The sequence below is a fragment of the Lentilitoribacter sp. EG35 genome (assembly GCF_040784015.1).
Classification (GTDB): Bacteria; Pseudomonadota; Alphaproteobacteria; order Rhizobiales; family Rhizobiaceae; genus Lentilitoribacter.
The window spans coordinates 692,058-807,400 of record NZ_JBFNGQ010000001.1 but is presented as its reverse complement, the minus strand read 5'-3'; the positions used below and the strand labels follow the sequence as shown (position 1 = coordinate 807,400).

Genomic DNA, 115,343 nt, shown 5'->3' with positions numbered 1-115,343 from the left:
CGCATATTGCGAGCATTGAAACGGGAACAATTGCAGCTCTTGCCGGAGGCATTGACCGCCCGTACCCACCTGAAAATCTGGAACTATACCACCGTATTTGCAATGGCGATGGACTTGCAATCACAGAAATGAAATTTGGTTGGAAACCGATCGCTCGTGATTTCCCACGCCGCAACAGGCTTATTGCGGGCGTATCTATGGGGTTATTGGTCGTAGAAGCAGCTATGAGGTCCGGCTCGTTGATTACAGCACGAAATGCTGGAGACTTTGGTCGACTGGTTTTCGCGGTTCCCGGCTCTCCTTTTGATCCTCGTTCTGGTGGCACAAATACACTTCTAAAAGATGGTGCGATATTAACCACTGAATCTAACGACATTATTCAGGCATTAGCGCCACTTAATAACATTCAGGCCCACACTTCCAATATCATAGAAGAAACAGGGGATGACAATGCCAATTTCGCACCACCAGATGAAGATGCCCGCAGTCTGATTATTGATGCAATGGGCGCAACACCAGTGGAAATTGACGACATAATTCGACACACAGGATGCGCAGCGCAAGTTGTCTATATGGTATTGCTAGAATTGGATCTGGCTGGTCGATTACAAAGACATCCCGGAGGGCTTGTTTCTTTTATTTTCGACACCTGACTTTAGAGGTCGTAATTTCGATTTAATATCACCAGCTTCAATGTAGGCCATTTCAATAAGGTAACAGAGCATATCAGCCCCCTCCGCATCGGCAACTTTACGAAGTTCACCCAACATGGAATGTATATACGCTAAATTCTCCAACTGATTTGCAGCATCTTTACCGTCGTTCTTATTAGTTTTTGGCAATGTCCCGCCCCTTAAATATGAATACAATTATCAAATCGTTCGGAATATTATCCTATTATGCTTATTCTAAATTGCAATACACTTTTAAACTCTTTTTAGTTGTATTGCGTTGTGTTTGGAAATATTTTGCTGAAAAAGCTTGACCTAAACTCATTCAGTGTCCATTTGCTAATGCTGCCACCAGAAATGAATTTTTACTTATATATGTGTGAGATAGAATGAACGTCGTTGTTGTCGAGTCGCCCGCCAAAGCAAAAACCATAAACAAATATCTAGGATCTGATTATACAGTCCTTGCTTCATTTGGCCACGTTAGAGACCTTCCAGCCAAAGATGGATCAGTCGATCCTGATGAGGATTTTGCAATGCTTTGGGAGACAGATACTGCCTCCAATAAGCGCCTAAAAGACATATCAAACGCGCTCAAAGATTCCGATACATTGTATCTCGCAACCGATCCGGATCGCGAAGGTGAAGCAATTTCATGGCACGTATTGGATATTCTAGAAAAGAAAAAAGCACTAAAGGGAAAAGATGTAAAACGCGTTGTTTTCAATGCTATAACAAAAAATTCAGTTCTCGAAGCGATGGCAAATCCACGCGATATAGATACCCCGCTTGTGGATGCTTATCTTGCTCGTCGTGCTTTAGATTATCTCGTTGGCTTTAATCTATCTCCTGTTCTGTGGCGCAAATTGCCGGGCGCACGATCTGCTGGTCGTGTACAATCTGTTGCGCTTCGCCTTATTTGTGACAGAGAAACGGAAATCGAAAGATTTATCAAGGATGAATATTGGCAGATTACTGCTGATTTGAAGACGCCAAGAGGTGATTTATTCAATGCTCGTTTGACAGTTTTTGATGGTGACAAACTGCAAAAACTATCGATTGCAAATGGCGAATCGGCCGAATCGATTAAGACGATGCTCGAAAGTGCATCATTTAATGTTGATAAAGTTGAAGCAAAACCAACCAAGCGAAATCCATCTCCGCCATTTACAACCTCCACTTTGCAACAAGCAGCATCTTCCAAGTTGGGATTTAATGCATCTCGCACCATGCAAGTCGCGCAAAAGCTGTATGAAGGTATCGATATAGGTGGAGAAACGGCCGGTTTGATCACTTATATGCGTACCGATGGTGTGCAAATGGCACCTGAAGCAATTGATGAAGCACGTGCAGCCATTACAAATCAGTTCGGCGATCGCTATTGCCCTTCCAAAGCACGGCACTACGAAACAAAAGCAAAGAATGCGCAAGAGGCTCACGAAGCTGTTCGCCCTACTAGCTTTGACCGTACACCTGAATCTGTTCGTAAGTTCCTTGATGATGACCAAGTCAAACTATATGACCTTATCTGGAAACGTGCAATTGCCAGCCAAATGGCGTCGGCTGAGATTGAGCGGACAACGGTTGATATCGCAGCTTCTGGCTCAGGAAAGAACGCAACATTACGCGCTAACGGATCGGTCGTTCGTTTTGATGGGTTCATGGCTGCATATATTGACCAGAAGGATGATCAGGACACATCCACAAGTGATAAAAGTGATGACAAACGTCTTCCGCTCATTAATCAGAGCGAAGACGCTGTACGTGAAAAAATCAATTCAACTCAACACTTTACTGAGCCGCCACCTCGCTATTCTGAAGCTTCGCTGATTAAGAAAATGGAAGAGCTCGGCATTGGCCGTCCTTCAACATATGCTTCCACTTTGGCTACACTTTCAAACCGTGACTATGTAAAATCCGAACAACGGAAGTTAATACCGGAACCAAAGGGCCGTCTTGTTACGGCATTTTTAGGTAATTTCTTCGAGCGTTATGTAGAGTTCAGCTTCACTGCGGATCTTGAAGATCAACTGGATAGAATTTCAGCTGGCGAACTTAAATGGAAAGATGTACTGCGCGATTTTTGGACGAAATTTCAGGAAAATATCGACGGTACAAAGGAATTGCGCGTAACCAACGTCCTTGACGCGCTGAATGAAGAACTGGCAGAACTTGCTTTTCCTGATCGAGGAGATGGTCAAAATCCTCGTAATTGCCCAACATGCGGCGATGGTGCTCTTTCGCTCAAACTTGGTCGCTATGGTGCATTTGTTGGCTGTTCAAACTATCCCGAATGTAAGTTCACACGACAGCTTACCAAAGGAGAAAATGGGGAAGCCCAAGCGGGAACTTCAAACGAACCAACAGAATTAGGTAAAGATCCAAACACCGATGAAATGGTGACGCTTCGTTCTGGACGTTTCGGCCCATATGTACAACGCGGTGAAGGCAAAGAAGCAAAACGCACGAGTTTGCCGAAGGGCTGGGCCCCAGAGAGCATTGATTATGAACGTGCGATGGCCCTTATCTCTTTACCAAGAGATATTGGTGCGCACCCGGAAACTGGTAAAATGATTTCATCTGGTCTGGGTCGTTACGGTCCGTTTGTTCTTCATGACGGCACCTATGCCAATGTTGAATCAATCGAAGATGTGTTTTCAATCGGCTTGAACCGAGCAGTTACTGTCATTGCAGAAAAAGTGGCAGCAGGGCCTGGTCGCGGTCGAAAAGCGGCAACTGCCCTTAAGGAGCTGGGTGATCATCCAGACGGCGGGAAACTAGCTGTTATGGACGGTCGATATGGACCTTATGTGAAGTGGGAGAAAATCAATGCCACACTTCCAAATGGCACTGACCCGCAAGATGTATCACTCGAACAAGCAGTTGAACTTGTGAACGCAAAAGCTGCAACCAAAGGCAAAAAGAAAAAGGCCCCGGCGAAGAAGAAACCCGCAGCTAAAAAGAAAACTCCTGCTAAAAAAGCCACAGCGAAAAAAGCTCCTGCAAAAAAGGCGACAGCTAAAAAGACGGCTGAGGAGTAGAGTTTGGCAAAACAGCCAACAAAGTCAACCTCAGGAAAACCGGTTAAAGATAGTCGCGCTAAACTGGATAAATCTGCGATAATGCGTTTTATTGCCGAACATCCAGAACGTGCTTCAAAACGTGATATTGCGAGAGCATTTGGCGTTAAAGGTGACCATAGAGCCGTACTCAAGGATATTTTGCATGAGTTAACAGAGGAAGGTTATCTTAGCAAAAACCGGAAGAAACTTTCTCGTCCCGATAGCATGCCATCTGTGACAACACTTGACATTACCAAGCGCGATGACAGCGGTGATCTTATTGGACGCCCCTCTGCCTGGCGTGATCCCGATGGCGCCGCCCCTGCAGTTCTTATTCACCAATCGTTATCACGCGCAAGAAGTGGCGGAGCAAAGTCGCGCGGTAATAACCCTGTTGCCGGTTTAGGTGATCGCGTCCTCGCGCGAGTTAGCCCAAATTCACATCGCGAAGGCCCTGCCTATGTCGCCAAAGTGATGAAGGTACTTTCTAAGAAAGCTGCCAGCACAATGGGCATTTTTCGTACGGAGGTGGAAAATGCCGGACAAGCAGGTGGGCGAGTTTTACCCATTGATAAACGCGGAAAAGAATATGTCATCTCACCTGATATGACGAGTGACGCAAAAAATGGCGACCTTGTGGAGGTAGAAAGCTTACACACCTCTAGCTTAGGCCTACCGCGCGCAAAAATTACCGCAGTGATTGGCTCCATGGGTTCAGAACAAGCCATTACCATGATTGCGGTGCATGAGCGCGGAATTCCGCACATTTTTCCTCAAGCAGTTCTGGATGCAGCTGACTCCGCAGAGGCTGCAAACATGGACAAACGAGAAGATTGGCGGGATGTACCTCTCATCACAATTGATCCAGCAACCGCAAAAGATCATGATGATGCTGTTTATGCTGAGATGGATACCAATCCAGCCAATAAAGGCGATGTTATTCTTTATGTCGCTATTGCAGATGTATCTTACTATGTTCGCCCCGATAGCCCTATGGATCGCGAGGCGCGCATCAGAGGAAATTCTGTCTATTTCCCAGATCGCGTAATACCCATGCTGCCTGAGCGTATAAGTAACGATCTTTGCTCTCTTAAAGAAGGTGTAGACCGCCCTGCACTCGCAGCCAAAATTTCTTTCAGTAAAGAAGGTCGAAAGATCAGCCATTCGTTTCATCGCATCATGATGAAAAGCATCGCAAGCCTATCCTATGATCAGGCACAAAGTGCTATCGACGGCAAACCTGATGAGCAAGCAGGTGCAATCCTTGAGAGCGTACTTAAACCGCTCTGGGCAGCTTATGAAATACTAAAAATTGGGCGTACCCGCCGCCAGCCGCTTGAACTTGATCTACCGGAGCGCCGTATAATCTTAAACGATAAAGGCATGGTGGATCGTATTTATGTGCCTGATCGTCTTGAGGCGCATAAGCTCATTGAAGAATGTATGATACAAGCCAATGTGGCGGCCGCAGAAGCGCTTGAAACTAAACGTCAGCATCTTATTTACCGCGTTCATGAACCGCCATCACTTTCCAAACAAGAAACTTTGCGTGAATTTCTGCAAACATTAGATATCCCACTTGCTAAGGGTGGAAATCTTAGAGCCAATCATTTCAACGGTATTCTTGCCGCAGCAAAAGGTAAAGCTACGGAAGTAATGGTCAATGAAATGGTCCTTCGCTCGCAAAGTCAGGCTGTGTACAATCCTGATAATCAAGGGCATTTTGGTCTAAATTTGCGAAAGTACGCACATTTTACATCCCCAATTCGCCGTTACGCTGACCTTATTGTTCACCGCGCGCTTGTTGGATCCCATCACCTTGGTCAAGGCGGAATAACACCTGATGAAGAGGCAATACTTGATACGATTGCGGGAGATATTTCTGATTTTGAACGACGGGCATCCAGTGCCGAGCGCGATACTCAAGATCGCCTCATTGCACATTATCTTGCCGACAGGATAGAAGATGAATTTACTGGCCGAATCGCAGGTGTGACCAAAGCAGGACTATTTGTCTCGTTGCCAGAATACGGCGCAGATGGTTTTATACCCATATCCAAATTAGGAACTGATTACTTCATCTACCATGAAGCGCATCAAGCCTTGGTTGGTGATAGAAGTGGCCTCGGTTTCCGTTTAGGTGATCAAGTGGATGTAAAGCTCGTAGAAGCTGTTCCACTTGCCGGAGCTTTAAGATTTGACATGCTGAGCAAGGGCGAGAAAATGCCAATGGGAGCGCGATCTTTTCATAAAACGAAGAAAGGTCGAAAAGCTGGAACCCGTCCACCACGCAAAGCAAAACGCAGAAGGTAATTTCTGATGTCTGAAACTGAAGTATATCAAAATGAAGTGGTGCAGTTCGAGCGCCCTCTTTCACTCGCAATGAAGCGTGGTTTTAAAAGTAGTTGTCCAAAATGTGGTACAGGCCGTCTTTTTGATAAATATGTAAAAGTCACAAATCAATGCAGTAATTGTGGTGAAGATTTGCACCATCATCGTGCAGATGATTTGCCTGCCTATCTTGTTGTTATGATTATTGGTCATATCGTCGTTGCTGGCTTTATGTTTGCGGAAATGAGCTATCAGCTCGCAGTATGGCAACACCTCCTCATTTGGATTCCAATCACGGCTATTTCATCCCTTCTGCTATTACAGCCCGTAAAGGGTGCTGTTGTTGGCTTGCAATGGGCACTACGTATGCATGGGTTTGGTGAAAAACCAGATTATGATGACCCTAAGTAGTTTAACTCAAGTATAAAAGTGATATCCCATTGAAACCTAAAGACGCAGCCACTCTTTTGCTTTTAGACCGAGACAAAGAACGTCCTGCGGTTTTGATGGGTAAACGTTCATCTAAACACGCCTTTATGCCAAACGTCTTTGTTTTTCCCGGTGGAAGAAAAGATAGCAGCGATTGGCGGGTTAAATCTGACACACGACTGAATGAAGCAGTTGTGTCCAAGCTTATGGAACGCACCCATAGCCGATTTTCACACGCGACAGCTCATTCCTTAGCGATCGCTGCGGCCAGAGAACTTCATGAGGAAACATCACTCCATCTATCAAAAAACGGCGAATTATTTGACCTGTCACATTTAAGATATATTGCTCGCGCCATTACCCCGCTTGGCCAGAATCGTCGTTACGACACACGGTTTTTTACCTGTTTCTGCGATGAAGTTGAAATGGATCTGTCGACATTAAAAGACAGTAATGAATTAACAGAATTGCAATGGGTCGATGTACAATCTCCACAGAATCTGGATTTTCCGGACATAACAGCACGAATATTAAACCACCTCAGACATTCACTCAATGAAGACCGCACACTCCCCCACACTACGAAAACGCTGCATATATCCAATAAATGACGTTTTGAATTTGGGCAGTTTTGGCAATCCTTGGTAATCTTGCCATTTTTGAGCATAAGATTGTATAATAGACTTGACTTTTAGCCAGCGATTTGTAATTTCGCGTCAAGTTTGCCGTGGATGGAAGAATCCCCACGGCATCATTTTTTTTAAAGAAGGTAGCCCCAATGGCCAAGGCAACAACAATTAAAATTAAATTGCAGTCAACTGCTGACACTGGTTTCTACTATGTAGCCAAGAAGAACAGCCGTACAATGACTGAAAAAATGGTTAAAACTAAATACGATCCAGTCGTGCGTAAACACGTTGAATTTAAAGAAGCTAAGATTAAGTAATCTAATTTTTTTGCAGTTTTGAATTGAAGAACCCGCTTGTTGCAAGACAAGCGGGTTTATTTGTGGGTCGGCCAACACAACAGAAGTGGTACGAGGAGGCCACGAGAAGCTGTATATTGACCGACCACCCCACGACCCAGGAGATGCGGCGGACCTGAACATCATGGGGTATCTAAAGTTACAAAATGGTTTTACTCGTCAATACAATTAGTACAATCATTGCCTAAAATTGTACTTTAATCAAGTTTTTCGCCTGAACGTAAATTTTCTACATAAATTCAATGAGTTACTATTCAATACAATAAACAGAAAACGTATATTGCTACAAAATGGTATCAAAATATGATTTTTCAGTTAGGCGACAGTTTGTAAAACAACTCTGTTTCGCCCATCAGATTTTGCTTTATAGAGCGCATCATCCGCACGCTTAATAAGCGTTTCACTTGAATCCTGCTCTGGATCGTAGTTCGTAACACCTACCGACGTAGTGAGTTCTAGCTGCCCTGTATCACCCGGCAAATTGAATGCCGATGTTTCAATTGCTGCACGAAGACGCTCAGCAATCTGTGCAGCCATCTCCGCGGTCGTATCTGGCATAAGGACCACGAATTCCTCACCACCAAAGCGGCATGCAAGGTCAGCACCACGCACAGAGGCACGGAGCCTGCGAGCGAACTCTCGCAAAATTTCATCACCGGCATCATGACCATGAGTATCATTCACATTCTTAAACTTATCAATATCGGTAATAAGCATCGAAATAGGTGTGTTTCGCCGTTTAGCTCTGGCTATTAACTTACCCATATAAGCATCGAGAAAATGTCTATTATTTAAACCGGTCAACGGATCAACTACAGCAAGTTCGACAGATTTATTCAGGCTCTCACGCAGTTTCTCGCTAAATCGAGATCTCTTAATCTGCGTTAGTGAACGGGCATATAACTCATTTGGGTCTAGCGGTTGTAGAATGTAATCATTTACCCCGATATCAAGAGCACGAACTACTTTTGGTTCGTCGCCAGTCTGCAAGATGACAAGAATAGGTACAAATCTCGTAATTTCCCGTGACCGCAATTGCGAACATATTCGCAAGGGATCAACACCGGGCAAGTTGTCATTGATTATAATAAGCTCATATGGATTTTCACCAGCATGAAAAAGCGCTGTTTCAGCATCCGAAATAATATCAACATCTGCGATACCAGATATAGCACGTGTTATTCGGTCCTGAGAATTGACGCGACCATCGACAAGTAACGTCATGCCTTTCTCGTCAATCCCGCTTTTATTCAAAGGTTTTTCATCAACATCATCTATCACCAAATTATTTCCGGCGCGAACGCGAAGCTCATCCGTAAGCATTTTCAAACGCAGTAAACTTTTCACACGCGCCATTAGCTGCATATTATTAACTGGCTTAGTCAAAAAGTCATCTGCGCCGCATTTTAAACCCTCAACACGATCTTCCGGTTGATCGAGCGCGGTGACCATCACCACTGGGATATGTGTGGTCTTTGGATTTGCCTTCAACCTGCGACACACTTCAAAACCATCAATGCCGGGCATCATTATATCGAGCAATATCAAGTCGACTTGCGTTTTGTCGCAAATTTCCAATGCAGAAAGGCCATTTTCAGCGGTCAATACATCAAAATATTCGGCCAACAGATGTGTCTCTAGCAATTTCACATTCGCCGGAATATCATCAACAACTAAAACACGTGCGGTCATACTATTTACTCGGCAGCTTTATTATCTAGAAAACTTTTAATGGTCTGCAAAAATCCAGGCACTGAAATTGGTTTCGATATATATGCTTCACAACCACCCTGACGAATGCGCTCTTCATCGCCTTTCATGGCAAAAGCCGTGACAGCGATAACAGGAATACTATGTAATTCATCATCATCCTTGAGCCACTTCGTGACCTCAAGACCAGAGACTTCCGGCAATTGAATATCCATTAGGATAAGATCAGGCTTGTGAGCTCTGGCAAGTTCCACCGCTTCCAGTCCATTCATAATCTGAATTGTTTCGTATCCAGACGCTTCGATGAGGTCAGTAAAGAGCTTCATATTCAGCTCATTATCTTCAACAATCATAACTTTTTTCGTCATTTATTTGCCCAAAACAATCAAACTCGTTCCCAATTCCATTGCATCCTAGCGCGATTTAGTTGAAGAAATGGTAATTTATACTCAAAATTCTCGCCAAAGCATTAAGGAATTCGTAATTGGAAAAAGCAGAGAGTATCGCAATCGATGTGCTAAGCTGGATCGCAACCGATCCCGAGCTATTTAACCGATTTGTTGATCTATCAGGTTTAGATCCTTCCCAAATAAGGGAAGCAGCACAGGAACAAGGCTTTCTTGCCGGCGTTCTCGGTTTTATTATGAACCATGAGCCAACGCTATTGAACTATTGCTCAGCCCAGAATGAAAGACCAGAAGATGTAGCCCGAGCATTCCAATCACTTGGCGGACAAGTTAACAATGGTTGGTAGATGCTAAATATTGCGGATCTTAGACGTGAACTAAATAATCAACCAACCATCATATGTGATGTGGATGAGGTTGTGATTGAGTTTTTAACGCCGTTTAGAAACTTCCTTAATTCTCTAAACCTAGATCTAGTCAGCAATAGCTTTGCTCTGCATGGAAATATAATTGCAAAAGATACGGGGGGCGCAGTCGACGATCGAACCGTTAGCCATATGATTAATGAGCTTTATGCAAATCAGTTAACATGGCAAACAGCGGTTCCCACAGCAGCAAATACGCTTCATGAGCTATCTACAACTGCAAATATTGTGTTTCTGACGGCAATGCCACCTGAATATTACGTGCAAAGGCGTGAATTATTAGATTCATTTGACATGCCCTTTCCGCTTTTTGCTGCCGAAGGCGCAAAAGGACCACTCATCAAACAGCTAACTTCTTACAATGAACATGCCTCGTTTTTTATCGATGACATGGTTTATAATCATAAATCAAGCAAAGAACATTCACCTGAAACACACTCAATCCACATAATGGCTAATGATGAATTCAAAGCGATATCGCCTGCAGTAACTTCAGGCACTTTTGAAGCTGCAAATTGGCTGGAGATCAAAGACTTCATAGTCAGCAAAATTTAAGATGAGGACCGCATAAATCTACTTCAACTATTTACTTGAGCCCTCCTTGAGTTCCGTCTAAAGTCAAAGTGTTCGATCTTTGTTCTTTTTAGGTGCTTCCATGCTGCTCTCAGGATTCTGCCGTGATTGCTTTACAAAAGCCTCACCTGAACGGAAGCGCTGCAGATCTTGTGGCAGTCCTCGAATTCTTCGGCATAAAGAACTATCTCAGCTAAGCATAGCACATATAGACTGTGACGCTTTTTATGCGTCAGTTGAAAAAAGGGATAATCCAGAACTTGCAGATAAACCTGTTATTATAGGTGGCGGCAAGCGCGGCGTTGTCTCCACAGCTTGCTATGTGGCACGAATTCACGGCGTACGCTCTGCAATGCCGATGTTTAAAGCGTTGGATGCCTGTCCAGATGCAGTTGTTATCCCCCCAGATATGAAGAAGTATGCCAAGGTTGGAAAACAAGTCCGGCATCTAATGCAGGAACTCACACCACTAGTTCAACCAATTTCGATTGATGAAGCTTTTCTTGATCTATCCGGGACTGAACGCTTGCATGGTATGCCGCCAGCAGAAACGCTTGCCAGATTCTCCAGAAAAATAGAAGATGAAGTCGGCATAAGTGTTTCCGTTGGCCTGTCTTATTGCAAATATCTGGCAAAAGTTGCTTCAGACCAGGATAAACCCCGCGGTTTTTTTGTTGTTGGAAAAGAAGAGGCGATTGATTTTTTGGCGAACTTACCAGTGACCAAGATTTGGGGAGTGGGAAAAGCCTTTGCCAAAACACTTGCAAAAGACAATATCACTATGATCGGACAACTCCAAACCATGGAGAAAGCAGATCTCCTACGTTCCTATGGAATTATGGGGGCGCGTCTTTATAATCTAGCACGGGGTATAGATGATAGAAGTGTTCGCCCCAACTCTGGAGCAAAAAGCGTATCGTCTGAAACAACATTTTTCAATGATGTTTCAGATCTCGATAAACTAGCACCTATCTTACGTTCACTTAGTGAGAAGGTAGCCGCAAGGCTTAAAAAATCTGAAATCGCTGGTCATACAGTGGTTTTAAAGCTTAAAACAAATGATTTCAAATCCAGAACACGCAATCGCCGTTTATCTGATCCCACCATGCTGGCGGATAAAATATTTCGAAATGGTTTGGAATTGCTAAAAGCAGAGACAGACGGCACCAAATTCAGATTACTTGGAATTGGCGTCAATGACCTTTGCGATCCAGAACAAGCAGACCCTACTGATCTTGTTGATATCCAGGCAGCAAAACGTGCCGAAGCCGAAGGTGCTATCGATAAGATGAGAGCAAAGTTTGGTGTTGATATTGTGCAAACGGGTTATACGTTTAAGAGCAAACCAAGATCTGACGGTAAATAAACTTAAACCAGCTCGACATCCACAACACCTGGAGCTGATTTCATGGCAGCTGCAATTTCCGGTGAGATTTTATATCTCTCTGGAAGTTCAATTTCAATTTCACGATCACCCTGATCCTTAATCACGATAAAGGATACCTGCCCGCTTCCCTTTGTATTAAGATGGGCGGTGACAGCACTTAAGGCAGCACTATCACGTAAGAATATCCGCAATTCCTTCTGCGTTCGAACAGATTCCATCTCAAGCGACTGCACTGATTGAATACGCAATCCAATTCCCTCAGGCCGTTCTTCTGCATTCACGGTCAATATAAGAGATTTACCAGCCTCAAGAAGCTCGCGATGAAGAGCAAGAGCTTCGGAAAACAAAACAGCTTCAAACTGCCCTGTACTGTCAGACAATGTCACGATACCCATTTTGTTGCCTGTGCGTGTTTTACGTTGCTGAAAACCAGATACAGTTCCAGCCAATCGACCCGCCGTCGCACCCGCTTTCACCGCAACAGAGAAGTCAGCCCATTTCTGAACACGTTTTTTATCCAACACCTCCGAATAGGTATCAAGTGGATGGGCGGAAAGATAGAACCCAAGAACCTGATATTCTCTTTGTAGCTTTTCAGCCGGAAGCCAGGGTGTAACAGCGTTAAACTGGATAGTTTCGCCCTCTCCGCCTGTATCCAAACCAAAAATATCACTTTGCCCCGATGCTCTGTCGGCAAAAATTTTCTGCCCGAACCCCATAATCCGTTCAAGACCGGCAATAAGTTGCGCCCGCTCAAAACCAAAACAATCCAACGCACCCGCGCAGATGAGGCTATCAAGCACCCGTTTATTGACCATTTTCGGATCTACGCGTTTGCAAAAATCTTCAATTGACTTGAAAGGCTCGTCGCCACGCATCTCAACAATATGATCGACGGCGGCTTCTCCAACGCCTTTGATTGCAGAGAGTGAATAGTAAATACATTCATCGCCGGTCTGAAAATGCCGGAATGATGTCTGTACGGATGGAGCAACAACGTCGATACCAAGGCGGATAGCATCTTGCCGGAAATCAACGAGCTTTTCCGTATTACCCATGTCAAGTGTCATCGAGGCAGCTAAAAACTCGATTGGATAATGAGCTTTAAGGTAGGCTGTCTGGTATGAAACAATTCCATAAGCGGCGGCATGTGATTTGTTAAAACCGTAGTTGGCAAATTTAGCCAACAAGTCGAAAATCATATCCGCTTGTGGTTTCGACACACCATTCTTAACAGCACCTTCAACAAAACGTACGCGCTGCTTGTCCATCTCCTCTTTAATCTTCTTACCCATAGCACGGCGCAAAAGATCAGCTTCGCCAAGCGAATAGCCAGAAAGAACCTGTGCGATCTGCATCACCTGTTCCTGATAGACAATCACGCCTTGGGTTTCTTCGATTAGATAGTCAATTTTAGGATGAATGGATGCAAGCTCTTCTTCACCATGCTTACGCGCATTATAAACCGGAATATTTTCCATGGGACCTGGACGATAAAGCGCCACAAGCGCAATAATATCCTCGATACGGTCAGGCTTCATCCCAATAAGCGCTTTACGCATACCTGCCGATTCAACCTGAAACACACCCACGGTCTCACCGCGAGACATCATCTCGTAAGATTTCTGATCATCAAATGGTATTGTGTTGATATCAATCTGCGTTCCGTTCTGCGCGACAAAGTCAACCGCAGTCTTGATAACGGTAAGCGTTTTCAAACCCAAAAAATCAAACTTAACAAGGCCGGCTTTTTCAACCCATTTCATGTTATACTGGGTTACCGGCATTGCAGAACGCGGATCACGATACATCGGTACCAATTGCCATAATGGTCGATCACCAATCACCACGCCTGCAGCATGTGTTGATGCGTGACGGTAAAGCCCTTCTAGCTTCTGAGCAATATCCAATAGGCGACCAACGATAGGCTCTTCTTCAACGGCTTCTGCAAATTTTGGCTCTTCTTCAATAGCTTTATGCAAAGGTGTCGGGTTAGCTGGATTGTTGGGAACCAATTTGCAAATACGATCAACCTGGCCATATGGCATCTGTAGGGTACGGCCTACATCGCGCAAAGCCGCCCTCGCCTGTAAGCTACCAAAGGTAATGATACTGGCAACTTGTTCACGGCCATATTTCTGCTGAACATACTTAATCACTTCTTCGCGTCGATCTTGACAAAAATCGATATCAAAATCGGGCATAGACACGCGCTCAGGGTTCAAAAACCGCTCAAACAGAAGTGAAAAGCGCAAGGGATCAACGTCTGTAATCGTCAAAGCATAGGCAACAAGCGAGCCAGCACCAGAACCGCGCCCTGGCCCAACGGGAATATCATTATCTTTTGCCCATTTAATAAAATCAGCAACGATCAGGAAATAGCCGGGAAATTTCATCCCGTCGATAATATCTAACTCAACCTTCAACCGATCCTGATAATCTTCAAGCGTATAACCAGGAGGCAAATCATAATCCTCAAGGCGCATCTTCAGGCCCTCAATTGACTGCCGACGAAGCTCGTCTGCCTCTGCCTTTAACGCGGCATCTTCACCACCATCATTGCCTGTAAAGCGAGGCAGGATCGGATCACGTTCAGTAAGTATCGCGGAACATCGAGTTGCAATTTCAACCGTATTTGCGATAGCTTCAGGAATATCAGAAAATAACTGAACCATCTCATCCCGAGATTTAAGATAATTATCCTCGGTGAGCCTAAACCGATTATCATCGGCAACAACAGTATTATGCGCGACTGCCATCAGAGCATCGTGGGCATCAAAATCATTTTGAGTAGGGAAAAAAGCTTCATTCGTGGCAACGAGTGGTAGGCGGTGATCATAAGCAAGGTTTACAATGCGAGCTTCCAGAGACCTGTCGTAGCCGCGCTGACGCTGCAATTCCATATATAATCGATCGGGAAACAATGCTTCTAAGCGGCGCAACCGTTCTTCAGCAACTTTGGGCTTGTTTTCTTTCAGTGGTAGATTGATCGGGCCAAAGGCACCACCCGATAAAACAATCAGACCATCTGTACGACCCTCCAACCATGAAAACATAATATGTGTGGCTTCATCATCAGAACCATGCAGATAAGCCCGGCTAAGAAGTTCAACAAGATTTGAATATCCCTGATCCGTTGCAGCCAAAAAAACAAGTGTTGGATATTCGCGTAGATATTCACGACCTTGCTTCGGCTCTTTTTCCTCCGCATCTTCCATATCGATGCTAAGCTGGCAGCCAATAATAGGCTGAATACCATCTCCAGTCGCTTTAATGGAAAATTCAAGCGCTCCAAACAGGTTATTGGTATCTGTGATAGCAAGCGCTGGCTGATTATCGTCTATAGCAGCTTTCAGCAGCGTCTTTATAGGAAGCGCGCCCTCAAGCAAAGAATATGCTGAATGAACTCTAAGATTTACAAAGTTTGGAGAGCTCATATTAAGTATCACCACTTCTGAGTATCGATAACAAATGCTGCGTTAGACAGCAGAACCCATTATCGAACAATGAGAGACGATAGAGAAGCTAAAATAAGAATGCCTCACAGTTTTTAAAACGAAGACAAAAGGACACAACAACTACCGATAAACATAGAAATAGATAAAAGGGCTGCACAATCACGCATAAAATAGGTCATAACATACTCCAATTCACTAATTGTTTTTATTATGTTCTAGTTTTGTTCCATTGTCAAATAAAATAAAACCCCTGAACGGTTCGCTCAAGGGTTCTACAGATATAGTAAATTATTTATTGTTTACGGCTTCTTTCAAAGCTTTACCAGCAGAGAACTTTGGAACGTTTCTCGCAGGGATATCAACTTCAGCACCTGTAGATGGGTTACGACCTTTAGAAGCCGCACGATGACCTACTGTGAAGTTTCCGAAACCAATTAGGCGCACGTCGCCACCTGCTTGAAGCTCAGAAGTCACTGTTCCGAAAACAGCTTCAACTGCTGCTGCAGCTTCTGTTTTTGCTAGACCAGCTTTTTCAGCAACAGCTGATACAAGTTCATTTTTATTCATAACAATCCCTTTCGATCGCATCAGACGACTCAGTTAATAACTGCCGAGAGTTTATCTATTCCAAGGCCCTACACAAGAATTCTAGTGACCTAATAGACAAGTATTTTACAAAAATTGCTATATTCCCCATAAAAAAAGGCCGGAAATCCGGCCTTTCTACTTAATATGTATAAATAATTCAGTGCGCTACAGCACCTGTAGTAGAATCAGTACCACTAGCGATCTCCGCAGGTGGCGTCCATTCTATTGCCTCTGGCACTCGAAGAAGTGCATTTTTAATGACTTCATCCATCATGGAAACAGGAATAATATCCATTTCGTTCTTCACATTATCAGGAATATCAGCCAAATCTTTTGCATTTTCCTCTGGGATTAACACGGTTTTGATGCCACCCCGCAGAGCCGCCAAGAGTTTCTCCTTTAAGCCACCAATAGGCAACACTCTGCCCCTCAATGTGACCTCACCGGTCATTGCAATGTCTTTGCGAACGGGTATTCCAGTCATAATAGAAACAATAGCTGTAGCCATACCTATACCAGCAGAAGGGCCATCCTTTGGTGTTGCGCCCTCTGGGACGTGCATATGAATATCGTTCTTATCGAACATTGGAGGCTCAACACCGAAATCTACAGCACGTGATTTAACATAGGAAGCAGCGGCAGAGATCGACTCTTTCATGACGTCCTTCAAATTTCCAGTGACTGTCATCTTACCTTTACCAGGCATCATGACACCCTCAATTGTGAGCAATTCACCCCCAACTTCTGTCCACGCAAGACCGGTGACGACACCAACTTGATCTTCACCTTCCGCCTCGCCATGTCGGAAAACAGGAACCCCAAGAAATTCAGTAAGGTTATCCTCAGCTATATCAATGACCTTAGTTTTTGTTTTCAAGATCTTTGTGACAGCTTTACGTGCAAGTTTAGACAACTCACGCTCTAAACTACGAACACCTGCCTCTCTTGTATATGCTCGAACAATCTGAAGCAGCGCCTTGTCAGAGACCGAAAATTCATCCTCTGCCAGCGCATGATCGCGGATTGCTTTTGGCAACAAGTGCCGACGTGCAATTTCTAGCTTCTCGTCCTCTGTGTAACCAGCGATACGAATAATTTCCATACGGTCCATCAAAGGACCAGGAATGTTGAGTGTATTCGACGTTGTGACAAACATCGTTTTAGACAGATCGTATTCAACTTCAAGATAATGATCCATGAATGTAGAATTCTGTTCAGGGTCAAGTACTTCAAGCAATGCTGATGATGGATCACCACGGAAGTCATTACCCATCTTATCAATTTCATCCAACAAAAATAGTGGGTTATTCTTCTTGGCTTTCTTCATCGATTGGACGATTTTTCCTGGCATCGAACCTATGTATGTTCTGCGATGACCACGAATTTCAGACTCATCGCGAACCCCACCAAGTGCCATGCGAACATACTCGCGTCCTGTCGCTTTCGCGATCGATTTTGCAAGTGACGTTTTACCAACACCTGGAGGACCAACTAAACAAAGGATTGGTCCCTTAATTTTTGCCGTCCGGGTTTGAACCGCAAGATATTCGATTATGCGTTCTTTGACTTTTTCAAGACCATAATGATCTTCATCAAGAATCTTTTCAGCTTTATTCAAATCAACCTTGATACGTGATGATTTTCCCCACGGCAAACCAAGCAACCAATCAAGATAGTTTCGAACAACTGTCGCTTCCGCAGACATTGGGCTCATCTGACGGAGTTTTTTAAACTCAGCATCGGCCTTTTCGCGCGCTTCTTTAGAGAATTTGGTTTTAGCAATGCGCGTCTCCAATTCTGAAAGCTCATCACCACCTTCTTCATTTTCACCAAGTTCTTTCTGAATAGCCTTCATCTGCTCATTCAGATAATACTCGCGCTGAGTTTTCTCCATCTGGCGTTTAACACGCGATCGAATACGCTTCTCAACTTGAAGAACTGATATCTCGCCTTCCATAAAGCCAAAGCATTTTTCAAGACGCTCTTTCACACTAATCGTGTTGAGCATATCCTGTTTCTCACCAATTTTTATAGCAAGATGCGACGCGATGGTATCAGAAAGTTTAGAAAAATCATCAATTTGGCCAGCAGCACTTACGACTTCCGGCGAAATTTTCTTGTTAAGCTTCACATAATTTTCAAATTCAGACACAACTGAGCGCGAAAGCGCTTCAACTTCAACCAAATCATCTTCGGGTTCTATTAGCTCGTCGGCAATAACCTCAAAATGGCCCTCGGTCTTCGTAAATTCTCTAATTTCGGCACGTGCCTTACCTTCAACAAGTACTTTAACCGTCCCATCGGGAAGCTTAAGTAACTGTAGGACGTGTGCTATTGTGCCAATCTCAAATATGCCCGTTGGATCTGGATCATCATCACCAGCATCTTTTTGAGTAGCAAGAAGGATCTTCTTATCAGATCCCATAACCTCTTCAAGCGCAGTTATAGATTTCTCACGACCCACAAATAACGGTACGATCATATGCGGAAACACCACAATATCTCGCAACGGTAATAACGGGAAACTTTCGTCACCGACCTTATTATCCAATGCTTGGGATTCCGGATTGATCTCTTCAGTCATACAAGTTCCTTTCAGATATCCGCGCGTTTACTAATGTTGCGCTGCGGATAGGTAATTTACTGGGCTCAAACGGAGCCAACAATTATAACTAAGAACACCCATTGATCGTTTCAAGATGGAGCGCTCCTAAAACCAGAATTAAACTATTGATTATTCATAGATTGATTCGAGCGAATACACCATCATTCTCCGCTTTTAACGCAGATTATACAAAAAAGCCGTCGCAAACCTTGCGACGGCTCAAAATCTGCAAAAAACGCTTCTTTTTCTATGCAGAAGCGTTTTCGGCTTCTGTATTACGTTCAGAATAAATATACAGTGGACGGGCGTTGCCAATCACCACTTCATCAGAAATCACCACTTCACGAACACCTTCAAGCGCCGGTAATTCATACATCGTATCCAGAAGAATAATCTCCATGATTGAACGAAGGCCACGTGCACCGGTTTTTCGCATAATTGCCTTCTTCGCAATTTCACGTAAAGCCCCCTCGTGGAAAGTCAATTCGACATCTTCCATATCGAATAGTCGCTGATACTGCTTTACAAGAGCATTTTTTGGTTCACTCAGAATTTGGATCAAAGCATCTTCATCAAGATCTTCAAGCGTGGCAATCACTGGCAAACGACCAATGAATTCCGGAATAAGACCAAATTTCACCAAATCTTCCGGCTCAAGATCTTGAAGAACCGTACCAACGCTGCGCTCATCTGGCGCTTCAACTTTTGCACCAAATCCAATTGACGTCTTATCACCACGAGCTGAAATCACTTTATCAAGGCCCGCAAACGCACCACCTACAATAAAGAGTATGTTGACCGTATCAACTTGCAAGAACTCCTGCTGTGGATGCTTACGACCACCTTGTGGTGGAACAGATGCAACTGTGCCTTCCATAATCTTTAGAAGCGCTTGCTGCACGCCCTCACCCGATACGTCTCGAGTAATGGAAGGATTATCAGACTTACGCGAAATCTTATCGACCTCATCGATGTAAACGATACCGCGTTGTGCACGCTCTACATTATAATCTGCAGATTGAAGAAGTTTAAGAATAATATTTTCGACATCTTCACCAACATAACCTGCTTCTGTAAGCGTTGTTGCGTCTGCCATTGTAAACGGGACATCAATAATCCGAGCAAGTGTTTGCGCAAGATACGTCTTACCGCACCCAGTCGGACCCACAAGCAGGATATTAGACTTTGCTAGCTCTATGTCTGCACCATTCTTTGTCTCATGAGAAAGACGTTTATAGTGATTGTGAACCGCAACAGATAAAACTCGTTTAGCTTTTGACTGACCGATCACATATTCATCAAGAGTTTCCATAATTTCTTGAGGCGTGGGAACACCTTCATTGGATTTAACCATTGAGGATTTATTTTCTTCCCGAATGATATCGGTGCAAAGCTCTACGCACTCATCACAAATGAATACAGTCGGCCCTGCGATGAGCTTTCGGACCTCATGTTGGCTTTTTCCACAAAACGAACAGTAAAGAGTGTTCTTAGAATCACCACCATTACTTCCACTAACTTTGCTCATATTGTATTCCTTCCCGCAATTGCGGCTACTAAACGATTGATTTCACTCTATTTATGAAGCTTTGCCCCGTTATTTAGAATTACCCCAACCTATCCTTCGGATATTCAAGCGCTTTTTTATCAAAACTGCAACAACATCCAAGTTAATATACAAGCCTAACAGTTATTAGATCAAAATAAGCTTAACGCTTATTATTAATATTAATAGGCTTCTGGCGTGAAAAAGCTTCACGCCATTTTGTCCTTACTCTTCTGAACTATCACCTTCAATTGCAATACGACTATCGATTACACGATCTACGATACCAAAACTCTGTGCTTCATCAGCTGTCATAAAGTGATCGCGATCCAATGTTTCCTCGATCGTTTTATAATCTTGCCCAGTGTGCTCAACATAAACTTCGTTCAAACGACGTTTCATCTTCAGGATATCTTGCGCATGTCGCTCAATATCTGACGCTTGCCCTTGAAAGCCACCTGAAGGCTGATGAACCATAATACGCGCATTTGGTGTTGCGAAGCGCATATCTTTGTGGCCTGCACATAACAAAAGCGAACCCATTGAAGCAGCTTGCCCCACGCACAACGTAGAAACAGCAGGCTTAATAAACTGCATCGTGTCATAAATCGCCATGCCAGAGGTCACAACACCGCCCGGTGAATTAATATAAAGCGCAATCTCTTTTTTCGGATTATCAGCCTCAAGAAACAAAAGCTGAGCGCAAACAAGCGTCGCCATGTGATCTTCAACCGGACCTGTAATAAAAATGATACGCTCTTTCAGCAATCTTGAAAAAATGTCGTATGAACGCTCTCCACGGCTGGTTTGCTCAACGACCATTGGCACTAGTGCCATTGCTGTATCGACTGGATTTGCCATATTAGGCCCTACTTTCTCTTATAATTATGCAATCTCGTTGGCGTAATGCCATTACCCCTAAATATGTCTTTTTCTCAGCGCGCTTCAAGATGACACGCAAAAAATAACACTACACTTGTCACCGATGCGCGTTAACGGCAGGTAAAAATCATTCAAGACATCTAAGAACGGCCCAAAACGCCCTTAATTTCAAGTAAATACCGTATCCAAATTTGATTATAGCCATATCAGGAATGATAATCAGCCCAAATTATAGACATGATTCGCGATAAAATCGCCATACAGAATCATTTGGATAAATTTGAGTAGTTCAATCAAGAATTGATTCTAGAGGTTGTGCCCGTCAGTTAAATAAAATAATGACGTGCGCAAATTAACAATTTCTCGAGGGCATAGATGAATATTGATGAAAATCAGAGCAAACCGACGGGGCTCAATGAACTGAACGTAACATTCTCCGGCAATGCACGAGAATATTTTGGAATATGGATCGTTAATGTCCTTCTCTCAATCATTACACTAGGTATCTACTCAGCCTGGGCAAAAGTTCGTCGCAAAAGATATTTCTACGGCAACACATGGATTGACGGTCATAACTTTGAATACCATGCCAATCCAAAATCGATCCTAAAAGGCAGGATCATCGTTTTCGTCCTATTTGTAATCTACAACGTGCTCGCAAACATCAACCCGATATTCACTGTATTAAGCCTACCACTTCTTTTTTTAATTCCATGGCTCGTAAATAAAGGTCTTACATTTAATGCTCGCATGACCAGCTACCGCAATGTGCGATTTAATTTCGCTGGCAGATATTGGGATGCATTTATTTCGCTTATCCTTCTCCCGATTGTTACGATCATTCCTCTGGGATTACTCATACCTATCGCAACACGTAAAAGACTTAACTACTATTATAATGGTCATAGTTTAGGAAACACCAAGTTCGGTGCGAACATACCGCTTAAACCACTTTATAAAGCATTTTTCATCGCATTGGCATTGGCAATTCTTAGTTTAGCAATTATTTTTGGTGGTATCTTTGTAACCGCTCTATCAGCTGGTCTCATTGAAAGTCTTAATCCTTCATCAATGGACCCACAAAGTGAACCATTACTGATAGCCGGGATTTTCGGATCGTATATAGCTATGTTTTTAATCTTCCTTCCTGCCTACATCCATTATTCTGTCAAATCATTCAACACTGGAATTAACAACCTAAACCTGAATAATGAGCACCGCTTTATAGCTACTTTGAAGACCTTGCCTTATACTTGGATTGTCTTATCCAATTTTATCGTAACATTACTAACAATTGGATTGATGGCCCCTTGGGCTCATGTTCGCAAAGCAAAATATTTGGCGGCGAATTTTACAGTTCTTGCCAGCGGATCACTCGACAATTTTGTAGATACTGTCGCTCAAGACGGTAGCGTAACATCATCAGAGTATATGGATATGGATGGAATAGATTTTGGTCTTTAGTAAATGAGCCAGTCATACATCATTCACGGCAGACTATTTGCCTCAACACAGTCAGAAACTGTTGAGGCCGAGCTTCATTGTCTGGAAGGTGGCTCACTAGAGATAAAAGCCGAAGAAACCAAGGTTTATTCGCGAGATGATCTCTTAAATATTTCAGACCGGCTTGGCACTATCCCCCGAAAGCTAACATTTGAGAATGGTATTGTCTTCGAAACGATCGAAAACGATCTTGTAGATCAACTATTCAAAGGCGATGTCAGCAAAGTTGGCTTTTTCGCGAATAAGTTTGAAAGTCTTCGCGCGGGATCATTAATTATCATAGTGCTAGCGGTTTTCATAAGTGGATACATTCTCTATCAATTTGGCATGCCAATCGCTGCAAAGATAGCAGCTCATCAAACACCTGAGTTCATAACTGAGAAGTTAGATTCAACAACTCTATCTGGCCTTGATCAACTTATTACAGGCACGAGTAAGTTATCCGCAGAACGACAGGAACTATATCGAGCTGAATTTAAAAAATTAGTCGAACAAGCACGAAGATTAGACCCCGATCTGTCCGGAGATTATAATCTTCAATTTCGTGATGGTGGCGAACTCGGCGCCAATGCCTTCGCTCTTCCCGGCGGGACTATCGTAGCGACCGATCAGTTCATTGACCTGACAGAAAGCGTTGAGGAAGTCACGGCCGTCCTTGCGCATGAAATTGGTCATGTAGATTTAAAGCATGGGCTACAGCAAATCTATCGATCAATCGGGATCTATCTTGTCATTGGAATGATCAGTGGCGGAGGTATTGATCTTACCGAGGAAATACTTGGACAAGGTGCTGTTTTACTGCAACTAAATACATCACGTGGCTTTGAATCAGAAGCTGATGAGTACGCAGTTAACCTTCTGAAGTTTATGGGTAAAGACCCAACAGCTTTAGCCGGTATTCTCGAGCGATTAACGTCCCAGCACTGCCATCAGGATGAATGCGAAAGTGGGCCAGAGTGGCTTTCAACGCACCCGGCTTCCAAGCAACGCATAAAAGCAATTGTCGAACAAAGTCGCTAGTCTGGTCGGTAGACCGGCCGCTGGTCGGATCAAACCGATAACTCTTGGCTTGACCTTTAACTATTGCGGTCCGTTAAAAGCACCAAAATTACCGCCAAAAAATAACAGCGGTGCACCTTCGGACAGAGACGCGCGCAGGACCTCACCAACCATGATGATGTGATCTCCACCATCATGGCATGCATGTTTTTGGCACTCAAAGCGCGCAAGACAATTATCTATCAGAGGAACATTTTCCTCACCATAGCTCCAATCCAAATCCTCAAATGCATTGGCTGACTTAGCAAATCCATCGCATAATTCGCTTTGTTCTGCACTTAAAACATGAATGGCAAAATAGTCTGATTGATCAAAATGAGGGTAGCGCCTTGAATATTTAGATGGCGACCATAAAACAAGCGGTGGCTCCATTGATACGGATGAAAAACTGTTTGCGGTCATTCCTAAAGGACCATCAACAGTATTGGTTGTAACCACTGTCACGCCCGTGGCAAACTGCCCAAGAGCCTGGCGAAAAGTGCGACCATTATCGACCAACGGGTCAAAATTTCTCATTTGGTAAACCATCCCACCATCACCCATTACGGCACCTCATGTCCATTAGCAGATTCGTACAGTTCGTACCAAGTTTGCCGATCCATCTCGACTTTCAACGCATCACCCAAACTTCTAATTCGTTCCAAATTATTTGTGCCAAGCACAGGTAAAATATTGGATGGGTGAGCGAGTATCCAAGCTATCGCTACAGCAGAAGCATCCACATCATACTGCGCACCGATCACCTTAAGCTTATCAAAAAGTGCTTTGTGCTTATCCGTGAACAACCCGCCACCTGCAAGAGGTGACCAAGCCATTGGCAACATATTATCTGCCGCAATATCAACAAGATCACCATTACGGAACGAGGAGCTTTCCAAAAGGCTGATTTCAATCTGATTTGCCATCAGCTTAGTATCCATAGTCATTTGTAGCGCTGACCAGTCACTAATCTTAAAATTTGAAACGCCAACAGCGCGAACTTTACCTGATTGGACGACCTCATCCAATGCAGCACCAGTCTCATTAAAATCCATAAATGGATCAGGACGATGGATCAAAAGCATATCAAGATAATCTATCGACATGGCCTTCAAAGAATTATCAACGCTTTTCAAAATATGAGCGCGGCTCGTATTATAGTGTTTTACACGCACATCTGGAACCTTATCAGCCGGAAACAGAATACCGCATTTTGTAATAATTTCGACCTTATCACGAAGCGAAGGATCGGCTTTAAACGCCCCTCCCATCACATCTTCGCATTGAAATCCACCATAGATATCGGCTTGATCAAATGTCGTAATTCCCTGTTCTAAACAGGCATCCATTTTCGCACGTACATGGTCTGCACTTGTATCAGCATCATCAGCCAGACGCCACATACCGTATATAAGGCGGCTAAAACTAAGATCTTCCGTTAGATCAATACGTGTTATATTTTCAGACATATTATTTACGTTCCCCTGCCCCTAAAGGCGTTTTTGGTGTGGTATTCGGCACACGATTATATGCGTGCGGTAAAGATACTGTATCAAGATGCGGCATAACCAATCTGCCAAAGCTCTCACATTCATCAATATGTGGATAGCCAGAGAAGATAAAGGCCCGAATACCCATCTTCTTATAGGCTTCAATTTCACTTAAGATTTGATCAGGTGAACCAACAAGTGCTGCGCCGCAGCCAGATCGCGCACGTCCAATTCCCGTCCAAAGGTGTGGCTCGATAAAGCCCTCCATATCGGCCAACTCACGATTTTTTGCCTGATGCGCAACCCCGAGAGAAGATGAATCAAGAGCGCGTTCGCGAATTTGCTCACCTTTATCATCATCAAGTTTTGACATAATTTCTTGCGCGTATTCCCTAGCCTCAGCCTCTGTTTCACGTACGATCACATGACACCGCAATCCGTAATCAAGCGTACGACCAAACGTTTGTGCTCGATCATTGACGGCTCTCATGCGCCCTGCGAGTTCTTCTTTGGTCTCCGGCCACATCAAATATACATCGCAATGCTCGGCACATAGATCAATTGCATCTGGAGAATAACCACCAAAATAGAGCAATGGCCCTCCATTTTGTTGATATGGCTTCACAGGCTCCGTTGTTAAACCCGCAGAGAAGTCATAAATCTCCCCCTTGTAAGTGACTTCATCCTGCGTCCATGCCTGCTTTAAAATCTCTACAACTTCACGTGACCTTTGATAACGATACTTGCTATCCTCTTTCTGGCCCGGAAAATCAGAAGAAATGATATTGACCGTGAAGCGGCCTTCCAACATGTGATCCAAGGTCGCCAATGTACGAGCTAACATTATGGGTTGCATTTCACCACAACGAACAGCCGCCAAAAAATTGATTTTATCGGTTATTGGCGCACATCCTGCAACGAAGGATAGCGTATCTTGACCAACTTGATATGAAGATGGTGCCAAAATATTACGAAACCCTTGCTTCTCCGCCTCTTTAACAATGGCAGAACAATGGTCCCATGAGGAGCGTAAAGCACCATCTGGCACGCCTAAATATTGGTAATCATCTGAACACAGTGCAGAGAACCACGAAATCTCTGCTCCTTCCAAATCAGGCGAAGTAATTGGTACTATTGTCATTTTAAACACCTTTGATCATTTTTCTCCTTCATAACAGGCGGAAAAATGTAAATCAATGGTGTATCAATTTTATTTCTAAGCTTTACCCAAACTCATCATTCAGAGTTATTTTCAAGGATAGATACCTCGTAAACTAACAACATGGCGATTAGTTCAAAGAGCTTGCTATAGCTGGATGGCAGGCTAGAAAACGCTAATTATAAATGATTTTAAGTTCAGAGAACTGGGTTTGCTAACTATACTAGCCGTCAACTGCTTTTGGTTCCCAAAGTTCAACCTTGTTTCCTTCGGGATCTGAAAACCAACCAAATGAGCCGTAGTCGAAGTGCTCCGGCTCACCATTGAGTTGCGCACCGCCTGCTTGAACTTGCACCAATGCTTCTTTCAAATCATCAACAATCAAATTAAACATGAAGTCGTTTTTTGACGGCTCAAAGTATTGTGTATCTCGCTTGAATGGACTCCAAACGGTTAATGAGCCGGAAGGCATATCATTAGGTTTAAAACTTGCACCATCATAACCAGTGTCTAACTCAAAATTTAAATGCTCTGAGTACCATTTACACAAAGCAGCGGGATCGTTTGCCTTAAAAAAAACGCCACCCACACCCAGAACTTTTGCCATGATGATCTCTCCTGAAATTACTTCATGACTATTCTGTCTTGAATATAAATAAAGTCAACTTACCCCTGAGCAGCAGTTTCAATGCGTTTAAGAGACATCAAAATCTCTTCCAGTTGATCAACATAAACCATATTTGGACCGTCCGATGGCGCATTATCAGGATCTTCATGCGTTTCCATGAATAGCATTGCACATCCTACGGCAACAGCAGCTCTGGCAAGGACAGGCACAAAGCGACGTTCGCCCCCCGTCGTGGCCCCGTTTCCGCCAGGTTTTTGAACACTATGCGTTGCATCAAATACAACAGGGTAGCCAGTCTCGGCCATAATAGGCAATGACCTAAAATCTGATACCAATGTGTTGTAACCAAAGCTTGTGCCGCGATCACATAGCATAATCCGTTCATTACCAGTCGAAGCAAGCTTGTCAGCGACATGCGTCATGTCCCATGGCGCCAAAAACTGACCCTTCTTGACATTAATCGCAGCTCCGGTATTTCCTGCAGCTAACAACAAATCCGTCTGACGGCACAGAAACGCTGGAATTTGTAAAACATCCGCAACTTCAGCCACTTTCGCGCACTGCCCAGCTTCATGAATGTCGGTCAAAACTGAACATTCGAACTCAGATTTCACCTTGGCTAAAATTTCTAAACCTTTATCAATACCGACGCCACGCTTACTGGATGCAGATGAGCGGTTCGCCTTATCAAAGCTTGATTTATAGATGAATTGAACATTTGCATTCTCACATGCTTTCGCAATTTTTTCCGCCATGAACAAGGTATGGTCTAGGCTTTCAATTTGGCATGGACCAGCAATCAATGAGAAAGGTAAATCATTCCCGACACGTATATTTCCAATTTCAAACTGCTTCATTTGATTTTCCATTTCTTTTAAAGAACACTTTCAATTCGTGCTACATCAACTGGATTATTCAATTCCCAAAAAACACGACCTCTTGCATCAACTTCCACACATGAAATATCTGCATCATTTTCTAAGAACCGAAGCTGCTCAAGACCCTCATTGGCCTCAAGAACACCCTCACCCCATTTCATGTAATTTTTAAGCGCATTGGTACGGTAAGCGTAAACGCCCACATGATGAAAAACAGGAACCTGTGTTTGGGCTTTGCCCTCGGGCACAAATGGAATAACTTCTTTTGAGAAATACAAAGCTTTTCCCGTCTTTGAGAAGACTGCTGTTGTTCCGCCAACTCGCCCTTCGGCGCGATCATTCTTAAAATTTTCAAAAGTTTGCTCATCGCACCGCAATACGGGAGTTGCCATTCCTGCTGACGGGTCGGTCGACATATGCTCAATCAAAGCCTCAACAAACCACGGCGGAGTTAATGGCGCATCACCTTGAAGATTAACCACTAAATCCGGCTCTACCTCAAGATATTGCAAAGCATCAGCGCATCGCTCAGTTCCATTCGCACAAGCCTCAGATGTCATAATCACCTTACCGCCAAACCCTAATACATGGTCACGAATTCGCTCATCATCTGTCGCGACAAATACATCAGCTACATTAGCAACGGACTGAGCCGTGTCCCATGAACGTCGAATAAGTGTTTTGGAAACGCCATCAGACCCTTTAAGCTCGACCAAAGGCTTACCTGGATAGCGCGATGAGGCGTATCGAGCCGGAATTAGGATGGTTGTTTTCACGATGTCACTCCAGCGCGCAAACAATCATGAATATGCAATATCCCCTTCAAGGATTGATTCTCATCGGCTACCACACAACATGTAATTTTATGATTTGTCATAAGTTCCAGCGCTTTTTCAGCATAATGATCTGCTTGTATAGTCACAGGATTGGCAGAACAAACCTCAACAGCTTTCAAACTCCATAAGTCTTTGGCATTACGACGTAAATCTCCATCAGAAATCACGCCTTTAATTTCATCACCATCAACGACAACTGCAATTCCGAAAGACTTTTCTGATATCTTGATTACCACTTCCGACATAGGCGTGTCTGGAGCAACAATTGGTAAAGCATCACCACCGTGCATTAAATCTGAAACTTTGAGGAACTTTGTACCCAAATTCCCGCCCGGGTGCAGCTTGTGGAAATCTTCGGGTGCAGAACCAAGTGCATGCGTAACACCAACCATTAAAGCATCACCAATGGCGAGTGTCAAAGTTGTTGATGTCGTTGGTGCTAACCCATTCGGGCAGACCTCCGTAAGCTTGCCATAGGCAATCGTTACCGCAGCGCTTCGCCCTAATGTGCTTTGAGCATCTCTAGTAATCGCAATCATTGGAATATCATTCCCGAGGCAGTAGCTCATCACCTGAAATAACTCAGATGTTTCACCAGAATTTGAAAGCGTAAGCACAACGCTATCTTTTCCAATCTGGCCTAAATCCCCATGACTTGCTTCTGCTGCGTGAAGGAATAATGATAATTTCCCGATAGACGAAAACGATGATGAAATCTTACGCGCAACATGCCCGGATTTACCAATACCAACAACAACTAACGGTCCAGTTGACTTCTCAATTAATTTGATCGCATCAAGTAATTCATCTTTACATGTCTCGCTGAAATCAAGAATTGCATTCGCTTCAGAAACCAAAGCATCCTTACAAATATTGCGCATTCCCTCGTCTGAAATGTGGCTTATCAGGTTATCCGTCACAGGTGATTTATCCCAATTAATCGTACTAAATTTCAAATAGCATATAGGTATGGCTGTCAATGAATTTGACCTTTGAAAAATAAGTTACCTAACTATTAATCCATTTCTTAAACTTAGAACTTCATTCTTTATCCCGTTTTCAGAATTCTTTGTTATCAATATTTCTGTAAATAACTTCGGGTGTTGGAGTAAACTATGACAGTTTTAGTGACAGGTGGTGCGGGCTATATCGGTAGCCATATGGTTTGGGCCCTTTTGGATCGGGGTGAAGAGCCAGTTGTTGTTGATCGCCTCTCGAATGGTATACGCAGCTCCATCCCTCAAGACATCCCCTTCTATCAAGTCGATATTGCAGACAAAGATGCAATGGCAAAGATTATGTCCGAACATAATGTCGATGCGATTATTCATTTTGCGGGTTCAATCTCGGTGGCAGAATCAATTAAAAATCCGCTCGAATATTATCGCAATAATACGACAAACTCTCAAAACCTGATAGAAGTCGCACTTGATCAAGGTATTGAACATATGGTGTTTTCATCAACAGCTGCCGTTTATGGAACGCCACTTAAAACGGATCCAGTGATTGAGGAAACCCCTCTTCATCCGCAATCTCCTTATGGTCATTCAAAAATGATGACAGAGCGAATATTGACCAGCACATCTACGGCTCACGATTCATTTAACTTTGCGGCTCTCAGATATTTCAATGTCGGCGGAGCAGATCCACAAAGCCGAACTGGCCAAACAACGCAAGGCGCATTAAGCCTTATAAAAGTCGCGTGCGAAACAGCCACAGGCAAACGAGATCATATCCAAGTCTATGGTACAGATTATGATACGCCAGACGGAACATGTATCCGTGATTTCATACATGTGTCAGACTTGGTGCAAGCACACTTATCCGCTCTTGATCAATTACGCGGCAGAAGCAAATCCATGATCGCAAATTGTGGATATGGTAAGGGCTTCTCAGTTCTGGATGTATTGAAAATGGTCTCTGAAGTTGCTGGAAAAGAAATCAATGTACAAACTGCATCCCGAAGAGCTGGTGACATTGTTAGCATCACAGCAAACAATAACCGTATAAAGACACTTACCGACTGGCAAGAACAGCATGACGACTTATCGCAAATAATTAGATCAGCGTATGAGTGGGAACAAGGTTTGGCAAACGCGAGTTGAAAAATCAGGCCTCGCCAGTTTCCCAATCAGCCTCAGTTTTTCTGGAAAACTCTTCAAAGTTTCCATCTGTGATGGCCTGACGAATACCTGCCATAAGCTCTTGATAATAGGCTAGATTATGCCAAGTCAACAACATGCCACCCAACGCCTCACCCGCTTTCACCAAGTGATGCAAATATGCACGCGAATAATCGTTTGTCGCAGGACAGGTTGATTGCTCATCTAATGGGCGTTTATCTTCGGCATGTTTCGCATTTTTTAGATTTAATTTTCCATAGCGCGTAAACGCTTGGCCATGCCGCCCAGCTCTTGTAGGCATAACACAGTCAAACATATCAATGCCGCGTGCGACTGATCGCAGTATGTCCTGCGGAGTACCCACACCCATGAGGTATCGCGGCTTTTCATGCGGCAAAGCCGGACACGTTGTTTCCAGCATCCGCAGCATGACGTCTTGCGGTTCGCCAACAGCAAGCCCCCCCACAGCATAACCTTTTAAGTCCATTGAGCTCAACGCTTCAGCAGATTTTATGCGTAAGTCCTCATAATCTCCGCCTTGAACAATACCAAACATTGCCTTACCAGGTTGATCACCAAATGTTGTTTTGCAACGCTCTGCCCATCGCAAAGATAATTCCATTGCGCGTTCAACTTCATCTTTTTCAGCCGGCAACCTTATGCATTCATCAAGCTGCATTTGGATATCAGAACCGAGCAATCCTTGAATTTCAATGGACCTTTCCGGACTCATTTCATGTTTCGAACCGTCAATATGAGATTGAAATGTCACACCTTTTTCGGTTAATTTGCGCAAACCTGAAAGCGACATCACTTGAAACCCACCAGAATCGGTTAAAATGGGATGCTTCCAACGCGCGAATTCATGCAATCCGCCAAGTCGTGCAACGCGCTCTGCACCAGGCCTCAACATCAAGTGATAGGTATTACCAAGAATAATATCTGCACCAAGATCTCGCACCTGGTTGAGATACATAGCTTTCACAGTACCTGCTGTTCCCACAGGCATAAATGCAGGGGTCCGGATCGTACCGCGTGGCATCGAAACCTGTCCGCGACGTGCGTCACCATCCGTTGCTAGAACATCAAACTTGAACTCTTCGCTCATAAAAGCCCCTACTCTGCTTTAAAAAGCAGACTCGCATCACCATAGGAATAAAATCTGTAATCATTATCAATTGCATATTTGTAAGCATCGCGCATGCGATCAAACCCACTAAACGCCGAAACCAACATAAATAGAGTAGACTTTGGCAAATGAAAATTTGTCATTAAAATATCAACGGCTCGGAATTTATATCCAGGTGTTATAAAAATATCGGTCGGCCCCGACCATGGCTTTATTTCACCTTCCGGCGTCGCTGCACTTTCTAACAGTCGCAAAGACGTGGTTCCAACACTGACAACCCTGCCACCACTTTTCTTAACCTCATTTAACGCATCGGCGATGTCTTGCGTAACAAACCCAATTTCTGAATGCATTTTATGGTCATCGGTATTATCGGCTTTAATCGGTAAAAATGTACCCGCGCCCACGTGTAAAGTCACAAAGTGACAAGAAATACCCTTCGCTTTCAAAGCATCGAATATTTCCGGGGTAAAATGCAAACCAGCAGTTGGCGCTGCAACTGCACCTGCGTCTTTGGCATAGATTGTCTGATAATCGAGCTTATCTTGCTCATCTTCACCGCGCTTTGATGCTATATAGGGCGGTAGTGGAACCTTGCCTGTTTGCGCAATCGCAGCATCAAGGTCAGCACCGGATTGTTCAAAACGCAGAGTAACTTCACCACCATCAGCCTTATCAACAACCTCACAATGAAGTTGCATGTCACCCGAGTTGAAGATGATGGCATCACCAATCTTAACGCGTTTTGCCGGACGAATAAATGCTTTCCACTCATTACCGGCGACACGCATATGTAAGGTTGATTGAACCTTTAATTTGTTTTCGCCGCGAATACGGACGCCCTCAAGCTGGGCAGGAATGACACGCGTGTCATTAAAAACCACAGCGTCACCCGGCTCCAAAAAACTGACAAAATCGGCTACTCGTGCGTCCTCAAATTCCTCTTTATCGTTTCTGACAATGAGAAATTTGGCCGCTTCTCGCGGAACTGCCGGACGAAGTGCAATACATTCATCCGGCAGTTCAAAATCAAATAAATCTACGCGCATATGCTCGTAATATACCTTATAAAGTGACTAGACGTCCGCAGCAACACGGACAGTTGTCATAGAATCAGGGTCTTGCACAGGTTCACCACGCTTAATTTGATCCACATTCTCCATACCTTCAATAACCTGTCCCCAAACAGTATATTGTTTATTCAAAAATCCAGCATCATCGAAGCAAATAAAGAACTGAGAATTAGCTGAATCAGGGTTCTGCGAACGCGCCATTGAGCACGTGCCACGGCTATGGTTCATGTTAGAGAATTCAGCTTTGAGATCAGGCTTATCAGACCCACCCATTCCAGTACCGGTTGGGTCACCAGTTTGCGCCATAAAACCATCGATCACACGATGGAAGACAATGCCATCGTAGAACTTATCACGTGCTAGCTCTTTAATGCGACCAACATGGCCGGGAGCCAAATCAGGAAATAATTCGATAACAACCTTACCCTTAGTTGTTTCCATGATCAGTGTATTTTCGGGGTCTTTAATTTCAGCCATTTGGCTACTCCTTCAATTTTAATTATTACTTGCCAACACGCACTGAAATCATGCGATCAGGGTTTTCAACAGCGCCACTTTGTCCAACGCCGCGCTTAATTCCATCAACAAATTCCATGCCTGAAACAACCTCACCAATAACTGTGTATTGACCGTCGAGGAAACGCCCCTCTTTAAACATGATAAAAAATTGAGAATTTGCAGAATTTGGGTTTTGTGAACGCGCCATGCCGACTACCCCACGCTCGTAAGGAATATCTGAAAACTCAGCAGGCAGGTTCGGTTTTGATGATCCCCCAGTTCCTGCACGATTAGGCGCAAAACCATCTTCCATATCGCCAAATTTCACATCACCTGTTTGAGCCATAAAACCGTCAATCACGCGGTGAAACGCAACATTGTTATACTCACCATCTGTGGCCAATGTTTTAATACGCTCAACATGCTTGGGAGCAACATCAGAACGAAGTTTGATAACAACGTCACCGCTTTTAAGTTCGATAGTTAGAAATTCATCAGCTTGAGCCAATGAAATTGAAAATGTGGCAATCATAAGTGTGCAAAATGCAATAAGAGCGTGACGCATATTGGATGTCCTTTGAATGAATTCGATTGGCTGTCGCATAAGTTAGAAAAAATGGCAAGCATGAACGGCGCTGCGGTTAGCGATTTCTTGATATTTGCGTTTTCAATGCCTGTTCAACATTAGATGGCACAAATGGCAAAATATCACCGTCCATCTTTGCTATTTGCCGGACCAATGTGGCTGTGATGTGACGAACCTTTGGCGAGGCCGGCAAAAACACAGTTTGAATATCGGATGCCATTGTCTGGTTCATTCCAACCATCTGCATTTCATAGTCAAAATCTGTGCCGTCACGCAAGCCACGAACAATTACATTTGCGCCAACGTCCTTGGCCACATCAACCAATAGGCCGGAAAAGGAAATAACTTCAACATCAGAAGAACGATCAGGCAATATATGAGCAACAGCTTCTAATATCATCTCAGAACGCTGTTCGAATGAGAATAGTGGCTGCTTCGTCGCACTAATGCCGACACCAATAACAAGCTTAGGTGTAATGTTTAAAGCCGACTTAATCACATCAAGATGACCATTGGTCATCGGGTCAAAAGAACCAGCAAAGAATGCTTTTTTCATTTTGTACCTTTCACCCAAAACAAGGTCATCATTCACTAAAAGTTCACTTACTACTAAGCATCACCCTGCTCAGATTGATCCACGATTGGCGCATCGACTTGATCTACAGAAGCTTCACCTTCCGATAGCGCATCATCTTCGCTATTGTCTGCAGGTTCACTAATGCAGTCAACAGAAACCACATTTTCTTTCTTCGCAGTTGAGAAAATCGTTACACCCTTTGTTGCCCGGCTTGCCATGCGTATACCATTGACTGGTACTCGAATAACTTGCCCGCCATCGGATACTAACATGATCTCATTCTTATCTTCGACTGGGAATGCGGAGACCAATTTACCAATAGTCGAAGTCTTAGAGGTATCTGTAGCCTTAATGCCTTTACCGCCACGACCCGAAATTCGGAACTCATATGTGGATGAGCGCTTACCATAACCTTTTGCGCTTACTGTTAGCACGAATTGCTCTCGAGCCTTTAACTCATCAAAGCGCTCTTGCGACAATTCACCCTCAACAAGATCCTCATCCTCAACTTCCAGAACAACTTCATCACCATCATCACCTTCAAGGCGGCGTTCGGCAGCTGCACGTTTGAGATAAGCTGTTCGCTCCCATGGCTCGGCATCAACATGACCAATAATTGTCATGGAAATAATGCTGTCTTTTTCCGCCAGATTAATACCACGAACACCAACAGAATTCCGCCCCGCAAATACGCGAATAGCAGTCACTGGGAACCGAATACATTGACCCAAAGCTGTCGTCAGCAAGACATCATCATGCTCGCTACAAGTTTCTACATTTAATATCTCATCGTCGTCATCAAGCTTCATCGCAATCTTGCCATTGCGATTAACCTGAACAAAGTCAGACAACTTGTTGCGTCTTACTGTGCCCCGGGTTGTTGCAAACATAACATCAAGCTGTGTCCAGCTTTCCTCATCTTCCGGAAGCGGCATGATAGACGTAATGCGCTCGCCCTGCTCCAGCGGCAGCATATTAATGAGTGCTTTGCCACGAGATTGCGGGCTGCCAATCGGCAAACGCCAAACTTTCTCTTTATAAACAATACCACGAGAAGAGAAAAACAACATCGGCGTATGCGTATTGGCGACAAACAGACGTGTGACGAAATCCTCGTCTTTGGTCGACATTCCTGAACGACCTTTACCACCACGACGCTGCGCCCGATAAGAGGCCAAAGGAACACGTTTGATGTAACCGCTATGTGATACGGTTACGACCATATCCTCACGCGCGATTAAATCTTCATCGTCCATATCTGGACCACCTTCCATGATTTCAGTTCGGCGCGGAACGCCAAACTCATCACGGATGGAAATCATCTCATCACGCACAATGCCCTGAATGCGCATACGAGAGCTTAAGATATCGAGATAATCTTTGATCTCTGCACCGATGGTATTCAATTCATCTGCAACTTCATCGCGACCTAGTGCTGTCAGGCGAGCCAAACGGAGTTCAAGAATAGCGCGAGCTTGCTCTTCAGAAAGATTATATGTTTTATCTTCATTAATACGGTGGCGCGGATCATCAATTAGAAGAATAAGAGATTCCACATCCTTAGCAGGCCAGCGCCGCTCCATAAGCTGTGCTCTAGCCGTTGCAGGATCTGGAGCCTTGCGGATCAAAGCAATAATTTCGTCAATATTCGCAACAGCAATCGCCAAACCAACCAAGACATGCGCTCGATCGCGAACTTTACGGAGCAAGAATTTAGTACGACGGCTGATAACTTCCTCACGGAAAGCCACAAAAGCTTTCAGCAAGTCCATAATATTGAGTAGCTCAGGCTTGCCGCCGTTTAGTGCAACCATATTAACGCCAAAAGACGTTTGTAGCTGCGTGTAGCGGAACAGTTGGTTAAGAATAACCTCAGGTACCGCATCACGTTTTAATTCAATAACAACCCGATAGCCTTGCCGATCAGATTCATCACGAAGATCGGAAATACCTTCAATGCGCTTATCACGCACAAGCTCAGCCATTTTCTCAATCATGGCAGCTTTATTTACCTGATAAGGAACCTCGGTAACAATGATTGCATTACGATCATTACGGATCGTTTCAAAATGCGTCTTACCACGCATAACAACAGAACCGCGCCCTGTTTCAAACGCGCTTTTAATACCTGCTCGACCTAGAATATGCCCACCAGTCGGAAAATCAGGACCCGGCACAATCTCCATGAGTTCCGGCAGTTCAATTGCAGGATTTTCCATGACCGCAATACAACCGTTTATGACCTCAACCAAATTGTGTGGTGGGATATTTGTCGCCATACCAACAGCAATACCGCCAGCACCGTTGACTAGAAGATTAGGAAAACGAGCGGGGACAACAGTTGGCTCACTACCGGAATTATCGTAAGTTTCTTGGAAATCGACGGTGTCCTTGTCAATATCTTCGAGCAAATCGTGAGCAAGCTTGGCAAGACGAGATTCCGTATAACGCATCGCAGCTGGCGGATCACCATCGATGGAACCAAAGTTGCCCTGTCCATCGACAAGCATCGCTCCCATCGACCAATCTTGGGCCATACGAACCATTGCATCATAGATCGACTGATCACCGTGAGGGTGATATTTACCCATCACATCACCGACAATACGTGACGATTTCACATATTTACGGTTCCAATGATAATTACCCTCATGCATCGCGTATAAAATACGGCGGTGAACAGGCTTCAATCCATCTCGGACATCGGGAAGAGCACGTGAAACAATTACGCTCATGGCATAATCAAGATACGAACGCTGCATCTCTTCTACGATTGATATTGGCTCGATACCCGGTGTTGGGTCGTTGTTTTCTGGTGTAGTTTGGTCGGTCAATTTAAACAGATCACTATTATTGGAATCAATCACCTTTTATAGCGCAGACAGTCTCCGCTTGCTAATATCTGTTTTACTTTAATAGGGGATAAGCCCATAAAGGCTGTTGAAAGATGGTTTAAGTGAAAAATTATACATTTAAAGCCATATCAAAACAGATATTTGCACGTGTCGGGGGTCTAAATTGTCATCAGATTTAATCATCAGCGCATTCACAACATTAATCATTATGTTTGACCCGCCGGGCATGGCCGCTATTTTCTTAGGTTTAACTGCTGATATGAGCCGCTCCGAACGGTTTCAGGTCGCCTTACGTGCCTGTGTGATCGCTTTAGCCCTGTTAGCTACATTCGCCATTCTCGGCTCAAAAATTCTTACGACTTTAGGGATCAGTCTTGGCGCATTCAGAATAGCTGGCGGGTTGCTACTATTTTGGATATCGTTTGAGATGTTATTCGAAAGGCGGCAAAAGCGGCAGGAAGCGAGCGCCGAAACAGCCATCACAAAAGACCACATCGCAAATATAGCCGTATTCCCACTTGCAATACCGCTTATTTCAGGCCCGGGCGCGATATCAGCTGTAATCTTGCTTTCAGCCTCATTTAAGGGCGTTGCAATGACATCAGCTTTGATTGGAGTTATAATCGCAGCCCTAATCGTGCTATTTATAAGTCTCGTGATAACAGACAGGCTGGATAAATTACTCGGCACAACAGGACGAATGATTCTGACACGTTTAATGGGTCTTGTTTTGGCAGCCTTATCAGTTCAATTTGTCGTTGATGGTATTAATTCAATTTGGACCTTCGGATAATATCAAACCAGAATCATCTCGGAAGCTCTAACTTGAACTCTTTGCCGCCATATTTATGAACACTATCATGAGCACGAATGAGTACATATTTCACGTCCTCAGGAATTTCGATATTTGATAATGACCGCGTAAATGGCTGCTCATTAACATGCGGGTGAGCGAGAACGCGCGTGCCCAATATGTTTCCATCTGAGTCAACCACGTCCCATTTATCAGCGTAATGATCCCAGCCCTCATCTGCATGCTTAACTGTCACTGAAAAACGGTAGCTGCCGCTAGCATTCTTCTCTGCCTTCACATCCAATACATCGACTTCTCCAGCGGTTGCGGAAAAGCTCGAAAATAAAATGATAAAACCGGAAATCAAAAGTCGCATATTACTCACACTTTGCTCGATGATCGTTTGAGATAACAATAGGCCATTAGGCAAACGAAATCATCTGACAATTGCGTTATCAAAAATGCCTGACTAAATATCCCGATCAAAACGGGATATCATCGTCCATATCATTAGAAAAGCCGCCAGAATCACCGGAACCACCAGGAATATTTCCACCACCTTGGTTACCGCCACCCTGACTTCCACCAAAGTTGCCTCCACCTTGGTTGCTACCAAAGTTACCTCCGCCACCTTGGTTATCGTTCCGGCCATCAAGCATTGTCAAAGTCGAGTTAAAACCCTGTAGCACGACTTCCGTCGAATATTTATCTTGCCCGTTTTGATCTTGCCATTTGCGTGTTTGCAACGCGCCCTCAAGATAAACTTTCGAGCCCTTTTTCAAATAGTTTTCCGCAACGCGGCATAGACCCTCAGAAAAGATTACAACACGGTGCCATTCTGTCTTATCTCGACGCTCGCCTGTATTTTTATCACGCCAGCTTTCCGATGTCGCGATTGAAAGATTAACAATCGGACGACCATCTTGTGTGCGCTTTACATCTGGATCAGCACCAAGATTGCCAACCAAAATAACTTTATTCACACTGCCCGCCATGTCAAAACCTTTCAAAATATACTAATTGCCAACGCTGAGTACGCTTAGCTACGCATTAACCCAGCTTAGTCGGTCATGTCCCACCACAAATCATCCTATTTATCTAAATCCACATATAAATATGAAATACTCAGAAAAAGGCTGGTTTGTTCTATTTTTGTTCTATATATCACAATGCGCAGTGTCAAGAGAATCAAATCTTGGATTAATTAAAACCAGTGCTCGACTTGAGCGTAAAGAAGAGTAATACCATCTATCTTCCAGTTGACATGTAATGGACCATTCATGAGCGAGTTAAAGACAATATCAGTACGTGGCGCGCGCGAACACAATCTCAAAAGCGTTGACATCGACCTCCCACGAAACAAACTAATCGTAATGACGGGGCTATCCGGCTCGGGCAAATCCTCACTCGCATTTGATACAATCTATGCTGAGGGTCAACGGCGCTATGTTGAAAGTCTATCTGCCTATGCACGCCAGTTTTTGGAAATGATGCAAAAACCGGACGTTGATCAAATTGAAGGCCTCTCTCCAGCAATTTCAATTGAGCAGAAGACAACAAGCCGTAACCCGCGTTCGACGGTCGGCACTGTCACTGAAATTTATGATTATATGCGCCTCTTGTTTGCTCGCGTCGGCGTTCCCTACTCGCCTACGACAGGCCTCCCGATTGAGAGTCAGACCGTAAGTCAGATGGTAGATCGCGTTCTGGAGCTAGAAGAAGGAACACGTCTTTATATACTTGCTCCGCTTATTCGCGGCAGAAAAGGCGAATATCGCAAAGAGATGGCTGAGTTGATGAAAAAAGGCTATCAACGCCTTAAGGTCGATGGCCAATATTACGAGATTGCTGACGTACCCGACCTTGATAAAAAATTCAAACATGACATCGATGTCGTGGTCGATCGTGTCGTGGTCCGTCCTGATAGCGCGGCGCGTTTGGCAGATAGTATAGAAACCTGTTTGAAGCTGTCAGAAGGTCTGGCAATAGCTGAATTTGCCGACAAACCTTTGCCTGATTCTGAAACCGCGTCGGGTTCAAAAAACAAATCAAAAAACGAAACACATGAACGCATAATATTTTCTGAGAAGTTTGCCTGTCCTGTGTCTGGCTTTACAATACCGGAAATCGAGCCTCGCTTGTTTTCGTTTAACAACCCATTTGGCGCTTGCCCCACTTGCGATGGACTGGGTAGCCAAAAAAAGATTAGCCCTGATTTAATCGTACCAGATCAAGGAAAAACTTTACGCGATGGAGCAATTGCACCTTGGTCTAAGTCTTCGTCACCGTACTATAAGCAAACGCTGGAAGCGCTTGGAAAACACTTTAATTTCAAAATGAGCGATTGCTGGTTTGAGTTAACAGAGACGGCGCAAAAGGCGATCCTAAACGGCACTAAAGACAAGATCGAATTCAACTATGATGACGGCCTGCGTTCTTATAAAACATCTAAAAATTTCGAAGGTATTATCCCCAATCTGGAGCGGCGCTGGCGCGAAACTGACAGCAACTGGGCTCGCGATGAAATTGAGCGTTACATGTCTCAAGCTTCCTGCCCTTCTTGCAAAGGCTTCCGCCTAAAACCTGAAACACTGGCAGTAAAACTTGACGGCAAACATATTGGCCAAGTTAGCCAAATGTCTATTCGCGGGGCTGGTGATTGGTTTGATTCTCTTCCATCAAAACTAAATGACAAGCAAATGGAAATAGCGGAACGTATTTTGAAGGAAATCCGCGAGCGTTTAAAATTCCTCAATGACGTTGGTCTTGATTACCTGACACTATCTCGAAATTCAGGCACCCTATCTGGTGGTGAGAGTCAGAGAATTCGGCTGGCATCTCAAATTGGTTCAGGCCTAACAGGCGTATTATATGTTTTGGATGAACCATCAATTGGCCTTCATCAACGCGACAATGCCCGCCTTCTTGATACCTTGCGTCACCTAAGAGATATCGGCAATACCGTGATTGTGGTTGAACATGATGAAGATGCGATTTTAACAGCAGATTATGTCGTTGATATTGGCCCAGCCGCAGGTATTCACGGAGGCGAAATCATTGCCAAAGGAACACCAAAACAAGTTATGGCAAGTAAGAAATCACTAACTGGCCAATATCTAACCGGTGCTATTGAAATACCAAATCGTGAAACACGACGAAAACCCGTAAAGGGAAGGCAAATCAAAGTGTTAGGGGCAAAAGCTAATAATTTAAAGAATGTAACAGCCCAAATCCCACTTGGCCTATTCACTGCGGTAACCGGCGTATCAGGTGGGGGAAAATCTACACTCCTTATTGAAACATTATATAAAGCTGCTGCGCGTCGAATCATGGGCGCACGCGATAATCCGGCTGCTCACGATCATATTGAGGGTTTTGAATTTATCGATAAAGTTATTGATATTGATCAATCTCCAATTGGTCGGACACCACGGTCAAATCCGGCGACTTATACAGGTGCCTTTACACCAATAAGAGAATGGTTTGCCGGATTACCAGAAGCTAAGGCTCGTGGTTACCAGCCTGGACGTTTTTCATTCAACGTAAAAGGCGGACGTTGCGAAGCATGCCAAGGTGATGGTGTTATAAAAATTGAAATGCACTTCCTGCCCGATGTGTATGTGACTTGTGATGTATGTCACGGCAAACGCTACAACAAAGAGACTCTCGACGTCATGTTTAAGGGTAAATCTATAGCCGATGTACTTGACATGACGGTCGAGGAAGGTTGCGTTTTTTTTGACGCCTTCCCTGCTGTTCGCGACAAGTTGGTCACTCTAAAACGGGTCGGACTTGATTATATCAAAGTTGGTCAACAGGCCACCACCCTTTCTGGTGGTGAAGCGCAACGCGTTAAACTCGCCAAAGAACTCTCAAAACGATCAACAGGTAAAACTCTGTATATATTAGATGAGCCAACCACCGGCCTACATTTTCATGACATCGCAAAACTGCTGGACGTATTGCAAGAACTGGTGGATCAAGGAAATTCTCTCGCGGTGATCGAACATAATCTCGAAGTTATTAAAAGTGCCGATTGGGTTATAGATCTTGGTCCTGAGGGCGGCGATGGCGGTGGAGAAATCGTAGCTACAGGCACACCAGAAGATGTGGCAAAAGTTGAACGTTCTTACACCGGGCAATTTTTGAAAGAACTATTTGAACGTCGCGCTAAGTAGATAAATTTTGGTTTCCAACGACAAAACTCTCAGGAGGCATTCATGAGAACAGGATATCAACCTATTACACCCTATCTTATCTGCAGGGATGCAAGTCGCGCGATTGATTTTTATGAAAAACATTTCAACGCACAAGAGATCTACAGGCTTGAATCTCCCGATGGAAAAATCATGCATAGCGAACTGGATTTTCAGAATTGCCGTATTATGATAAGTGATGAATTTGAGCAGATGGGCATCAAATCACCTTTATCATATAACGGAACACCAGTGTCCATAAACATCTATGTTGATGATATCGATACGACCTTTAACAATATGATATCAGACGGATGTAAAACTCTTACTCAGATTGAAAATCAGTTTCACGGCGATCGATCAGGAAAACTACAAGATCCATTTGGTCATATCTGGCACATAGCTAGCAATTTGGAAGATGTAGGTACCGAGGAAATCAAACGCCGATTCAATGAGATGATGAAAGGTTAAGCAATTTCCTCATTACCGATTATTTTTCACCCCCTCATACAGATTAAATTTTAGGCATTTGCTTATTTTTTAACCAGAGAAAACCCCATGATTGAGCGGACCATGCATTCTTAAGTCACATCCATTCTTATCATACTCACTTTTTTTGGTGTCAATTTTGCAAATAGTAAGAATTTTTATGAGGAAAATCAAAAATATCGCAACAAAATGAACAAAAAATCACTTATTTTTGTTTGACTAATCAAAACTGGCATGACTTGTGCTTAATAAATTACAGAGCGTGCAAATCACACGCCGTAACAGAAAAAGCGGAGAAGATTCTCTTATGAAGAAAATCGAAGCCATCATTAAGCCATTCAAGCTCGATGAAGTGAAGGAAGCCCTTCAAGAAGTCGGCTTGCAAGGAATCACAGTCACAGAAGCTAAAGGTTTTGGTCGCCAAAAGGGCCATACAGAGCTTTACCGTGGTGCTGAATATGTTGTTGACTTTTTACCTAAGGTTAAGGTGGAAATTGTATTAGGTGAAGACAATGTAGAAGCTGCAATTGAAGCCATTAGAAATGCCGCGCAAACGGGCCGCATTGGCGATGGAAAAATATTTGTATCACAGGTGGAAGAAGTCATTCGGATCCGTACCGGTGAAACAGGTATTGATGCCGTTTAATCTCAACTCATAGAAAAAATCATCGGCTGCTTTCAGCAGCTAAATTTTCGTCATACTGAATAAGGAATTGTAACATGACGACTGCTAAAGATATTTTAAAGCAAATCAAAGAAGAAGACATCAAGTTTGTTGATCTTCGTTTTTCTGACCCGCGCGGTAAGGTGCATCACGTAACGATGGACGTCAGCGTTGTTGATGAAGACATGTTCGCAGATGGCGTCATGTTTGATGGTTCATCAATTGAAGGCTGGAGAGCCATTAATGAATCAGACATGGTTATGATGCCTGATTGCTCAACATGCCACGTTGATCCGTTCTTCGCACAATCTACAATCGCAATTACATGCGACATCCTAGATCCAGTCACCGGCGAAGGTTACAACCGTGACCCACGCTCAATTGCGAAAAAAGCTGAAGCTTACATGCAGGCGTCCGGTGTTGGTGATACTGTTTATGTGGGGCCAGAGCCAGAATTCTTCATCTTTGATGATGTTAAGTTTAAAGCTGACCCATACAACACAGGGTTCAAACTCGATTCAACTGAATTGCCAACAAACAATGACACTGACTATGAGACAGGCAACCTTGGTCACCGTCCGCGCGTAAAAGGCGGTTATTTTCCATTACCACCAGTAGATTCTGAGCAAGACATGCGTTCAGAAATGTTGACTGTGATGAAGGAAATGGGGGTAAAAGTTGAGAAGCACCACCACGAAGTGGCGGCAGCTCAACACGAACTTGGTGTCATGTTTGATGAAATGACAATCAATGCTGATAAAGTTCAGATCTACAAATATGTTGTGCACCAAGTTGCAAACGCCTACGGCAAAACGGCAACATTTATGCCTAAACCAGTATATGGCGATAACGGCACAGGCATGCACGTTCACCAGTCCATCTGGAAAGATGGAAAGCCAACATTTGCTGGTGATGAATATGCAGGTCTTTCTGAAAACTGCCTATACTATATTGGCGGCATCATTAAGCACGCTAAAGCACTTAACGCCTTTACAAACCCAACAACAAACTCCTACAAGCGTCTGGTTCCTGGCTACGAAGCCCCTGTTCTACTTGCATATTCTGCACGTAACCGTTCAGCGTCTTGTCGCATTCCATTTGGTTCATCACCAAAATCAAAACGTGTAGAAGTTCGTTTCCCAGATCCAATGGCTAACCCATACCTTGCATTCGCAGCAATGCTTATGGCTGGCCTAGATGGCATCAAAAACAAAATCCATCCGGGCAAACCAATGGATAAAGACCTTTACGATCTTCCTCCGAAAGAACTTAAGAAGATCCCGACAGTATGTGCGTCATTGCGTGAGGCTCTTGAAGCACTCAACAAAGATCGCAAATTCTTGACTGCTGGCGGTGTATTTGATGATGATCAAATTGATTCATACATCGAATTGAAAATGGAAGAAGTTATACGTCTCGAACACACTCCGCATCCGGTTGAGTTCGACATGTATTACTCTGCATAATCTTTAAATTATAAATACGAAAAGCCCCGTTGGAAACATCGGGGCTTTTTATATTTTGCGATTAAGCCGCAGCTCTCTCTCGTTGAAAAGTGGCCGTCAGGTATGTGCTTATAGCGGGCGAAAGCGACAGATAAAGCACAAAAAGTGGCGTGAAATATGTTCGTGTGTCGGGGATGGGAAACACAACAAATTTTCCACCAAGACCAATTAAACACCCCCAGAATAGTAGATTAGCAGTTTTGTCCACCTGAACATCCGAGCGCCACAATATATAACGCATTAGAACAGCCAGAAAAGTAAGCACCAACCAACTCTGTTGGATAAGTGAGTATGTAATACCTCTTACTAACGCAGTAAAATAGTAGATAATATTAAAATCGGGATCAAAGCCGATAAGGGTTTCTGAATACGTATTGAGTGAGAACATAAAATGCGTCCACCAACCAGGATGACCCGCTGCACCAGTTAATACTGGATACAATAATAATGCTCCGATAGTCGCTACGGCTGGCACAACTGCCCGCCCTCCGAACAATACCAACGCCAATACCAATCCTATGAGGACGATCAATAATTCCGGCCTAATCGCAAAACTGATGAGAAACAGCGATGTCGCAATAATAATTGAAAGCCACGATGAGCTGCGCCAATAAACATATGCTCCCAGAGAGAATATTGCCGCTTGAACGATGTCAGGTCCGCCATTGCGCATAAGTTCCGCATAGCCTGTAAATGCAAATAATCCGACAAATAATGGAGCCAATACCAATGCTCCCGCCGACCAAAGCCATGCTATTACTACCACACCCAGAACGAGGCCAGCTACAACTGACATGGTGTTCATGACTTTTACACCACCGAGGAATGGCTTAAGCACTCGTATCGCTTCAATATAAAGATATTTGACTTTATACATCACCAACATAGACCCAAATGCTTCCGCATCGGTAGATTGTCGCAGTCGATAACTATCTCCCTCCGCTAATTCCTTGTATTCTGCGGGCGAAACACTATTTTTTACCTTGGCATATACCTCTTTATGGACAGTTTTGATATCTTTATCACCTTCCACCATTTCGGCGGAGGCAAGATAGGCGATCATATCCCAATTAACGGAAGGCTGCGTGACAGAATAAACTGCTGTGAGCGCAACAAATCCGACCAGGAACAGAGCCCCCAGCCACGCACTCAATTGACCAAGTTTTTTATCACACCAAATCAAGAGAGGCGTGAAAACACTTCTGACTATATTGCTATTAAACAATCCATTAAACACGATAGATATGATGCTCGCTTGTTTTGCTTATTTAACTTGGCTCGCAACGAAATCTTTAACAATACGAATAATGCCGCGTCCCAGTAGATTGTCTAATGCTGCGATAAACTGATCAACATGGCGTTGCTCACAAATCAACGGAGGTTCAAGGCGGATAACGTTACGATTATATTCTGTAAAGGCAACCAGAACATCATAATCCCGGAGCATCAGCGCACCAATAAATCCTGACAGCGAACCTTTTAGCTTCTCGTCAAGCATTGCCACAACAGGGCGCAAGACAGCAGGTAATGTCTGGCTGAAATCTTGGAATTCAAGACCTACCATAAGCCCCTGCCCGCGAACGTCTTTAATAAGTTTCGGGTATTTTTCCCGAAGCTCTTCAAGACGTCGCAACAGATATGCCCCTGTTTGCGCAGAGTTCTCAATCAATTGCTCATCATAAAGAATGTTGAGGCCTTCAATAGACGTCACACAGGCTTCACCAATACCGCCAAATGTCGCTTGACCATGGATCAACGCCGTTTTTGGTGTGCCATACGCCTTCATGTACACTTCTGTCGTTGCAATCATTGCAGCCATAGCGCATTTACCGCCACCGAGAGATTTTGCCAATGCTGTGACATCAGGCACAACATCAGCATATTCAAAGGCGAAGAATTGACCTGAACGACCCATTCCACATTGCACTTCATCGGCAACCCAAAGCACATTATGTTTATCGCATAACGCGCGCAATTCTTGCCAGAAAGCTGGTTCAGCCTTGATAATACCGCCGCCACCTTGAATGGTTTCAAGCACAATCACACCAATTTCCGGATCGCTTTCGAAGGCATTTCGAATAGCATCAATATCTGCAAACGGCACACGAACGGTATTCTCAATTAATTTAAACTCACCCTTGTAAAGTGGTGAATCAGTCAGCGAGAGTACGCCCTTCGTTTTACCATGAAACGAGTTTTCAGCATAAACGACCTTCGATTTATCAGGTCCAGCGGCACGTTCAGCAACTTTCACCGCTGCTTCCATGGCTTCCGAACCAGATGACCCTAGGAAAACCATATTTAAATCGCCTGGTGCAATTTCAGCCAGATTTTTCGCCAATGCCGCGTTATATTGAGATAAAAATGCCATCGCTATTTCGTGGCGTTTTTCATCTTGGAATTTTTTACGGACATCTAATATTCGAGGATGGTTGTGACCAAAAGCGAGTGAACCAAATCCACCAAAGAAATCAAGAATTTCGCGACCATTCTGATCACGATAAACCATACCCTCGGCACTTTCGATTTTAATTTTGTGAAAACCTAGAAGCTTCATAAAATGCAATTGGCCAGGATTAACATGATCTTTAAAAAGCTCAGTCATATCCGCCAAATTCATCTCTTTAGCATCCTCAACGCTCAGCAAATTCGGCTTTCTCACCTTAACATCCAAAACGGGCATATCATGTGTTTCAGGATTTTCATTTCTAAGTGCGTTTAGCATTTTGTATCCAATCCTATTCCGCAGGAACTGTATTTAAATTATTTTGTTGTGCGCCAGTCTTCCCAGCACGGTATTCTTTGTAAGCAGCAATCAGCATGTCCATATCATTGTCTTTTGGAACAAAACCCATATCTTTTTTCGCTCGGCCTGTTTCACGAACACACATCTCATCAGCAATCAAATATTGCTCAGGATCCATGATCGGCATGTTTATTAAATCCAGAAATGCGAGCGTTTTCTTCACCGCAAAACCCGGCGTTGGAAGTAGAATTGAATGCGAGCCTGCATGCTGAATCAACCCACCCAATAATTCTCTCACTGATGGTGGATTAAGTGAACCTAAATTATACTCCCCATTCGGAAAACCGGCTTTCCATGCCAATCTTGCCGCTTCTGCGCAATCATAAACAGAAATAAACTGGTAAGGCGCTTTGCCAGAACCAATCATTGGAACTGGCAAATTTATATCAATCAACTTGAATAGTTTTTCCAAAATACCAAGGCGACCAGGGCCGATGATCAAGCGCGGGCGGAAGATTGAGATATCCATGCCGCGATCCCGCCATCTATGACATTCCTGCTCAGTTGCCCATTTGGATGCACCATATTCACCAAGTGGAGCAATTGGGTGATCCTCAGTTTGAGGACTAACAATTGTATGTCCATACACCATATCCGTGGTGAATTGAACAAACTTGGACGCTCCAGCCTTATCCATAGATTTCATTATATTGCCGGCACCGTGAAAGTTCACAGGCCAAAAGAAATCGTATCTTTTAGAGCGAATTTGCAATGGCGAGAGCATAGTTGCCGCCATATTATAAATCACATCATCCGCATCAATCTTTAGTTTTGAAAACTGCGTTTCGTCGGTAATATCAAGTTGTATATGTTCAACATTTGAATAGTGAGTGTGGTCGCTATTTTTGACATCGACAACAACAACTTCTTGTCCGTCTTCAAGTAATTTTGGTGCAAGGTGAGAGCCGACAAACCCATCACCACCGAAAATAATATGTTTCATAATTACGATCTCTCTCCAGAGTAATCTTGAATAAGTTCCGCGCTGTCAGAAGCAACTTCTGATTTTCCTGATTTATCAGATTGCGCGATTAAAACCGTGCCCAAGCAAATGAAGGCGATACCGGCGATACGCCAGTTGTTGATATCTTCGCTGAATAAGAAATATGCGAAGATTGCGACCGCCACATAAGCAAGGCTTAGAAACGGATATGCGAATGACAGATCAACTTTTGACAATACAAATAAATGCGAGGCCATCGAGATTACAAACATACATAATCCAGCAAATACCCACGGCTGAAAAACAATCTGCAATATACGCCATATTGCATTTTCAGCAGAAATGTTAAGCGGACCAATCATCGTCATGCCCTGCTTGAGCATGAGCTGTGCAGCAGCATTGGTCACCACTGTGAATAATATAAACCAGATAAACTTCATGTTCTGTCCCGTATTCTTGTCCCACGTTTGTGATAACAGGCAAAAATGAATCTGGCGTTCAATGCTATGGCTAATTTTTATTAAACTTTTATCAATGTGGCTGAGAAGCCAGCTATTTCAACGTTAAAGCAGTTCTGCGCCAGAAGTCCGAGCAAATTTTCTGATCTCTGTGAGCTTCTAACTCACGCCAATTGGGAAAAGACTGCGCAAATGTTTCAGCACTCATTCGATGATCTTTATATGGATTAACAGCGCCACCGGCTTTCAGCACAATTTCGTCAAGAGCATCTAACAATTGAAGCGTTTTCACCCCCTGATTTGCAAAATCAAGCGTTAGAGTAAAACCTTCTCGCGGAAATGAAAATAATGCGGGTGTTGTTTGAGCACCAAAGCTCTTCAGTACCGTTAAAAACGATCCATGATTAAAGCGCTTTGCACATTCCAATAATTCGATTGTTGTTTCTCTTGCAGCAGCCTTTGGATAAACACTTTGATGTTGATACAAACCTTTTGGGCCATACAAACGGTTCCAACCCTTAATCGCATCAAGGGGATAAAAGTAACTCTGCCAAGGCTCCATGCTTTCACTTAGGCCTTTGGAAAAACTGTGATAATATGCAAAATTAAATGCCGCTAGGCTCCAGCGGTTAATCAGGTTTATAGGAGAGGTAAATGGCACAGAAAGTTTCGCATCTTTAGACTCATCTGCTTGTCTCTCTCCGGCCATAGCATGCCCCTCTTCAACCGAAGCATGGTTGCCGGCCATAAGAACCCCTCGCCCAAACGATGTCCCACGGGCCAACTGATCAATCCATGCGACCGAATATTCGTGTGCATCGTCTATGACTTCTACATTTTCGAAATATTCATCCAGGTTGTTAAACCGAAGTGTTTTTTGATTAACGTCAAATGACGAAACTTCCATAAGCCTAAGGCAAACTCTCGTAATAACGCCAGTCAGCCCCATACCACCAATTGTTGCAGCAAAAATTTCGGAGTTTTCTTCTGGCGAACAGTGCATCAATGCAGATCGATCACTTCGCAAAAGATCGAAAGATAAAACTGAGCGTCCAAATGTCCCGCGCGCATGATGGTTTTTGCCGTGCACATCGTTTGCAATTGCTCCACCCAATGTAACAAAGGAAGTTCCCGGCGTGACTTCTAGAAAATATCCGAATGGACGAGTAAACTTTAAAACATCACGCAATAAAACGCCTGCATCTGCAAATAACAAACCAGTCTTTGCATCAAATTGATGAATATGCGCATCGTTTTGCATAGGAAGCAAAACACCGCTGTCATTGAGACAAGTGTCACCATAAGATCGGCCATTCCCAAACGGAAGAAATGAGCTTTGAGATGTTGGGAACTGATCCACTGATGCAAGATCACGTTGAACTCGGCTTATATTGCCCCAGCTCGTAAAGTTGTTGTCGTGAGTAGGCTCCACTGATTACACCATAGCGATTAAGAGTAACGCCCCGCCCATCACCATTGTCAGCTGACTACGCCAATCTCGCATGATAAAAACAACTGGATCTTCATGCACCTGTCCCCGACCAGCCAATATCCAAATGCGCAATTGCATATATAAGATGATTGGCACTAAAGGCCAAATCATCCACGGGTTAGAATACATTCCAATAACTTCATTACTATTTATATAAAGTGCTAAAACCATTGTTGCGGCAAAAGCAGATGAAATTCCGCCTTGAATAAGCATATTTGCATCAACACCCGAATAACCGCGCCCGACGACATTTGAGTTATCATCATCGCCCAGCTCTGAGACCTCGACATAACGTTTTACCAATGCGAGTGATAAGAAAAAGAAAATTGAAAACGCAAGAAGCCAGAAGGATAATTCGCTGAATGTTGCCACAGCTCCCGCTATAATTCGAATAGTATACAATCCCGCCAATGTGAACACATCAACGAGCAATTTACGTTTTAAAACAAAAGTATATGCCGTCGTCACAACAGCGTAAAGCGTAAGAATCAGTATAAATTGAACTGGAAGCAGACTGGCCAATGAGATGGATGCAGCAACGAGCGCAAACCAGGTCATTGCCGCAACAGGTATCGATAATGCTCCACTAGCTAGGGGGCGATATCGTTTTTTTGCATGCGCTCGATCGGCTTTTAAATCAGATAAATCATTGACGATATATACCGATGATGCAAAAAAACTGAACGAGAAAAATGCTATGATGGCAGCTACTACAGCCTGCATCTCGAACAAATTGTGATCAAGTACAAGCGGAACACCGATGAGCATATTCTTCGCCCATTGATGAACACGAATTGATTTAAAGATCGTGTTTGGGCTCGGCAACGGAACATTGATTTCTTCACCATCATTCAGTTCTTGCCAGCGACGGGCGGCACTATCAGGTGATACGACAATACCCTTTCTGGCAATGTCAAATACAACGACATCGTCTCGACTATTCCCAATGTAGTCAAACCCGGCTTCGCCAAACTCTGTAACAAGTTTAGCAGCCTTGAGATGCGATGTGAGGTTTTCTTGTTCACTACTATGAAAAACTCCATCAAAAATTCCAAGATGATTTGATAGCTCTAATGCCGTCGCTTTAGCTGCCCCGGTAACAAGATAGGCCTTTCGACCACTCTGCTTGGCGGCTTCGATGTAATCTAGCACTTCTTTGCGTAGCGGCCAGTCTTGTGCAGAGCTATCGGTGTAAGATGCAACTTTCTGTTTAAGATATGCTTTTCCCTTGAAAACCCAAAAAGCTACATGAAACAGGAGATACGGACGTTTTAGCAAAAGCGTAGCCAAGCCTTCCCAAAGCGTATCTGTGGCCACCAACGTGCCATCTAAATCAACACATAAGGGAACATGTTTTACATCAACACTAAAATCCATAACCTGGCTCTCAATCAATAAATCTTGCTGAAAGTTACAGAATTGGAGCTTAAATTCTCTTAAAGGGCGGATTTCTCATCCCAAAAACCATCAAGTTGGTTAAAATACTCCTACTCGCCTCAAGCGGAGTAAGATATTTTAGGATTTTTTAAAAACCCAATTCAATGTCTGCCGCCAGTCAATCATTCGAATTGGTGTGCCGTGACGACCTGTATTGAACAGGATCAATTTTATCGGATAACGTGAAGTTCGCGACTTTATGCGCTGATAAACTGCCTGCACACCTCTCCAATCATACACAACATCATCATTACCATGCGCTAATATGATAGGAAGTCCAACACTTACCGCGTGTGATGTCGCCAATTTCGGATCCGGAATAGCCCCCAATAAAACAATCCCGGAAAGCCTAGCGACATCATTGTGATCATGTGCAAGCTTGTTACAAATTTGGCCGCCCATTGATGCGCAAACTATGATGATATTCGGGACTTTTTTCTCGTCATGAAGATAACGAATAAGGGCTCTGGCATCCGCTATACCACTTTTGGAGAACTCTCTAATTGTTTGCGTGAGATATAAGCCATTATTTCGGACCGCGAGATTCTTCAGTCTGTTAAAATTCCCACCAAAAGTATAATCCTTCAAACCCAACTTCCGATCACCATCACGACCATGAATGAATAATACAGCAAACTTCGGCGCACCCTTTTTTGCGACAAATCCAATCTCTATATTTCGTCCAGCATATTGGAATTCCTGATATGTTTGAAAACGGCGCAAACCTAGCTTAACATATTTCTGCTTAACTTTTCGAATAGGGACTTGATCACGTTTATGTATATTAATTTGCTTGTCATATTTTACGAGCAAATAGTCTCCGTTATCTTTGGATGATAGAATTTCCGGATATGCGAATAACTTGTCTTTGAATGGCTTGAGTTCAAGCGCATTGCTTAAAGAAATCATCCCAAACAGCAGAACAAGGGTGGATATAGGCACCAACTGCAATAAAAAGCGTTTAATTCTTGTCAGCATCTGCATGACACTCCAGACAAAGCAGGTTCATTTCGATACATTATCGGTTAAATTAGATGATTCGAACAGAAGAATTACGGCAATTATATGGACAATTCCGACGACCTTTTTTCAACTATGGGCTCTACACCTGAACCAAAGCCCGAAACCGCGGCTAAACAAGCTAATCCTGCACCTGCAATCCAGGCCGCTGTTAAGCCTGCTGCTTCACAGAACCTGAAGCCCAAAAAAGCTGCCTCACCAAAAAAAACCAACGAAGATGGTGATTATGGTGCCGACGCTATTGAGGTGCTTGAAGGATTGGAACCCGTGCGTTTGCGCCCAGGTATGTATATTGGCGGCACTGACATTAATGCACTACACCATCTTTTTGCTGAAATCATCGATAACTCTATGGATGAGGCAGTTGCAGGGCATGCAAGCTTTATCGAAGTTGAACTGGATGAAAATGGCTACGTATCAGTTAGCGACAATGGTCGCGGCATCCCCGTTGAGGACCATCCAAAACACCCTGGAAAATCAACTCTTGAAGTTGTTCTGACCATTCTTCATGCTGGCGGCAAGTTTAATAGCAGTGTCTACGAAACATCCGGCGGATTGCATGGTGTTGGTATCTCGGTTGTGAACGCCCTATCTGATGACCTCATTGTCGAAGTTGCGCGAAATAAAGAACTCTTCCGGCAAAAATTCTCAAAAGGTCTTCCGCAAGGAGGTTTAGAAACTCTTGGAGAGGTTCACAATCGCCGTGGTACTAAAGTAAAATTTCATCCGGATCCGGAAATTTTTGGCGAGAGCCTTAGGTTTGAACCTGCTCGCCTCTATAAAATGGCGCTGTCAAAAGCTTATCTCTTCGGTGGCGTCGAAATTCGATGGTCATGTGCGCCCTCCATTCTTAAAGAAGGTGGAGATATTCCCGCCAAAGCTACTTTCCATTTCCCTGGTGGTCTCAGTGATTATCTGGATCATTCATTGGGCAAGGCACATCGCGTCACACGCGAAATTTTCTCTGGCAAAAGCAGTAAGCAAGGTGGCCATGGGTCGATGGAGTGGGCCATTGCGTGGCACGCTGGCGATAGTCAAATTGAATCTTACTGTAACACCATCCCTACCCGAGATGGCGGTACACACGAAGCTGGATTTCGCCTTGCCTTAACTCGCGGATTGAAAAGCTACGGCGAACTTGTGGGAAACAAACAAGCCGCACAAATTACAACGGACGATGTGATGACATCCGCGATAGGCATGTTATCAGTCTTTATCCGTGAACCAGAATTCGTAGGTCAGACAAAGGACAAACTTGCAACTGTTGAGGCTCAACGTATCGTCGAAAATGGTATTCGTGATGCGTTTGATCATTTCCTCGCAGATTCGCCACAAGAAGCGGCAAAACTATTGGAATGGGTTGTCGAGCGTGCAGAAGAACGCATGCGTCGTCGCAAGGAAAAGGAAGTCAATCGAAAATCAGCTGTTCGAAAGCTAAGGCTCCCCGGAAAACTTGCAGACTGTAGCCAGAAAACGTCCGAAGGGGCTGAACTCTTCATAGTGGAGGGTGATTCTGCGGGCGGTTCCGCCAAACAAGCACGAAATAGAAAAAACCAAGCAATTCTCCCACTACGCGGCAAAATCCTTAACGTGGCAAGTGCGGTAAGAGAAAAGATCACATCTAACCAGCAATTGGCGGATCTCATTCAGGCGCTCGGTTGCGGAACGCGATCAAAGTACCATGAAAATGATCTACGCTATGAACGTATTATCATTATGACTGATGCCGATGTCGATGGCGCTCATATTGCGTCGCTCCTCATCACTTTTTTCTACCAAGAAATGCCCAACCTCATTCGCGAAGGCCATCTATTTCTGGCTGTTCCACCACTCTATCGAATTTCACAAGGAACCAAAACACTGTATGCACGTGATGATGCGCACAGGGCTGAGTTGATGGAAACAGAGTTTAAAGGCCGAGGAAAAGTTGATGTCGGACGATTTAAAGGTCTTGGTGAGATGCTACCTGCACAACTCAAAGAAACAACCATGCTGCCTGGCAAGAGAACACTTCTAAAAATTGAAATCGACGATATCACACCTGAAAATACCAATAAAACGGTAGATGATTTAATGGGTACAAAACCAGAAGCACGGTTTAAATTCATACAAGAAAATGCTGAATTCGTTGATAATTTAGATATTTAAGCGGCTTGTTTGACCAATGACATAGCGTATGATTTGGCCACACGGCGACATTGCTTGAAACGTGTGTTTTCCATCATCATAAGCAATTCCGCGACAGATGATTGCGAACGCACCTGATCTTGATATTTATCGAGAAGTTTTGCTACGATTTCATCGGCAAGCACAATGTCACTTTGGTGGGATGCGTCACGCCAAAGTAAAGTTGCGTCAATAAAGATAGGAATAAGTTCGGGGCTTAGTCCTGCTGATTTATAGAGCGCTTTGACAAGAGAGAAATGTCCGTCTCGCAAGATCGCACGTATTCGGGATACCCCTTTTCCAGATAATTTGCTAATAACCATAGCAAAGAAATCTACATTGCCTACAGATAGAACATTCATTAAGAGTGCCGATGTAATTTTCCCGGAAAGCCTCAAATGTTCAATCAAGGCTTCCATATCATCATCAGAAGTTCGTTCGATTACGGATAACGCAGCCTGATCGCATGCGTCTTTTGTCACATAGCTGGCGCGTTTTTCACCCATGAGGGCACTGAGCAAACTATCTTTGGCCAAAACTTGGCCCAACTGCTCTACTAATTCATATCTAATGTGAGCAGGAATATCATTACGATTAAGCAATTCATTCCGAATTTCACCAGCTTGCCCGAATCTCTCAGCAATCCGCACCAACGATAAACAAGCAATTTGAGATCCGCTATTTTGCAGAAGTTCCGATACAACTTCTTTTTCACCGATTTCAATCAATGCTGCACATACTGCCGGGCTAATATACTTGCGCTGTGATACGATAAATCGATGTTCCAGCAGTCCATCGGCTACTAAATCTATAAGATTGTTATCTGACAGAAGCGGCGAATAGGCCAATACTGGGGCGCTAACATCCAGCTGATCTTGCGCCAAGGCATTAATAACAATGATTGGAACATCTTCGTGCGCGCAAAGGCTGGACGCCATAGCTTTACGAACTTCCGATGACGGATCATCCAATAAGAGGATCATTGCCCCTTCAGCTGCTTTCATCTCATCGGCATTGAAGTCCGAACATATATAGGATTCACAAAGCGCTTTCACCGCCAATATTCTTGACCTAGTATCTGAACTCTCAGCCCAGACAGAAAAGTTATCGAAAATCATTTCGCGCCCTACATCGACTCAATACTTTAATATCAGCACACATTGAGCCTAATTGGTTAACTTCCCCTTAACCCTGCACCTTAACCTTGTGTTAAGCTGTTACAAACACACTTTATACGAAACAAGAATAGAAAAAGTCACACTTTACTTGTTCAAACCAAGAGAGCAATGTAAACACACCCAAGAAGATATGGGAAATACATATGCTCCCCGCATTAAATGAAAATAAGAAAAGCATCATAATTGTTGTTGTTCTTGCCGTTAGCATTATGCTCACACAGAAACGGGCAGAAAAATATGGCGATATGCTGCAGATAATGTTGCCAGTACTTGCGGGTGCTTGCGCACTTGCTAATGGCAACTTTGGTGATTTCGCGACCCGGCTAGGTGCATTACAGTTAGCTATACATATTCCTAAAAACACACTTGGCGAAATTCCGATAAATCTAAGGCCTTCCGGCAATACAGGGGGCTTTCCATCTGGCCACACTGCCTCCGCTACATTTGGAGCAACAAGTCTAATATTCAATTGTGTACAAGGAAATGTATGGGTAAAATCTGCGCTTGTACTTACGGCAGCATTCACTGGCACATCTAGATTAGAAGCGGAGAAACATAATATCTGGCAAGTATTTGCTGGCTGGATAATCGGTTTTTTCATGGCCAGTGCTTGGCGAAAAGGTTCTGGTCCATATGGAGTTTTAAAACAGCTGGCGAACCGCCGTAAAAAACATACGAATAAGAATGATAAAATTGAACGATCAATATCTTGAAATTTATTTTCCATCTTGAAAAATACGCATTTACATTTCATGGTTGTTTCATGTTTTCCAACCAAATATTAAAATATGCTCTCAAATTAACATTGTTGATCATGATGTTTTCGGGGGCTGCATCTGCACAAACTAAAGCACCATTGGATCTAACACCGAAAATCGCGCTACCTGGATTAAAAGACTTCTCGAATGATTCAGGCGAGTCAGCTCGTACCGTAACCCTTAGAGCAGTGTTGGTTGATGGAGGGGAATCAGTCGAAAATGGTTTAATTTGGCGCGTTTTTGACCCAACTCCCGATGAGACTGGAAAACTTAGACTTATTGCAGAAACAGAAGGCGGTTCCACAAAACTTGATTTCACGCCAGGTGAATATTTCGTGCACGTGGCTTTCGGTCGAGCGGGCGTTACCAAAAAGCTCTCTGTTCCATCTACAGGTAGCATTTCAGCTCAAACGTATATTCTTGATGCAGGCGGCCTCATACTAAATGCGACATCCGGTGGCAATGGACGTGTTGTAGGTAAGTTTTTAAAATTTGCAATCTATTCCGGAGAAGATCAAGATGCGCAAGACAGCGACCGTCAGCTGGTTTTAGAAGGCGTTAGCGCGAACACAGTTATCAGGCTAAATGAAGGTATCTATCACGTTGTATCCAATTATGGAGATATCAACGCCGTTACCCGTGCCGATATTCGGGTGGAAAAAGGCAAGTTGACAGAAGTTCAAATGCAGCATCGGGCAGCATTAGTAACTTTTAAACTCGTATCAAAGCAAGGTGGAGAAGGTATTGCTGACACCGCATGGTCGCTATACTCTTCATCAGGCGACGTAATCAACGAAATGGTTGGTGCGTTTCCTAACTTAGTACTTGCTGAAGGCGACTACCAAGTCAGCGCTCTACATCGAGGAAAAGAATATCCATTAGATTTTCACGTCACTGCCGGTGAAAACGTTGATATTGAGGTTTTGCTTGGCAACTAAGTCATTAACAAGTTGCCAAACAAAGTGTTTTTAATATTATTTACGTTTCAAATCCGGAGGTGTCGCCTCAAGCTTTAGGCTTTCAAGAGCTTCATCCAAAGTCATGGATGTCTGATCTCGACTTCCTAATCTACGAATATTGACCGTTCTTTCCTCAGCTTCGCGGCGACCACAGACTATAATGACCGGCACTTTGGAAACTGAATGCTCGCGTACCTTATAGTTGATTTTCTCATTGCGAAAATCTGTTTGAACATGAAGACCCGCCGCCTTTAGTTCTTTCTCTACCTCAGAGGCATATTCTTCTGCCTCATCCGTAATCGTCGCAACAACGACCTGTAAAGGTGCAAACCATAACGGCATATGACCAGCAAAACTCTCAATTAAAATACCTAAGAAACGTTCCATCGAGCCGCAAATTGCGCGGTGGATCATAACTGGCTGGCGTTTTTCAGAATCACTATCAATATAGAAAGCTCCAAAACGCTCTGGAAGATTGAAATCAACCTGCGTCGTGCCACATTGCCATTCACGGCCAATAGCGTCACGCAAAGTATATTCAAACTTAGGACCGTAGAAAGCGCCCTCACCCTCCAAAATACCAGTTTTAATCCGGCCACCGGAACTCTCTTCAATGGTCTTGAGAACCTTAGTCATGATCTCTTCGGCACGATCCCATGAGGCATCATTGCCAACCCGTTTTTCTGGACGTGTAGAAAGTTTAACGGTAATTTCATCAAATCCAAAATCAGCGTAAGTCGTCAATATCAAATCATTGATACGCAAGCACTCAGCAGTCATTTGCTCTTCTGTACAGAACACATGCGCATCATCTTGCGTAAATCCTCGAACGCGCATCAAACCATGCAATGCACCTGATGGCTCATAGCGGTGCACGGCACCAAATTCAGCCATTTTGATAGGCAGCTCACGATAGGATTTCAATCCATGCTTAAAAATCTGCACGTGACCTGGGCAATTCATTGGCTTGATGGCAAATACGCGATCGTCAACTGTCTCAGTTGCATACATATTTTCGCGATACCATTCCCAATGCCCTGATGTCTCCCACAAAGCTTTATCCAGAATTTGCGGTGCATTGACTTCATCATAGCCATGCTCTTCCAAACGACGGCGCATATAATTTGTCAAAGTCTGGAACATCCGCCAGCCCTTGGCGTGCCAGAAAACAACGCCAGGACCTTCTTCCTGAAAATGGAACAAATCCATCTCTCGACCAAGCTTACGATGATCGCGCTTTTCAGCTTCTTCAATCATGTGAAGATGCGCATCAAGCTGCTTTTGGTCAGCCCAGGCAGTGCCGTAGATACGTGTCAGCATCTCATTCTCAGAGTCACCCCGCCAATATGCGCCAGCGACTTTCATAAGTTTGAATGCTGTTCCAATTTGTCCAGTCGATGCCATATGCGGCCCACGGCAAAGATCAAACCAATCACCTTGATGATAAATTTTCACATCTTCATCGCCGGGAATTGCGTCCACTAGCTCAACTTTATATGCCTCACCTTTTTCAGCGAAAACGCGTTTTGCTTCGTCACGAGACCAGATTTGCTTTGTAAATTTGTCATTACGCTGAATGATTTCGCGCATTTTCTTTTCAATTTTTGGCAAATCTTCCGGTGTAAACGGCGTATCTTTGGCAAAATCATAGAAAAAACCATTCTCTATCACCGGACCAATTGTTGCCTGCGTTCCAGGGAAAAGTTCCTGAACAGCCTCCGCCATAACATGTGCTGCATCATGACGAATAAGCTCTAGTGCACGATCATCTGTTCGTGTGACAATTTCGATTGCACCAGATGTGATCGGATCACTCAGGTCACGCAATTCACCATCAATGGTGATTGCAACAGACTTCTTAGCAAGAGATTTTGAGATTGATTCTGCAACATCGCGGCCAGTTGTACCAGCATCATACGAACGTTCAGAACCATCGGGGAATTTAAGATTGATGGCGTCAGCCATAATATACTCTCCTTATCCAGTCCCGCCTACAAACGCGGGTGGTTGTTTTAACTTACCTTTAAAGGTGGCTGCTTTTAACGTGGAGATCAGTGATCGTAAAGAGAAATATTCCCGCATCAAATGCATTAAACTACTATCGAGAATACTTAGCGACGCCAAGGTGTATACCACCTGTAGCTCTCTGAGAGCTGTTCAGGCACCGGATCATGGCCATGTGTTCCAAATGGCCCGCATCTGATAACGCGAAAAAAGCCAAACCATCCGCCAACCCAAAGACCATATCGTGCAATTGATTCATACGTATACTCAGAACATGTCGGCAAATGTCGACACGAATTGCCAATAAACCCAGACAAAGTAAGCTGATAGAGCCGCACAACCCCCAAACCCAAGAGGCGCCCAGGCGTTTTCGGCCACTTGCCCTGCCAGTTTCTGGATTGCTGATTTTTAGATTGCGGTTTTTTCGTCAATTTTATTATTCAGTAAATTATCAACTTGCCAGCTCTGCACGTTCGATCTCATCAAGCGCGGTCACAACAGCATCAAATGTCAACATTGTTGAAGCATGGCGTGCACGATAATCCTTTACAGGTTCAAGATATTTAAGGTCATCAAATCGACCAGTCGGGGACGATCCGCCATCTTTAAGCATGGCGAGCATTTCACTGCGAACTTTTCGCAATTCATCTGTCGAAGCACCGATAATATGTTGTGCCATAATTGCCGATGTTGCCTGCCCAAGTGCACATGCTTTTACATCGTGCGCAAAATCAGTCACGACTCCGTTTTCGACATTAAGCCAGATTTTCACCTTAGAGCCGCACAATTTCGAATGTGCCACAGCCGTTGCGTTTGCATTTGCCAGAGAACCAATACGGGAAATATTTCCCGCAAATTCAAGTATTTTAGTATTATAAACCTGATCAATCATACCAATTTAAACTACTCTCTCGAAATGGCCATCATAATTCCTATATAATGGCTTGTACAAAAATTACAAAACACATAAAGACCTTTCTAGTTATGTATTCCGACTATTTTAGTAATATAATAAGCTCGGTTTGGTGATATAGAAGTACTTCCGAGTAAGAACTTAGGATGTCGGAGTTAAATATGGACGCGATCGTTAAAAGTATATTGGACCATAGTGGTGACAATAAACCAACACGTGAAGAAGCTGAACGTGCGGTGGAAACATTGCTACGCTGGCTGGGCGAAGATCCATCACGTGAAGGCTTAATCGACACGCCTAAAAGGGTAGTAAAAGCCTACTCCGAACTATTTGGCGGTTATGCCCAAGATCCGGTCGAAGATCTTTCGCGAACATTTGAGCAAGTCTCTGGCTATGACGACGCAGTTATTGTGAAAGATATCCCGTTCTTCTCTCATTGTGAGCATCATATGGTCCCAATCATCGGTAAGGCTCATGTTGCTTATTTACCGGATGGAAAAGTTGTTGGGCTTTCAAAAATTGCTCGTGTTGTCGATATTTTTGCAAAACGATTGCAAACTCAGGAATCCATGACTGCCCAAATAGCCCAAGCTATCGACGGAGCACTAGAGCCAAAAGGTGTTGCTGTAATCATTGAAGCAGAACATATGTGCATGGCCATGCGCGGAATTCGTAAGCAAGGTTCGACAACTGTCACGTCCACATACAAAGGACGTTATAAAGAAGACAAACAAGAACAAATCAAATTACTGTCTATCATTGGTCAAGAGTAAATCATGACAATTGAGTTTAAAACTCCACCCACAGATAAATCTGTTCTCGAAGGCAGTGGTCCATTCACACCAAAATTTAATGCCGATGGCCTCGTGACCGCAATTGTAACGGATGTGCAAGACGGCGAAGTTGTCATGCTAGCACACATGAATTCGGAAGCCTTAGCGTTGACCATTGAAACTGGAATAGCGCACTATTACTCGCGCTCGCGAAAATCCCTTTGGAAAAAGGGAGAAACATCTGGAAATATTCAATTGGTCCAAGAAATGCGTGCAGACTGTGATCAAGATGCGATACTTATTAAAGTAGAAATGGCTGGTGAAGGCACAGCTTGTCACACAAATAGAAAATCTTGTTTTTACCGCAAAGTTGAAGGGCTAAATACAACAAGCCCTTCACTTCGTATCATCGAATAAGCTCTAACCAGCAGCTATATATGACTTAATGTCTTCTGCTTCGCGCTCTACTTCCTGCATACGGTACTTGATAACATCTCTGATTGAGATAATACCCAAAAGCTTACCATCATCAACAATCGGCAGGTGGCGAAATCCGCCCTCTGTCATTAGTTCCATAACCTTCATTATGCTGTAGCCAGAATCACAAGTCCGCACATTTTTGGTCATTATCGTCGATAATGGACGATCGAGAACCTCTTTTCCATGCTGAGATACCGCTCGAACGATGTCTCTTTCTGATAATATGCCTGCAATTTCTTTTTCTGAAGATGAGACAACTACAGCACCTATTTTATTTCCGGCTAAAAAATCGGCAGCCTCAATGATGGTTTCATCACCTGAGATTGAAGATACGTCGTAACCCTTGTCGTCTAATATGTGTTTCACAGTCATAGGCTATCTCCCAAATTTCAAAACAGCTTTAAATCACGTTCCTCTTCGGACTTTATCAGCCAAAGCACAGCTTAGCTGAATCACATTAAGACTAGCTCGAAATTTAAGAAATGTACAATGGCTACCAGTTCTTGTTGTCAAAAATATCAAATAATAAAAACCCAAACAAGAACCCGCCAATATGCGCTTCCCAAGCAACAGAATTTACAGAGCCAGTTAAATTGGCACCGAATGCTGGTATTAAGCTTATCCCAAACCAAACTGCGAGGTAAATGAGAACTGTCTTGTTCTGAAAAATCTCTAAAAATGATTGGCGAGGTAAGAAATGAGCTTTATCTCGAATAAATCTCCCACTGAGTGGAAACGCAAACCGTGTTGCAGCTCCCATTAAGGCAGACACAACACCCGATGCACCAATGACCAGTGTAACTTCACCCCAGTTCAGCGCCGCAAAAAATGCAGCCGAAGCAATCGCCGACAAGACCCAAAAAACACAAAACCTTATAGTTCCCCATCTACGCGCGACAATCGAACCAAATGCGGCAAGCCAGAGCCCATTCACGATGAGGTGACTATATCCGCCGTGTAACAATGAGTAGGTAAATGCTGAGGTAACATACGGGACGCCCATCTCTGTTATAGATAATACATACCTTTGAGGAATGAATGCAGTATTGACCAATAGCTCCAGATCAAGTTGCTCGCTTAAAAACGTCTCTCTAACCACATGAATTGCTAACAATACGACAAGTGAGAACAAGATAATGCCTGGCAAATTGAAGATAGGTGGATCTTTTTGTTCTTCAAAGGAAGCAGGGTCTGAATTGCTGTTCATAAAGGCTATCCATTTTAAATGTAAATATAGTCGTCCATAGACGTTATTTGGATAAAAAAAAAGACCACGTGAAATGTCACGCGGTCTATGATCAGAAATGATCAAAATGGGGTGCTGTTTTTCCTAGTTGGAAACATATTATTAACTTGCCACAGAATGCGTCACCTCACAACAGAAACCATTTATTAAGGTTAATATCCGGCAGTTAAACAAAATCCCAACCCATCAACTAATATAGCACCCATCGGTGATATCGTAGTTTTAAGTATAGAGTAACGGGTAATGCGCCATGCAACATTCGACAAACAGAGAATTGTTTCATTATTGGAATGCATTACGTTCTGATCGCCCTGCCCCGTTGCGTCCTGAATTTGAACCCTCTGCTATCGGCAATATTATAGGTTCTATCTTCATGCTTGAAGTAACTTGCACTATAGCAGCTATTCGGCTTGCCGGCGGGAACATATGCGGAATGTTTGGCGAAGAACTTCGCGGAAAAGCATTTGCCAAACTTTGGCTTAATGGTGTTGATCGCAAGCCAAGCACTATCGCCAACCGATGCATAGAAGACACAACCCCCTACTTATTACGCGCGGATGGATTAACCCGCGCAGGCTCTATCTCAGAACTTGAATTGTTGATCGTGCCTTTAACGGGTACGGGTAATCAATCAGATCGGGTCGTTGGATCTTTGGCTGACCTTGATCAGAATGACCCATTTGTGAAGAAACACATCATCGGCATGTCTTTAACTTCTATTAGAGCAATTGATCGAGATACAATTCCTGTCACCTTTGATAATGGACAGCGGGCAAACCCTGCAAAGATGCGCAAAACAATAACAAAGCCACAAAAAACAGGCCGGAAGAAACATCATTTACATGTTATCGATGGCGGAATTAATACTTAAACACCAGTCATAAAGCTTACAGATTTTTAACCATCCTATTATAGATTTCGGATATACAAAAATCGAAGGTTTTGTTCAAAATGCCATTTTCAGCTCACAACACGACTGAGACACCGCAAGATAATTCAGACTCGTTCTACAGTGTAACGGTTGATCTGCAAGGTCGTATGATGAGACAAGATTATAGTGAGCAAAAATGTGTAATCCAGCGCATGTCTCCTGCTGTTGCCTCTTTTTCTGCTGCAAATCTCCCAAATTCCGGTGAACGCGTCATTGCCTATGTCGAGCAGTTAGGTCGTATTGAAGGATCTGTCACTCGCACAACGAAAGACGGATTTGAGGTTGCAATTCATGCAACACCGCGCAAGCAAAGCAAATTAGCAGCGCAGCTAACTTGGCTTGCCAACAAACACGAACTTGGCGTTTCAGAAGATCGCCGCCATGAACGTACGACACCAAGCAACGACAATGCTGAAATACGCTTGGAAGATGGACGGACCTACCCCTGCCATATCTTGGACCTTTCAGTCTCTGGCGCCGCATTTGTAGTTGATATCCGTCCTGAAGTGGGAACAAAACTATGGCTGGGTTCAATGCAAGGGCGTGTTGTAAGGCATTTCGACAATGGGCTTTCAATGGAGTTTACCCATGTACAACCGCTTAACGAACTAGAAGAGCGCCTAAAAGGTTAAACTAACCTTCGGATACCCTAAATAGTACTTCCATAAACACTACGATTAATGATTTTTAGCTGCGCATACTCATGTTTGCAAAAAAAATAAGTAATTATCTATCATTTTTTTCATCCCACATATTGGATGAAATCATCGAATATACGTTCTCAAAGCCGAATACATAAAGACGAATCCGCAACCTCGTGCTCAGAAATTCACGGACTCATCAGTCGTCTTGCATCTGAGCATGCACCTTTAAGATCATATAAGTCAGGCAGTTGAACGTTATTTCGTAAAATTTGAACTAAACTTATTGCTGATTTTACTGTAATTTGAATTGAAATCACATCAAATTTTCTGATTATTTTATTCTACTTTATGTAATAATTACATATAGTTAGCATAAAATTGCGATGCCAAAATTGGTCAAATTTAAAAACCGAATTGCAATAGTCCTTCCCATAACGGGGAGAACTAAAAATGGTTCAATTCAAGAGCGTCATAAAAAAAGGCGCATGTATTACAGGGTTATCACTTATGTTTGCGGGACAATCATTCGCAACTCAAGATTTTTTGAGTCCGATTGAGCAAACTAATCCACCTATCGGGCATTATGAGTTTTGTAAGGTCAGGCCAAGCGAATGTAAGGTGATCGGGCGTGATCAAGGTCCCATGCATCTATCTCGAAAAGCATGGTCGAAAATCATATCAGTTAATGCGTCCGTCAATAATAATATCCAACCACTAACGGACATGCAAATCCATGGCGTAGAAGAGCGCTGGTCGTACCCTCAGCAAGTCGGGGATTGTGAAGACTATGTCTTGCTAAAAAGGCATAAACTCATGAAAGCTGGATTTTCACCAGCAGATCTTCTCATTACGGTTGTTCTCCAACCAGATGGGGCCGGACATGCAATCCTAACCGTTCGAACGGATTACGGTGATTTTGTACTCGATAATCTTCGCGATGATGTGAAACTTTGGCACGAAACCGGATATCGATTTATTAAGCGGCAATCGTCAGAACATGCCGGTGCATGGATGGCTCTAGGTGGAGGTCGAAGCGGGGCTGTCGGCAGCCTCAACTAAATATATATTTCAGTGATGTAACTCCAGTCACTAAAATCCCGAGGTCAGGTTTACTAATCCTTGAGTCTGCCCAATCCTCGTCCCCAAAAAGACTCAAGGTCTTACCGGTCCACTTACGTCCCTAAGTGGACCGGCTATCTTTAATTTGATAACAATGTTTACTTCAATCGCGTTAATCCTGATCGAAATTTATATGCATTTTCGACATAATGGTGTGCGCTATCTTTAAGTGATTGAACCGTCACCTCATCAATTTCTCTAACCACACGAGCCGGTGCGCCCACTACAAGCGAGTTATCAGGAATTACCTTACCTTCAGTAACCAAAGCACCTGCACCAACAATACAATTTGAACCAATTTTTGCACCATTCAAAATGGTGGCTCCCATACCTATAAGTGTATTGTCGCCAAGCTCACAGCCATGCAAAATTGCGTTATGCCCAATTGTGCACCCATTCCCAATAATAAGCGGAAACCCCATATCTGTGTGAAGTGTACAGTTTTCCTGAATGTTTGAACCTTCGCCAATGTTGATCCATTCGTTATCACCACGCAATACGGCGCCGAACCATATGCCTACATCCCTCGATACAGAAATTCTTCCTATCACTTCAGCGCTATCAGCAATCCAATACTTGCCTTCGATAGGTAATTTGGGTTCAATTCCATCCAAACTATAAATCGCCATGGTGTTTTGTTTCCTTCTATTCTGATTATTTAAAAAATTGAATGCGAAATTAAATTACTGAAAGCAGTATTTATTGTCATAATGTTTTCTATGATTCTTTTAATTAAATGTCACGATCAAGCATAACTCATGACCAAAGACCAACCGGAATTTGAAAAACAACCACTCATCACACCAAACTTTTTGTGGAGGGTTACGAGTGCAATAGGTGCGCTACTCATTGCAACATTGATTATCTACATCGGCGGAAATTATTGGAGCAAATCCATTTCTCATGGCGGACATACGGTGGATCAATCCAAACATAATATTACTATAGGCAAAGGTACATTATCCGTTACAGCCAATAGTATTCGATTTTCAGAGCAACGCCGAGATGGTGTGACGAGTAGATTAAACCTGTATTTTAACTGGCCGGACTTTACTGGGTACACCAAGGAAAATGCGGAGGATTTTAACGATGCTGGAGAAGATCCGAATGTAATCTTCGTTGATGTTGCCAAGTCAAATGGACAAATGGATATGTCGAGCAGGTTTAACCCCATCTATCGAAATTTTATTGATTCAGCTCCTCTCGAAGGACCTGGGGAGCTTGTTTATTACAGAATGAGTGATAGTTCGAATTTCAAAGGTGAATTAATCTACACAGAGAGATTAGTAAAAGAGCGCCCATTCGTCATCAAATGTCTTGCAGATACGACCAATAACAAAACACCCAGCGCTACCGAATGCCAGAGAGATATTAACATCATCGGGAACTTGAGCGTCACATATAGATATTCCCAACACTTACTTCCTCATTGGGAAGCAATTGAAAGCAAGCTGATAAAGTTTCTTCAACTTACTCTCAAAGTTCACTGATTACAGCGCAACAAGTTAGGGTTTTTCAATACGAATGACCTGTGGTTTACTGGTCAAGTATCCTTCTTTTGCAATCGCTTCCATTGTTTGGCGAACCGACTGCTCTGTCGTTGCATGAGTGACCAGAATAACGGTTTGATTGCCGCTATCACCTTCTTTGGTATCGGCGCGTTGAACAATTGACTTTAATGAAATCGAATGATCTGACATGTGTGTCGCAATATTGGCAAAAACACCAGTTTCATCTTTGACAGATAAGCGGATGAAATAGCCACCTTCATGGCTTCTCATTTTCGCACGTTTATATGGAGTAAGCTCTGCTACCGGGTTACCAAATACTGGTGCATGTTGAGTGCCAACCTTGCTTTTAGCAATATCTGCCAGATCACCAATAACAGCAGATGCAGTTGCAAAGCCTCCAGCGCCCGGTCCAGACATGACCAACTCACCCAGAAGATCAGTCTCAACAGCAACAGCGTTCGTCACACTATCAACTTGTGCAACAAGGCTGTGAGTTGGCACCATCGTTGGATGCACACGCTGCTCAATACCAGAATCAGTTAACTGAGCAACACCCAACAGCTTGATCCGATAACCTAATTCATCTGCTGCATGAATGTCTTCAATCGTTATATTAGTGATCCCCTCAAGGTAGATCTCATCAGCGGCCAATTCTGAACCAAATGCGATACTTGTCAATAATGCAAGCTTGTGAGCGGTATCATTGCCATTAATATCAAAGGCTGGATCAGCTTCTGCATAACCCAGTTTTTGGGCATCCGCTAAACAATCTTCAAACGACATATTGTCCGCAAGCATGCGCGTCAAGATATAGTTGCATGTACCATTCATTATACCATAAACACGGGAAATCTTGTTACCTGACAGAGCTTCGCGCATGGCTTTAACAATTGGAATACCACCAGCAATAGCGGCTTCGTAATTTAAAATAGTTCCTTTTTCTTCGGCAATTTTTGCAAATTCCATACCATGTTTAGCTAGAAGTGCCTTATTTGCTGTCGCAACGTGACAGCCACGAGAGAGCGCAATTTTAACGGCTTCATAAGCATCGCCATCTTCACCACCAATCAATTCGACAAGAACATCGATATCCGCTTCTTCAGCCAATGTTTTGGCATCATCAAACCATTCAACGCCGCTGAGGTTAAACCCTCTATCCTTATCTTTATTTCGTGCGCAAACAGCGGTTACCGTAATCGGACGGCCACAGCTTTTCGTAAGGCTAGCAGCTTTTGTCTCCAATAATTGGCCAAGAGATGCACCGACTGTACCAAGACCAGCAATTCCAACTTTCAAACTATTTGACATAAGGGTTCCATTCGCCGCCAAAAGAAAAGATTGTTGCACCGTCTCCAGCGCAAATTATGGGCTTGGTTTAAAGCGCCAATTTGCACTGGTCAATCTTCAAAGTAAGAATTAGTTGAACAACTTATCTATGAGATGTTAGATCAATTACATTATCTGCTTTATCACTCGTTTCGTGTCCATTCTCAGCAAAGAACCGTTTGATATTACGCGCAGCTTGGCGAATACGATGCTCATTTTCAACAAGCGCTATGCGAACATATTCATCGCCATGCTCACCAAAACCAATACCTGGAGACACTGCCACATCAGCTTTTTCGACAAGCAACTTAGAAAATTCAAGCGATCCCAAGTCGGAAAATGGTTCGGGAATTTTTGTCCAAGCAAACATTGTTGATTCAGGAGGAGTTACATCCCACCCAGCGCGGGAGAAGGAATCTAACATCACATCACGGCGTGTTTTATAGACATCACGAACCTCGGCAATATCCGAGCCATCCCCATTTAATGCAGCTGTCGCAGCCACCTGGATTGGCGTAAACGCACCATAATCCAAGTATGATTTCACACGGCTCAACGCCCCAATGAGGCGCTCATTACCAACCGCAAAACCCATGCGCCAACCCGGCATGGAAAAGGATTTGGACATAGACGTAAATTCTACGGCAACATCCATGGCACCATCAACTTCAAGAACAGATGGTGGCGGATTTCCATCAAAATAAATTTCCGCATATGCCAAATCAGACAACACGATGATGTCATGTTTTTTTGCAAATGCGATCACTTCTTTATAAAAATCCAAAGACGCGACACAAGCAGTCGGATTGGCAGGGTAATTCAAAATAAGAGCGGTCGGCTTCGGAATCGAATGTTTGACGGCACGCTCTAACGGAGGGAAAAACGAATCGTCGGGCGTAACATCCATTGAACGGATAACACCGCCAGACATAATAAAACCAAAAGCATGGATCGGATAAGTCGGATTTGGGCAAAGTATAACATCACCTGGCGCAGTGATCGCCTGTGCCATATTAGCAAATCCTTCTTTTGATCCCAAAGTTGCAACAACTTGCTTTTCAGGATCAAGCGTAACACCGAAACGGCGCTTATAATAATTTGCTTGTGCTCTGCGAAGACCTGGAATACCGCGAGACGTGGAATAACGGTGAGTGCGCGGGTCTTGCGCAGCTTCGCATAACTTATCGACGATAGATTGTGATGTGGGCAAATCCGGATTTCCCATCCCCAAATCCACAATATCGGCACCTGCCGCTCGCGCGCTTGCTTTCAGGCTATTGACCTGTTCAAACACATATAGCGGCAATCGGCGGATGTTGTGGAATTCTTCCATCATCTCTCTCTTTCAAAGTTGCAAAATGGTATGAATGTACTGCAATGGATCGCAAATAAATGCAAGTATAGGCAGCTCAATTAGCGACACTATCTACGAGCCTGAGACACTTATATCACCATTACTGAGATATGATTGTGTCGGCATTTTGTTCGTGTGTTTTCGCCAATTTCCGCAGATACCTTAATTTGGCTTCAAAATTGGCTCTTACATTCTCATTGGTCGAACGACGGAGCAGTAACTCTGTCATCTTGGTTTCTATTGCATTTTTTTCAGGAGAGCTTAACTGATCAACTTCACCTTTGGGCGTTTCAGCAAAAGTAGGATATCCTTGCTTGTCATATTTTGGGAATGTTTCAGTTGCTAATGTTTGAGTTTGTAATGTGCCCGATGCTTGCGACTCTAATGGATCATCGACTTTATGTACGGCAACATCATTGTTCGATGTATTCTCAAGTACGGTCGGCGAGTTTTTCTCCGCATCACGTCGCGGAGCAGCATCTTCTAGCGAAGTAGAGACACATGCTTGCAATAATGCGCAGCTAAATAAAGCAAAAGCAGTTTTCAAACCAATTTTCAAACTCGCCAATATTTCATTCCTTCAAGCTCATCCAGGTAGTATATCCTTTTGTAAGAATAAAATTACAATAAAGCTGTTATATGCTCTAAAAATGTTTCACAAAGATATCATTTATATGGCAAACTGGCACAGTAAATTCGTTATAGGGGTCACAAGTGAAAAAAGGCGCAAAAGATAGTAAAACCGAAGCGGACGCTTCGCTAGATGCGTATATTGTTGATGATCCGCAGAAAATGGCGGTTAACTTTGCGAGAACGCTTGAAAATTTGGGAAAAGCAGCGGCGGCCTGGGCAGAACGACAGGACGAGAAAAAACAACCTGAAAACGCTATGGAACCGTATGGAGATATGGTTGAAACCTTATCTAAAGTCGGTCAATATTGGCTTGAAGATCCCAAAAGAGCAATCGAGGTACAAACATCACTCCTCACAAGTTATTTCGATCTATGGTCAAACTCAGTTCAAAAACTTTCAACAGGCGATGATAAAAACCCGTTATCGGAAAGAAAAGACCGCCGTTTTGCTGACCCCGACTGGCAAGAAAAACCATTCTTTGAGCTTCTTCGTAATACCTACTGGCTCACAAGCGACTGGGCGCAAAAGCTGGTAGCGCAAGCTGAAGGCTTGGATGACAGCACCAAACACAAAGCGGAGTTTTACGTTCGCCAAATTACAGAAGCGCTCAGCCCAAGTAATTTCGCAATGACAAACCCAGAGGTTTACAAAGAAACAGTTGCCACAAATGGCGAAAACCTTGCACGCGGCATGGAAATGTTTGCGCAAGATATTGTTGCAGGTAAAGGCGAGTTAAAAATTCGCCAAGTCGATTCTACTCCGTTTGTACTTGGCGAAAATATTGCCATAACGCCAGGCAAGGTCATTGCGCAGAACGATATCTGCCAGGTTATCCAATATCAGGCTAAAACAGAACAGGTTATAAAGCGCCCTCTCCTAATTTGCCCACCTTGGATCAACAAGTTCTATATTCTCGACCTCAATGAGAAGAAGTCATTCATTAAGTGGCTTGTTGAGCAAGGTCATACAGTTTTCATGATCTCGTGGGTAAATCCCGATGAGCGTCACGCCAAATATGACTGGACAGACTATTCAAAGATGGGGGTCAATTTTGCTCTTGATACAATCGAAAAAGCAACTGGTGAAAAGCAAGTCAACGCAATCGGATATTGTGTTGGAGGAACTCTGCTCACAGCAACAATGGCGCTGCACGCAAAAACCGGTGACAAACGCATAAAATCTGCAACGTTCTTCACCACACAGGTCGATTTCACTCATGCAGGTGATCTGAAAATATTTGCGGCGAGAGAAAGTATTGAAACCATAGAAGAAGATATGAAAGCAACGGGCTATCTGGAAGGGTCTAAAATGGCGGCAGCTTTCAATATGCTGCGGGCTGCGGATTTAATTTGGCCTTATGTTGTGAATAATTACCTCAAAGGGCAACAACCAATGCCGTTTGACCTTCTACATTGGAATTCAGATTCAACACGCATGGCAGCCGCAAACCATTCTTTCTATCTGCGCAATTGCTATCTAGAAAACAACTTATCTACCGGAAAAATGGTTTTAGATGACAAGACGATTGATCCCAAAGACATCAATATACCAGTCATGCATATCGCTGCGAAAGAAGACCACATAGCACCACCAGAATCGGTCTATTTAGGCTGTAATTACTTCTCAGGCCCAACCGAATTTGTTATGGCAGGTTCAGGTCATATTGCAGGTGTCATCAATCCTCCGGCACAAAACAAATATCAATTCTGGCATGCTGATCGCGGTTCCATGACATTTGAAGAATGGAAAGATGCTGCCAAAGAGGAACCTGGTTCATGGTGGCCTTATTGGCATTCATGGATTGAAAAAATGTGTCCCGATACAGTTGAAGCCCGAAAAATCGGCAACAAAAAACTCAAAGTCATAGAAGATGCGCCCGGCTCCTATGTCATGGCGAAAGTCTAATGGAATTTGAACCAAGCTTGGTGAAAGCCAAACTGATAAGGCGTTACAAACGTTTCTTGTTTGATGCTGAAATGGAAAATGGGGAGCTAATTACTGGCTCCTGTCCAAACACGGGTTCAATGCGTGGCTTAACAACGCCTGCATCGACAATTTGGATGTGTGATCATGGCACAGGCGGCACACGAAAATACCAATACAGCTTTGAACTCATAGAAGCAGATAATACCATTGTTGGAATAAATACAGGAAGGCCAAATAAATTGGTCGAGCAAGCCATTCAAGCTGGCTTGATTTCTGATCTAAAAGAATATGATACACTTCAACGCGAGCAAAAATATGGGCAGAATTCACGAATTGACATTTTGCTGACCGATCCGAACCGAAAAACGGCCTATGTTGAGGTAAAAAACGTTCATTTTATGCGGCAGCCCGGATTAGCTGAGTTTCCAGACAGTAAAACAGCCCGTGGAGCAAAACATCTTTATGAACTTATCGATATGGTTAAACTTGGCCATAGAGCCATTATGGTCTATCTCATTCAGCGAAACGATTGTGACAGTTTGAAAATATGTCATGATTTGGACCCCGTTTATGCAGAGGCATTTACCGAAGCAATGGAATATGGGGTTGAAGCTTACGCATTGCAATGCAACATATCACCACTTGGAATTTGGCCGGAAAGCCTTATAAAGATTGATGAGCCTTCTGTGCAAAATCAATTGTAATTTAGAATAAAAGTTAAAGACATGAACAAATACATAGCCGCAATAGATGCACCCATCAAAAATACCGGCCAAATCCGGTTGCATGGCGAAGAAGGTTTTGCAGGTATGCGTAAAGCTTGTGCTGTAACAGCTGAATGCCTCGACGCGCTTGTTGATATTGTAAAACCTGGCGTAACAACGCAAGAAATTGATGATTTTGTTTTCAAATTTGGCCACGAGCGCGATGCAATGCCAGCCACATTAAATTATCGAGGCTATACAAAATCATGTTGCACATCGATCAACCATGTTGTGTGTCACGGCATCCCAAATGCAAAGCCTTTGCGAGAAGGTGATATTGTCAATATCGATGTTACGTTTGTTGTGGATGGCTGGCATGGCGATTCTAGCCGTATGTACCCAGTGGGTGCAATAAAACGCGCTGCCGAGCGCTTATTGGAAGTTACGCATAAATGTCTGATGCTCGGCATTGAAGCCGTAAAACCAGGTGCACGCACAGGTGCAATTGGTCACGCTATACAAACATATGCAGAATCAGAACGATGCTCCGTTGTTCGTGATTTTTGTGGTCATGGATTGGGTCAGATGTTTCACGATGTACCCAATATCCTGCATTATGGTCAACCAGATCAGGGGCCTGAGCTCCGCGAAGGTATGATATTTACGATAGAACCTATGATCAATTTGGGTCGCCCGCATGTTAAAGTACTGTCCGATGGCTGGACGGCCGTAACGCGAGATCGTTCTTTAACAGCACAATACGAGCACTCTATCGGTGTAACAGCCGATGGCTGTGAAATCTTCTCACTATCGCCCAAAGGCCTTGATTGTCCGGGACTTACATGAGCAAAAATCGTGACAGCGATAAAGACGTACCGCCGAACGGATTGTCTGAACCTGAGGCAGACGAACGCTTATTTTTTGCAGAACAAAGTTCACCAATCATTCAAGCGCCTAAACAAGGCAAAGCCGAACATTATCACGGGCATAGAGAGCGCTTAAGACAGCGGTATAAAAAAAGCGGTTCTGAAGCACTTGAAGACTATGAACTATTAGAGCTCATTCTGTTTCGGCTCATACCACGTCGTGATACTAAACCCATTGCCAAATCGCTCCTTGATACATTTGGCACATTAGCGCAAGTTTTCGGGGCACCAGTCAATCGCCTTCAAGAAGTCAAAGGTATTGGTGAAGCTGTCGCGCAAGACCTTAAACTCATCGCGAGTATCTCTCAACGTACGCTTAAATCTGAACTTCAGAACAAACAAATTCTGGCATCTTGGTCATCAGTCATAGATTACTGCCATTCTGCGATGGCTTTTGAAGAAAAAGAACAATTTCGAATCCTTTTCCTGGATAAGAAAAATGCACTTATTGCCGATGAAGTTCAACAAACGGGCACAATTGATCACACACCAGTATATCCCAGAGAAGTCGTTAAACGTGCGCTAGAATTATCTGCCACAGCCATTATCCTGGTACATAATCACCCATCGGGCGACCCTACTCCATCTCGTGCAGACATTGAGATGACAAAACTCATTATGGAAACAGCAAAACCACTTGGAATAACGCTGCATGACCACATTATAATTGGCAAGGAAGGTCATGTGAGTTTCAAAGGTTTACGCCTTTTCTAGCGTTAGCTTCCAAATAATCCAAACAGAAGACATAAAAAAAGCCGCTAATTTCTTAGCGGCTTCTTCAAAACATATGTGCGAACTAGTCTTCAGACTTTTCAGCTGCCTTTTTCTTAGGAGCAGCTTTCTTTTTTGCTGGAGCCTTTTTCTTAGCAGGCTTTGCAGCCTCTTCCTCATCTTCAGCAGTAAGTTGTTCCTTAGTTACTGTTTCATCAGTAACCTTGATAACTGTCATGAGGTGATCAATTGTTTTCTCTTCAAAGATCGGAGCACGAAGTGACTGCGCAGCGCCCGGTGTCTTTTGGAAATATTCATAGATTTCCTTCTCTTGACCCGGGAATTGGCGAACTTGTTCAAACAATGCACGCTGCAATTCATCTTCTGTAACATCAATCTCAGCGGCTTCACCAACTTGCGATAAGACAAGACCAAGACGTACGCGACGTTCTGCAAGCGCTGTATATTCAGCACGAGCCTCGTCTTCTGTTGTATCTTCATCCTCAAACGTTTTACCGTTCTGCTCAAGATCCGTGTTTACCTGACGCCAAATATTATCAAACTCAGATTCAACTAGTTTTGAAGGTGTTTCAAACTGATGAAGTTCATCTAATTGATCCAGGATTTGACGCTTAACTTTTTGACGCGTTAGTTGACCATACTGGCCCTCAATTTGCTCACGAACAACTTCACGAAGCTTGGCTGCAGATTCAAGACCAAGATTTGTAGCAAGTTCGTCATTAATCTCGATATCACCAGCAGCGGCAACTTCTTTTGCTTTAATTTCGAAATTTGCTTCTTTGCCAGCAAGATGTTCGGCTTGATATTCTTCAGGAAAAGTCACTGTTACAACTTTTTCGTCGCCAGCTTTAATATCAACAAGCTGGTCTTCAAAGCCCGGGATAAATTGGTTTGAACCCAAAACCAATTGAGCATCTTCGGCTGTACCACCTTCAAATGCTTCACCGTCAACTTTACCGAGATAATCCATGGTAACGCGGTCGCCCATTTTGGCAGCGCCCTTTTTAGTCTCGTAGTTACGAGCACTGTCCGCAACACGCATGACTTGCTCTTCAACTTCCGCTTCTTCAATATCGACAACTTGGCGCGTAACTGAAAGATTAGTTAGATCAGCAACTTCAAATGTTGGAATAACTTCATATGCAAGAGTGAATTCAAGATCTTTTTTAGCTGCCAAAATTTCTTCGGCTTCATCTTGATCTTCAGTCATATTAATTTCAGGTTGTGTAGCAGACTTCTCACCGCGTTCTGAAAGAATTTCTGTAGGGCGGCTTTGAATGATCTCATTCACAAGCTCTGCCATAATAGACTTTCCGTATGTCTTCTTCATATGAGACATTGGAACTTTACCCGGACGAAATCCATTGATACGCACTTTATCTTTGGCATCAGCCAAACGCTCATTCAACTGAGTCTCCATATCCGCAGCCGGGATAGTGACCTTAAGTTCGCGCTTCAAACCTTCATTGAGGGTTTCAGTTACTTGCATATCTAACTTCCTATCAATCCGACACATTTATCGGAGATTAAATAATATTTGCCTGACCAGATTTTTTGACCGCTCAATAGGCCTAATCCTGCCTGGAGCTTCATCTCTTTCAAAGTGCGTTATCTGCGAAAGCAAACAACACACTTTGAGAAAAGATGGTACGGGTGAGAAGACTCGAACTTCCACGCCTTGCGGCACTGGAACCTAAATCCAGCGCGTCTACCAATTCCGCCACACCCGCATTCCAGAGGCCCTGATAGACGCCCTTTCAGGTTATGTCAACACGATAACGAGATTGTTTTTCACCAATTACATAACAACCGAGCGTAAGCTGAAGATTTAATCAAAGCACGCAGTAATATTGAAGCATAATTCTGCTGACATTTTGTCAAAAACCGTCAGTCTTTATGATCACTGTCCTCATATACACATATTGGCTATTATTTGATCAGTACAAACTAGAACTGCCACATAATATGACAAAAATATGACGAGCTATGCACACAGCGCATATCTCATATACATATATTGCGCTGCACAAATCGATACAGGTGTACTATATTCAAATCATCAACGGAGCGGAAACGCTTCAATAGATTGAAGGAATATAAAGATGAACATTCGTAAATCATACAAGAACTGGCGCGATTATCGCAGGACAGTGAACGAATTAAATTCCCTGTCATCTCGTGACCTAAATGATCTAGGCATACAGCGTAGTGAAATCGCTACAGTTGCTCGCGCAGTCGTTAAGTAATTAAAATTTCGGATCGGTATTCTCCTCCCAATTGAGCCGGTTCGAATTAGCTGACATATTTCTTCCTCCCATGTCAGCTATTTGATAAAGCGCCCACCTATCCTCCTCCCAAGGTGGGCGCTGATCAAAACATAGAATTCAAGCAGCACATCCTCCTCCCAGTGCTGCTGAATAGATCGGCAAACATCCTCCTCCCAGTTTGTCCGTTCGAAATAGATAACACTCGCTGCACCTCCTCCCGCAGCGAGTGTTATTCTTTTTGAGGGCCATTTTCTTCAGACACAAATTATCTCTTCACAGTCATATCAGCTTGGCTTAAAGAACAATTATGACATCATCATCTCATAAACCTATTCACATCATAGGTGGCGGACTTGCAGGCAGCGAAGCTGCTTGGCAGATCGCATCTCGCGACATTCCTGTTATTCTCCATGAAATGCGCCCAAAGCGCGCGACAGAAGCACACAAGACCGAAGGCTTGGCAGAACTCGTATGTTCAAACTCATTCAGGTCTGACGACGCGGAAAATAATGCCGTTGGTGTTCTTCACGCAGAAATGCGTTTGGCCAACTCACTTATTATGAAATGCGCTGACGCAAACCAAGTTCCCGCAGGTGGCGCACTTGCAGTTGATCGTGACGGATTTTCCCAAGCCGTTACCGCCGAATTGGAGGCACACCCGCTAATAACTATTGAACGCGAAGAAGTGGCCGGCCTTCCACCCCAAGAATGGGATCTTTCAATCGTCGCAACCGGTCCTCTCACAGCACCTGATTTAGCAAATTCAATTATTGAGCAAACTCAAAGTGATGCTCTAGCCTTTTTTGATGCCATTGCACCGATTATACACACAGATAGCATCGATATGGATATCTGCTGGTTCCAATCTCGCTATGATAAGATAGGACCTGGCGGCACAGGCAAAGATTACATCAACTGCCCAATGAATGAAGATCAGTATAACGCATTTATTGATGGCCTCATTGAAGGTGATTCAACTGAATTTAAGGAATGGGAAGGCACGCCATATTTTGATGGATGCCTACCAATTGAAGTCATGGCCGAGCGCGGCCGCGAAACCCTACGCCATGGTCCAATGAAACCAAGAGGCCTGACGAACGCGCATGATCCTGAACACAAACCATATGCAATTGTGCAACTTCGCCAAGATAATGCGCTTGGAACCTTATATAATATGGTCGGCTTTCAAACTAAATTGAAATATGGCGCACAAGCGGATATTTTTCGCATGATTCCAGGCCTCCAAAATGCCGAATTCGCAAGATTGGGCGGTCTACATCGAAACACATATCTTGATTCGCCGAAGCTGCTAGACCCAACACTTCAGCTACACTCGCGAAAGGGATTACGTTTTGCGGGCCAAATCACCGGATGTGAAGGCTATGTTGAAAGTGCAGCAATTGGTTTGCTTACGGGCCGCTTTGCTTCTGCCGATCGACTGGGACAACCAACTGATCTACCTCCAACAACATCAGCATTCGGAGCGCTCTTAAATCATATTACAGGTGGGCATCTAAGCTCAGATGCTGAAAAGGGCAAACGCTCTTTCCAACCTATGAACGTAAATCTCGGGCTTTTCCCGCCACTAGCTGAAGAAGATATTCTCGCAAAACCGGAAGGCGCACGCTGGAAGAAAAAAGAAAAACGGGCTGCAAAAAAGCAAGGGCTTTGCGCACGTGCGTTAAAAGATTGTGCAACTTGGTTAGAAAACAGCTGCTAATCGCAATTATCAAACATTATCTTTGGTCTCGGCCATCTTGAGACCAAAGCTGCCGCAGATCCAAAGCGATACTTCTGCCGCATCTTGAGGTTCCAAGAATTCGTAAACACCGCCGATAGCACTGCCTTCCTCAAAATTGAGAATAAGTCCCGCCCCATCGTCGGTTAAACTAACTCCAATTTCGCCAGGTTGGATAAGGCGAACAACGTAAGTTTTGCCGACAACTTGTGTCAGGCCAGTTTTACCATCAGCCAACCGCATGAATGTGGTGCGACCTTCCTTATCCATCAGCACAGAGCGCACAGCCTCATCAGGGAAAACATTCCCAAATTCCACAATAGCTTCGCCCGGGTCTCGCACGCTTACAGCCTTAGGGTGACGCATAATGCGCAGCGTCAATAAACATATTGCTATGATTGTTGCTAAGAAAATATAGTTAGCTGTATTTTCCAAAAGTATATTCCAAAATTCAATTTACTTCACTTAGAAGATGCCTCGTCGTGAGGTGCGCCACAAGTCCCATTGATTCTTCAAACCAGACGGCGCGCAACTTTCAACGAGACATCGGGCGCCGAACTTAGAAGCGCGTTTGAAAATACTATCACAATTTGCCATCCGCAAAAACGCATCGCTCAGTACAGGAGAGATATCTCGTGCATATTCTCTTGCTTTGCGTAAGTGATTCTCTCCATAAGATGCAAACTCGCGAATCACTTCTGCATTCCTAGCTTCATCTACCCCTTTAAGAAAGCTCTCACGATCAAGGCCGGTTTCATTCAGTAATTCCAAGGGAATGTAAAGTTGCCCGCGCGCGCGGTGATCTGCTAGTCGTAACAAATGAGTAGCGACAGAATACGCAACACCAGCATGACCGGAGGTGCTCGCCGCAAATTTAGCATGTTCAGACGATATGATTTGGCAGGATAGCTGCATCAAAATGGATGCAGTCTCACCACAATAACCTTCATATGTAGCAAAGTCCGGCATCGGATCATCATAAAGATCAAATATTCTTGCTCGGCAATATCCATCAAAACTGACGCGGTTTAGATCGTACCGCTCTATAACCTGATTTAGCGCATTAGAAAACGGGTTGGCTGAAGCTTCGTCTTTTCGCGCATTTTCAGCTGTCACTTCACGCCACCATTGTAATCGGATTTCGCCGGGTAATGGCTCGCGAATCATATCGCGAATACGAGAAACTTCTGCATGAAATGCATACAAAACAGCAATCGGCAGTCGATGCGGGTCCCCCATCAACAAGCATGCAAGGTAGCTTGACCTGTCGAAGTTCTTTAAGTTTTCTGAGATAAGTTGATCATCAATATCCATATGCATGATGACCTAAACCACTATAAATGCTGCGCCTACGGCTCGCTGCTCCGCGAGCAGTACATTATATGTTCGAACCGCAGCTCCAGTGCTCATTGGATCACTCGAAATTGCGCGAGATTTAAACGCTTCTTTCAGCTCCAAAGATAACATTTTGATATCTAGCCCCGTACCTACGAGAAAAACCTCAAGATCAGAGGCTTCTCCCCAGACTTTGGAAAACAAGTTAGCGGTTAATTCAGTACCTTGCTCAACATTCCAGCCATAAATTCCAGATGGTAAGCATAACAACGAACCACGATGAGACATATCGGCAAAACGAAACCCACCATTACCGTAGGCATCAATTGGCGCCCGCCCTGGAAAATGAGCCTCATTCATTTTAAGGCTCACATCGGGTATTTGCTGATCGCCAGCTTCACTCACGTATCAAATTGCACAGGAAGTGTGCCCTCTGTCTCATCCTTCTTCTTTACTTTGTCATCCAATCCTTTACGGAAATCTTCTGGGCGCAATTTAAACAAGATCAGAATCGGCGCTGCGATAAAGGTTGATGAGTATGTGCCGACAATAACACCAAAGATCATGGCGAATGTGAATGATTGGATCACCTCACCACCAAACAGGAACAATGCAAGAAGAGCAAGCAATGTCGTTACAGACGTAAGCATTGTACGCGAGAGCATTTGATTAACTGAAAGATCAAGCAACGCATCAAGCGGCTTCTTTTTGTATCGCCTTAGATTTTCTCGAACACGATCATAAACCACCACGGTATCGTTAAGCGAATAACCAACAATGGTCAGTACCGCCGCGACACTTGAAAGGTTGAACTCAACACCCGACAATACAAATATGCCTATCGTAAGCAAAACATCATGGAAAGTCGCGACGACAGCACCAATTGCAAACTGCCATTCAAAACGAAGCCAAATATAGATCAGGATCGCAAACAAAGCGCCACCAACCGCTAGCGCACCTGCTGTTGCAAGTTCTGATGATACAGTTGGACCCACAACCTCGACACGTCTAAATTCATATTCACTGTCAAGTTCTGCGCGAACGAGTGTTACAACATTTTGCTCTGAACTCTCACTACCATCTTGGGCTTGAACCCGAATAAGAACTTCTTCGGGCGAGCCAAATTCTTGAACTTGAACATCGCCTAAATTCAATTCCGACATACGTGTACGAAGATCACCCAAGTCCGCGGGCCCATCTTGTGAACGAACCTCAATTATGGAGCCACCTTTAAAATCAATGCCGTAGTTCATATCAATAGTGAAGAACAATGCAACAGAGGCAACCGCCGCAAAGACAGACGCAATAAACGCGGCATTCCGAAGCTTCATAAATTTAAAATTAAATTCGCTCGGTAACATACCCATTAAGCCATCAGGCAGAGCTTTGGGACGGCGACGCTTAAACCAGAACGCCATCATCCAACGTGTTAGGGTAAATGCCGAGAAGACAGTTGTTATAATACCAATTGTTAAAGTAACCGCAAAGCCCTTAACAGGGCCAGTGCCGACGAAGAACAGAATTGCAGCTGCGATCAGGGTTGTAATATTGGCATCTAAAATTGTCGTTAGCGCGCGCGCAAAACCAGCTTCAATTGCCTGAACTAGGTTTCGCCCTGCCCGAGCTTCTTCCCGAATACGTTCATAAATCAGAACATTGGAGTCAACCGCCATACCAACGGTTAGAACGATACCCGCAATACCTGGCAGCGTAAGCGTCGCGCCAAACAGCGTCAAAATCGCCATAATCATCACAATATTCGCAATCAAAGCTATATTGGCAACAATTCCGAGCACGCCATAGGCAAGAATCATAAATACGACAACCAAAACAGCGCCGATTATGCCAGCAACTTTACCTGCTGCAATAGAATCTGCTCCAAGGCTTGGACCAACTGTTCGCTCTTCAATGATTGTGAGCGTCGCAGGCAATGCACCCGCACGCAACAGAATCGCAAGATTATTGGCTTCTTCAACAGTAAAGTTACCAGAGATCTGTCCTGAGCCACCCAAAATTGGTTCATTAATACGTGGTGCGGAAATAACCTGATCATCAAGTACAATTGCAAATGGAAGGCCAACATTTTGTTGTGTTGCCTGCCCAAAACGCTGAGCACCCTTGGTGTCAAAACGGAATGTAACAATGGGTTCATTGGTTTGTTGATCAAAACCAGCTTGCGCATCGACCAGATTTTCGCCAGCAACCAAAACGCTTCTTTGAATAAGGTAAGAACCTTCTGCTTCGTTTGATGCAGGCAAGATTTCAGATGTAGCAGGTGGTCGACCGTTTATAGCCTCTTGAACGGGCATTGACGTATCAACCATGCGAAATGTGAGTTTCGCTGTTGTTTTAAGTATTTCCTTTAGCTGTTGAGGGTCCTCAAGCCCAGGGACTTGAACCAGCAAGCGATCGCTGCCTTGGCGCTGAATTGTTGGTTCTGTTGTTCCCAACTCATCAACACGACGTCTGACAACCTCAATTGATTGCGCAACAGCAGCTGAAACACGATAATCAATACCAGCTTCTGATAAAGAGAACCGCAGTAACCCTTCTTGAGGTTCCTCACGCGTAATCTCTACAATAGTACCGCCACCGAGCAATCCACCATCAACCGGTACCAGAAGTTCGTCTAAAATATCCTTAGCCTGCTCGATTTCATCATTATTGCGAATGCGAACCTGTACAGCTTGTCCAGCAGCAGAAAGCCCCGTGTAACCGATGCCCTCGGCCCTTAGAAGCCGTCTCACATCATCTCGTGTCGTCTGTATACGCTCTTCAATGATTTCGTTGCGCTCAAGGCGCAATAACATGTGCGAGCCGCCTTGAAGATCAAGGCCAAGCGTTACCTGCCCTTTCGGCATAAAGTCTGGAAAATTTTTTAACGTATTCTCAGAAAGTAAGTTTGGCAGAGCAACAACAGCGCTCATGAAAACGGCTAACCAAATAAGGGTTGTTTTCCAACGGGCAAAGTAAAGCATATATGTCTCGATAAGATATGTATGATCATAGCTTCCGAAGAAACTATGATCAATTTAAGGCCTATTCTTTTACAGGCTCGGATTTGGCGCGAACATCTGCTAGTAGCGAACGCATAACACGCATTTTCGTACCATCAGCAACTTCGATTTCAAGCTCGGCATCATCGACAACTTTAGATACTTTGCCGATAATTCCACCGCCTGTAACAACCTGATCGCCACGACGAACAGCGCTCAACATTTCAGCACGTTTCTTTTGCTGATTGCGCTGTGGACGAATGATCAAAAAATACATTACAACAAAAATGAGAACGAATGGAATAATCGTAGCAACGATATCACCACCACCACCTGTGGCTGACTGAGCATAAGCTGGGGTTACAAACATAAAAAACTCCCTAATGGATGACCATTTTAAAATTAGAATTAGTTGAGCGGAATATAGTGTTCAAAAACGGGAATGCAACGACAAACCACTGCTTTTGCGTATCAAATATCAAACTCTAAGCAATATGAAGCCTGTGCTAACGCAAGTTTATTTGATAATCAACGTCTTCAAGGAAATTCGAGGCGTTAAAAATGAACGAAACAACACTAAATAAAATCATGTCAGAACTAGAACTTCTGCGCAAAGCAGTTCAATCCATCGCTCCTAAGGCGAAAAAAGAAATCAATTTCCAATCAGCTGACTGTTTTGTCTGGTCACCCACAAGTTCGTTTTTACAACCCGTAGCCGATCCAAATCGGATCAATATAGGCCTTATCAAGGGTGTTGATCACGTCCGTGATATCCTTATCGATAATACTGAACGTTTTGCAGATGGGCTTCCAGCAAACAATACACTGCTTTGGGGTGCTCGCGGCATGGGCAAATCATCATTGGTAAAATCAGTGCATGCGCACACAGCCGCAAACAGAAATGCAGAAATTAAGCTTATTGAGATTCATCGTGAAGATATTGATACACTTCCTGAGCTATTAAACATTCTACGTGCTCAAGATACACGGTTCATATTGTTTTGCGATGACCTGTCATTTGATCATGATGATACATCCTATAAGTCTCTAAAAGCAGCACTAGATGGAGGAATTGAAGGCAGGCCGGATAATGTGATTTTTTACGCAACATCCAACCGCCGCCATCTACTCCCCCGCAACATGATGGAAAACGAGAGCTCTACCGCAATTAACCCGCACGAATCTGTCGAGGAAAAAGTATCGCTCTCTGACCGCTTCGGACTATGGTTGGGTTTTCATAAATGCAATCAAGATGACTATTTATCAATGGTTTACGGTTATGCAGAGCATTTTGATCTTGAGATCGATAAAGATAGTTTAAAAGCTCAATCATTGGAATGGGCAACCACCCGAGGATCTCGCTCTGGACGTGTCGCATGGCAATTCACGCAGGACTTGGCGGGGCGCCTTGGTAAAAAACTCTCATAAATAATGAAAAGGCCCGTCTACTTGAACGAGCCTTTTCATCTTATTTTCGCCTGGAGGGCGTCTTTTATTCAAGATATGATATCGGGTTTTTGGGAACAGCTTTATCCCGTACTTCAAAATGAAGTTTTGGGCGTTTTGCCGATCCGGACATACCACTGTGAGCAACCACCTGACCACGTGTAACTTTATCCCCTCGACTCACATTCAAGCTTCGTGCATGGGCATAAACAGTCACAAGATTATCATCATGACGAACCAGAACAGTGTTTCCAAATCCTTTTAAACCGCTATCGGCGTATATAACCACGCCATTTTCCGCAGCTTTAATAGGAGATCCCTCTGGCATTAAGATATCAATGCCATCATTTCGCTTTCCTGCTTCCGTTTTACCGCCAAAACTTGTCACAATTTGCCCTTTGGCAGGCCAGCGAAGCTTGTCAATGCCTGTTTTCTTTGGTGCAACAACATCTGTTTCTATTTTAGCAGTCCGCGTAAGCGCATCGTTTTTCTCGGAGATCGACTTCTTCGTTGCTGCTATTTTTTCGCGACCAGTCCGATCAACTACAGGCACCTTTGCTGAAACGGACGCCGTCATTGTATTATCAGGTGCCATCGCTTTAAACGACTTGTTCGGAATAGTCAGACGTTGACCTATCCGAATATTTGAAGACGACAAGCCATTTGCAGCTTTAAGTGCCGATACACTAACTCCATGCTTATACGCTACGCGGTTTAGCGTATCACCTGAAGAAACTGTGTAGGCACCTGTATTACTTACAACTTTTTTAGTCGGCGTTGCGAATGGCTTTTTACTCACAACCTTCAACATTCCGTCCCGCACATTTGGAACAGGAGCGCTAGAACCACGTGGGAACATCGTTTTGCTTCCACGGTGAGAATTTGCAGACTTCGTCAATACGTCATTATCAGGCGCCGAAACTGGAGCTGCTGATGAATAAGCATAAACCGGTATCGTGAGTATCTGTCCTGATTTAATTGTACGAGAATCTACAATATTATTAGCTCGCAGGATTTCAGCTGCCGGAACACCATAGCGCCGAGATAGATTATATACAGTTTCGCCCTCTGATAGTGAAACTTTTGTTCCACCGATTGTCGACCAACCACCTTTACGTGCTTGGGTTTTTGGTGGGATCGAACCAGTCACAATAGGATCTGGTGTCATCGGAACGAGTGATTTCGGTTGGGATACAGGCTTAATAGATCCTGTTACAATAGAATCCTGAGTACTTGGCGCTATCATTCTTACAGGCGCCTTAGCAACTATCGGGGCTTCAACAACGTTGTTGAGAGACTTTTTCTCCTTACGTGAAAGAGCCTTGCGAACTTTATCTGCGAATGATGGTTTTGTTGATGCTGGTAATGTTTCACGAACTACGCTTGTTTGTTTAGCAGGAGTAGCTGCTGCTTGATACAAATCTCGTGGCGCATTTGCGGGATTGTTTGATATCGAAGCAGTATGAATAGGTGACGGAGATCTTGTGGCATCCGGATATTGCTGAACGATTGCTTGCCGCTGATAAGTGGACGGAGCACGATAATCGCCAGGATAACTTTGTGTCTGAGTACCATTGCCAACGGGCGCCAACCCATCTGCAAGTGGCTGTTTTACCGAAGCTGTTGTCAGCTGACCATCATTTAGGGCATTATGATACGAAAATCGACTCATGTCCGAACTGCAACCAGCGATAGTGCCAGCCATCAAAACCATCGAGAGGGTCTTTAACGTTGTCCGATAAGGACGAGATAACTCATATTTACTCATAATCAACACCAATTACGCAAAACAATATGTGCGTATTAAAGCGCGTTAATGTTACCGAGCAGTTAAATTTACCAAAAAAAAACTATAATGCGCCATTTGAGTCAAAATTAAAGCGCGGCGGCAAGTCCCTCAAGCAATGGGCTATCATAAACCTCGAACAGGTCTTCTCGCTCAAAACGGCTTCCAATTTTTGTAAGACGAACCATTTTTGCTGTACCATTACCGAGGGATAATGGGGCAATCATTACGCCGCTTGACGTTAGAAATTCAACGAAATGACGCGGCATATCTTTAAAACTTGCCGAGACGAAGATCCGGTCAAATGTACCCTCGCCTTCCACACCTTGCAGACCATCTGCATGTTTTGCAATTACATTTGTTGCACCGATTTGCTCATACTTCTCATTGGCTAAAGTCACATGATTTTTGTAACGATCCACAGTCAAAACTTTTTCGCCTAATCTCGACAACACAGCACCGGAATAGCCACTTCCGCATCCAACTTCCAAAATTTTATGATGTGATTGGACATCTAATTGCTGAAGTAATCTGGCTAGCGTATCTACGCTTTCACAAAACCCACCGCAGGCAATAGGAAACATCTGAGAACTATAGACAGTATTTTTAAATTCCGGAGAAAGAAATACACGGCGCGGAATGCTTTCGATTGCGGTCAACAGTGCATTACCTGTTACATCAAGGCCTCGAAGCCTGAGTAACATCGCAGCAAGTTGTTCTCTTTCAAGCGCCTGATTGCTCATGTTTAAAATGCCTGTTCTAGTGCCTTCCTCAATTCATGATCGGTCATGTCTACTCTAACTGGTGTTATGGATATCTTACCATGAGAAAGCGCGGCCAAATCAGTACTTCCACATTCTTCATGTTCACCTTCTTTAAACTTAAGCCAGTAATAAGGCCTTCCAACACCGTCAATTCGCTCTTCAATTGTTAAACCATGCATGCGTCTTGCTTGTCGCGATATCATAACATGCTGATCGTCATCACTAAGTTCAATTGGAAAGTTTACATTCAAGAATGAATTTGTCGGCAAATCAATATCTATTAGTTTCTTTAAAATAGATGCTGCCATCTTTTGCGAAACATCCCACTTTACCGGACCAATTCCCAAGCTCCAATCATGAGCTTGACTAAGAGCAATGGATTTGATTCCCAAAATAGCACCTTCCATAGCCCCAGCAACTGTGCCTGAATATGTTATGTGGTCTGCTGCATTTTGCCCTGCATTTACACCAGAAAGAATTAGATCAGGCGGATTATCCATCAATTGACGAACAGCTACAATGACGCAGTCCGTTGGTGTGCCGTTTACTGCAAAGACATGTCTTTCTATTTCACGAACCCGAAGTGGTTGAGCCAATGTAAGAGCATGCGAAACACCACTTTGATTGGTCTCCGGTGCCACAACCCAAATATCATCTGAAAGCTCCGTGGCAGCTTTACAAAGAACCACAAGACCCTCTGCATCAATCCCGTCATCATTTGTAACCAATATACGCATTGTGCAAAGTCCTATGAATGAAAGACGATCTTACCGTTTTTCTATTTTGGTGACGCCACCCATATATGGCAAGAGTACATCTGGCACTGAAATGGAACCATCCTCATTGAGATAATTTTCCATGACAGCAATAAGACAACGACCAACGGCAACACCCGATCCATTGAGTGTATGCACAAATTGCGTGGTTTTACCATCTTCCAAACGATAACGCGCATTCATGCGTCTACCTTGAAAATCGCCACAGACTGAGCAAGAAGAAATCTCACGATAAGCATCCTGCCCGGGCAACCAAACTTCGATATCATAGGTTTTACGCGCACCAAAGCCCATGTCACCACCACAAAGCGTAACAACACGATAATGGAGCCCGAGCTTTTGCAAAACAGCTTCTGCACACCCCACCATGCGCTCCAGCTCATCTAAAGAACTATCAGCGTCCGTAATTGAAACCATTTCGCACTTCATAAATTGGTGCTGCCTTAACATGCCACGTGTATCTCGACCTGCAGAACCAGCCTCAGATCGAAAACAAGGCGTCAGCGCAGTATATCGCAGCGGCAACTGCTTCTGATCAAGAATCTGTTCGCGTACAAGGTTGGTTAGAGACACCTCCGCAGTAGGAATAAGCCACCTACCCTCTGTGGTGTGAAATAGATCCTCGGAAAATTTAGGTAGTTGACCGGTACCAAATAAGGCTTCATCACGCACCAATAGTGGTGGATTAACTTCCTCTATTCCATGCTCGACCGTATGAACATCAAGCATAAACTGACCCAAGGCACGCTCCAAGCGAGCTAGACCACCTTTTAACACAGTAAATCTAGACCCGGACATTGCGGCCGCAGCCTCAAAATCCATGAGCCCTAATTCTTCACCAATTTCAAAATGTTCTTTTGCTGGGTGATTCCAACCGGGTTTTTGGCCAACTTTTCTCTCTTCGCGATTGTCATCTTCGGTAAGACCTTCGGGAATATCTGAATATGGAATATTCGGAAGTGTAGCCAATAAATCAGACAGAGCAGCATCAGCTGTTCGAGCTTCTTCCTCAACTGACTGCATCTCGTCTTTTAACTTGGATACTTCGGCCTTCAACGCTTCGGCTTTGTCAAAGTCCTTCTGGCCCATAGCAGCGCCGATTTCTTTTGACGCACTATTGCGACGAGATTGCATGTCTTGAAGTTTCTGAACGATCGAGCGACGCGCTTCATCGGCCTTAAGAACTAAGTCCGCTTGCTTTTCCGCTCCACGCACTAGAAGTGCAGCATCTAATAGTTCGGGGTTTTCACGTATCCATTTAATATCAAGCATGATGGTCCAACAGTCTTATTGAGGGGGTTGAAGTACGTCCAAAAGGTGCGACTTACTCTTCGTCTTCGTCAGAATATCCCGACTTCTTCAGCTCTTCTTTTCTACGTCGATCAACTATACGAGCGCAATAGATAGCGACCTCGTAAAGAAGGATTGTAGGCAATGCAAGGCCTATCTGAGAAGCAGGATCAGGCGGCGTTAGCACCGCAGCCATAATAAAGGCAAGTACGATGGCATATTTCCGCTTCGTGGAAAGTGTCTCCGCAGTCAGCAATCCAGCACGCGCCATCAGTGTTGTTACCACAGGCAACTGAAAGACAAGACCAAACGCAAAGATAAGCGTCATAATAAGACTTAAATATTCAGACGTCTTCGGAAGTAATGTGATTGACGCAACGCCAGATCCCCCTAGCTGTTGTGTACCTAAGAAAAACAACATCGCCACAGGAATAAGAACGAAATAAACAATTGCACCACCGATGATAAACAAAATCGGCGAAGCAATTAGGAATGGCAAAAATGCTGAACGCTCATTTTTATAAAGACCTGGTGCAACAAACTTATAAATCTGTGTCGCGATCACAGGAAATGACAGCAACATACCACCAAAGAAGCCAATTTTAACTTGTGTGAAGAAGAACTCTTGAGGTGCCGTGAAAATAAATTTTATTTCCTGATCTTGAATACCTGACCATTCAACAGCCCATGAGTACGGCAAAATGAGCAAATTATAAATCTGGCTGCCCAATGCAAAACAAAAAGCAAATGCAATGATAAAACCAGCAACCGCCCATATCATACGGCGGCGCAATTCAACTAAATGCTCAACAAGTGGCTGCGGTTGGTCATCGATCTCCGCTTCATTACTCACGGAATCGTTCATTTGACCTTGGCCTTTCCTGTATCGACGCTTGCGCCTTTTGTTTTTGCTGTTGTTGTACGTGGTTTACGCACATTTGTTTTTGGTGCAACTGGCGACTTATTTGTCGACGTTTTTGCGGCAGGTTTACGACCGGTTGATTTACGAACCGGTGCGGTCGTTTTTTTCGGTGCAGCAGCTTTCTTTGCGGCTGTCTTCTGCCCGGCAGCTTTACGTGCTGTTGTTTTACGCACTGGTGCCTTTGCAGCAGCAGCCTTCGCCTCTTTCTCGCCCACTGAACGAGCTGCATCAGAAATTTCTTCCGGCTTCGGCACCCATGGCTTTACAGGCTTAGCATCTTCTACCGCGTCACTAATTTCCGCACCAACGTCATTGACTGCGTCTTTTACCTGATTAAGCGGATTGTAGCTTTTAGCCTCGGCAACTGTTTGCCTCAACTCATCTAATTCAGATTCTTCCAGTGCATCGTCAAACTGCCGTTTGAAATCATTTGCCATGCCACGATATTTTTTAACCGTGCGCCCAAACGCACGAAGCATGGGCGGCAAATCCTTCGGACCAACCACCAAAATCAAAACCACAGCAACCATAAGCAGCTCAGGCCAGCCAATATCGAACATACTAGATAACTTTCAACAGTATCAATCTAACGAAATGAAAAGCTATTAAACTTTATCTTTTTCGGCTTGTTTTTCAACTTCAACTGTTTTTGATTCAGCCGTATCGACTTCCTCTTTCATACCGCTTTTAAAGCTTTTAATACCTTTAGCGACATCGCCCATCAATTGTGGAATTTTACCGCGGCCAAAGAAGACCAATACAACTAGCAAAATGATGACAATCTGCAGGGGACCAATATTTCCCATAATTTACTCCTAATGTTCTTTCTTTTTATGTAGGATATTTATGCAGAAGATTCAAACAAGAATACGTCCTGATCATTAATTTTTAAAAATACATCAGAAGCTGATTGGGGCAAGTTGCCTGCACGGATACTCGCATGGATAAGATTATCGGTGCCTGATACCGCTAATTGCAGCTGTTCAAGCCTACCAACAAACTTTCTGGTAATGATACGAGCCGGCATACCGCCTGCTTTAGTATCAACCATCACACCTGAATGTCTGATGGCGACGTCGAGCTTTATTCCATCAGCAAAATTTGCAGCATCCACCACGCCTACAGGCGTATCCACTTTACCTGATTTAGTTGTTGCTGAAAGTACATTAAGATCAGAGAAAAAGCTTGCTGTGAAAAGGTCTTTGGGGGTTTGATAAAGATCACGACCAGTACCAACTTGTACAAGTTTTCCATCCTTTAAGAGTGCAATTCGATCAGCCACTTGCATAGCTTCATCAGCATCGTGCGTTACAATAATAGATGTGGCGCGCGCTTCACGTAAAATAGAAAGAGTATCACTACGAACGACCTCTTTAAGTCTTGAATCCAAACCTGAAAATGGCTCATCCATTAAAAGAACAGACGGTCGCGGCGCGATGGCTCGAGCCAAGGCAGCCCTTTGCTGCTCACCACCGGATAAAAGATGTGGGTAAGCATTTTGGTATTGTTCAAGCCCTACCCTTCTCAATGAGAGGATCGCCTGTTTTTCAGCCTCATCAGCAGAAAGAGCAGTTAATCCAAATTTCGCATTATCCAATATTGTCATGTGCGGAAAAAGCGCAAAATCTTGAAACATAAGTCCAATGCCGCGTTTCTCAGGCGGTAATGCTTTTTTCGGATTAGCAATCTCTTGCCCGTTGAGTAAAAGCCGTCCCTGGCTTTGAACTTCAATCCCCGCTGCAAGTCGAAGCAAAGTGGTTTTACCAGAGCCAGACGGTCCAAGAAGACACATGACTTCGCCCGGTTTCACTGTTAAATCTATACCACAAAGAACAGGTTCACTGTGATAACTATGATGAATATTTTCAAAAGTCAGGCTAGCTGCAAAGCTCACGCCTGCCTTTTGGCGAATATCCATACTGATACTTTTGTCTGAATTTGGTGCCATATTCTAAAGCCGCAATTTGGAACTTAGATTTAAAGTTCCTTCAACTGCTTTAATCCACTTCATCACCCATTGGTGTCAAGAGGCCAAGATCTTCCAAATCCATATCTGAAATCGGATCTTCATCTTCGGTTAGCTCATCACCATCAAACGGAACAGGAATTTGAAAATTACTGGGAATGCGGCTGGACAGCAAACCAGAGCCTTTTAACTCATCCAGTCCAGGTAGATCTTTAAGATTTTCCAACCCAAAATGATCGAGGAAATCGCGGCTTGTACCATATGTTACGGGTCTACCAGGCGTGCGTCTACGCCCCCGCATACGTACCCATTCGGCCTCCATCAACAAATCTAACGTACCTTTTGAAGTCGCGACACCACGAATCTCTTCGATCTCGGCACGTGTGACCGGCTGATGATAAGCAATAATTGCAAGAACCTCGAGTGCAGCACGTGAAAGTTTACGAACTTCTGTTTCTTCTTGCCGAATGAGAAATGAAAGATCCGCCGAAGTTCGAAACGCCCATGCGTCATCAATACGCAGCAAATTTATGCCACGAGATGCATAAAAATCAGATAACCGCAGCATCACGGCTTCAACATCGATGCCATCAGGCAGTTTAGACGCAATAAATTTTTGAGAAACGGGCTGCCCAGAGGAAAATACCAGCGCCTCCGCAATACGCTCTGCGTCCTTAAGTGCATGATCGCGCAACGCGTCAACTGCATCTTCTGACTGAATAGAATGATGACCAATGTCATCATCCATATATTCATCACGATGTTCGCCCATCTCGGTCAAGCCACCATCTTCATTCATTGACCTTCACTCCCATTCATCGCTAAGGTAGCATCCACCATTATGCTTGTCTTCGATCTTGTTGAATTTCGCAAAAATATCGGTGCAAAAACACCATCTTGGCGAATATCGAAGTAGCCTTCACGAACCATTTCCAAGGAAGCTGCAAACGAGCTTGCCAACGCAGTTTTTCGTTCTGTCTCATCCTCGTGCAGATATTTTATCAAAAAGCTATCAAGTGCCGTCCAATCGGCGATTTCACCCAACATACGCGATAAAATTCCACGCGCATCTTTAAGCGACCAGACCTTTCGGCGCTCAATCGTCACCTGAGAACGAGAGTTCCGCTGACGTTGTGAGGCGTATGCAGTCAACAAATCGTAAAGCGAGGCGGAAAAATCAGATGTCTTTTCAATCACGATCGGTTCTGGCATGCCGCGTGCGAATACATCTCGACCCAATCTGTTGCGATTAACTAGTCGGGTCGCAGCCTCACGCATCGCCTCAAGTCTCTTCAAGCGAAACGCCAATTGCTGGGCCATTTCCTCACCCGAAACTTCTTCTTCATCATTTTGACGCGGTATGAGAAGTTTGGATTTTAAGAATGCAAGCCAAGCCGCCATAACCAGATAATCCGCAGCAAGTTCTAAACGTAATTTGCGGGCATTTTCAACAAATTCAAGGTATTGCACAGCCAATTCAAGGACTGAAATTTTGGCAAGATCCACTTTTTGCGTACGCGCAAGATGGAGCAGCAAATCGAGCGGACCTTCAAAACCTTCCAAATCCAGGACGAGACTTTTATCACTAATGGCTCTATCCGGGTTAATTTCATCCCAGAGCTTCTCCATTGGAGCAGAGCGTTTATTCTGCTTAAGCATATTTGATGGGACCACCGCATCATCATGAGCGCTGGTATCAGCTGCTAAATCCAGTTTACTCTTGTCATCGTCTGCAGTCATTTGCCCTCGATCGATTACGAGGCGTTGATTCCAAACTCGCTAATCAAAGCCTCAAACTCCTGGCGAATATCTTGCTCATCAATGTCATCAGGTTCTGCTAAACTCGAAAGCACCGCCGCGGCTCTTGTGTGAGACGCACCTGACAAAATTGGAGTGTTGGAGGCTACCGTCTCCATCTCTTCCATATCCCCACCACAATGTAGTACAATATCACAACCGGCGGAAAATATTCTTGAGGTTCTTTGTGCGAAATCCCCAGAAAGTGCATTCATTGACACATCATCAGACATTAAAAGTCCATCAAATCCAATTTCCGAGCGAATAATATCATGAATAACGATCGCAGACGTTGTCGCAGGATTGCTTGTATCAATGTCAGAAAACACCACATGAGCCGACATAGCCATCAATTCTTCCGATAAAGCTTTAAACGGAATAAAATCAGAGGCAGATAAGTCTAAGTGGGATGTTGTAACTATTGGCAATTCTTTATGTGTATCTGCCATTGCACGTCCATGCCCAGGCATGTGCTTTATAACAGGCAAAACGCCACCTGCTTTCAAGCCCTCACAGGCTACACGACCCATTTTAACAACATCTTCCGCCCGTTTTGAATATGCTCTTGTCCCAATCACCTCATGACCATCTGGCGAGGGCACATCCAAAACCGGTAAACAGTTCACATTGATACCAAGCGACAACAAATCGAACGCATGTAAACGCGACATCAGCCAAACTGCATGGAGCCCGACATCTGCTTTTTTCTGGAAAATTTCACCCAACTGAGAAGCTGAAGGATAATTGGCTGCAATTGGAGGTCTTAGTCTTTGTACCCGACCACCCTCTTGATCAATCAATATGGGAGCCTGCGGATTATCAATAGCCGCTCGTAAGTCCTTGGTCAGTCGAAGGACCTGTTCGGCATTTTCAATATTTCGACTAAATAAAATAAAACCGAACGGGTTTTCTTCTTTAAAGAAAGCTCGTTCGGCCTCATTAAGTGAAAGGCCAGCACAGCCTAAGATCATTGCTTTTGATTCTCTCATAAAAAGAGAATACTGACACAAATGCCTACCTGCAATTATTTATCTTGTAACAAAGCAACTTCCGCCAGCGGACTTATATCGCGAGCAAAGCGAATTTGCCTCTGAACGTTCACCAACCTGAATGCGGACACGATGGAAAGTTCCCTTCCCGGCAATGTCTGCTTTTTGATATTCTACACCGCGACCACCAAGAACTGAATTGTAGCGCGTTACAAGGTTCTGATAACTTGATTGAGCAGCGGCAAGTGAAGGTTGCGATGCAATCTGCATATAATAACCAGAGAAATTTTCTACAGGTTGTGCAACAGGTTCTGTAACTGCTGGCTGCGTCGCTACAGACGTCTGTGTTTCAACTGTAACAGGCGCAGCAGATGCTGTTTCTCCGTTTGTTGAAGTGTCAGTTGTAGTTGACGTATCTGTATTGTCCACTTGTCCACTATTTGCAGATACCAACGGATCTACGACGGGAGTATCGTCTGCCACAGCCGCAACTTCCTGCTCAGCTGATGCAGCCGACAACGCGTCGGCAGATGCTTGGGAAACGGTGTTCTGATTACCAAATACCTGATCAGGTTGCGGTGTGTCCGCTTGCGCTTGTTGCGTTGGTGCTTCAGGAGCTGTTTCTTCACGAGTGATTATTGTTCCATCAGCCTGCACAACAACAGTACGAACTTTTTTAGGCACAATAAGGGGTTGAACAGTTCCATTTGCAGCGGAGAGATCTGTTTGTTCGCCAGAAACCAATCGATCTTCGATCTTTTCAACACTATCACGGCCTTCTAACGGTAACAGATTAGGGTCAAGAGTTCGTTGAACGATATCAACTGGTTCCTCCGTTGATTCAACCAAACTAGGTTGACTTGCGACACTGGTATCGTTGCCTTCTACTTGAGTATAAACCGCCTGATCCTGATTTGGCACATCTGTTCCACCGGGATCGGCAGGCTCCTCTTTAATGGGAGAATTATCAGCTTTAATCAGAACAGGCTCACTAGAGCCGCCATCTGCTGATGACAAATTATTGTAAACAAAATAACCACCCGCACCCAAAACCAAGAGCGCAAACATTCCAACCGCTGCAAATTTACCGGTGTTTGAATTATCTGCATTGGGTGTGCTTTGCAAATCTTGCCAATTGGCCTGGCTTTGAGATACGTCTATCCTTTCAGGTTGCATTAATACCGCCGGCGCAGCAGCATCCATAGAAACGTCGTTCGAATCTCCGGTTTGGTCTTCATTCACTGCACTCATATCAAAAAAGGAACTAAAGTCCTGAGCCGATTCTTGAGTGGATTCATTAGACGCTTCGGCACTAGAATTTTCAGCCGCCTCTTGCGGATTACTATCTTTGTACAATTGTGAGAATTCTTCTTCTAATTCAGAATCCAGATCCGCATCATAGGATGCTTCCTGCGCTACATTCACAACGGCTGGCTCGATAGAAGGCACGTCAAATTCTATTGTTTTCTCCACATCATCGTTCGCATCGATAACGGCAGACATATCTACCTCGCCAGCGTAAGATTCCTGTGTGACAGGCTCGGTAACCGACTGCGACACCGATGCATCAACAACGGTTTGAAACGTCTCTACTGATTGGGTAATTGGTTCCTCAATCTTCTGAGCATGCTCGGAGATGACCTCTTGTGCCTGATCAACGGGTTCATTAATCTGCAATCCATCTGAAAGTTGGTTCTGCAAGTTTGCCAATTCTTGTTCTAAATCATTCGCAAAATTGTCACCAACCGCTGGCATATTATCATCTGTCGGTACATTAACATTACTTATGATGTTTTCTTGAGGGTTCGGAACATTATATCGTGCCATTTCCGCTAGAACGTTATCTTGGTCGTTTTCTTGAACATTATCAGGCTGATAAATAGGCATCTCGACAGGCTCACGAGTAAACGTAGTTCTTTGCGGACGTACTTCAGGCACTTCCGGCTCTACTGGCGCTTGCTCTGGTGCGGAAAAGACTTCATCAGTGGTGGATGGTGCCTCGGATTCACTTTCTAATGCGTCTATGCCAAATTCACGCATCAACTCTGCTTCAAGATCTGACGCCATCGTATTTTCAGCTCTTGCGGGCTCGCCAAGCGGAGCAGGATTTTTATTATAACCCATCATGCGGGCCAATTCGTCGACAGGATTTTCGACCGTTTGGTCTGCTTCTTTTTCAGGTGTAATTCTTTGATTCAATTCATCGGTCATAATACTTCACTTCTCCTGGCAAATGTTCTGCCATGTCAATGTGGAGAAATATTGACACTAGCGCATTTCCAGTGGTGCTTCCGTACCTGTAATCGATAAACCAGACCGCAAGATAGAAGCAATTGCATAAACTAGGCCAAGTCTGGCCGCAGTTAATTCTGCACTTTCATGGTTAATAAACCGTAATTCTGGGCGTTCTTTTCCTAAATTCCAGTGAGAATGCAGCATACTAGCTAAATCATAAAGATAAAATACAACTTTATGTGGCTCATGCCCCAGTGCTGCACTCTCAATAACCCGAGGGTACTCAGCAAGTTTCGCAATCAAACGCAACTCAGTCTCATCCGCGAGCGTTGAAGCATCGATGTTTTTCAGCCTATCAATCGAAAAATCCTCATCCGGGAATGCCTCAGCAGCCTGCCTAAACACAGAATGACAGCGAGCATGCGCATATTGGACGTAAAATACAGGGTTATCTTTTGATTGCTCGGTAACTTTAGCAAAGTCAAAGTCCAATGGCTCGGAGCTTTTACGATAAAGCATCATAAAGCGTACAGAATCCGAACCCACTTCATCGACGACATCTCGAAGTGTAACAAAGTCGCCTGACCTTTTAGACATTTTGAACGGTTCGCCATTACGATAAAGTTTGACCAATTGGCACAATAGAACGGTTAAGTCAGTTTTACCGTCAGAAATACCATGGGCCAGCGCTTCCATACGCTTAACATAACCCCCGTGATCTGCACCCAACACAAAGATTGTTTCTTCAAACTCTCGTTCAAATTTGTTGACGAAATATGCGGTATCGGCTGCAAAATAAGTATATGACCCGTCAGATTTGACCAATGGACGATCTAAATCATCTCCAAAATCGGTCGTTTTGAATAAAAGCTGCTCTCGATCTTCCCAATCATCCGGTAATTGCCCTTTTGGAGGTGGTAAAGTGCCTTTATAGACAAGCCCCTTGCTCTCCAGCGTATCAATAGCCGCACCAATGTATGCACCATTATTTTCATGCAATTGCCGTTCCGAGAAAAATACATCATGTCGAATATTCAACGCAGCGAGATCATCTCTGATCATATCCATCATACCATCGATGGCACGAGGTTTAATGATTACAAGTCGATCAGATTCACTCATATCTTTCAGTTTAGAGCCATATTCTTCAGCAAGCGCCTTTCCAAGTGGCACAAGATAGTCTCCAGGATAAAGACCTGCGGGAATTTCGCCAATATCATCGCCCAACGCTTCGCAATATCTTAGATAAACAGAATTTGCCAAAACATTGATCTGCGCGCCGGCATCATTAATGTAATACTCTTTGGTGACATCATGTCCTGCATAGGCAAGAAGATTTGCAAGAGCATCCCCCACAACCGCACCACGACAATGACCAACATGCATTGGGCCGGTTGGATTTGCAGACACATACTCGACGTTAATTTTACGTGCCGGAGAAATTTGATCTCTCCCGTAATCTTCCCCTTGCTCAACCATCTGAACAACTTGCTTTTGCCAATAAGTTGCCGACAGGTTTAGGTTAATAAAACCAGGACCAGCAACATTAACCGATGCTATATCTTCATCGCTTGATAGAGCATTGGAAATCTGAGTAGCTAATTCGCGCGGATTACTCTTCAAAGGCTTGGCAAGCATCATGGCAGCATTGGTCGAAATGTCGCCATGAGATGGATCACGTGGAGGCTCTACAGTCATACGTGCGAGATTGACTTCGCCATCAAAACCTTGAACAACTTCAAGAGACATAACGGCTTTTTTTATTTTGCTTTCAAAGTTTTTGAAGACATTCATAATTTAATCAGTTCCATCGGAATTTTAGTAAGACTTACTCATAGAGTGCTGAATTTCAGCGTTATGGGCTGCCTAAAGCATATTTCATTATTGGTCAAACAAACGTGCATGTTGATCAAGTGCAAAATTATCTGTCATGCCTGCTAAATAATCACCAACATGCCTCGCCTTTGCTTCCTCATTTAATCTATCAAGCCCATCGACCCAACGAGCACCAGACATAAGCGTTGGATCATTCATGAATGCTGAAAACAAATTTCTCACAACTTTGGAAACTTGCTCGCGCTTCTCCAAGACACTTTCATGACGATAAACATTCGCAAATAGAAATTTTTTAAGTGATTTATCAATTAGTACCATTTCTTCATTAAATCCAACGATTGTTTCACCAGCTTTTCGCACATCGTCAACGCTTTGCGGTCGTATTCGCTTCAAATTTGATTGCGCAGTCAAAATAACATTTTCAACCATTCGTGTGATTTGACGACGCGTCATTTCATGTGTGAGACGCTCGTCATCAAGATGCGGATACTTATCTTTCACTTCTCTAATAAGATCAGCCAGAAATGGAACGTCTTCCAACATGTCATGAGTTAGCAAACCAGAGCGAAGTCCATCATCAATATCATGCGTGTTGTAGGCTATGTCATCGGCGATCGCTGCGGATTGAGCTTCTAAACTGGCATGGCTCCAGAGCCATAGATCATGAAGTTGATTATAATTACGAATGGCAAGCGGTATCTCTTCATCATTTTCTTGGTTCTTATCGCATAAAGGACCATTATGCTTGACTAATCCTTCAAGGCTTTCCCATGTTAGATTAAGCCCGTCAAACTCCGCATATCGTCGTTCTAATTTGGCAACGATTCGCAGTGACTGTGCATTATGATCAAAACCACCATATTGTTTAAGCAGCTCATCAAGCGCATCCTCACCCGTGTGACCGAAGGGTGTGTGACCAAAATCATGCACGAGCGCCACACCTTCGGCCAAATCCTCGTCCAACTTAAGTGCCCGCGCCAATGCACGTGCTATTTGCGATACTTCAATTGTATGGGTCAGTCGGGTCCGATAATGATCACCTTCGTGTGCAATGAATACTTGTGTCTTATGCTTCAAGCGCCGAAATGCGGTAGAATGAACAATACGATCACGATCACGCTGAAAAGGAGATCGCGTTAAACTTTCATCCTCAGGATAGAGGCGGCCTCGACTATTGTGCGCTTGTTCAGCATAAACCGCCCTCGCCCCGACTCCAAAGCCAAGTTCATCCCTATCAATTTTCGTCAAAATTGGCCTACTTTCAATTCACAACATCTTTTCACTTTGGCTACCATTGACGTTTGCCTAAGCTGCACATACCTATATAGCAGAAATATACAATAAATTAATGAGTTCTAAGCTTTGAATTTGAACAAAGTGAGGTGCAGATATGACCCAAGAAGCAAATGTAACCGTTTCTGATAACGCGTTTAATCGAATCGAGAAAATCCTCTCAGGCCAAACTGACAAGTTCGCCTTGCGTGTTTCTGTCGAAGGCGGTGGCTGCTCTGGTTTTTCCTATAAATTTGATTTGGTTGATGGCCAAGGTGACGATGATCTTATTTTGGAAAAAGGCAATGCTCGCGTTTTGATCGATAACCTATCTCTTGTCTATATGAGTGGATCAGAGATTGATTTTGTTGACGATCTTATGGGACAATCTTTTCAAATCAAAAACCCTAATGCAATTGCATCTTGCGGCTGCGGAACAAGTTTTTCCATATGAAAATTGTAACTTGGAACATTAACGGCATTAAAGCGCGTATCGAAAATTTGAAAATATGGTTGCAAGAATCCCAACCAGATATTGCATGCCTACAAGAGATCAAATCCGTTGATGAAAATTTCCCGCGTGAAGAGATCGAAGCACTTGGTTATCATGTCGAAACGCATGGCCAAAAAGGGTTCAATGGCGTCGCACTCATCTCCAAGATAAGTCCTGACGAAGTTAATCGCGGCCTACCGGGTGATGACACAGATGAACAGGCCCGTTTTATCGAAGGCGTTTATGCGACTGATAAAGGCGTAATTCGCGTTGTATCTCTATACTTGCCCAACGGTAATCCTGTTGAAACAGAGAAATATCCATACAAGCTCAACTGGATGGCGCGACTTGAAACTTTTGCAAAAAAGCGCATGGCATTTGAAGAACCACTTGTGCTTGCGGGTGATTATAACATTATTCCTGAACCACACGATTGCAAGAATCCATCAGACTGGGAAGGCGATGCGGCTTTCAGGCCCGAATCTCACGAAGCATACCGCAAGTTCGTTAATCTCGGCTTCACGGATGCGTTGCGAAACGTCAATGACGAGGAAAAAACCTACACATTCTGGGATTATCAAGCTGGCGCATGGCAAAAAAACAACGGCATCCGCATCGATCACCTCATGCTCTCGCCTGAGGCTGCAAATATGTTAGCTTCTGTTGAAGTGGAAAAGCATGTCCGTGCTTGGGAAAAACCATCGGATCACGTGCCAGTAGCAGCGTATTTAAACGCTTAAACAAGTTCTTTTAGAACTTACCCTTATCGATCATATCTTGCGCAAGTAAGATAGCTGTTCTGCGATCCGCTTCATCGGCAAGAGAAAATGCTTGCTCCTGTAGGGTTTGGATCCACACTCTATCGTTAGGTGTCGCACGTTCATGGGCCGCCGTGATCAAAGCAAGTCCGTGGACCGACTTACCTTCTTCAAACAATATATTACCATAAACTGCCGCTGCAGCAGGATGGCCACCCGCTCTGGCTCGATTAAGCCATTTTTTTGCCTGTCGTAAACTACGGCCACCACCCTTACCATCCAAAATCATTTGACCCAGACGATATTGGGCTTCGGGGAAGCCAAAAGCGGAAGCTGCTTGGAAATAAAATTGCTTTGCCGTTTTTGCATTAACTTTAACAGGGCTTCCGGGAATACCCCGCTCATAATAATTCGCCAAAGCCATCAAAGCATGAACAAAATATCCAACATCTTCTGAACCAGGCTCTACACCCTGTCGGGCAATCTTCTCGTAGTTCTTGAAGGCCTCATAATCATCTTCTTGAACGCCATCACCGAAGGCATACATATTGGCCAATGCCCATCGAGCACCACGATGTCCTTTATCAGCGGCATATTGATAGGCTTCAATAGCGCGTTTTTTCTCACCGTTTTTATACGCTTTAAATCCAAATTTGAACAAATCCAAAGGACCTTGTTCTTCGCTCACTTCGTCCTTTTTCTTTGGGTCGAACGCGTAAGCATTCGACACCAAAGTAACTGACGATACTGCTATCGCCAGTTTCAAAAGTGCAACTTGAGCAAATTTAGATTTAGATATCCGCATAAGTATGTTTTTCTTTCGCTCCACCTGGGTGAGTAACGGCACCATCGACCGCAGGCCCCACAGTCTGTGCATATTTCCACAATGCACCTGCTGCGTAATCAGTCTCACGAGGCTTCCACTCTTTCCGTCTTTCTTCTAATTCTGCATCAGAAAGCTGAACATTTAGTGTACCTTCAACAGCATCAATTGCAATGATGTCACCATCCTTCAAAAGGCCGATCGGACCGCCAACAGCGGCTTCTGGACCAACATGGCCAATACAAAAGCCGCGTGTCGCACCAGAAAAACGACCATCCGTGATAAGCGCAACCTTGTCACCCATACCCTGACCATACAGCGCAGCAGTGGTAGATAGCATCTCGCGCATACCCGGTCCGCCTTTTGGTCCTTCATAACGAATGACCAGAACTTCACCTTCTTTATAGTCCTTATTTGAAACTGCTTTGAAGCACTCTTCTTCAGAATCAAAACAACGCGCTGGACCTGAGAACTGCTGAACAGCCATACCTGCGACTTTTACAATCGCGCCGTCTTCGGCCAGATTACCTTTGAGACCAACAACACCACCCGTTTTTGTAAGAGGTTTATTGGCAGGATAAACAACGTCTTGTTTGTCGTTCCACTTCACACTTTCCATATTTTCCGCTATTGTGCGACCTGTGACTGTCATACAGTCGCCGTGGAGATAGCCGTGCTCAAGAAGCGTCTTCATCAGCAGTGGTATACCACCGGCTTCAAACATATCTTTTGCTACATATTTGCCGCCCGGTTTTAGATCGGCAATATAAGGCGTTTTCTTAAAAATTTCAGCCACATCAAACAAATCAAACTCAATACCAGCTTCATGCGCCATTGCAGGCAGGTGAAGAGCAGCATTTGTCGATCCACCAGAAGCAGCTACCACCGCAGCAGCATTTTCAAGCGACTTGCGTGTAATGATATCGCGTGGACGAATATTTTTCTCAATTAGCTCCATGACTTTTTCGCCAGCGGCAAAACTAAATTTATCACGGATTTCATAAGGCGCCGGCGCGCCGCATGAATATGGCAATGCCAAACCAATAGCTTCGGCCACTGTCGCCATCGTGTTCGCAGTAAATTGCGCACCACATGAACCCGCAGATGGACAAGCAACCTGCTCAATTTCAGCGAGATCCTCATCGCTCATATCACCAACAGAGTGCTTACCAACGGCTTCAAATACATCCTGAACAGTAATTTCCTGACCGCGGAATGAACCTGGGAGGATAGAGCCGCCATAAATGAAGACTGACGGAACATTCAAACGGATCATTGACATCATCATGCCGGGAAGAGACTTATCGCAACCAGCAAGACCAACAAGCGCATCATAACAATGGCCACGCATTGTTAGTTCCACAGAATCGGCAATCACTTCGCGTGAGGCTAGCGAGGATTTCATGCCTTGATGCCCCATAGCAATACCGTCTGTCACTGTAATTGTGCAGAATTCGCGCGGCGTACCCTTACCCGCAGCAACACCTTTTTTAACAACTTGAGCTTGACGCATCAGCGAAATATTACAAGGCGCAGCTTCATTCCAGCAGGATGCAACACCAACAAGTGGTTGCGCAATTTCCTCGGTCGAAAGACCCATCGCATATAAATATGAACGATGTGGCGCTTTAGCTGGTCCAACTGTTGTATGGCGACTTGGTAATTTCGATTTATCAAATTTAGATGTCATTTATGTCCTCAATCAAACTTCTTCCAACATGCAAAAGAAGCCAAGCATAGATCTGGGCTTCATTTGTGGCCGGAAATAGGCAAAGCGCTCTGTCGCGCTCATGAAAATAGATTCCCCAATATGATGTTGCGATATTGCAACACCAAAACCTCACAAACCTTTAAACAGCAATGCCAATGATTTGACAATATGCAGCATCAGATTTCTTCAACAAGCTTCTTCTAACCAGCATCTAGAACGCGCTGAAGTGCTTCATTCAACTTGGCTATCTTGCCTTCAAGTTCCGCAAGACGGGCATGCTCAGCCTCGACCACATCCGGGCGCGCATTTGCAATAAACCTTTCATTGCCAAGCTTATTTTTAACCTTGCCCAAATCCACATCGACTTTGCCAATTGCCTTTTCCAAGCGAGCTTTTTCGACATCAAGGTCAAGCAGTGCACCAAGAGGTAGACTATAAGTTACTTCCGCAACCACAATCTGCGCGGAACCTTTTGGAGTTTGACCATCTACCTGAATATTTTCTACGCGTGCAAGCTGACGAATGGCAGGTTCATGGCGTAACAGCTTCTCGCGTGTCGCATCATCAAATTCAGCAACATGCAGCGGCGCCTTCGATGATGGTGGTACATTCATTTCAGATCGAACAGAACGCAGACCCGACACAAGATCAATCAACCAATTGATTTCTGCCGCAGCAATATCATCACTTAGTTCAGGCATCGGCCACTCAGCATGACAAAGCAAACCGGATGAGGCTTGCCCAGCTTCTGAAACAGACCAAAGCTCTTCCGTCATGTAAGGCATAAACGGATGCAGAAGACGATAAATAGAGTTCAAAACATAAGCAACGCACGCACGAGCCTCAGCCTTTGCATCTTCATCATCACCCTGGAAAACAGGTTTTAAAAGCTCAAGATACCAATCACAAACAAGGTTCCAAGTAAACTTATAGATCGCACTGGCTGCATCATTAAAGCGATAAGCCTCAATCTGTTTGGTCACCTCAGCAACTGTGCCGGAAAGCTCAGCTAGAACCCACCGGTTAACCTGCAACTTTGCACTTTCAGGCCTAAAGGAGGCATCAAGTGCTGCACCATTCATTTCAGCAAAGCGTGTCGCATTCCATAGTTTAGTACCGAAATTGCGATAACCTTCAATACGTTGAGGATCAAGTTTTACGTCCCTACCCTGCGCCGCCATAATCGCAAGCGTGAAACGCAAGGAATCGGCACCGTACTCATCAATCAGGTCTAAAGGATCAATAACATTGCCTTTTGACTTTGACATCTTTGCGCCATGCTTATCACGAACAAGCGCATGGACGTAGACCGTATGGAATGGCTCAATGGGCGTACCATCTTCATCCTTCATGAAATGAAGACCAGCCATCATCATCCTTGCCACCCAAAAAAAGATGATATCAAACCCGGTAACAAGAACATCGGTCTGGTAGTACTTCTTTACTTCCTCAGTGTCAGCCGGCCAACCTAATGTTGAGAATGGCCAAAGTGCAGAGGAGAACCATGTATCAAGAACATCTTCATCACGCACAAGTGGCACGCCTTCTCCAGCCTGCGCTTGGGCCTCAGCCTCAGATTTTGCCACATATACTGTGTCATCAGGCCCGTACCATGCAGGAATTTGATGTCCCCACCAAAGTTGACGAGAAATACACCATGGTTGGATATTTTCCATCCAGTTAAAGTATGTATTCTCCCAAGTCTTTGGAACGAAGTTCGTGCGGCCTTCTTTAACCGATGCTAAAGCTGGTTTTGCGAGCGTCTCCGCATCAGCAAACCATTGGTCAGTGAGCATAGGCTCAATAACCACACCAGAACGATCACCGAAAGGCTGCATCATTTTGTTGTTTTCAACGAGCGGGATCGCATTGCCCTCTTCGTCTTTTGCCATAACAGCAAGACCTTCCGAGGTTACATCCGCGACAACCCGTTTACGAGCTTCCAAGCGATCCAAACCACGATATTCATCCGGCACCAGATTAATGCTGTCCACATAGTTCTCGTCAGGTTTGCCACTTGCTTTGACAAGCGCCATTGCTTTGGCTGATTCCTCAGCATATGGCGCGCCATCTGCCCGCATGCCAGCTGTTACATCCATCAATCGATAAAGTGGAATATCATTACGCTTTGCAACTTGATAATCGTTAAAATCATGGGCACCGGTAATCTTAACAGCACCAGAACCAAAGTCCTTATCAGGATATTCATCGGTAATAATTGGAATGAGGCGACGGTGTTTTTTTGGACCAACAGGTATTTCGCATAGTTTTCCGACAATGGGCGCATAACGCTCATCAGATGGATGAACAGCCACCGCACCATCACCCAACATTGTTTCGGGACGTGTTGTTGCGATCGAAATATAATCACGTGTTTCGCGAAGCGTTACATTCCCATCCTCATCTTTTTCAACATATTCATATGTTGCGCCATCCGCCAACGGATATTTGAAGTGCCACATATGGCCATCAACTTCAATATTCTCGACCTCCAGGTCAGAAATCGCAGTTTCAAATTTTGGGTCCCAATTCACCAGCCTTTTACCGCGGTAAATCAGACCTTCATTGTAAAGTGTGACGAAGACCTCTAGAACTGCTTTGGAAAGCCCCTCATCCATTGTGAACCGTTCGCGCGACCAATCGCATGACGCACCAAGACGCTTAAGTTGATTGAAGATTGTACCACCGGACTCTTCTTTCCATTCCCAAATTTTTTGAATGAACTTTTCACGGCCCATTTGACGACGCGTTTCATTGGCACCACTTTCTGCCAGTTTTCGCTCGACAACCATTTGTGTTGCAATACCTGCATGATCCATACCCGGTTGCCACAAAACATCTTTGCCGCGCATTCGCTCAAAACGAACAAGAATATCCTGCAAAGTATTATTAAGCGCGTGCCCCATATGCAACGAGCCTGTCACATTTGGTGGCGGTATCACGATGCAGTAAGGTTCGGCACCCTCTTTTGCCCCAGCGCCCGCTTTAAACGCGTTCGCCTCATCCCAGGTTTTTGCAATTTTCGGCTCTACTGAGGCCGCATCATAGTTTTTCTCAAGCATATTTCTCGCCAACAATGGAGATTTGAATAATCCTATGTCGTAAATCTCAACGAGACTAAGAAGTCAACATAAGGAGGAGGAAACGGAGAATAATTCTTAAACCCCTAAATAAAAAGGCCGCCTCAGGCGACCTCAATTAAAATTAGTGCCTTCGAGAGCGAATACTATCCGCCACGCGCCACGCGCTCAATTTCTTCACGCACCAGTCTTTCAACCAAACTTGGCAGGTTATCATCCAACCAATCCTGAAGCATCGGACGAAGCATTTCAGTTGTCATAGTTTCAAGGTTTTTGTCTGCGACATCTTCTAAGGACTGCTCCAATGCAGCGAATGAAGCTGCGACTTTTGCGCCGGAATCGGTAGAAAGCAGCGCCGGAGCATTGTTCAATGGCTCATCTGGAGAAGCTTTGTCCTCAGATGTAGATGTATTTAGCTCTCCCTCCAACGCAGCAACAACATGCTCAACCCCCGCTTCTTGCGCCGAAGCTACAACTTGCGCAGCTAGTGATGGTGAAGATTCAGGCTCCATTTTTTGCTCTGATGTCGCTGTTGGTTCTGGCGATACAGGAGCTTCAACTGCCGCCTCTGTTGATGCAACCATCTCCCGTTCGGTAGACGCAGGCGCCTCTACCGGGGTAACCGGATCCTGCTCTTCTGGACTTGCCACCTCTGGGGCTTGAACGGCAGCTTGCGGCGCTCGTGCAGGCGCGTCTGTAAGCTCTCCACGTTCAGAATGAGCTTCAGCACCTACACTCGCAGATACCGCCGCTTCTGATTTTGAAACATCACTTTGTGTTGGTGAAGCTGGTTTCGCAGGTTCGCCCGGTTTTTCTACTGGGCTAACGACCAACTTTTTCTCAGGTTTTACTTCGGTATTCTGTGACTGAGGTGCTTGTTCACCAGCAGCGGCCTCGGTTTGCGTTTGAGCTACCGCCTGTTGCACCAACTGTTGCTCAGAGTTGCCGCCATCTTTTTCCTCATTACTCTGAATGATTTTACGGATGGAAGAAAGAATGTCTTCCATCGACGGTTCGTCACGATTACCTGAAGTCTGAGCCATTTAAGTCACCTAAAAATACATGAAAACAAGATGAATATTACGAATCACATTAAATCAAATTGAATGTATCTAATATCGCATGCATGAAACATTATTAAGTCATGCACAACTTTTACTTAGATATTACAATCCTGTAGTTCAAATATGCTCAAGAAGATCCCACTTATTTCCAAAGGGATCAGCAAAAACGACAACATGTCCGTACTGTTCAGCACGCGGCTCTTCCAAAAAGCAAACTCCCTTTTCCTTCAACGTCTGATAATCTTTATGAAAATCATTGGTTTTCAAAAAGAAAGCGACACGACCACCTGTTTGATTGCCAATACTTGCCCTTTGCTCTTCACCATCTGCTTTGGCAAGTAAAAGTGATGCAGCATGTTGCGATTTAGGGAAAACAGGCTGGACGACAACCCATCGTTTTTCCGCAGAAAGAACGGTATCCTCAATCAGACTAAAACCCAAAACATCGACATAAAACGCAATTGCTTTATCGTAATCATCAACAACCAAGGTTAACGCGGAAATAAACTGAGCCATACAACGAGATTAATTATCAGTCGTTCTCAGACCAAACCACTTATCTTTAACCGCTTGATAGTGTCGATCCGGATTATAGCGGCTAACGCGCAGTTTCAAATAATCAACTGTCAACAAACCCATTGCAGCCAGAGTTGAGTAACTGGAAACAACCGCATTGCGCCTATTTTGCACAATGCTTTCTTGAGCTCGCAAAACACTCTGCTGAGCATTTAAAACATCAAGCGTTGTCCGCTGACCGACTTTACGCTCTTCCACAACGCCATTAAGTGCCAATCGTGCGGCCTTTAACTCAGCTTGATTAGCAGCAAGTGTCGCCACGGCAGATTCATAAGAAACCCAGCTCGCAACAATCGATTGTTCAATAGATCTGCGCGTTGATTCTACTTGTGCTTTTCTCTGCGCAAGTGTTTGTTTAGATTGGCGAATTTTAGCATAATTCGCACCACCAGAATAAATGGGAACCGAAACTGTACCACGCACGGATTTCGTAGTAGATCGGCCTCGAACACTATCATCGACCCCAGTCAGCGTTCCTGTCACGCTAACTCCTGGGAGAAGAGCGGCTTTATTGGCATTAATCTGAAACTCCGCTGCATCAACATTATATTGCGCGGCAGATACCGATGGGTGAGAACTAAGCCCTCGTGAGACTGCAGCTTCAAGCGAGCGAGGCAATAAACGAGCTATTGTTTTCGGTTGTGAAATTTTTGATGGCGCACTTCCAATAATTTGCACATACACCGCAGATGCCGATTTGGCTTGAGCAATAGCGCCTGTTAGTTGTGCTTTTGCAGACGCCAATTGAGCTCGTGCTTGACTTACGTCAGTACGTGTTCCCTCACCTACATTTAAGCGAGACGTCGCTGCATTTAGTTGCTCTTGCAAAAAACGAATATTTTTACGACGAATGGAAACAATCTGATTATCTCGCGCTAAATTTGCATAAGCTTGAGCGGCGGATTGCAATATAGAAATTTCCGTTGAACGGAGATTTTCGCGCCCTGCAAATACGCCGGCTTCAGCAACCCTAACATTGTTATTCGTGGCAAACCCATCAAAAAGCTTTTGCGTAATAGAGATCGTTCCAGTCGCATTGCGAATAGTTTGGCCATTCGAATCGGTATAAGTTCCATCAAGCGAGCCGTTGATTACAGGTCGATATCCAGACTTTGCAATTGCAACACCCTCATCCGTTGCACGCAAACCAGCCCGCGCCACTGCTAAATCTGGATTATTGTCGTATGCACGAGACATTGCGCCAATAATAGATTCGGCATGTCCAACACCGACAGGCATAAGAAATGTAGCAACTAATGCTAATCGAAGATACTTTTTGATATGAAATGACATTTATTAACTCGCCAGAAAACACGCTTTACTAACAATGAGCCTAAAACACAGCATGCGCAATATTGAAATTAAGATATAGCGTCAGTTCTGGACAGGAGTTGCCATAGCGCAACAGATAAATTCCATTTCAGAACTAAAAAACAAATTCAGCTGCTTTTTCAAAACCCGGCAAAGCAGGTATTGAAATATTAAACAGTTTTCGTGAGGAAATCTGATTGTTTTCCTTCACATATAAAAGCGCCTGCGCTGCTCCACCAGATCCGATAACCGTAATCATCCGACCACCTTCGGCCATTTGAGTAAACAGTTGCACAGGCTCAACACCCAAAGCTCCATTTACAAAGATCAGATCATAAGGCGCATTTGACTTATGTCCGGCAGCCAGATCGCCGGAAACAACAGACACATTATTATAGCCACCAGCAGTGAGGTTATCTTTCGCCTGCGTCACCAAATCAGAATCAATTTCCAAAGCAATAACCTCATCTGCAAGATGAGATAACACAGCAGAGACATACCCGGAACCAGCGCCAACTTCTAATACTTTTTCACTTGCTCGAACTTCGGCAGCTTGAATAAGCTTTGCCAATGGTGAGGGCTCAAGAACATACCGCCCTTCTGTAGAAAGTTCGATATCTGCATCAATATATGCAAGTACTTTCTTATCTTCAGGTACGAACTCTTCTCGAGGAACACTTAATAAAGCATCCAGCAACCGATGTTCTGTCACATCTGTTGTTCGAACCTGATTATCAACCATCTGTTGGCGAATTGCTGCAAAATCAATATCCATGTAGATTCTCCGAGACACTATTTTGCACTCGTAATACTTTGCATACTCGCACGTTTCAAGAGAGCAAATGCACACATGGCAAAGCTTTTAATCTTGATCACAAGATTATGACGATAAAATCGCATTTTCATTAGTTACAATCTTAGTAAAATGGAGGCCTCGTCCGGAATCGAACCGGAGTACGCGGATTTGCAATCCGCTGCGTCACCACTCCGCCACGAGGCCCAACCAAATTGTGGTTCATTTAAACCACAGAAACTAAACTGTTTCCAAAGCTTGCGAAGAAGACAGAGGAGGCTATAGGCTCAAAACAAAAAATCTGCAAGCCTATTTAGGTGCAATAAAAGCGAAAATTGTGAAGATTTTATAGATGAATGCCAAGATCAAATACTTCCATCTTCCATCCAATCATCAAATAAAGCTAAAATTTGCGAGTAAATGTTAGCCAAACTGATTCATCAAACGGACACAAAACCATCTCTAGATTCGTATGCAACCTAAATTATGACATTATAAGTAGAAAAGATTTATCTAAACAGCGGCCATGCAAACGAAAAACAAGAAGAAATGGAGCATCAAATACCCAATTTCCAAAGGCAGATGAGAATAATTTGTTTTTTTGAATAAAAAGACTTGGCAAATGAGATATCTATTTGTTATAGCCGCTCCAGTCTGATGTGACGATGTTCCCCGGTAGCTCAGTGGTAGAGCAGTTGACTGTTAATCAATTGGTCGCAAGTTCGAATCTTGCTCGGGGAGCCATTTTCTTGAAGTCGTACTTTTCCTGTACATTTTGGTATAATCCCCATATTCGCCGTTTCTCTTTTTGGAATAATAATTATTATTATTTCTAAAAGTGGTGAAACTTTTGATCTAACTTCCTCGTTATCTCGTAAACAAAATACAAAACCAACTAAGGGCTTAGTTCAGGTTTGGTAATTTAGTTAGATGTCATTTGTTTGAGGCGGTGCGAAAAATATGAGTGAGACAAGCGCCACAGCGGTCATGTGGTTTCGAAATGATCTTCGCACACATGATAATGCAGCACTTTTTGCTGCATGCCGCCACAAGAATATCATCCCCATCTATATACTTGATGAACATACTGGACGAGCGTTAGGTCTCGCCAAAAAATGGTGGCTACATCACGCACTCAACAAACTCAATGAGAATATGGAGCGATTAGGTGGGAAGCTAATCCTTCGCAAAGGTGACGAAGCAAACATATTAAAGCAACTAATAGAGAAAACTAATGCTGGCAGTATATACTGGAATAGGCGCTACGAACCCGATTGCATTAAAAGAGATATCGCACTCAAATCCAATTTCGTAAACGAAGGCATCGACGTAAAGAGCTTCTCAGGCCATCTTTTGCATGAACCAACACAGTTGCAAACAAGATCAGGAACTCCCTTTCGCGTTTTTACACCCTTTTGGAAGGCACTTGATATCGAAGTGACAGATGCGCTCCCCATACCGCAGCCTGACACATTACCTCAGCAAAACCATGATATTGAGAGCGATAAGCTTACAGAATGGAACTTGTGTCCAGCAAATCCAAACTGGGCCTCAGGCTTCGCAGAATTTGCAACACCTGGTGAAAACGCCGCACAGAAAACTCTGCAACGATTTTTGGCCGGGCAAATATCAGACTATAAGGAGAGTCGCAACTTTCCCGCTCTTAGCGGTACGTCTTCGCTATCACCTTACCTGACATTTGGTGAAATTTCCCCCAGACAAATCTGGTGTGAAAGTCTTACTAAGGATGGCGGGCAGGCATTTCGGCGGCAGCTCGGGTGGAGAGATTTTTCCTATCACCTGCTTTTTCATAACCCAAACCTTAGTGATGCTAATTTCAACTCTAAATTTGATAATTTTGATTGGTCTGATAATTCAGATGGGCTTGAGTGTTGGAAGAAAGGGCTTACTGGCTATCCAATTGTTGATGCAGGTATGCGTGAACTTTGGCAGACGGGCTACATGCACAACAGAGTGCGGATGATTGTAGCCTCGTTCCTGACCAAGCATCTTTTGATTGACTGGCGAATTGGTGAACAATGGTTCTGGGATACGCTTCTTGACGCCGACCCAGCCAACAACGCTGCCAGCTGGCAATGGGTTGCAGGTTCTGGTGCCGATGCAAGCCCCTACTATCGAATTTTTAATCCAATTATTCAGGGAAAAAGATTTGATTCAGACGGTATTTATGTTCGAACACATCTACCTGAATTGAGAAATCTAAACAACAAATTCATTCATACGCCATGGGAAGCATCAGATGCTGAGTTAGAATCTGCATCCATCACCCTTGGCAAAGACTACCCACATCCAATTGTTGAACATAGTTTAGCGAGAAATAGAGCACTAAGCGCTTATCAGCGCATGAAGGAAGCTGCATGAATCTGCATATGTCGAACCCGCCCCAAGATCCAAAAATGGGGCAAAAAATTGCTGTTATAGGTTCAGGCATATCCGGTAGCGGGGCTGCATGGATTTTGGATAAATCATATGATGTGACGCTATATGAGCAAAATAATATCGCAGGTGGGCATACAGCAACAGTAGACATTGATTATGACGGCACGCCGATTTCAGTCGATACTGGTTTTATAGTCTATAACGAAGCAAACTACCCTCACCTTACAGCCCTCTTTGATCATCTGGGTATAAAAACCCAAGAAAGTAATATGAGTTTTGCAGTTTCTCGCAACAAGGGTGAATTTGAATGGGGTGCCCACAAATGGAGCATGTTACTCGCACAAAAGCGAAACATCTTCCGTTGGGAATTTTTAACAATGCTTCGCGAAATTATGCGCTTTAATGGCCTTTGCCGCCAAGATCGAGACGATGGACACCTCAAAGATAGATCAATTGGTGAATATCTGGCTTGGCGAGGTTACTCTAAGAGTTTTCAAAATAACTATTTGGTTCCAGTAGCAGCGGCAATATGGTCGTCATCTGCACAGAAAATGCTTGAGTTTCCAGCAACTAATTTTATCAACTTCTTTGAAAACCATCGCCTTGTTCACCGCCATGGCCAGGATTGGCGCACCGTAACAGGCGGTAGTCGCAACTACCTCAACAAACTTCATGGTCAAATGAAGGGCCGGATTAAGATTGGTTGTGGCGTTCAAAGTGTAGTGCGAAAAAATGGAAAATCAGTAATTACAGATAGCAAGGGCAATGTTGAAACATATGACCATGTTATTTTCGCATGTCATACAGATCAAATGCTGGCCATTCTTCAAAACCCGACACAAGACGAACGAAGCATCGCAGCAGCAATCCCCTACTCGCCAAACAAAGTTTACCTGCACAGGGATATAAACTTGATGCCAAAGCGCAATGCAGTTTGGGGCGCTTGGAACTATTTATTCTCCACATCAGATTCAATTGATGCGGATGTATCTGTTTCCTACTGGATGAATCGGTTGCAAAATATTGATCACAGCAAACCTCTTTTTGTAAGCTTAAACCCGAAAACAGCACCAAAACCAGATCTGACATTTAAAGAATTCACATACGATCACCCTCAATTTGGCACAAATACTCGTGAAGCACATAAGATTTTGGATGAAATTCAGGGTCAAAATAATACGTGGTATGCTGGTGCTTGGACGGGAAATGGATTTCACGAAGATGGTTTGCGAAGCGCTGTTAATGTTGCCAATCTTTTAGGTGCATATGCGCCTTGGCAAAAACAAGAGCAGGCACGCGGCGTCACCCAGTCGGCAGATGCGTAATTTATTAAATGTTTGAGATAGATAGAGATATAAACGAAAGCGCCGCGTGGCTTTACCACGGCAAAGTTATGCACGC

105 protein-coding genes and 3 tRNA genes (2 of these 108 cut by a window edge) are annotated in these 115,343 nt (G+C 44.0%); 39 read left to right on the top strand and 69 right to left on the bottom strand.

Annotated features, from left to right (window positions below):
- On the top strand, nucleotides 1–653 hold the 3' portion of the coding sequence (gene dprA / locus AB2J24_RS03740; RefSeq protein ID WP_367384472.1) for a DNA-processing protein DprA. Its footprint begins 487 nt before the window's first position; 653 of the gene's 1,140 nt are visible here — the last part of the coding sequence; the start codon falls outside the window, past its left edge; the stop codon is at nucleotides 651–653.
- Here the strand turns inward: dprA and AB2J24_RS03735 are convergent.
- A complete protein-coding gene (locus tag AB2J24_RS03735) occupies nucleotides 606–842 on the bottom strand; it encodes a hypothetical protein (protein ID WP_367384522.1) in 237 nt (78 codons plus the stop codon). The two genes, dprA and AB2J24_RS03735, sit on opposite strands and share 48 nt — an antisense overlap.
- A gap of 218 nt (nucleotides 843–1,060) precedes the next feature.
- Between AB2J24_RS03735 and topA the strand changes: the two genes are divergently transcribed.
- The 5 genes from topA (at nucleotide 1,061) to rpmG (ending at nucleotide 7,439) form a co-directional block, all read left to right on the top strand.
- Nucleotides 1,061–3,712 (top strand): type I DNA topoisomerase, encoded by a 2,652-nt coding sequence (gene topA / locus AB2J24_RS03730; protein ID WP_367384471.1) that lies wholly within the window; start codon nucleotides 1,061–1,063, stop codon nucleotides 3,710–3,712.
- An 81-nt stretch (nucleotides 3,713–3,793) separates the two neighbouring features.
- Entirely contained in the window at nucleotides 3,794–6,046 is a 2,253-nt protein-coding gene (gene rnr, locus AB2J24_RS03725) for a ribonuclease R (protein ID WP_420883613.1), read from the top strand.
- Nucleotides 6,047–6,052: 6 nt separating this feature from the next.
- A complete protein-coding gene (locus AB2J24_RS03720; RefSeq protein ID WP_367384469.1) occupies nucleotides 6,053–6,475 on the top strand; it encodes a DUF983 domain-containing protein in 423 nt (140 codons plus the stop codon).
- A 29-nt stretch (nucleotides 6,476–6,504) separates the two neighbouring features.
- Nucleotides 6,505–7,104 (top strand): NUDIX hydrolase, encoded by a 600-nt coding sequence (locus AB2J24_RS03715; protein ID WP_367384468.1) that lies wholly within the window; start codon nucleotides 6,505–6,507, stop codon nucleotides 7,102–7,104.
- Nucleotides 7,105–7,271: 167 nt separating this feature from the next.
- Nucleotides 7,272–7,439 carry a 50S ribosomal protein L33 gene (rpmG, locus tag AB2J24_RS03710; RefSeq protein ID WP_162652269.1) on the top strand — a complete coding sequence of 56 codons (168 nt, stop codon included), beginning with the start codon at nucleotides 7,272–7,274 and terminating at the stop codon, nucleotides 7,437–7,439.
- 354 nt (nucleotides 7,440–7,793) lie between these two features.
- Here rpmG and AB2J24_RS03705 read toward each other — a convergent pair whose 3' ends face one another.
- Entirely contained in the window at nucleotides 7,794–9,170 is a 1,377-nt protein-coding gene (locus AB2J24_RS03705) for a PleD family two-component system response regulator (RefSeq protein WP_367384467.1), read from the bottom strand.
- Between the two features lie 5 nt (nucleotides 9,171–9,175).
- Complete coding sequence (locus AB2J24_RS03700; protein WP_367384466.1) at nucleotides 9,176–9,556, bottom strand: response regulator; 381 nt, start codon at nucleotides 9,554–9,556, stop codon at nucleotides 9,176–9,178.
- Nucleotides 9,557–9,672: 116 nt separating this feature from the next.
- On the opposite strand from AB2J24_RS03700, the gene AB2J24_RS03695 reads away from it, so the two are divergent.
- From AB2J24_RS03695 to AB2J24_RS03685, 3 genes are all read left to right on the top strand, one after another.
- The gene (locus AB2J24_RS03695) at nucleotides 9,673–9,942 is read left to right on the top strand and encodes a DUF3572 domain-containing protein (RefSeq protein ID WP_367384465.1); all 270 of its coding nucleotides are present in this window, start codon (nucleotides 9,673–9,675) and stop codon (nucleotides 9,940–9,942) included.
- A complete protein-coding gene (locus tag AB2J24_RS03690; RefSeq protein ID WP_367384464.1) occupies nucleotides 9,943–10,575 on the top strand; it encodes a hypothetical protein in 633 nt (210 codons plus the stop codon).
- Between the two features lie 100 nt (nucleotides 10,576–10,675).
- Entirely contained in the window at nucleotides 10,676–11,959 is a 1,284-nt protein-coding gene (locus AB2J24_RS03685; RefSeq protein ID WP_367384463.1) for a DNA polymerase IV, read from the top strand.
- 2 nt (nucleotides 11,960–11,961) lie between these two features.
- Here the strand turns inward: AB2J24_RS03685 and dnaE are convergent, their stop codons facing one another.
- From dnaE to AB2J24_RS03660, 5 genes are all read right to left on the bottom strand, one after another.
- On the bottom strand, nucleotides 11,962–15,417 hold the full coding sequence (gene dnaE, locus AB2J24_RS03680) for a DNA polymerase III subunit alpha (protein ID WP_367384462.1): 3,456 nt from the start codon (nucleotides 15,415–15,417) through the stop codon (nucleotides 11,962–11,964).
- Nucleotides 15,418–15,726: 309 nt separating this feature from the next.
- Nucleotides 15,727–16,005 carry an HU family DNA-binding protein gene (locus tag AB2J24_RS03675; protein WP_162652276.1) on the bottom strand — a complete coding sequence of 93 codons (279 nt, stop codon included), beginning with the start codon at nucleotides 16,003–16,005 and terminating at the stop codon, nucleotides 15,727–15,729.
- A 178-nt stretch (nucleotides 16,006–16,183) separates the two neighbouring features.
- Nucleotides 16,184–18,610: an endopeptidase La gene (gene lon / locus AB2J24_RS03670; protein ID WP_367384461.1), complete on the bottom strand. Its 2,427-nt coding sequence runs from the start codon at nucleotides 18,608–18,610 to the stop codon at nucleotides 16,184–16,186.
- A 268-nt stretch (nucleotides 18,611–18,878) separates the two neighbouring features.
- Complete coding sequence (gene clpX, locus AB2J24_RS03665) at nucleotides 18,879–20,159, bottom strand: ATP-dependent Clp protease ATP-binding subunit ClpX (protein ID WP_162652278.1); 1,281 nt, start codon at nucleotides 20,157–20,159, stop codon at nucleotides 18,879–18,881.
- 243 nt (nucleotides 20,160–20,402) lie between these two features.
- Nucleotides 20,403–21,038 carry an ATP-dependent Clp protease proteolytic subunit gene (locus AB2J24_RS03660; RefSeq protein WP_162652279.1) on the bottom strand — a complete coding sequence of 212 codons (636 nt, stop codon included), beginning with the start codon at nucleotides 21,036–21,038 and terminating at the stop codon, nucleotides 20,403–20,405.
- Between the two features lie 396 nt (nucleotides 21,039–21,434).
- Between AB2J24_RS03660 and AB2J24_RS03655 the strand changes: the two genes are divergently transcribed.
- Complete coding sequence (locus tag AB2J24_RS03655) at nucleotides 21,435–22,523, top strand: YjgN family protein (protein ID WP_367384460.1); 1,089 nt, start codon at nucleotides 21,435–21,437, stop codon at nucleotides 22,521–22,523.
- Between the two features lie 3 nt (nucleotides 22,524–22,526).
- A complete protein-coding gene (locus AB2J24_RS03650; RefSeq protein WP_367384459.1) occupies nucleotides 22,527–23,582 on the top strand; it encodes a M48 family metallopeptidase in 1,056 nt (351 codons plus the stop codon).
- 60 nt (nucleotides 23,583–23,642) lie between these two features.
- Here AB2J24_RS03650 and AB2J24_RS03645 read toward each other — a convergent pair whose 3' ends face one another.
- The 7 genes from AB2J24_RS03645 to AB2J24_RS03615 form a co-directional block, all read right to left on the bottom strand.
- On the bottom strand, nucleotides 23,643–24,137 hold the full coding sequence (locus AB2J24_RS03645; protein ID WP_162652282.1) for a flavin reductase family protein: 495 nt from the start codon (nucleotides 24,135–24,137) through the stop codon (nucleotides 23,643–23,645).
- Nucleotides 24,138–24,163: 26 nt separating this feature from the next.
- Complete coding sequence (locus tag AB2J24_RS03640; RefSeq protein WP_367384520.1) at nucleotides 24,164–25,057, bottom strand: aldo/keto reductase; 894 nt, start codon at nucleotides 25,055–25,057, stop codon at nucleotides 24,164–24,166.
- A gap of 13 nt (nucleotides 25,058–25,070) precedes the next feature.
- On the bottom strand, nucleotides 25,071–26,231 hold the full coding sequence (locus tag AB2J24_RS03635; protein ID WP_367384458.1) for an LLM class flavin-dependent oxidoreductase: 1,161 nt from the start codon (nucleotides 26,229–26,231) through the stop codon (nucleotides 25,071–25,073).
- A 241-nt stretch (nucleotides 26,232–26,472) separates the two neighbouring features.
- On the bottom strand, nucleotides 26,473–26,856 hold the full coding sequence (locus tag AB2J24_RS03630; protein WP_367384457.1) for a VOC family protein: 384 nt from the start codon (nucleotides 26,854–26,856) through the stop codon (nucleotides 26,473–26,475).
- A gap of 59 nt (nucleotides 26,857–26,915) precedes the next feature.
- Nucleotides 26,916–27,734, bottom strand: coding sequence for a 3-deoxy-8-phosphooctulonate synthase (gene kdsA / locus AB2J24_RS03625; protein WP_162652285.1), 819 nt, complete (start codon nucleotides 27,732–27,734; stop codon nucleotides 26,916–26,918).
- Nucleotides 27,735–27,751: 17 nt separating this feature from the next.
- Nucleotides 27,752–28,531: a 3-deoxy-manno-octulosonate cytidylyltransferase gene (locus AB2J24_RS03620; RefSeq protein WP_367384456.1), complete on the bottom strand. Its 780-nt coding sequence runs from the start codon at nucleotides 28,529–28,531 to the stop codon at nucleotides 27,752–27,754.
- Nucleotides 28,528–29,511: a KpsF/GutQ family sugar-phosphate isomerase gene (locus AB2J24_RS03615; protein WP_367384455.1), complete on the bottom strand. Its 984-nt coding sequence runs from the start codon at nucleotides 29,509–29,511 to the stop codon at nucleotides 28,528–28,530. Before AB2J24_RS03615 ends, AB2J24_RS03620 begins: the two co-directional genes overlap by 4 nt.
- Nucleotides 29,512–29,706: 195 nt before the next feature.
- Between AB2J24_RS03615 and galE the strand changes: the two genes are divergently transcribed.
- Nucleotides 29,707–30,696 carry a UDP-glucose 4-epimerase GalE gene (galE, locus tag AB2J24_RS03610; protein WP_162652288.1) on the top strand — a complete coding sequence of 330 codons (990 nt, stop codon included), beginning with the start codon at nucleotides 29,707–29,709 and terminating at the stop codon, nucleotides 30,694–30,696.
- Between the two features lie 4 nt (nucleotides 30,697–30,700).
- Here galE and tgt read toward each other — a convergent pair whose 3' ends face one another.
- The 6 genes from tgt to gyrA all read right to left on the bottom strand — a co-directional run bounded on the left by tgt (nucleotide 30,701) and on the right by gyrA (nucleotide 37,411).
- On the bottom strand, nucleotides 30,701–31,822 hold the full coding sequence (gene tgt / locus AB2J24_RS03605) for a tRNA guanosine(34) transglycosylase Tgt (RefSeq protein WP_367384454.1): 1,122 nt from the start codon (nucleotides 31,820–31,822) through the stop codon (nucleotides 30,701–30,703).
- Between the two features lie 8 nt (nucleotides 31,823–31,830).
- Complete coding sequence (queA, locus tag AB2J24_RS03600) at nucleotides 31,831–32,892, bottom strand: tRNA preQ1(34) S-adenosylmethionine ribosyltransferase-isomerase QueA (protein ID WP_367384453.1); 1,062 nt, start codon at nucleotides 32,890–32,892, stop codon at nucleotides 31,831–31,833.
- Nucleotides 32,893–32,919: 27 nt separating this feature from the next.
- Complete coding sequence (locus tag AB2J24_RS03595) at nucleotides 32,920–33,393, bottom strand: peptidylprolyl isomerase (protein ID WP_162652291.1); 474 nt, start codon at nucleotides 33,391–33,393, stop codon at nucleotides 32,920–32,922.
- Nucleotides 33,394–33,418: 25 nt separating this feature from the next.
- The gene (locus AB2J24_RS03590) at nucleotides 33,419–33,979 is read right to left on the bottom strand and encodes a peptidylprolyl isomerase (protein ID WP_162652292.1); all 561 of its coding nucleotides are present in this window, start codon (nucleotides 33,977–33,979) and stop codon (nucleotides 33,419–33,421) included.
- Nucleotides 33,980–34,055: 76 nt separating this feature from the next.
- Nucleotides 34,056–34,556: a pantetheine-phosphate adenylyltransferase gene (gene coaD / locus AB2J24_RS03585; RefSeq protein ID WP_162652293.1), complete on the bottom strand. Its 501-nt coding sequence runs from the start codon at nucleotides 34,554–34,556 to the stop codon at nucleotides 34,056–34,058.
- A 53-nt stretch (nucleotides 34,557–34,609) separates the two neighbouring features.
- Nucleotides 34,610–37,411, bottom strand: coding sequence for a DNA gyrase subunit A (gyrA, locus tag AB2J24_RS03580; protein WP_367384452.1), 2,802 nt, complete (start codon nucleotides 37,409–37,411; stop codon nucleotides 34,610–34,612).
- Between the two features lie 184 nt (nucleotides 37,412–37,595).
- Between gyrA and AB2J24_RS03575 the strand changes: the two genes are divergently transcribed.
- Nucleotides 37,596–38,225, top strand: a complete 630-nt coding sequence (locus AB2J24_RS03575) for a MarC family protein (RefSeq protein WP_162652295.1) — start codon at nucleotides 37,596–37,598, stop codon at nucleotides 38,223–38,225.
- Nucleotides 38,226–38,238: 13 nt separating this feature from the next.
- On the opposite strand, the gene AB2J24_RS03570 is transcribed toward AB2J24_RS03575, so the two are convergent.
- Together AB2J24_RS03570 and AB2J24_RS03565 are read right to left on the bottom strand one after the other, a co-directional pair.
- Nucleotides 38,239–38,601: a hypothetical protein gene (locus AB2J24_RS03570; protein WP_162653587.1), complete on the bottom strand. Its 363-nt coding sequence runs from the start codon at nucleotides 38,599–38,601 to the stop codon at nucleotides 38,239–38,241.
- Between the two features lie 106 nt (nucleotides 38,602–38,707).
- Nucleotides 38,708–39,220 carry a single-stranded DNA-binding protein gene (locus AB2J24_RS03565; protein ID WP_367384451.1) on the bottom strand — a complete coding sequence of 171 codons (513 nt, stop codon included), beginning with the start codon at nucleotides 39,218–39,220 and terminating at the stop codon, nucleotides 38,708–38,710.
- Between the two features lie 285 nt (nucleotides 39,221–39,505).
- Between AB2J24_RS03565 and uvrA the strand changes: the two genes are divergently transcribed.
- The 4 genes from uvrA (at nucleotide 39,506) to glnA (ending at nucleotide 45,040) form a co-directional block, all read left to right on the top strand.
- Nucleotides 39,506–42,403, top strand: a complete 2,898-nt coding sequence (gene uvrA, locus AB2J24_RS03560) for an excinuclease ABC subunit UvrA (protein WP_367384450.1) — start codon at nucleotides 39,506–39,508, stop codon at nucleotides 42,401–42,403.
- Nucleotides 42,404–42,445: 42 nt separating this feature from the next.
- Nucleotides 42,446–42,892 carry a VOC family protein gene (locus AB2J24_RS03555; protein WP_367384449.1) on the top strand — a complete coding sequence of 149 codons (447 nt, stop codon included), beginning with the start codon at nucleotides 42,446–42,448 and terminating at the stop codon, nucleotides 42,890–42,892.
- Nucleotides 42,893–43,217: 325 nt separating this feature from the next.
- Complete coding sequence (locus tag AB2J24_RS03550) at nucleotides 43,218–43,556, top strand: P-II family nitrogen regulator (protein ID WP_162652298.1); 339 nt, start codon at nucleotides 43,218–43,220, stop codon at nucleotides 43,554–43,556.
- Nucleotides 43,557–43,630: 74 nt separating this feature from the next.
- Nucleotides 43,631–45,040 (top strand): type I glutamate--ammonia ligase, encoded by a 1,410-nt coding sequence (gene glnA / locus AB2J24_RS03545; protein WP_162652299.1) that lies wholly within the window; start codon nucleotides 43,631–43,633, stop codon nucleotides 45,038–45,040.
- 61 nt (nucleotides 45,041–45,101) lie between these two features.
- Here glnA and AB2J24_RS03540 read toward each other — a convergent pair whose 3' ends face one another.
- The 7 genes from AB2J24_RS03540 to AB2J24_RS03510 form a co-directional block, all read right to left on the bottom strand.
- Nucleotides 45,102–46,232: a hypothetical protein gene (locus AB2J24_RS03540; RefSeq protein WP_367384448.1), complete on the bottom strand. Its 1,131-nt coding sequence runs from the start codon at nucleotides 46,230–46,232 to the stop codon at nucleotides 45,102–45,104.
- Between the two features lie 111 nt (nucleotides 46,233–46,343).
- Nucleotides 46,344–47,762 (bottom strand): aspartate aminotransferase family protein, encoded by a 1,419-nt coding sequence (locus AB2J24_RS03535; RefSeq protein WP_367384519.1) that lies wholly within the window; start codon nucleotides 47,760–47,762, stop codon nucleotides 46,344–46,346.
- A 55-nt stretch (nucleotides 47,763–47,817) separates the two neighbouring features.
- Nucleotides 47,818–48,828, bottom strand: a complete 1,011-nt coding sequence (locus tag AB2J24_RS03530) for an NAD-dependent epimerase/dehydratase family protein (RefSeq protein WP_367384447.1) — start codon at nucleotides 48,826–48,828, stop codon at nucleotides 47,818–47,820.
- A gap of 2 nt (nucleotides 48,829–48,830) precedes the next feature.
- Nucleotides 48,831–49,268 carry a transporter gene (locus AB2J24_RS03525; protein ID WP_162652303.1) on the bottom strand — a complete coding sequence of 146 codons (438 nt, stop codon included), beginning with the start codon at nucleotides 49,266–49,268 and terminating at the stop codon, nucleotides 48,831–48,833.
- A 112-nt stretch (nucleotides 49,269–49,380) separates the two neighbouring features.
- Nucleotides 49,381–50,718: an FAD-binding protein gene (locus tag AB2J24_RS03520; protein ID WP_367384446.1), complete on the bottom strand. Its 1,338-nt coding sequence runs from the start codon at nucleotides 50,716–50,718 to the stop codon at nucleotides 49,381–49,383.
- A gap of 3 nt (nucleotides 50,719–50,721) precedes the next feature.
- Nucleotides 50,722–52,155 carry a UbiA family prenyltransferase gene (locus tag AB2J24_RS03515; protein WP_367384445.1) on the bottom strand — a complete coding sequence of 478 codons (1,434 nt, stop codon included), beginning with the start codon at nucleotides 52,153–52,155 and terminating at the stop codon, nucleotides 50,722–50,724.
- A 138-nt stretch (nucleotides 52,156–52,293) separates the two neighbouring features.
- On the bottom strand, nucleotides 52,294–53,193 hold the full coding sequence (locus tag AB2J24_RS03510; RefSeq protein WP_162652306.1) for an alpha/beta hydrolase family protein: 900 nt from the start codon (nucleotides 53,191–53,193) through the stop codon (nucleotides 52,294–52,296).
- Between the two features lie 87 nt (nucleotides 53,194–53,280).
- Here AB2J24_RS03510 and parE point away from each other — a divergent pair, with 87 nt between their 5' ends.
- Nucleotides 53,281–55,383, top strand: coding sequence for a DNA topoisomerase IV subunit B (parE, locus tag AB2J24_RS03505; protein WP_367384444.1), 2,103 nt, complete (start codon nucleotides 53,281–53,283; stop codon nucleotides 55,381–55,383).
- On the opposite strand, the gene AB2J24_RS03500 is transcribed toward parE, so the two are convergent.
- Nucleotides 55,380–56,519, bottom strand: a complete 1,140-nt coding sequence (locus AB2J24_RS03500) for a DUF2336 domain-containing protein (protein ID WP_367384443.1) — start codon at nucleotides 56,517–56,519, stop codon at nucleotides 55,380–55,382. The genes parE and AB2J24_RS03500 overlap by 4 nt on opposite strands.
- A gap of 203 nt (nucleotides 56,520–56,722) precedes the next feature.
- On the opposite strand from AB2J24_RS03500, the gene AB2J24_RS03495 reads away from it, so the two are divergent.
- The gene (locus AB2J24_RS03495; RefSeq protein ID WP_367384442.1) at nucleotides 56,723–57,292 is read left to right on the top strand and encodes a phosphatase PAP2 family protein; all 570 of its coding nucleotides are present in this window, start codon (nucleotides 56,723–56,725) and stop codon (nucleotides 57,290–57,292) included.
- Nucleotides 57,293–57,342: 50 nt separating this feature from the next.
- Nucleotides 57,343–58,275, top strand: coding sequence for a hypothetical protein (locus tag AB2J24_RS03490; protein WP_367384441.1), 933 nt, complete (start codon nucleotides 57,343–57,345; stop codon nucleotides 58,273–58,275).
- A gap of 36 nt (nucleotides 58,276–58,311) precedes the next feature.
- Here the strand turns inward: AB2J24_RS03490 and thrS are convergent, their stop codons facing one another.
- From thrS to AB2J24_RS03475, 3 genes are all read right to left on the bottom strand, one after another.
- Nucleotides 58,312–60,261 carry a threonine--tRNA ligase gene (gene thrS / locus AB2J24_RS03485; protein WP_367384440.1) on the bottom strand — a complete coding sequence of 650 codons (1,950 nt, stop codon included), beginning with the start codon at nucleotides 60,259–60,261 and terminating at the stop codon, nucleotides 58,312–58,314.
- A gap of 146 nt (nucleotides 60,262–60,407) precedes the next feature.
- Entirely contained in the window at nucleotides 60,408–60,731 is a 324-nt protein-coding gene (yidD, locus tag AB2J24_RS03480; RefSeq protein WP_367384439.1) for a membrane protein insertion efficiency factor YidD, read from the bottom strand.
- A gap of 20 nt (nucleotides 60,732–60,751) precedes the next feature.
- Nucleotides 60,752–61,192: an iron-sulfur cluster assembly scaffold protein gene (locus tag AB2J24_RS03475; protein ID WP_367384438.1), complete on the bottom strand. Its 441-nt coding sequence runs from the start codon at nucleotides 61,190–61,192 to the stop codon at nucleotides 60,752–60,754.
- A 182-nt stretch (nucleotides 61,193–61,374) separates the two neighbouring features.
- On the opposite strand from AB2J24_RS03475, the gene folE reads away from it, so the two are divergent.
- Together folE and hisI are read left to right on the top strand one after the other, a co-directional pair.
- A complete protein-coding gene (gene folE, locus AB2J24_RS03470; protein ID WP_367384437.1) occupies nucleotides 61,375–61,986 on the top strand; it encodes a GTP cyclohydrolase I FolE in 612 nt (203 codons plus the stop codon).
- A gap of 3 nt (nucleotides 61,987–61,989) precedes the next feature.
- A complete protein-coding gene (gene hisI, locus AB2J24_RS03465) occupies nucleotides 61,990–62,403 on the top strand; it encodes a phosphoribosyl-AMP cyclohydrolase (protein ID WP_367384436.1) in 414 nt (137 codons plus the stop codon).
- A gap of 3 nt (nucleotides 62,404–62,406) precedes the next feature.
- Here hisI and AB2J24_RS03460 read toward each other — a convergent pair whose 3' ends face one another.
- Together AB2J24_RS03460 and AB2J24_RS03455 are read right to left on the bottom strand one after the other, a co-directional pair.
- Nucleotides 62,407–62,838 (bottom strand): CBS domain-containing protein, encoded by a 432-nt coding sequence (locus AB2J24_RS03460; protein ID WP_162652315.1) that lies wholly within the window; start codon nucleotides 62,836–62,838, stop codon nucleotides 62,407–62,409.
- Between the two features lie 121 nt (nucleotides 62,839–62,959).
- Complete coding sequence (locus AB2J24_RS03455; protein ID WP_367384435.1) at nucleotides 62,960–63,673, bottom strand: rhomboid family intramembrane serine protease; 714 nt, start codon at nucleotides 63,671–63,673, stop codon at nucleotides 62,960–62,962.
- Between the two features lie 289 nt (nucleotides 63,674–63,962).
- On the opposite strand from AB2J24_RS03455, the gene AB2J24_RS03450 reads away from it, so the two are divergent.
- The 3 genes from AB2J24_RS03450 to AB2J24_RS03440 all read left to right on the top strand — a co-directional run bounded on the left by AB2J24_RS03450 (nucleotide 63,963) and on the right by AB2J24_RS03440 (nucleotide 66,346).
- Nucleotides 63,963–64,583: a PAS domain-containing protein gene (locus AB2J24_RS03450; RefSeq protein ID WP_367384434.1), complete on the top strand. Its 621-nt coding sequence runs from the start codon at nucleotides 63,963–63,965 to the stop codon at nucleotides 64,581–64,583.
- Between the two features lie 80 nt (nucleotides 64,584–64,663).
- On the top strand, nucleotides 64,664–65,275 hold the full coding sequence (locus AB2J24_RS03445; RefSeq protein WP_367384433.1) for a PilZ domain-containing protein: 612 nt from the start codon (nucleotides 64,664–64,666) through the stop codon (nucleotides 65,273–65,275).
- Between the two features lie 462 nt (nucleotides 65,276–65,737).
- On the top strand, nucleotides 65,738–66,346 hold the full coding sequence (locus AB2J24_RS03440) for a transglutaminase-like cysteine peptidase (RefSeq protein ID WP_420883606.1): 609 nt from the start codon (nucleotides 65,738–65,740) through the stop codon (nucleotides 66,344–66,346).
- A 158-nt stretch (nucleotides 66,347–66,504) separates the two neighbouring features.
- On the opposite strand, the gene AB2J24_RS03435 is transcribed toward AB2J24_RS03440, so the two are convergent.
- Nucleotides 66,505–67,035, bottom strand: a complete 531-nt coding sequence (locus tag AB2J24_RS03435) for a gamma carbonic anhydrase family protein (RefSeq protein WP_367384432.1) — start codon at nucleotides 67,033–67,035, stop codon at nucleotides 66,505–66,507.
- A gap of 129 nt (nucleotides 67,036–67,164) precedes the next feature.
- Here AB2J24_RS03435 and AB2J24_RS03430 point away from each other — a divergent pair, with 129 nt between their 5' ends.
- On the top strand, nucleotides 67,165–67,896 hold the full coding sequence (locus AB2J24_RS03430) for a hypothetical protein (protein ID WP_367384431.1): 732 nt from the start codon (nucleotides 67,165–67,167) through the stop codon (nucleotides 67,894–67,896).
- Between the two features lie 15 nt (nucleotides 67,897–67,911).
- Here the strand turns inward: AB2J24_RS03430 and AB2J24_RS03425 are convergent, their stop codons facing one another.
- The 3 genes from AB2J24_RS03425 to AB2J24_RS03415 form a co-directional block, all read right to left on the bottom strand.
- Nucleotides 67,912–69,225, bottom strand: a complete 1,314-nt coding sequence (locus AB2J24_RS03425) for a homoserine dehydrogenase (protein ID WP_162652320.1) — start codon at nucleotides 69,223–69,225, stop codon at nucleotides 67,912–67,914.
- Between the two features lie 121 nt (nucleotides 69,226–69,346).
- A complete protein-coding gene (locus AB2J24_RS03420) occupies nucleotides 69,347–70,579 on the bottom strand; it encodes an LL-diaminopimelate aminotransferase (protein ID WP_367384430.1) in 1,233 nt (410 codons plus the stop codon).
- 118 nt (nucleotides 70,580–70,697) lie between these two features.
- Nucleotides 70,698–71,165: a hypothetical protein gene (locus tag AB2J24_RS03415; RefSeq protein WP_367384429.1), complete on the bottom strand. Its 468-nt coding sequence runs from the start codon at nucleotides 71,163–71,165 to the stop codon at nucleotides 70,698–70,700.
- A 146-nt stretch (nucleotides 71,166–71,311) separates the two neighbouring features.
- Here AB2J24_RS03415 and AB2J24_RS03410 point away from each other — a divergent pair, with 146 nt between their 5' ends.
- From AB2J24_RS03410 to radC, 4 genes are read left to right on the top strand one after another with little or no spacing between them, the layout of a single operon-like run.
- Nucleotides 71,312–73,135, top strand: coding sequence for a PHA/PHB synthase family protein (locus tag AB2J24_RS03410; RefSeq protein WP_367384428.1), 1,824 nt, complete (start codon nucleotides 71,312–71,314; stop codon nucleotides 73,133–73,135).
- Nucleotides 73,135–73,860, top strand: a complete 726-nt coding sequence (sfsA, locus tag AB2J24_RS03405) for a DNA/RNA nuclease SfsA (RefSeq protein WP_162652322.1) — start codon at nucleotides 73,135–73,137, stop codon at nucleotides 73,858–73,860. Before AB2J24_RS03410 ends, sfsA begins: the two co-directional genes overlap by 1 nt.
- Before the next feature lie 21 nt (nucleotides 73,861–73,881).
- A complete protein-coding gene (gene map / locus AB2J24_RS03400) occupies nucleotides 73,882–74,706 on the top strand; it encodes a type I methionyl aminopeptidase (RefSeq protein ID WP_367384427.1) in 825 nt (274 codons plus the stop codon).
- The gene (radC, locus tag AB2J24_RS03395) at nucleotides 74,703–75,500 is read left to right on the top strand and encodes a RadC family protein (RefSeq protein WP_162652324.1); all 798 of its coding nucleotides are present in this window, start codon (nucleotides 74,703–74,705) and stop codon (nucleotides 75,498–75,500) included. The genes map and radC overlap by 4 nt, the downstream gene beginning before the upstream one ends.
- A gap of 82 nt (nucleotides 75,501–75,582) precedes the next feature.
- Here the strand turns inward: radC and tig are convergent, their stop codons facing one another.
- Nucleotides 75,583–77,007: a trigger factor gene (gene tig / locus AB2J24_RS03390; RefSeq protein WP_367384426.1), complete on the bottom strand. Its 1,425-nt coding sequence runs from the start codon at nucleotides 77,005–77,007 to the stop codon at nucleotides 75,583–75,585.
- A gap of 156 nt (nucleotides 77,008–77,163) precedes the next feature.
- A tRNA-Leu gene (locus AB2J24_RS03385) sits at nucleotides 77,164–77,248 on the bottom strand.
- 372 nt (nucleotides 77,249–77,620) lie between these two features.
- On the opposite strand from AB2J24_RS03385, the gene AB2J24_RS03380 reads away from it, so the two are divergent.
- Together AB2J24_RS03380 and trmFO are read left to right on the top strand one after the other, a co-directional pair.
- Entirely contained in the window at nucleotides 77,621–77,764 is a 144-nt protein-coding gene (locus tag AB2J24_RS03380; RefSeq protein ID WP_367384425.1) for a DUF1127 domain-containing protein, read from the top strand.
- 328 nt (nucleotides 77,765–78,092) lie between these two features.
- Complete coding sequence (gene trmFO / locus AB2J24_RS03375) at nucleotides 78,093–79,505, top strand: methylenetetrahydrofolate--tRNA-(uracil(54)-C(5))-methyltransferase (FADH(2)-oxidizing) TrmFO (protein ID WP_367384424.1); 1,413 nt, start codon at nucleotides 78,093–78,095, stop codon at nucleotides 79,503–79,505.
- 9 nt (nucleotides 79,506–79,514) lie between these two features.
- Here trmFO and AB2J24_RS03370 read toward each other — a convergent pair whose 3' ends face one another.
- The 5 genes from AB2J24_RS03370 to yajC all read right to left on the bottom strand — a co-directional run bounded on the left by AB2J24_RS03370 (nucleotide 79,515) and on the right by yajC (nucleotide 84,224).
- Nucleotides 79,515–79,958 carry a hypothetical protein gene (locus AB2J24_RS03370; protein WP_162652328.1) on the bottom strand — a complete coding sequence of 148 codons (444 nt, stop codon included), beginning with the start codon at nucleotides 79,956–79,958 and terminating at the stop codon, nucleotides 79,515–79,517.
- A gap of 30 nt (nucleotides 79,959–79,988) precedes the next feature.
- The gene (locus AB2J24_RS03365) at nucleotides 79,989–80,843 is read right to left on the bottom strand and encodes a phytoene/squalene synthase family protein (RefSeq protein WP_367384423.1); all 855 of its coding nucleotides are present in this window, start codon (nucleotides 80,841–80,843) and stop codon (nucleotides 79,989–79,991) included.
- Nucleotides 80,844–80,849: 6 nt separating this feature from the next.
- A complete protein-coding gene (locus tag AB2J24_RS03360; RefSeq protein WP_367384518.1) occupies nucleotides 80,850–81,218 on the bottom strand; it encodes an Mth938-like domain-containing protein in 369 nt (122 codons plus the stop codon).
- Between the two features lie 41 nt (nucleotides 81,219–81,259).
- Nucleotides 81,260–83,836 (bottom strand): protein translocase subunit SecDF, encoded by a 2,577-nt coding sequence (gene secDF, locus AB2J24_RS03355; protein ID WP_162652329.1) that lies wholly within the window; start codon nucleotides 83,834–83,836, stop codon nucleotides 81,260–81,262.
- Between the two features lie 61 nt (nucleotides 83,837–83,897).
- Entirely contained in the window at nucleotides 83,898–84,224 is a 327-nt protein-coding gene (gene yajC / locus AB2J24_RS03350) for a preprotein translocase subunit YajC (protein WP_162652330.1), read from the bottom strand.
- A 191-nt stretch (nucleotides 84,225–84,415) separates the two neighbouring features.
- Here yajC and AB2J24_RS03345 point away from each other — a divergent pair, with 191 nt between their 5' ends.
- Nucleotides 84,416–85,282, top strand: a complete 867-nt coding sequence (locus AB2J24_RS03345; protein ID WP_367384422.1) for an ATP-binding protein — start codon at nucleotides 84,416–84,418, stop codon at nucleotides 85,280–85,282.
- Nucleotides 85,283–85,346: 64 nt separating this feature from the next.
- Here AB2J24_RS03345 and AB2J24_RS03340 read toward each other — a convergent pair whose 3' ends face one another.
- From AB2J24_RS03340 to AB2J24_RS03275, 14 genes are all read right to left on the bottom strand, one after another.
- The gene (locus tag AB2J24_RS03340; protein ID WP_367384421.1) at nucleotides 85,347–87,068 is read right to left on the bottom strand and encodes a peptidoglycan DD-metalloendopeptidase family protein; all 1,722 of its coding nucleotides are present in this window, start codon (nucleotides 87,066–87,068) and stop codon (nucleotides 85,347–85,349) included.
- A gap of 107 nt (nucleotides 87,069–87,175) precedes the next feature.
- Nucleotides 87,176–87,829 carry a protein-L-isoaspartate(D-aspartate) O-methyltransferase gene (locus AB2J24_RS03335; protein ID WP_367384420.1) on the bottom strand — a complete coding sequence of 218 codons (654 nt, stop codon included), beginning with the start codon at nucleotides 87,827–87,829 and terminating at the stop codon, nucleotides 87,176–87,178.
- Nucleotides 87,830–87,831: 2 nt separating this feature from the next.
- The gene (surE, locus tag AB2J24_RS03330) at nucleotides 87,832–88,587 is read right to left on the bottom strand and encodes a 5'/3'-nucleotidase SurE (protein ID WP_162652334.1); all 756 of its coding nucleotides are present in this window, start codon (nucleotides 88,585–88,587) and stop codon (nucleotides 87,832–87,834) included.
- 30 nt (nucleotides 88,588–88,617) lie between these two features.
- A complete protein-coding gene (gene serS, locus AB2J24_RS03325) occupies nucleotides 88,618–89,898 on the bottom strand; it encodes a serine--tRNA ligase (protein ID WP_367384419.1) in 1,281 nt (426 codons plus the stop codon).
- Between the two features lie 52 nt (nucleotides 89,899–89,950).
- Nucleotides 89,951–90,781: a twin-arginine translocase subunit TatC gene (gene tatC, locus AB2J24_RS03320; RefSeq protein ID WP_367384418.1), complete on the bottom strand. Its 831-nt coding sequence runs from the start codon at nucleotides 90,779–90,781 to the stop codon at nucleotides 89,951–89,953.
- Nucleotides 90,778–91,398: a Sec-independent protein translocase protein TatB gene (gene tatB, locus AB2J24_RS03315; RefSeq protein ID WP_367384417.1), complete on the bottom strand. Its 621-nt coding sequence runs from the start codon at nucleotides 91,396–91,398 to the stop codon at nucleotides 90,778–90,780. The genes tatC and tatB overlap by 4 nt, the downstream gene beginning before the upstream one ends.
- Nucleotides 91,399–91,443: 45 nt before the next feature.
- Nucleotides 91,444–91,644, bottom strand: a complete 201-nt coding sequence (tatA, locus tag AB2J24_RS03310) for a twin-arginine translocase TatA/TatE family subunit (RefSeq protein WP_162652338.1) — start codon at nucleotides 91,642–91,644, stop codon at nucleotides 91,444–91,446.
- 38 nt (nucleotides 91,645–91,682) lie between these two features.
- Complete coding sequence (locus tag AB2J24_RS03305; RefSeq protein ID WP_367384416.1) at nucleotides 91,683–92,786, bottom strand: ABC transporter ATP-binding protein; 1,104 nt, start codon at nucleotides 92,784–92,786, stop codon at nucleotides 91,683–91,685.
- A 49-nt stretch (nucleotides 92,787–92,835) separates the two neighbouring features.
- Nucleotides 92,836–93,576, bottom strand: a complete 741-nt coding sequence (scpB, locus tag AB2J24_RS03300) for an SMC-Scp complex subunit ScpB (protein ID WP_162653596.1) — start codon at nucleotides 93,574–93,576, stop codon at nucleotides 92,836–92,838.
- A gap of 23 nt (nucleotides 93,577–93,599) precedes the next feature.
- On the bottom strand, nucleotides 93,600–94,433 hold the full coding sequence (locus AB2J24_RS03295) for a segregation and condensation protein A (RefSeq protein ID WP_367384517.1): 834 nt from the start codon (nucleotides 94,431–94,433) through the stop codon (nucleotides 93,600–93,602).
- 125 nt (nucleotides 94,434–94,558) lie between these two features.
- The gene (gene nagZ, locus AB2J24_RS03290; protein WP_367384415.1) at nucleotides 94,559–95,590 is read right to left on the bottom strand and encodes a beta-N-acetylhexosaminidase; all 1,032 of its coding nucleotides are present in this window, start codon (nucleotides 95,588–95,590) and stop codon (nucleotides 94,559–94,561) included.
- Nucleotides 95,591–95,629: 39 nt separating this feature from the next.
- Nucleotides 95,630–97,801 (bottom strand): SPOR domain-containing protein, encoded by a 2,172-nt coding sequence (locus AB2J24_RS03285; RefSeq protein ID WP_367384414.1) that lies wholly within the window; start codon nucleotides 97,799–97,801, stop codon nucleotides 95,630–95,632.
- 57 nt (nucleotides 97,802–97,858) lie between these two features.
- Nucleotides 97,859–99,619, bottom strand: a complete 1,761-nt coding sequence (argS, locus tag AB2J24_RS03280; protein WP_367384413.1) for an arginine--tRNA ligase — start codon at nucleotides 99,617–99,619, stop codon at nucleotides 97,859–97,861.
- 87 nt (nucleotides 99,620–99,706) lie between these two features.
- Complete coding sequence (locus tag AB2J24_RS03275) at nucleotides 99,707–100,900, bottom strand: deoxyguanosinetriphosphate triphosphohydrolase (RefSeq protein WP_367384516.1); 1,194 nt, start codon at nucleotides 100,898–100,900, stop codon at nucleotides 99,707–99,709.
- 151 nt (nucleotides 100,901–101,051) lie between these two features.
- Between AB2J24_RS03275 and erpA the strand changes: the two genes are divergently transcribed.
- Together erpA and xth are read left to right on the top strand one after the other, a co-directional pair.
- Nucleotides 101,052–101,387 (top strand): iron-sulfur cluster insertion protein ErpA, encoded by a 336-nt coding sequence (gene erpA / locus AB2J24_RS03270; protein WP_367384412.1) that lies wholly within the window; start codon nucleotides 101,052–101,054, stop codon nucleotides 101,385–101,387.
- Nucleotides 101,384–102,166 (top strand): exodeoxyribonuclease III, encoded by a 783-nt coding sequence (gene xth / locus AB2J24_RS03265; protein ID WP_367384411.1) that lies wholly within the window; start codon nucleotides 101,384–101,386, stop codon nucleotides 102,164–102,166. Before erpA ends, xth begins: the two co-directional genes overlap by 4 nt.
- A gap of 10 nt (nucleotides 102,167–102,176) precedes the next feature.
- Here xth and AB2J24_RS03260 read toward each other — a convergent pair whose 3' ends face one another.
- From AB2J24_RS03260 to AB2J24_RS03225, 8 genes are all read right to left on the bottom strand, one after another.
- Nucleotides 102,177–102,989, bottom strand: coding sequence for a tetratricopeptide repeat protein (locus AB2J24_RS03260; protein WP_162652345.1), 813 nt, complete (start codon nucleotides 102,987–102,989; stop codon nucleotides 102,177–102,179).
- Nucleotides 102,976–104,697, bottom strand: a complete 1,722-nt coding sequence (gene ilvD / locus AB2J24_RS03255) for a dihydroxy-acid dehydratase (protein WP_367384410.1) — start codon at nucleotides 104,695–104,697, stop codon at nucleotides 102,976–102,978. Before ilvD ends, AB2J24_RS03260 begins: the two co-directional genes overlap by 14 nt.
- A 221-nt stretch (nucleotides 104,698–104,918) precedes the next feature.
- The gene (locus AB2J24_RS03250; RefSeq protein ID WP_367384409.1) at nucleotides 104,919–107,780 is read right to left on the bottom strand and encodes a valine--tRNA ligase; all 2,862 of its coding nucleotides are present in this window, start codon (nucleotides 107,778–107,780) and stop codon (nucleotides 104,919–104,921) included.
- Nucleotides 107,781–107,944: 164 nt separating this feature from the next.
- Nucleotides 107,945–108,841 (bottom strand): DUF2497 domain-containing protein, encoded by an 897-nt coding sequence (locus AB2J24_RS03245; protein ID WP_162652348.1) that lies wholly within the window; start codon nucleotides 108,839–108,841, stop codon nucleotides 107,945–107,947.
- Between the two features lie 138 nt (nucleotides 108,842–108,979).
- Entirely contained in the window at nucleotides 108,980–109,378 is a 399-nt protein-coding gene (locus AB2J24_RS03240; protein WP_367384408.1) for a VOC family protein, read from the bottom strand.
- Between the two features lie 9 nt (nucleotides 109,379–109,387).
- Nucleotides 109,388–110,731 carry a TolC family outer membrane protein gene (locus tag AB2J24_RS03235; protein WP_367384407.1) on the bottom strand — a complete coding sequence of 448 codons (1,344 nt, stop codon included), beginning with the start codon at nucleotides 110,729–110,731 and terminating at the stop codon, nucleotides 109,388–109,390.
- Nucleotides 110,732–110,864: 133 nt separating this feature from the next.
- Nucleotides 110,865–111,518, bottom strand: a complete 654-nt coding sequence (locus tag AB2J24_RS03230) for a protein-L-isoaspartate O-methyltransferase family protein (protein WP_367384515.1) — start codon at nucleotides 111,516–111,518, stop codon at nucleotides 110,865–110,867.
- Nucleotides 111,519–111,675: 157 nt separating this feature from the next.
- Nucleotides 111,676–111,749: transfer RNA gene (locus AB2J24_RS03225), tRNA-Cys, on the bottom strand.
- A gap of 462 nt (nucleotides 111,750–112,211) precedes the next feature.
- Here AB2J24_RS03225 and AB2J24_RS03220 point away from each other — a divergent pair.
- From AB2J24_RS03220 to AB2J24_RS03205, 4 genes are all read left to right on the top strand, one after another.
- Nucleotides 112,212–112,286, top strand: a tRNA-Asn gene (locus tag AB2J24_RS03220).
- 216 nt (nucleotides 112,287–112,502) lie between these two features.
- The gene (locus tag AB2J24_RS03215; protein WP_367384406.1) at nucleotides 112,503–113,924 is read left to right on the top strand and encodes a cryptochrome/photolyase family protein; all 1,422 of its coding nucleotides are present in this window, start codon (nucleotides 112,503–112,505) and stop codon (nucleotides 113,922–113,924) included.
- Nucleotides 113,921–115,267, top strand: coding sequence for an NAD(P)/FAD-dependent oxidoreductase (locus AB2J24_RS03210; protein ID WP_367384405.1), 1,347 nt, complete (start codon nucleotides 113,921–113,923; stop codon nucleotides 115,265–115,267). Before AB2J24_RS03215 ends, AB2J24_RS03210 begins: the two co-directional genes overlap by 4 nt.
- Nucleotides 115,268–115,275: 8 nt before the next feature.
- On the top strand, nucleotides 115,276–115,343 hold the beginning of the coding sequence (locus tag AB2J24_RS03205; RefSeq protein ID WP_367384404.1) for a DUF1365 domain-containing protein. The gene runs 724 nt beyond the window's last position; only the first 68 of its 792 coding nucleotides appear in the window; its start codon is at nucleotides 115,276–115,278; its stop codon lies off the right edge, out of view.

Bases quoted from the DNA above. Each gene is read 5' to 3' on its own strand.
- topA (WP_367384471.1), top strand. From the start codon at position 1,061: ATGAACGTCGTTGTTGTCGAGTCGCCCGCCAAAGCAAAAACCATAAAC.
- rnr (WP_420883613.1), top strand. From the start codon at position 3,794: ATGCGTTTTATTGCCGAACATCCAGAACGTGCTTCAAAACGTGATATT.
- AB2J24_RS03720 (WP_367384469.1), top strand. From the start codon at position 6,053: ATGTCTGAAACTGAAGTATATCAAAATGAAGTGGTGCAGTTCGAGCGC.
- rpmG (WP_162652269.1), top strand. From the start codon at position 7,272: ATGGCCAAGGCAACAACAATTAAAATTAAATTGCAGTCAACTGCTGAC.
- AB2J24_RS03705 (WP_367384467.1), bottom strand. From the start codon at position 9,170: ATGACCGCACGTGTTTTAGTTGTTGATGATATTCCGGCGAATGTGAAA.
- AB2J24_RS03700 (WP_367384466.1), bottom strand. From the start codon at position 9,556: ATGACGAAAAAAGTTATGATTGTTGAAGATAATGAGCTGAATATGAAG.
- AB2J24_RS03690 (WP_367384464.1), top strand. From the start codon at position 9,943: ATGCTAAATATTGCGGATCTTAGACGTGAACTAAATAATCAACCAACC.
- AB2J24_RS03685 (WP_367384463.1), top strand. From the start codon at position 10,676: ATGCTGCTCTCAGGATTCTGCCGTGATTGCTTTACAAAAGCCTCACCT.
- dnaE (WP_367384462.1), bottom strand. From the start codon at position 15,417: ATGAGCTCTCCAAACTTTGTAAATCTTAGAGTTCATTCAGCATATTCT.
- AB2J24_RS03675 (WP_162652276.1), bottom strand. From the start codon at position 16,005: ATGAATAAAAATGAACTTGTATCAGCTGTTGCTGAAAAAGCTGGTCTA.
- lon (WP_367384461.1), bottom strand. From the start codon at position 18,610: ATGACTGAAGAGATCAATCCGGAATCCCAAGCATTGGATAATAAGGTC.
- clpX (WP_162652278.1), bottom strand. From the start codon at position 20,159: ATGAGCAAAGTTAGTGGAAGTAATGGTGGTGATTCTAAGAACACTCTT.
- AB2J24_RS03660 (WP_162652279.1), bottom strand. From the start codon at position 21,038: ATGGCAAATCCAGTCGATACAGCAATGGCACTAGTGCCAATGGTCGTT.
- AB2J24_RS03655 (WP_367384460.1), top strand. From the start codon at position 21,435: ATGAATATTGATGAAAATCAGAGCAAACCGACGGGGCTCAATGAACTG.
- AB2J24_RS03650 (WP_367384459.1), top strand. From the start codon at position 22,527: ATGAGCCAGTCATACATCATTCACGGCAGACTATTTGCCTCAACACAG.
- AB2J24_RS03645 (WP_162652282.1), bottom strand. From the start codon at position 24,137: ATGAGAAATTTTGACCCGTTGGTCGATAATGGTCGCACTTTTCGCCAG.
- AB2J24_RS03635 (WP_367384458.1), bottom strand. From the start codon at position 26,231: ATGACAATAGTACCAATTACTTCGCCTGATTTGGAAGGAGCAGAGATT.
- AB2J24_RS03630 (WP_367384457.1), bottom strand. From the start codon at position 26,856: ATGGCAAAAGTTCTGGGTGTGGGTGGCGTTTTTTTTAAGGCAAACGAT.
- kdsA (WP_162652285.1), bottom strand. From the start codon at position 27,734: ATGAAGCAGTTTGAAATTGGAAATATACGTGTCGGGAATGATTTACCT.
- galE (WP_162652288.1), top strand. From the start codon at position 29,707: ATGACAGTTTTAGTGACAGGTGGTGCGGGCTATATCGGTAGCCATATG.
- tgt (WP_367384454.1), bottom strand. From the start codon at position 31,822: ATGAGCGAAGAGTTCAAGTTTGATGTTCTAGCAACGGATGGTGACGCA.
- queA (WP_367384453.1), bottom strand. From the start codon at position 32,892: ATGCGCGTAGATTTATTTGATTTTGAACTGCCGGATGAATGTATTGCA.
- AB2J24_RS03595 (WP_162652291.1), bottom strand. From the start codon at position 33,393: ATGGCTGAAATTAAAGACCCCGAAAATACACTGATCATGGAAACAACT.
- AB2J24_RS03590 (WP_162652292.1), bottom strand. From the start codon at position 33,979: ATGCGTCACGCTCTTATTGCATTTTGCACACTTATGATTGCCACATTT.
- coaD (WP_162652293.1), bottom strand. From the start codon at position 34,556: ATGAAAAAAGCATTCTTTGCTGGTTCTTTTGACCCGATGACCAATGGT.
- AB2J24_RS03570 (WP_162653587.1), bottom strand. From the start codon at position 38,601: ATGCGACTTTTGATTTCCGGTTTTATCATTTTATTTTCGAGCTTTTCC.
- AB2J24_RS03565 (WP_367384451.1), bottom strand. From the start codon at position 39,220: ATGGCGGGCAGTGTGAATAAAGTTATTTTGGTTGGCAATCTTGGTGCT.
- uvrA (WP_367384450.1), top strand. From the start codon at position 39,506: ATGAGCGAGTTAAAGACAATATCAGTACGTGGCGCGCGCGAACACAAT.
- AB2J24_RS03555 (WP_367384449.1), top strand. From the start codon at position 42,446: ATGAGAACAGGATATCAACCTATTACACCCTATCTTATCTGCAGGGAT.
- AB2J24_RS03550 (WP_162652298.1), top strand. From the start codon at position 43,218: ATGAAGAAAATCGAAGCCATCATTAAGCCATTCAAGCTCGATGAAGTG.
- glnA (WP_162652299.1), top strand. From the start codon at position 43,631: ATGACGACTGCTAAAGATATTTTAAAGCAAATCAAAGAAGAAGACATC.
- AB2J24_RS03535 (WP_367384519.1), bottom strand. From the start codon at position 47,762: ATGCCCGTTTTGGATGTTAAGGTGAGAAAGCCGAATTTGCTGAGCGTT.
- AB2J24_RS03530 (WP_367384447.1), bottom strand. From the start codon at position 48,828: ATGAAACATATTATTTTCGGTGGTGATGGGTTTGTCGGCTCTCACCTT.
- AB2J24_RS03525 (WP_162652303.1), bottom strand. From the start codon at position 49,268: ATGAAGTTTATCTGGTTTATATTATTCACAGTGGTGACCAATGCTGCT.
- AB2J24_RS03515 (WP_367384445.1), bottom strand. From the start codon at position 52,155: ATGGATTTTAGTGTTGATGTAAAACATGTTCCCTTATGTGTTGATTTA.
- AB2J24_RS03510 (WP_162652306.1), bottom strand. From the start codon at position 53,193: ATGCTGACAAGAATTAAACGCTTTTTATTGCAGTTGGTGCCTATATCC.
- parE (WP_367384444.1), top strand. From the start codon at position 53,281: ATGGACAATTCCGACGACCTTTTTTCAACTATGGGCTCTACACCTGAA.
- AB2J24_RS03500 (WP_367384443.1), bottom strand. From the start codon at position 56,519: ATGATTTTCGATAACTTTTCTGTCTGGGCTGAGAGTTCAGATACTAGG.
- AB2J24_RS03495 (WP_367384442.1), top strand. From the start codon at position 56,723: ATGCTCCCCGCATTAAATGAAAATAAGAAAAGCATCATAATTGTTGTT.
- AB2J24_RS03490 (WP_367384441.1), top strand. From the start codon at position 57,343: ATGTTTTCCAACCAAATATTAAAATATGCTCTCAAATTAACATTGTTG.
- thrS (WP_367384440.1), bottom strand. From the start codon at position 60,261: ATGGCTGACGCCATCAATCTTAAATTCCCCGATGGTTCTGAACGTTCG.
- AB2J24_RS03475 (WP_367384438.1), bottom strand. From the start codon at position 61,192: ATGATTGATCAGGTTTATAATACTAAAATACTTGAATTTGCGGGAAAT.
- folE (WP_367384437.1), top strand. From the start codon at position 61,375: ATGGACGCGATCGTTAAAAGTATATTGGACCATAGTGGTGACAATAAA.
- hisI (WP_367384436.1), top strand. From the start codon at position 61,990: ATGACAATTGAGTTTAAAACTCCACCCACAGATAAATCTGTTCTCGAA.
- AB2J24_RS03460 (WP_162652315.1), bottom strand. From the start codon at position 62,838: ATGACTGTGAAACACATATTAGACGACAAGGGTTACGACGTATCTTCA.
- AB2J24_RS03455 (WP_367384435.1), bottom strand. From the start codon at position 63,673: ATGAACAGCAATTCAGACCCTGCTTCCTTTGAAGAACAAAAAGATCCA.
- AB2J24_RS03450 (WP_367384434.1), top strand. From the start codon at position 63,963: ATGCAACATTCGACAAACAGAGAATTGTTTCATTATTGGAATGCATTA.
- AB2J24_RS03445 (WP_367384433.1), top strand. From the start codon at position 64,664: ATGCCATTTTCAGCTCACAACACGACTGAGACACCGCAAGATAATTCA.
- AB2J24_RS03440 (WP_420883606.1), top strand. From the start codon at position 65,738: ATGGTTCAATTCAAGAGCGTCATAAAAAAAGGCGCATGTATTACAGGG.
- AB2J24_RS03435 (WP_367384432.1), bottom strand. From the start codon at position 67,035: ATGGCGATTTATAGTTTGGATGGAATTGAACCCAAATTACCTATCGAA.
- AB2J24_RS03430 (WP_367384431.1), top strand. From the start codon at position 67,165: ATGACCAAAGACCAACCGGAATTTGAAAAACAACCACTCATCACACCA.
- AB2J24_RS03425 (WP_162652320.1), bottom strand. From the start codon at position 69,225: ATGTCAAATAGTTTGAAAGTTGGAATTGCTGGTCTTGGTACAGTCGGT.
- AB2J24_RS03420 (WP_367384430.1), bottom strand. From the start codon at position 70,579: ATGATGGAAGAATTCCACAACATCCGCCGATTGCCGCTATATGTGTTT.
- sfsA (WP_162652322.1), top strand. From the start codon at position 73,135: ATGGAATTTGAACCAAGCTTGGTGAAAGCCAAACTGATAAGGCGTTAC.
- map (WP_367384427.1), top strand. From the start codon at position 73,882: ATGAACAAATACATAGCCGCAATAGATGCACCCATCAAAAATACCGGC.
- radC (WP_162652324.1), top strand. From the start codon at position 74,703: ATGAGCAAAAATCGTGACAGCGATAAAGACGTACCGCCGAACGGATTG.
- tig (WP_367384426.1), bottom strand. From the start codon at position 77,007: ATGCAAGTAACTGAAACCCTCAATGAAGGTTTGAAGCGCGAACTTAAG.
- AB2J24_RS03380 (WP_367384425.1), top strand. From the start codon at position 77,621: ATGAACATTCGTAAATCATACAAGAACTGGCGCGATTATCGCAGGACA.
- trmFO (WP_367384424.1), top strand. From the start codon at position 78,093: ATGACATCATCATCTCATAAACCTATTCACATCATAGGTGGCGGACTT.
- AB2J24_RS03365 (WP_367384423.1), bottom strand. From the start codon at position 80,843: ATGCATATGGATATTGATGATCAACTTATCTCAGAAAACTTAAAGAAC.
- AB2J24_RS03360 (WP_367384518.1), bottom strand. From the start codon at position 81,218: ATGAATGAGGCTCATTTTCCAGGGCGGGCGCCAATTGATGCCTACGGT.
- secDF (WP_162652329.1), bottom strand. From the start codon at position 83,836: ATGCTTTACTTTGCCCGTTGGAAAACAACCCTTATTTGGTTAGCCGTT.
- yajC (WP_162652330.1), bottom strand. From the start codon at position 84,224: ATGTTTGTAACCCCAGCTTATGCTCAGTCAGCCACAGGTGGTGGTGGT.
- AB2J24_RS03345 (WP_367384422.1), top strand. From the start codon at position 84,416: ATGAACGAAACAACACTAAATAAAATCATGTCAGAACTAGAACTTCTG.
- AB2J24_RS03340 (WP_367384421.1), bottom strand. From the start codon at position 87,068: ATGAGTAAATATGAGTTATCTCGTCCTTATCGGACAACGTTAAAGACC.
- AB2J24_RS03335 (WP_367384420.1), bottom strand. From the start codon at position 87,829: ATGAGCAATCAGGCGCTTGAAAGAGAACAACTTGCTGCGATGTTACTC.
- surE (WP_162652334.1), bottom strand. From the start codon at position 88,587: ATGCGTATATTGGTTACAAATGATGACGGGATTGATGCAGAGGGTCTT.
- serS (WP_367384419.1), bottom strand. From the start codon at position 89,898: ATGCTTGATATTAAATGGATACGTGAAAACCCCGAACTATTAGATGCT.
- tatC (WP_367384418.1), bottom strand. From the start codon at position 90,781: ATGAACGATTCCGTGAGTAATGAAGCGGAGATCGATGACCAACCGCAG.
- tatB (WP_367384417.1), bottom strand. From the start codon at position 91,398: ATGTTCGATATTGGCTGGCCTGAGCTGCTTATGGTTGCTGTGGTTTTG.
- tatA (WP_162652338.1), bottom strand. From the start codon at position 91,644: ATGGGAAATATTGGTCCCCTGCAGATTGTCATCATTTTGCTAGTTGTA.
- AB2J24_RS03305 (WP_367384416.1), bottom strand. From the start codon at position 92,786: ATGGCACCAAATTCAGACAAAAGTATCAGTATGGATATTCGCCAAAAG.
- scpB (WP_162653596.1), bottom strand. From the start codon at position 93,576: ATGGGCGAACATCGTGATGAATATATGGATGATGACATTGGTCATCAT.
- AB2J24_RS03295 (WP_367384517.1), bottom strand. From the start codon at position 94,433: ATGGAGAAGCTCTGGGATGAAATTAACCCGGATAGAGCCATTAGTGAT.
- nagZ (WP_367384415.1), bottom strand. From the start codon at position 95,590: ATGAGAGAATCAAAAGCAATGATCTTAGGCTGTGCTGGCCTTTCACTT.
- AB2J24_RS03285 (WP_367384414.1), bottom strand. From the start codon at position 97,801: ATGACCGATGAATTGAATCAAAGAATTACACCTGAAAAAGAAGCAGAC.
- argS (WP_367384413.1), bottom strand. From the start codon at position 99,619: ATGAATGTCTTCAAAAACTTTGAAAGCAAAATAAAAAAAGCCGTTATG.
- erpA (WP_367384412.1), top strand. From the start codon at position 101,052: ATGACCCAAGAAGCAAATGTAACCGTTTCTGATAACGCGTTTAATCGA.
- xth (WP_367384411.1), top strand. From the start codon at position 101,384: ATGAAAATTGTAACTTGGAACATTAACGGCATTAAAGCGCGTATCGAA.
- AB2J24_RS03260 (WP_162652345.1), bottom strand. From the start codon at position 102,989: ATGCGGATATCTAAATCTAAATTTGCTCAAGTTGCACTTTTGAAACTG.
- ilvD (WP_367384410.1), bottom strand. From the start codon at position 104,697: ATGACATCTAAATTTGATAAATCGAAATTACCAAGTCGCCATACAACA.
- AB2J24_RS03250 (WP_367384409.1), bottom strand. From the start codon at position 107,780: ATGCTTGAGAAAAACTATGATGCGGCCTCAGTAGAGCCGAAAATTGCA.
- AB2J24_RS03245 (WP_162652348.1), bottom strand. From the start codon at position 108,841: ATGGCTCAGACTTCAGGTAATCGTGACGAACCGTCGATGGAAGACATT.
- AB2J24_RS03240 (WP_367384408.1), bottom strand. From the start codon at position 109,378: ATGGCTCAGTTTATTTCCGCGTTAACCTTGGTTGTTGATGATTACGAT.
- AB2J24_RS03235 (WP_367384407.1), bottom strand. From the start codon at position 110,731: ATGTCATTTCATATCAAAAAGTATCTTCGATTAGCATTAGTTGCTACA.
- AB2J24_RS03215 (WP_367384406.1), top strand. From the start codon at position 112,503: ATGAGTGAGACAAGCGCCACAGCGGTCATGTGGTTTCGAAATGATCTT.
- AB2J24_RS03210 (WP_367384405.1), top strand. From the start codon at position 113,921: ATGAATCTGCATATGTCGAACCCGCCCCAAGATCCAAAAATGGGGCAA.